Genomic DNA, 115,343 nt, shown 5'->3' on the forward strand with positions numbered 1-115,343 from the left:
CGATTTTTGCAATAAGGAGCGAGTAGATCATGGCCCGCGTATTGATCGATTCCGGACGCCCGCGCTGAGGAGAACCACTGATCGCGTGTAGGATGGTTCCAATCGGCAAATGGGATAAAATAGCTGTATATTTTGCTTCTGCCTCAAATTCCATTAAATCCTCGAAGGAAAACAGCTCTTCTTGTTGAATAGAGTACATAGGAGTGCTCCTTTCTTTTCTCAGTTATTTGGTGTGGTAACCATAACTTCGAGAAATTGGGGAGGCACTCCTTTTTTGCATGCTAAAAAGCCTTTAATTCCAAGGGGTTATTCATTATGAAATTGACTCTAAATCCAATATAGCTAACGCAAACGGCTATATCGGGGCAAAACGAGTGGATTTATCCAACATAGCCCCGCGCTCAGCGGCTGCTGGGGGCCACTCAGACAGGCCACTCAAGCGATTCCCCTAGCGATCCACTCCGTTGTCAGCAACTCAATAAAACTTCAGCACCGAGCCCCAATTCCACTGCTCGTAGAAGTTATCGCCGATATCGATGCCTTTGATCCAGACGCTCGCTTTCTTCCCGATCTTGTCCTGGGGCGCGAGCATCACGTCGGCTTTCGTCTTGTTCGAGCGGACCCACGCGAGACCGTTCGCACCAAGCGCTGTCGGCTGATAATCGCCCGCTTCGGTGCTGGTTCTCGTAATCCGCTTCTGCTGACCGCCGCTGAGCTTCACGTTCACCAGATTCGGGAACGGACGCTGATTCGGATCGCTGATTCCTCCGCTTTCTCTCGCGCGCTGCACGACGATATCGCTATTGGTTAACCACGTTAGATTCTGATCGACATCATGCGGCGGCGTATACGACGGCCCTGGCTTAAACTCCGGCGAGACGGCTACTTTGAGCTGCTTGTTCGAGATGGCCTCACGCCCGATTCCGCTAATATAGGCAAGCGAATCGCCCTGCGCAGGCCATTCAAACCAGTTCGCATTGTTCGCCATCATGTCTACCGGCTTCAACTTTTTCCCATCCGACGACAGCACGCATAACGTGTTGCCATCTGCGGATAAAGACGCTGTCGGCGTCGCCAGGAACGCGATCCACTTGCCGCTTGCCGACCATTTGAACGTGCTTGTGCCGACGACGACTTGATCGTTCAGCTTGGCAGGCAGCACCGCAAGCGGCTTCGCCTGAACAGCCGCTCCACCCGGAGCAGGTCCGCTCGGCAGCAAAATCTCGTCCAGCCTCACCGGCGTCCAATTCCCATCCGGCAGCAGGTGCGCCGCTGTCGAGACCAGGAAGCCGTTGCCGTCAGGCAGCCAAGCATAGTTTCCAATCTCGCCCACGGTGCCCGTCATCTCAACCGGCTGCGAAGTATCAGCCGTACCGACGACATAGAGCCGCTGATTCTTCTCGAAGGCAAGCAGCCCGCGGCTCGGGGACCATTCGTATCGTCCGCCGAAGCCCGCTGACACGAGCCTGCTTTTGCCTGACGGAACATGCACCATCCACAGATCTTCGCGGTTCTCGCCAATCGTATAGGCGAGCCAAGCCCCGTCCGCCGACCACTTCGGCCCGCGCGCCTGATTCGCTTCCGTCAGGCGCTTCTCGCCGCCGCCATCCGCCTTCACCCACAGCGCACCGTCTCGGACGAATGCCGCCATCAGCGGCTTCTTCGGTACCGGCTCAGCCGATTTCGCCTGCGCCGATCCGCTGAAAATGATTGCAACAACCAGCAGCGCCGGCAGCAATCCCAATCCAGGCCTCCCCAATCTTCTCAACATACCAGACCACGCTCGTATAGCTCGTTCGTTTCTCATCGTTACCCTCCATCGTAAATGAATAGCCTCACGTAGTATGGACGGATTTTCCAACTGCTATGAATATAAAAAAAAGACCGCCACCTCAAACCGCCCAAGCGCCTAAGGTGACCGTCTTCCTATCTATTCCGCAGCCAGTTGTTTAATGAGCGGCGGCAGCCAAGCCTCTAATGATTTGAACGTGTAGCCCGCAGCTTCAGCCTTCGCAGTGCTCATGTACCACGGCTCCGGAACACCGAACGGCGATTCGTGCATTTTGTCCGTCTCGAGCGCCACGAATGCCTTCTTCCCGGTCGCCTCCTCAATAAGCGCCACTATGCCGCACGGCGAAATCTCACCTCTGGAGCAAGCATTGAAGGAGCCAACTGCATCGTTGCGACCCAACCAGTCGAGGAAGGCCGCAGCCTCGTCAGCGTCGATGAACGACATCGCCGCGCCGGTATTCGGCATGCCGATCGGCAGCTCCTGCTGTACATGCTCGACGTGGAAATGCAGCCGCCGCGTATAGTCATCCTCGCCCAATACGATCGGGAAGCGCACCGCCGCTACGGGGAACGTTGCCTTTTGCAAGAAGATCGCTTCGACCAGACGCTTGCCCTCACCATAGTTGATATCATGCGGGTACGGCTTCGGCACCGTATAGTTCAGCGCGTCGAATGCCTCCTCTGACTTGCGCGGCTCCCCGAACGGATATACGCTCAGCGTGGAAGTGACGATGTATTTGCCCGCTTTGCCTGCGAACAGATTCACCGCTTCCTCGGCATCCTTCGGCATAAAGCAAATGTTATCGTAGACGACGTCATACGGCGCATCGCCGATCGCTTCTTCAAGCGCCTTCACATTCGTGCGGTCCAGCTGCAAATGCTTCACGGTCTCCCCGAACGGATGAGACAGCCCGCCTCTTGTCACAATCGTCACCTGATCGCCCGCCTTCAACAGCCGCTCGACCAGTTTCTTCCCGAAAAATCGTGTTCCGCCCAGCACCAGCACGTTACGCATCGAATATCGCTCCTTTTTCACACCGCTTATCTACGTACCTATCTTGCCATAATCTACCGCCAAGAAGCAAAAAATCACCCACTCCGCAAGGAATGGATGATTAGGTCTTATGGTCTTATGGTCTTATGGTCTTATGGTCTCATGAACGATGATGCGGCTTCAGCTCAATGACTTGCACCGAATTCGTAATTTCCCTCAGGACGTCCGATTGGTGCTGCGGGTTCATATACTGCGCTTTAATGTAAGCTTCGCCCTCCTGGCTGGAGGTGTAATGCGTGGGGAGATGATTTAATGTGAGCAGCAAAATATCAAGCTTGCAGTTATCGCAATTACAGTTGAGCACGCCCGTCTTAACAAAATGCTCTTCTAAAATATCAACAACAATCGGCTCCATCGCATTCATTACTCTCAATTCGCCCGAATAGTACATGTGCCCACTCCAATGCTTATCTATACAGCCAATTATACTGGTTTTCATTGGAATGTGAAGTCAATTTCTAGCAATTTTTTAAAAGGTTTAATAAGTCAGACCACTTCATCCAAAAGCACTGTCTCTCCCATACCTAGACGCTCTAACTCCGCCAGCTGCTCCAGCAGCATAATGCCGCTCAGCTGGGTGCTCAACGTGACTCGCTCTGCCGGCTGCGCGCCCCAATTGGTGTTAAACACGCAGCGTCCTGCATCGCGGCCGAGCGACCAAAGCGTTGCTCCATTCCGCGCGAGCAGCGGCGCAGCCGAGCTATGCGCAGGCGCTTCCTTCGCCAGCTCGCCTAGGTAGCGGACAAGGATGCCCTTGAACAGGCCGCCGTCGCCATCTTCTTCGTCCGGCAGCAGGCCGTTCGCCGAATCCGTCAGCTCCCGCTCTGCTGCGGACGCCGTACGCATCGCATCCTCCAGGTACATGCGCTCACCGGTGATACGGAACAGCTCCACCCCTGCACCGATGTAAACCCCTTGGCAGTAGGTGAATTTCCACTCCTTGTCGATCTGTCCATCGCCAACCCGGTTCATGCCGTCCCAGACGAAGCCGTCAGCCGGATCAACCAGATGGCTCTTCAGCCAAGCGTAGATTCGCAGTGCCCATTCGAGGTCTTCCTCCTGCCCGAACTGGCGATACAGCCGTGCAGCGAGAATAATAGCCGGCCCGTTCGCGGGCGTATTCTTATAGTCGAGCTGCGGCTTCTGCCATGCGATGCCGCCGCCCATATGATCGTTCCAGCCGGTCTTGATATCCTCCCACAGCACGAGCGCCGCTTCCTTGTACTTCGTCACGCCAAGCGCCTCGTATGCCCGAAGCCATGCGATCGCCATCCACTCCATGTCGTCGTACAGCTCATTCGGGAACGCGCCGCCGTTGCGCACGAGCAGCCCTTCATAGATTTCATCCAGCTGTGCCGCATATCTCGCATCGCCTGTCCGATTATATCCATCGACCAGCGCATCAACCGCGTGCGCCATCCACCAATAATGGAAGATCGTATTGCATGCCCCGTTCGGGCAAGGAATTTCGATATCATATAGACGAATGGACGGATTCCAAAATAACTCCGACAACGCCTGCTGTGCTTCTTCTGCACGGTTTCCCCATATCATGGCTCCACTCTCCTATTCCTGTTTCTCTATTCGCGCTGCCTGTTCGAGCAGCATGACCGCGCTGAGCTCTGTGCTCAGTTGAACGACCGCATCCGGCGTCTGTGCCCACGAATTGCTGAACAGCGCCTTATCCTTGTCTTTGCCATAATTCCATAAGCTGTCCGCATTCGTCAGCAGCATCTCGCGCAGCTCGGTCTGCGACGGATCGAGCTTCAGCAGTTCGCCAATATAGCGAACGAGCACGCCCTTGAATAATCCGCCGTCCCCTTCACCCTCCGAAGGCAGCATTCCCGTCGCAGGCGACAGAAAATCTTGCTTCAGATTGGCCGCCGTCTTGCGCGCATCGTCCAGATATCGCTGCTCCTTCGTAATTTGGTACAGCTCCACTCCTGCGCCGATGAAGACGCCTTGGCCATAGGTGAATTTCCAGTCCTTATCGACCGCGCCGTCGCCTTGACGGTTAATTCCATCCCAGACCAGCCCGGTGTCCGGATCTACCAGATTGCTTTTCTCCCAATCGTACAGCTTCTTCGCCCATGCCAAATCAGCGTCAGCCTTTGTATGGGTATATACGCGAGCTGCCAGTATAATCGCAGGCGCATTCGCCGGCGTATTCTTATAATCCAGCTGCTCCTTGCGCCAAGCGATACCGCCGCCCATCGCATCATTCCAGCCTGTCTGAATCTCTTGCCATAGCGTCATCGCCGCTTGCTGGTACCGATCATCGCCGGTTGCGTCGAACGCATGCAGCCATGCCAGTGCCATCCATTCCATATCATCGTAATAGTCGTTGATGAAGACGCCTGCGTTGCGGTCCAACAATCCTTGATAGAGCTTATCGAGCTGCGTGACATATTGCATGTCGCCTGTACGCTCATAGCCGTCGGTCAGCACATCAACCGCATGCGCCATCCACCAGTAATTGAACGGGTCCGTGCACAGCTGCGCTATGCACGGCGCCGCATTATTGAACAGCCCTCGCTTCTCATCCCAAAAAGACTTCGTCAATTCCTGCTGCGTCAGGTCGGCCCGCTCGCTCCATACCGATGCAGCGCTGCCCGTTTCGGCAGCGCCGCCAAATCCCCAGCGCCATGCAGCCAGCCCTACGATAATCAGCACCGCAAGGGCCGCTGTTAAGATCGTGCTTCTTCGTTTCACCTTGAGATGCTCACCAGCCTTGTTGTTTATAAACCCGAAATTTTGTCGATGTTCACATAATTGCTGTTGCCCTTGCTGCTATCGAATCCGATGATCACCTTGTTGTAGCCTGCATTCAGACTCAGGTTGATGGTCACCGTGCTCCATGTTCCCCAGCTGCCCGTGGATGGGAAGCTCAGGTTGCTTGCAACCACCGTGCCGTTCACGGAGATGTAGCGGCTCGAATTGCCCGCTCCCCCTGCATAGCGAATCGTTACTGTACGCGTGCTCGCCGAGTTCTGATTGACGTTGAACGTAACCGTGCCGGCCGAGTTCCAGCCTGCCAAATAACCGCGTCCCGTATAGCCCGATTGCGTACTCTCCGATATAATAGACCCGCTCTTCAGCGCGTTCTCCGCTTCATAGGTGCCGTTGCCCGCAATGTTGCCGGTGTAATTGTCTGCAGGCGTGAACTGCATAATCGATGCGCCTGCCGCTGCCGCCAAGCTTTGCACGAAGCCGGTTCCTGTCGGTCCCGTCCAGTCGCTGCCGATGACATTGTCGCTCGTTCTGCGGTGATTGAACGCCTGCGTCGCGTTCTGCTGCAGGAAGTTCAAATAGGTTGCGTTGCCTGTCGCGACGCGAAGTTTGTTCAAATTGCGGGCAAAAATCATTTTAAACCCGGCTCCGTCATCCTCGCCCTCGTACATCAAGGAATAGGACAGCGTCATATTGTTAATGACATAATTCGCCGAATTGTTCGCGTCCGTCAGGTAGCTGCTCGTTCCTGTCGCCTGATACATCGCAAGCGCCGCGCCGAGGAAAGTGCCGTAGTTGTACGAGAAATCCCAATTGATAACCGTGCCGCTGCCGGAGCCTTCGACATGGTCGTTCACTTTGCTGCCGCTCACAAGCTTGCTCTTCATCCAGTTATAGATGTTCGTTGCTTTCGTCAGATACGTGGTGTCGCCAGTCGCATTCTTCAGCTTGATGGCGGTCATGACCATCGGCGCATTCGTTGCCATGTTCTTCTGCGGTGAAGTGCCGTCGCGCTTCCACCATATACCGCCGCCATACGTCGAATCATTGAAGGAATAGATTTGGTCGAACAAGAACGATGCCCGGTTGCGGTATTCCGCCGTGCCCGTAATTTCGTACGCCCGCATGCACGCAAGCGCCCACCAGCCCAAATCGTCATTGAACGGGTTGGTCATCATATCGGTATATTTCGCATTGAAGCCCGTATAGATATCGTCGATCATCGTCCTGTACGTGCTGCTGCCGGTCCGCTCATAAGCGTCCATTACCGTCTCCCACAGCTGCGCTTCCCACCAGAAATCGGTGTACAATCCGCCGTTCGGGCCAGAGGCATGCGTATGGATGGCATGGTCGCTGTTGGTGTAGAAATATTTTGCCGAGGAATCGTAGAAGGTGTTCACAAAGCCGTTCATCGCCGTATCCGCATTCGCTGCCGTAAATGCATTCGCCTGATTCCCGCCCCCGATGACGGGGAACAGCAGCGCCGCTGCCAGAACGACAGCCGCCGCTTTCTTGCCAAGCCTCCAACCTTTCATCACGAACACCCCTTAGACCATGAATTGTGAAGCGAGTTAACCTTTAACGCCGCTAAACGCAATTCCTTGAACAAAATACTTCTGCAGCATCAGGAACATGACCAGAATCGGAAGCACCGCAATCAGCGCGCCAGCCATCATCGGACCGAAGTCGGTCTGATGGTTATAGGAGAATGCCTGCAGCCCCATCTGGATCGTCGCCTTGTTCGGATCATTCAGTATGATCATCGGCCAGAGGAAGCTGTTCCAGCCTGCCTGGAAAGTGAAGATGGAGAGCGTCGCCAGCGCCGGCTTCGTCAGCGGCAGGTAGATATTCCAGAAGATCCGGAATTCCTTGCACCCTTCAATCCGTGCCATCTCCATCATGTCCGACGGCAGCGTGAGGAAAAACTGGCGCATGAAGAACACCGCGAACGAGCCCGAAGCACCCGGCAAAATAATGCCCCAGAACGAGTTCAGGAACCCGTTCCCGCCGGCGCCGACGAGATCATTGCCTCCAATGAGCGGAAAATGCTTCAGCACGTAGAAGCTCGGGATCATCGTCACGATGCCCGGAATCATCATCGCCGCGAGCAGCAAGCGGAACAGCGGCTTATTCAGCTTGAAGTTCAGCTTCGCGAAGGCGTAGCCGCTGAGCGAGCCGAAGAACAGGTTCGCCAGTACCCCTGCGGCTGCCAGTACGAAAGAGTTCCAGAAGTAGAGACCGAACGGAACGGTCGTAAATGCAGCCTTGTAATGCTCCAGCGTCAAGGTCGACGGAATCCACTTAATCGGCATGGAGAATATTTCATCGCTCGGTTTGAACGAGGTGATAAGGCTCCAGAAGAAGGGCAGAAACATCGCGACCGAGATCGCAATCGTTACGATATAGAACAGAATCGTCATGATCGATCTGCGAACCGTAACGGAATTGACAGTTCCCGTCCCTTCATTCAGGGAGAGACGGTTTACAACTTGCTGCTGTGCCATAGGTTCACGCCTTTCCTTACACAATCGATTCTTCAGATTTCGAGATTCGCATGTTAATGAGTGAGAAGATGAGGATCGCAACAGCGAGAATGAATGCTTGCGCGGACGCGTAACCCATCTGCAGCTGGTTGAAGCCTTGCTGGTAGATGAGATAGACCGGCGTCTTCGTCACGTTGCCCGGACCGCCTTGCGTCAGGACGAACGCTTGGTCGAACAGCTGCAGCGCTCCGATGATGGACATCGTGCTGACCAGGAATGTCGTCGGGCGCAGCTGCGGCCACGTGATGTAGCGGAAGCGGGCGAATGCCGTTGCGCCGTCGAGCTTCGCCGATTCGTACAAGTAATCCGGCACGCCTTGCAGGCCGGCGATGTAGATTACCATGTTCGAGCCGACGCTCTGCCACAGCGTCACCATGATGATGGAGAACATCGCGGTCTCGGTTTGTGCGAGCCAGGCAGGACCGACAATGCCGACATAGCTCAGCAAATTGTTGATCAGGCCGAACTCCGGATGCAGCAGCCAGATCCATACTGTCGCCGCTGCAACCGCGGACGTTAAGGTCGGCAAGTAGTTCATTGTGCGGAACAGCTTGACGCCGAACCGCTTGAAGTTGAGCAGCAATGCGAGCAATAGCGAGATCAGGATGTTAAGCGGGATGAAGATGACGGCGTAGTAGCACACGTTCTTGAACGTCTGCCAGAACAGGGAGTCATGCCAGAGCCGCTTGTAGTTATCGAGCTTTACGAAGTCCATCCGGCTGACAACGTCATAGTTCGTGAAGCTAAGATACAGAGCCATAACGACCGGAATAATCGTGAAAGCGAGGAACAGCAGCATCGTCGGCGTGATGAAGAGGTAGGCCGTTCTCGCTTGATGCTGGTTCAGTTTGCCGATGGAAGCCATTGTGTAAGGGCTCCTCCTTCCTTATGAAGCAGCGGTACTTAAGAGGGAAGCGCCTCACGCTTAAGTCTCGCTTGCGGCGCTTCCCTCTCAATTGGCTACAAATTTGCTACAACCACGATGAAATTCGTTTATTTCACTTCCGCGTTATCTGTCAGCAATTGGTCGCCGCGCGTTTGCGCCTTCTTCAGCGTATCGTCGAGGCTTTGCTTCGATTGTTGGAACAGCTGCAGGTTCGGGATAAGCGCGTCGCCTTCCATGACGGAGTAGCCTGGGTGCGCCGGACGAATCTTCGCGAACTCGAGCGTATCGAGGAACGGCTTCCAGAACGGATCATCCTTGAAGAACGGATCTTCGAGCGCTGGCTTGTAGCCTGGGATGTTCAAGCTTGTTTTCGCCCATAGCAGCGCATTGTCTTTGTTCGCCGTCCACCACTTGATGAACTCCCATGCTTCCGCTTGATGCTTCGAGCCTTCCGGAATGACGAGGCCAAATCCGCCCATTACGCTGCCTTTGTCCCCATTCGGTCCTGCCGGAGGAGGCGCGATCCCGAAGTCGAGGTCTTTGCCGTATTTCTTATACGTGCTGAGCATCCATGGACCGGTGTACTGCATCGCGAGCTTGCCGGTTACGAATGCGTCCGTGCCTTCGCCAAGTCCTTGCTCGAAGCCGACTTTGTACACTTTATCCTTGTTGAGCAGGCGATCCCAATACTCGAGCACCGCTTTGCCCTGATCGTTGTTGAAGTTCGTCTTCGTACCGTCATCGCTCAGCATGTGGCCGCCGGCTTGCTGTAAGTACATGTTGAACAAACCGTTATCGCCAAGGGAGAAGCCTGCCACCTCCAGCTTGTTGCCATTCCACTTGGTCGTCTTAATCGCATCCTGCTCCAGCTCATCCCATGTTGTCGGAGGCGTGTTGATGCCTGCGTCAGCAAGAATCTTCTTGTTATAGAACAAGGCGCGCGCGTCAACAGTTAGCGGCAAGCCGTATAATTTATCTTGGTAGGAAAGCTCCTTGAGCGCTTCGCCGTAGAAGTCATCCTTGTTCAGACCGTCCTTAGCCATGAACTCGTCAACAGGGTGAAGGACATTCTTCGGTGCATAGAGGGATGTTCTCCATCTGTCCCAGAACAAGATATCCGGGGAACCGCCGGATGTTGCAGCCGTGAGGAACTTCGTGATCATATCTTGCTGGAGCACATATTTGACGCGGATTTTGTCCTGCGACTTGTTGAACGCGTCCACCATCGTCTCGAATTGCTTCTGGCCTTCGCCGCCCCAGTCACCCCAGAACGTAAGCTCAACCGGATCGGACTTTGTCGAATTCGAGCTGTTGCTTGCTGCTGCATTGTTGGACGATGCACTGTTATTCGCTGATGCACTGTTATTCGCCGCCGCTGCGCCATTATTGGAATCCGCGCCGTTATTGCCATTGCTTCCGCAGCCGGATGCCGTCGCTACGACGACCGTGGCAAGTGCCGCTAAAGAAATCCACTTTTTCACTTGAACTGCCTCCCTTTTTCACCTCTATAATTGATACACCATGTTTGAAGCGCTTTCATTTTTAATTATATTGGCATATATATAGTATGTCAATATGTTTTTGTATAACATTTAAATTAAATTGTTATACTAGTTAATTTAATTGATATATTAACAGAAAGAGCCCGCTAGTGCGTTCACTTCGCACCAGCGGGCTTCTTGCATTCTATAATTTTAGCGTCCTCGCGGCTTCATAGGTCCAGTTGACATACCAAGCATGAGTGTCGCATCCAGCAGCGTCTTATTCGGCAGCGTCTCGCCCGCGCGCAGCTTAAGCACGTTCTCGAAGGCAGTACGGCCCATATCGAACTGATTCTGCTTCATATGGGTAAGCGGGAAGGCGCCGTTAATCTCCGGACTGTCGAAGCAGATGATTGACAGATCCTCCGGCACCCTCAGCCCCAGCTCGTTCGCCGCACGCTGCGCCAGCTGCGCAATGTTGTACTCGGTCGCAAAAATCGCCGTAATCTGCGGATGCTTACGCAGATGCTCGGCAATCTTCTCGACGTCACGGACTCGGTTCTCCTCGGCATTGCCCTGCGGCAGAACCGACAAAATATCTTCAATCCACAGCTCGCGATCGACCATAACGCCTTTCTCCGCATGCGCTTGAATAAAGCCTTCGATCCGCTCTTCAATCGCAGTCGTGTCCATCGGCGGAGGCGTCAGGAACGCGATCGATTTATGGCCGAGCTCGAATAGATAGTTCGTGCCCTGGGCGGCTGCTTTGGCATTGTCCGTGCTTATGGAACCTGCGGAAATCCCCTTCAGATGACGGTCAATAAGGACGAACGGGAACTTCATAATGGCGAGCTTCAATATCTCCGCATTGAAGTACTCCCCTTGCGCCGGGAAAATAATGAGTCCATCGACGCCGAGCTCAAGCAGCCCTTGGATCGCTTCTTCCTCATACGACGGTATGCCGAACGAGCGGCGCAGCACGAGATAGCTGTCATTGGCGCGGGACGCCTCTTCCATTCCATAGATGAGCGCCGTGCCATAGCTGTCGGCAAAATCGGTAATGACAAGACCGATGAGCAGCTTCCCGCCTGACTTACGAGGCGAGTGGTGCTGCTGCCCTGTGCCGCTTGCCGTTTTGGCCGCGGGTTTCTCCTGCGGCTCTGCCACGAAGGAGCCGCGCCCCGGCTGGCGCACGATGAAGCCCTCGTTCGCGAGCAGCTCCAGCGCCTTCTTGCTCGTAATGCGGCTGACGCTGTACTCGTCGCCAAGCTCCTTCTCGGACGGGACGCGGTCGCCGACCTCGTACTTCCGCTCTATAATTTGCTCGCGCAGCGCTTCGAATATTTTCTCATACATCGGTTTGGATGTAGATTCGCTAGACATAAATCGAAACCTCCATAATATGGCAATGACACACCGCCAAGGCGAGCCAGCTTCGTTTGATTACAATCATTTTATACCAATATATCATGATATATACCATTTGCCAAGCGGAAATGATATATCGGCTTTGGCAGTGGGAAAATCACAAGCCTTATGTGTCACGAGTTATGCTGAAATGACTGAGAGCTCATTCCAACTCCGAGAGCACATTTATCTCTCAACTTCCGATTTCATGCGGTTTCGCTCCTGAGAGCACGCATGTGTTCTCTCGACTACCCCCACCAAGCTATTCCCGTCCGCATAAAAAAAAAGCTTTCCCCAAGCAGATCGATCTGCCCAAAGAAAGCTGTTGTCCTGTACAAACGCCGAATGTTCCATTGCTGATGAATGCTTACGCTTCAGCCGTCGCCATAAGCTCCTGCTTCAGAAACGAGATGAACCGGATCGATTCATCGATTGTAAGCTTCTTGCCGCGGTGCATGAACTGGAACTTCTCCGCAATTTCCTGATCCGATAGATGAAGCTGATTAACAAGAGACTGCACTTCTTTCGTAAGCTCTGTCATACTCATCCTCTCCCTCTAGTCATCTTCTATTGCCCTCATCATAACAGGCAAGTTTCAGATAATTATGAGGGATATATGAGCAAACTATTAGATTTGCTCGTATGGAATTATTGCGGAATCCGTTTGCGAACCAGTCGAATTTGTCCACGGTGATTAATCTCGTCCTCGAACACGTGGAACCACTGGAAATAATGGTTCCCTTGCTTGCCGTACCAGAACTCCTCCTGCTCGTTCAACCAGCTGTCATCGACAGTGCGGAACAAGTCGTACGTGCGGCCCCGCACCTCTTCGAGCTTGCCGAGGTAATAGCCGAGTTCATGCCCTTTGATATGTTCCCGGCCTGCACCTCCCAGATCCAACGCCGGCAGCCAGATTGTCTCTTCTTCTTCCGTTAATTCCCGCTTCTCGAACGTCGAGACTTGGTATGCATACTCCACACTCGCAAAATGCAGCAGCAGCGCTCCGATCGAATTGCTTTGCGGATCCAGCAAATAATCGAGCTGCTCCTGTGTCATCCCCTTCACCGCTTCAATAGTCGTATGTCTCGCATAATTCATCATCGAGAGCAGTCGGCTAATCTGCGGCGTGTAGCCCGGGATGTCGGTGATAAGGTAGATATTGTCCATATTTTGCATGATTGGCGAGCCTCCTCTACTCCGATTTTATTTTGCCAACGTATCCGAGTCCAGGCACTAAATCGCTATAACTCATCTGCGGGTCAATGCTCCAGCGCTTCGCGACGGCAATGACGTCCTCTTCACTCGGCAGCCACATGCCATCATGGTACTCGGCCCCGCGATCATTAAACCGGAATCCTAATGCCCGCTCTTCCTCCGTGACAGCCCCTTGCTCCCAGAACACTTCACCTTCCGAACCAAATGCCCGAACGATTCGGCCCTGACTTGCTTTAGCCCAAACATAGTAGTCTACCACTCGGTGCGAGCCGTAATAATGCACTTCTTCAAACACTCGGCTAAGCTGCTCCAGTACTGGCTTAATCTCATTCACATGACCTACACCGCCTGCACTCGGCATCGCATTTCCGATTACGAGGACCCCGCCCTTGACCAGAGGTGTGATGAAAATATGATCTTCATACGCGCGTTCGATGCCGTTCGCCCAGTTCGAGCGCTGCAATTGAGTGATAGCCAGCTGCTCGACCACCTTCTCCACGCTGTCGGTCTGGATGGCGAGCCATTGGATTTTGTAACCAAATGGGACAGGGTAGTCGGGTTCTGGATAGCGGGATGGCGCTGCTTGTACACTCTGCTGCGGTTCAGCCGACTGTGGGCGTGATGTGGAAACTTCCTGCTCAACCGGCGGCGAGCTCTCCGGGGACGATTTAAACAACTTTTTCAAGAATTGCAGCAATGTGCTTCTCCTCCTTATTGACGACATAGATGCCTGCAATCCAGTCATGCAACGTCTCTTCTACATTCATTTAAACGGATTGTACCCATTCTCAACAATGGCTTAAGCCTCAATTATTGTTCCCTCTTAAATTAACTATTTTAGCACACATCGCTAACAGACCACAGTGTGCTTATTAGGCGTAAAACAGGTCGATATTCGGTGTAACGGACTCCAGAGTCGTTATTCGGTCAAAAGGCTGGAGATTCCATCGATTCGGGAGCAAATAAAGCTTCTGGGGTCCGTTAGCGGCGGGAGATTGGCGGTTTTGGCTAAATAAGCGCTGTGGAGTCCGTTAGAGGCGGGGACGGAGGCGGGAGGTGCGAGGCGCGTGTTGGAGTTCGTTTGCGGATGATGAAAGTGGGAGGCACGAGGTGGAGGCACGAGGTGCGAGGTGCGAGGCGGGGGTGGAAATTAGTAACCAAAGATGCTCCGGTGGCTAAGGAACTCCAGTGCGCTTATTTGGCGGAAATCGGGCCGACGATTGCTGTAAGGAACTCCAGAAGCGCTAATTGGTCAAAAACGGGTAGTTTGAGCGGGTTTGGGAGCGAATAAGGTGCGTGGAGTTCCTTAGAGTATGGAATGCGGCGGATGCGGCGAAATAAGCGCTGTGGGGTTCATTAGCGGCTGGCGGAGGTGGGTGCCCAAGGCGAACGAGAGGTGGAGACGGCTGGCGGAGACGAAATGCGGGGAGGCGCAAGTTAACAACACAAAAAAAAGGGTGGCCTCCCTCACAGAGAGGCTCCCTCCAACCTTAAACCGCCCCGAACTGCCCGCCTTCTGGCAGTTCGATCACTTCGCCGCTCGGCAGCGTGAGCACGAGCGGGATGCCCGCCGGGCCTTCGCCTTGCAGCTGGAAGCTGCCGTCCTCGGCGAGGCTCCAGCTGACCTCGACCAGGCCGTGCGGCGTAGCTACTTTGCCGCGAGCCCAGGTGAGGCGAAGCGGCTGCGGCGCGATGCGGATCTCGGCGTAGCCGGCGCGGCCGGATTTGACGCCGAGAATTTCGCTCGTGAATTCGGAGAGCGGCAATGCGCTCCACGCGTGGCAGTCGCTTCGCGGACTGCCGAAAGCCCACTCGGGCAGCGTCGTCAGGTGCAGCTCCAGGAACTCGTTCCACTGCTGCATGATCGGCTGCGCCAGATCGTACCGCCCGATGTCGGATAGCGTGCGGAACAGCGTATACGACATCGGCACCGAAACCACCGGCAGCGTCGCATCGCCGAGCGTCCGCTCCAGCAACACCTCGGCTTCAGCGCCTTCCACCGCGCCGGAGACGACAGCCCACAGCTGCGCATGCTGGCTGAACATATCGACGCCCGGGCCGTCGGAGAACAGCCCGCGCTCCACGCGCCAGCAATGCTCCCGCACCGCGGCGTTCACCGCGCCCGCTTCTGCCCGCGCCTCGCTTGCAGCGTCGCGCCAGTTCACTGCATCGTACAGCTTCGCCGCCGTATTCAGAGCAGCTGCATACATCTGGCTGAGCAGAGTCACTGGGCCATGTAAACGCGCATCCGGCGCGCCATTCTCCCACGACTCTACCCAGTCGTAGTAAGGCCAGTATGCCTCGGGCGTCTCTCCGACAAGTCCATCCTCGCGCACTAAGCGGCGGAACCAATCCAGCACACCGCCGATCGTTCGGCGATAGTAACGGACCAGCTCCGCATCGCCAAAATACATATAATGATCGTACAGCATATGAATCCAATACAGCGAGAACGACGGAATAATCTGCGGATACTGCGACGGATAACGGCTTTGCAGCATGCCGGACGGCAATGCCGAGCTGTGATAATCGTACAGCGTACGCCGCGCCATCCGGTCGTCGCCGCTGATCATATATGTAAACATCATCTGCAGCCTGGTATCCATCGTATACTGAAGCTGCTCATAATACGGGCAGTCCTCGTAAGTCTCGTGCATACAGCGCTGCAGCGTATTCAACGACAACTGCCATAGCGCCTCGTACCCAGGGTCCGAGCAGCTGAACTCTGCCTTCACATCCAGCGGATAGCCCGTATCGCGATAGCCAAACGAAGCCAGCTCAAGCGGTTCCTCACCAGCCGTGATCTCCAGCCTCACGTACCGGAACGTGCGGAACCAGAAAGGTTCGAACACCTCTGCCTGCGCCGCATTCCCGGCGCCCGCCACGCGATACAAGTCCGTATCTCCGAGCAAAATGCCATTCTCCGCATCATCGCGCACGCCCTTGACGCGGTCGCGAATCGTCGAAGACGGATCCTCGTAGCACTCCGCGCAGAGGATCGACACCCGGCTGCCCGCTCCGCCGCGCATCGCGAGGCGCAGATAGCCTGTCGCCAGCTCCCCGGCGTCCAGCTCCGCCCAGAACGACTGCCCCGGCTGCAGCACGACAGCCGCACCGCCACCCGTGCCAACCGCCCCCGCCAGCGCATCTGCGCCAACATCGCCGCCGCTCTTCGTCACGCCGGCAAAAGGCCGCTCCCGCTCGAACAGCGGCGGAATCGGCCGCGGCGCGAGCTGCCACGGCGTCAGCTCGCCGAAGCCGCCCCGCGTCTCCATCGCGACGACGGCTTCCTTCCAGCCGTCCGCCTCCGAAACAGCCGCGTACTCCGGCTGCTCCCAGCCGTGGTCGAGTCCCGCGCCGTCCACGTCCTCGAGCCCGCCGAGCCACGGAATTACCCAGCTCGGCTTCATCGTATATCCACCCTGCAGCTTCGCCAACCAGCCACTCCTGTTTCCGCTTTCGTTTCCGTTGCCACCGCCATCGCCGCTGCCTTTAGCACCGGTGTCCAGCACAACCTCACGCTCGCCATCCTGCAGCGTTCCTTCCAGCAGGAACACGCCAGCGTTCGAGCGATGGATCGCGATCGGCCCGCTAAGCCCCATCATATGCGGGTCGCTTGCCGCCAAGTGCAGCACTTTCGCAGCCAACACATTCGTCCCTTCGCGAAGCTTCCCCGTCAGATCCACCGTCTCATAATAGTGCGTGAACTGATCGCCTTTGCACGGTCCAACTGAGACAGACTCGCTATTCAAGAACAATCGATACCGGCTGTCTGCCGACACCGACAGCACGAGCCGAGCCGAAGCCGCATCTTCCACCTCGAACGTACGCCGGAACAGCACCAATTCATGCTCGCCCGGAGCATTCGTCCACGGGTAACGCTCATGCCAGATCCACCGAGCACGCCATGACCGATTCTCTTCCACCGCTATCGCCTCCTTACATCTCTTATTCTTTCACGCTGCCAAGCACAATTCCCTTCATGAAGAACCGCTGCAGAAACGGATATACGAGCAGAATCGGGAGCGCGCCAAGGAAGATCTGCGCCGCCTTCGCCGTCCTGTCATTGACCTCCGTGAGCGATTTCATATCTGCCGATGACATTAGCGTCAAATCCCGGTTAATTACGACCGTCTGCAGATAACTTTGCAGCGGATAATGGTCCGGCGAGTTCATGAAGATCAAGCCGTCGAACCACGAGTTCCAATGGTTAACCGTCGCGAACAACGTAATCGTCGCCAGCGCCGGCAGCGACAATGGCAGGAAGATCCGCCACAGCGTCGTCCAATGTCCAGCTCCGTCGATGAATGCCGCTTCCTCCAATTCTTTGGGCAAGCCACGGAAGAAGTTCAGCAGCAGAATTACATTAAACACCGGCACCGCCCCTGGCAGCACCATCGCCCAGACCGTGTCCAGGATATGCGTCTCCTTGATCGTCATATAGAGCGGAATGAGACCGCCGCTGAACAGGATCGTCACCACGAACACCCATGCGTAGAATGTGCGCATCGGGAACTTTTTCGCTTCTTTGGACAGAGGGTAGGCAATCAGAACCGTGAGCAGCATATTCGTCGGAATCCCGAGTCCTACCCGCTTCAAGGTAACGAGGATCGACTTGAAGAATGCCGGCTTATGCATGACATAATCATAGGAGCTGAGCGTGAACTGCACCGGCCACAGCTTGACGTAACCGGCTTGCGCAGCCGCACTCGAGCTGAACGATACGGCTAGAACGTGAATGATCGGCAGAATACATATAATGCCGAGGCATGTCAGAAAGACGTAGTTGAAGGTTAGAAACACTCTTCGGCTGACGGTGTAATGCTCCAGCATCCCGCTCTCTCCTCTCATCAGAAAATGCGATAATTCGCGAACCGATACGCCAGATAATAGGACAGTGATATAGAGAACAGCGAGACGACGGACCGGAAGACGCCGACGGCGGTCGCAACCCCGTACTGCGCATCGACAAGACCGATCCGGTACACGAACGTATCGATGACGTCGCCGGTCTCGTACACTTGCGGGCTATATAAATTAAACACCTGGTCAAACCCGGCGTTCAGAACGTTTCCGAGACTCAGAGTAACGAGCAGCACAATAATCGAAGTCATGCCCGGCAATGTCACGTGCAGCGTCTGCTTCCATCTGCCTGCGCCATCCACGATTGCCGCCTCGTACAGCGTCGGACTAATGCTTGTCAATGCCGCCAAATAAACGATCGTATTGAAGCCGAACTCCTTCCACACATCCGTAATGACAAGCACATACCGGAACCAATGATTATCCCCTAAGAAGTAGATAGCTTTAATGCCGAACCAGCCCAGCACCTGATTCACAATCCCGTTCGTCGGCGACAAAATATCGATCAGAATCCCGCCCAGAATGATCCACGACAGAAAGTGCGGCAGATAAACAACCGTCTGGATGCCGCGCTTGAATACCTCTTTGCGAACCTCGTTCAGAAGCAGCGCTGTAATGATCGGGGCGATGAGACCTGCAACGATTTTCATCATCGCAATGAGGATGGTGTTCCAAATAATCTGCGTCGACTCCGGCATCTCGAGCACATACCGGAAGTTGTCGAGTCCGACCCACTTGGAGCCCATGATCCCTTTCGCCGGCACGTATTTCTCGAATGCAATAAGAAGCCCGAACATCGGACCGTAGCTGTAGATGAGGATGAGGACCAGCCCCGGCAAAATCATCAGGTGCAGCGGGAGCTGCCCACTCCATTTTTTCAAGAACATGCGCGCTTCCTCCCTTAGGGCCCTAGCCTAATGACAAAAAGGGGGAAGACGCCGCTTCCCCCGCCTGTCACAATCCAAGCTTACTTATTCTTCGCCCAGTCGTTAACCTCTTGCGTAATTTGGTCGCCTCCGAGCTTTTTCCACTCTTCCACGAACTTGTCGAACGTATCGACCGAGTCGCCCATAATGATCTTCGTGAACGTCTCCAGCTCGCGTTTCTTCAGGTTCGATTCCTTCTCGACCATCGCAGGCGTCGGCGCTCCGTAGAACTCCGTCAGCTTCAGCTGATTGCCGCTTACGTACTGGTTAATGACGACGAACGAGCCTTCCTTGCCGAATACGCGCTCATACGCCCAGTTCAGCGGTTCCTTGCTCGAGCCATCCATCCAGGATTTGATCTTATCGTGATTATCCTTCTCCTCCGGATTGAGACCGGAAGTGTCCCCGCTGTCCAGTGCAGCCGTTACGTGGAGATGGATATCCAGGTTTTTGCGGGCGGGCCATGCTTGGAACGGCATCATTTTGAACTTCTCGAAGCCGTCGCCCGTGAAGTACTTCGCATAGTTCTCAGGCGTTGTCGTCTGGCCCCAGCCTGTTTCAACGAACAGGTTGATCATCTTCAGCAGCGCTTCCGGATGAGCAGCACCCTTCTTCACCGCAAAATATTGCCCTGTCGCAAAGCCCACCTGCGGCGTTACCGGCTGGTCGTCGGCCGAAGCGAGCGGATACGACTGCCACTGCGCGTTCGGATCGTTCTTCTTACTGTCAACGAGCGGCCAGAGCGGGTTCCACATTTGGCCGAACTGCATGCCGATTTTGCCCGAAGCAGTCAGTTCTGCTTCTTTACCGCCGTCTTTGACGCCGAATTCCTTATCGATCTCGCCGTTCTTATACATCTTCTGCATTTCCGCAAGGGCCGTCTTCATCTCCGGCTGAATGCTGCCGTACACGATATTGCCGCTTGCATCCTTAATCCAAGTGCCTGGATAAGCGTGGTAGCTGTTCATGAAGCCTGTAATATCGGCGAAGCCGCCGTACAGATCCTTATTCAATGCAATGCCGTACGTATCCGGCTTGCCGTTGCCGTCCGGATCCTTCGTTGTGAATGCTTGGGAGATTGCCAGCACGTCAGCCATCGTCTTCGGAGGCTGCAGGCCGAGCTTATCGAGCCAGTCCTTGCGGATCCAGATCATCGCCGCGCCGTCCATCGAAGAGCCGGTATTCGGGATCGCCATCAGCTTGCCGCCGAACGTAGCGGAGTTGAGGGATGCCGGACCGTCCTGGTTCAGGATTTCCTTCAGGAACGGAGAAGCGTACTTGTCATAGATCGCTGTCAGATCTTCCAGTTCATCCGCTTCCTGCAGCTGCTTCAGCTGCTTCGCGTTCACTGGAATGAAGTCTGGCAGGTCGCCGGACGCGATCGAGACGTTCATCTTCTGCTCGCCTTGGCCGCCAGGCTGGTCGCCGCTTACGACCCAATCGTATTTGATCTTAATGCCAAGCTTCTCTTCGAGCAGCTGTGTCCACATGTTGTTGTCGATCGTTTGACCTTCCATGAACTTGTACGTGTCGTTAATGATCCGCACGCTCGTAACGTCAATCGGAGGATCGTACTTGTCAGCCTCTCCGGCCGGCTCTGACGTATTCGACGAATCCGTTGACGTATTGCCGCCGGAATTGCCTGTGCTGCTGTTGTCGGTGCCGGATGAATTCGAACTGCTGGAATTGCTGGATGCGTTGTTCCCCGAGGAATTGGAAGTGTTCTTGTTGTCATTGCTCGAGCTGCAAGCGGATACAAAAACAAAAATAAAAGTCATTAGCACAATTGCCGTCCATTTGAATGGCTTATGCATCCTGTAACCTCCCTTTTATTTTGCAAGCTTCCTTCCCTCTCAGTATAAAATGGCGCATGATCCGCCCTCTATGGAACAATCTATAGATTCGTGGTCTCTTGTATAGGAAATTGTGATGGAGGGGGCAGCTCCGGGCATCAGCGAGTTGCTATAAACGGTTGTAGGAGCGGCTATTTCGTGAAAAATGCGGCTTTCGGAATGCTAACGGTTGTGACAGCGGCTATTTACTGCGAATCGGCTAATTGGGGGCGGGAAATCGCCACCGTTAAGTCGGGTTTTCCGACTCTCAGCCCGAGAACCCGTGCTACACCACGCCGCCTCACACCACGAGAGTCGGGTTTTCCGACTCTCAGCCCGAGAACCCCCACTACACCCCGCCGCCTCACACCACGAGAGTCGGATTTTCCGACGCTCAGCTCGTTTTCGCTGCATTTCCCGCGCGAGAGTCGGATCTTCCGACTCTCAGCCCGAAACCTGCCACAGCAATGTGAGCGGCACAGCCGTCACTCCTTCGCACGGTACTCCTGCGGCGTCATCTGCAGTCTCTTCTTGAAAAATCTCGTAAAATAGCCCGATGTCTCAAAGCCGACCTTGTCCGCAATTTCGTGGATTTTGAACGGCGTGGCAAGCAGCAGCTCCTTCGCCTTATCGAGGCGCAGCTCTGCAATATAGTCGGATAGGTTGCGGCCTGTCTGCTGCTTGTACAAGACAGACAGATAGGCCGGGTTCAAATAGACCACTTCGGATAGACGCGTGAGCGACAAGTCCCCGCCCAGGTTGCCGCGAATAAATTGATGCAGCTTGCAGATGAGCTGATGCGTGCGCTCGGACTGCACCCGACTGCGCCGTTCATGAATGGCAGCGGCTGTGCTTAGCAGAAATTGCACCGCCGCTTCCCGTGACTTGTGCGCGGCGAGATTCATGAGCATATCAATATCGATGTCGGTGGCAGCAGGCTCATCCTGACGCGCTTCGGCCTGCGTCAGCTGGCTGAGCAGGACGCTCGCGACCGCATAGTAGACCAGCGCATAGTCGGCGTACTGCGTCGGCAGCGCTGCATACTGCTTGACCTTGGCGGCGAATTCCTCCGCGCCGCCGACTTCAAGCAGCCGCTCCAGCTGCGCCGTCATCGTCCGCAGAGGCGGCAGCGCGGGCTGCGACTGATCCGCAGCTTCCTCGCCTTCCTCCTGCTGCTGATCGAGAATGAGCAGCATCCGATCCCGGGAGCCGAGGCCGACGAGCAGCTGCTTCCGCATCTGGCCATAGACGTGCGGCAGCTGCTGCCACCCGACTGCACCCGCGCCGCAAATGAGCGACACTGGCAGCTTGAGCAGCCTGTCGCATGTTTGCTGAACGGACAGCATCGTGCCCTGCACGAAGCTGACGGTGTCGCGCCACAGCTCGGACTCCGGCTTCGATGCCGAAGCGACAGCCTCCAAGCTTGGCTGGATCAAACAGATGAAGTGATGCATGTCCAAGCTTACGGAGAAGAAGGACAAGGATGCATAGTACTCCGCGGCGATATTTTGTACCGCGTAGAGCAATAACGACTGATCCTGGTAACCTGCCGTGTTCTGCCACTGGTCGACTCGCCCGATAAGGGGGATGACCGGCAGCTCACTACTCAGCGGAATGTGCACCTCCTGCAGCTTCGCGTATGTAACTGATGATTGCAGCTCGAGCAGCGACATCACCCAGTCCCGATGAAGCAGAGGCAGCGCCCTGCTCATCCGCTCTTTCGCTTGCAGCATGAATTGGCTGCTCTCTGACTCCTCCGCGAGGCTGTCGATCGCTTTTTGAATACTGCGAATAATGGCTTCGTCGCCTTCGGTTTTCAATATATAATCGATCGAGCCCGAACGAACGGCCAGCTGCGCCGTCTCGAGATTATGAATGCCGGTGAGGAAAATAATCTTGCACCGCGGCCACTGCGCAACGATACGCTGCTGCAGCTCAAGCCCCGTCATTCCGGGCATCCGAACGTCGCTCAGCACGATGTCAATCTTCGTCCGAGACAGCCACTCCAGCGCTTCCTCAGGGGAATAGGCTCGGTACAGATCAAGCTCGAGATCCGGCGTATCCTCGATCATTTCGTACAATCCGTCGACCGTGAACTTTTCGTCATCCACTATGAGCAAGCGATTCATGCATGTTCCCCGTTTCCGTTGGAATCGTTATCGTCACTGAGAGACCCTGCTCTTCACCAATGCCAAGCGCAAGCCCGCCTCCGCCATACTTAATGATGATGCGCCGATGCACATTGAGCAGCCCCGTATGTTCGGTAGAAGGACCCTTGTCCAGCAAGCTGGCCTGCAGCTCGCGCAGCTTCTCGTCATCCATATTGCCGCCGTTATCGGTAATTGCGATTTCGATAGCGCCTTGCTTGCTCTGGAAGCTGACGGTGATCAGGCCGCCCTTTCTTTTGTTCTCGAGACCGTGGTTGTAGGCGTTCTCAATAATGGGCTGCACAATTAAGCGCGGCACCGGGAAGCTCCGCAGCTCGTCCGGCACTTCGTCGAACTCCACGATAATCCGCTCCGAGAAGCGAATCGACTGAATCTCTGCATACGTGCGGGCATGATGGATCTCGTTCGCCAGCGGGACTTCGTCCGAGCCATCGCGGGTAATATATTGGAAGTACTCGCCCAGATGCTTCGTGAAATAGATGACATTGTCATGGTCACGCTGCTGCGCCATCCGGTACAGAATGAAATAACTGTTGTACAGAAAATGCGGATTGATCTGCGACTGCAAATGCCGCAGCTCCGCGAGCCGGGCAAGATACCGCTGCTCGTACACCTCATGAACAAGCACGTCAAGCCGCTTGACCATGCCATTGAACTGTCCATATAAGTAGCCAAATTCGTCAGCAAGGGGATAGCTCACTTCGAGATTGAAATGCCCCTGCTCGATGCGTCTGAAGGAACGGACAAGCCGCTTGAGCGGCTGATGAATGATGAGATAGATGCTATAGGAGAATAAGAGCACGAGGAAGACTGACATCGCTGATAACACGTAGAACCAGAAGCGGTACACTTGCAGCGAGGCATTCACCTTGCTTTCCGGCACATACATCAGAAGGGACATATCGAGCCTGGAGGAATGCTTCGTGACGACGAGATAGGACTGATCATTCCACGACACGGAGCGCAGCCCCTTCGTTTCTTCGGCCTCCGTACCCGCCTTTTGAAAATCATCAATGAGCGCTTCATCAACCTGCCCTTGGCCTGCGGTAATAATGAAAGGCTGCTTATTGCCGACGAGCGCCGTCTGCCCGCCTTCATTCGTAAACTCCTGCAGCACCATGCCGAGCTCGCGCCTTGAAATTTCAACGGCGAGCAGGAACACAGGCCTTTGCCGACTTGCGACAGCAGGGTCCGGATACGGAATACTGATGAAGATTCGGTCTTTCCAGAGGAGAAAAGGAGACTCGAACCTGTTGGTCGATTTCGTCAGCGCCTCGAACTGCTCCTCATCGAAGCTGCCGATGACATTGGCGTTGGCGGATACGGTTCGGTGCATCTCCGGGATGAACGCGATGGCGTTCTCCACGAATTTACTGGAGCGCTTGAGTAGATCAAGCTTGCTCTTGAGGCGAAGCTGCGATTGCATCTTCTCGATTTCGGTCATGACTTCGGAGGAGCTTGTCAGCTTCAGCAGGTCGTCGTCATTGACGTATTCCTGCAGCTGGCGGATAACGCTGTCGAGGTCAAATTCGAGCATATTCATATAGAGCGACGAACGGGAGACAAGGGAATCGGTAATTTCCTTCTGGACATGGGAGGAGCCGGTCTCGTTCATTTTCCAGCTGATGATGTACAGTGGGGTGAGGGTGACCAGGAAAGTGAGGACAAGCTTCGGCAGAATCGACAGTGACGCGAGACGTTTCAGGATGAACAGTGACTTTGCACCCCCAGCGCGTATAGTTTCTGCGGTTAACTTTCTCCAACTATAGCAAAAATAATGAAGAAAATATACGGACTGGAATACGTATATTAACTTATGAAAAGTTAGATGCTTGCTATTGTTAGGTCACTGTTCCATAATGAAATGGATCGCATAATTCCGATTGATTAGGAGGTCAAAATTATGACTGACACCATACACGTTCCGCTCTCCGTCCTGGACTTGGCGCCTGTAATTGAAGGCTCCATGCCGGCGGATGCGTTCCGCAATACGCTGGAGCTCGCGCGTCACGCCGAGCGCCTCGGTTACAACCGCTACTGGCTGGCGGAGCATCACAATATGGCGGGCATCGCCAGCTCCGCCACCTCCGTTGTCATCGGCTACGTGGCCGGCGGCACGGAGCGCATCCGCGTCGGCTCCGGCGGCATTATGCTGCCGAACCATGCGCCGCTAGTCATCGCCGAGCAGTTCGGCACGCTCGAATCGATGTACCCGGGCCGGATCGACCTCGGCCTTGGCCGCGCGCCAGGCTCCGACCAGACGACGGCGCGCGCGCTGCGGAAGGATCTCGGCTCGCACGGGCAGGACTTCCCGGAGCTGCTCGCCGAGCTGCGCGACTACTTCCATCCGCCGACGGACGAGTATCGCCCTGTGCGCGCGACGCCAGGCGAAGGCATCGACGTGCCGATCTGGCTGCTCGGCTCCAGCGGCTTCAGCGCGAAGCTCGCGGCGGAGCTCGGGCTGCCGTTCTCGTTCGCGAGCCATTTTGCGCCGGAGTACTTGATGCCCGCGATCCATCTGTATCGCAGCACCTTCCGCCCGTCGGAGGCGCTGGCGAAGCCATACATTATGGTCGGCGTCAACATCGTCGCCGCCGAAACAGATGAGGAGGCGCGCTTCCTCGCCACGTCGCAGCAGCAGCAATTCCTCAGCCTCATCCGAGGCCGCCCCGGCAAGCTGAAGCCGCCGATCGACAACATGGATGAGCTGTGGCAGCCGCATGAACGGGACGCGCTGCAGTCCAAGTTCAAGTACGCCATCGCCGGCAGCAAGAGCACGGTGGAAGCGCGGCTGCAGGAGATCCTGCGCGAGCCGATGGCGGATGAGCTCATCGTCACCTCGCAGATCTACGACCACGCGGCTCGGCTGCGGTCGTATGAAATTTTGGCGGAAGCTGCTGGTCTTACGCGCAGCAGCTAACGGAACGATAAATGCCCTTTGTTTGGCTGCGCCGATTCGCGGCGGCCAAGCAGAGGGCATTTTTTCGTTCTTACTTTTTTACAATTGTGATACAACGCTTACAATACAGATTGTTTCGCGCTGTCTATAATCAACTCATAACTTGCACACGAGGAGTGAACGACATGTTGTTGAAGCGGACAGAGCAAGAACAAGCTGAATTGGTGCTGGATAAGGATAAGAAGGAGATTGATGCCAAGCAGCCCCGCCCTTGCTTCGCGTCGCCGCTGAAACAATGTGCGAAGTGCGGGAGCTGCAAGCTTGTACGGGAGTAAAGTGACTATTTTACAACTATGAACTTCAAGTTCCCGGATAACCCGCCAGCATGACATTTAGTTTTGAAAGTAAAAGCATTATTTTCTCATGAGAACCATTCACCTTTATTCGATATGATTAGCGTATGAATAAGGTGAAAGCAGGTGCTTCTCTTTGAAAAAAACACTATTGATTGCTGCTATGAGCGCATTCGTTGTCGTATCGTTCACCATTCTGATTAGAGCAAGCACCGAGAGGGTTCCGGAACGTACCGAGAATGATGATGGTCCGGGCGCATTCGCTCAAGGATCTTTTAGTGACGGCGTCCTGGACATCAAAGACCTGAAAAGGAGTGCCGACCTCATTGTTTTCGGAGCAGCCGTCTCAGAACAAGCTTCTTCCGATGTGGGCGTTGCGACAACGTTTAAAGTAACGAAATCGTTTAAAGGAAAAAGCCCAGAAGAAATCATTATTTATCAATTAAAAGACGGTAACGAACTTGTATCCGGCGAAGGATATTATTTATTTTTACGAAAACAAACGGATGACCAAGAGAATACGTACTACATAAGCGGTGGCATTCAAGGCCTATTCGATAAGAAAGATCAGAAGGTTTCCGCGAGAGAACATTTGATGAGAAGCAGCATGAAAGAGTTAATAAAAGGAAAAGCAGCAGGCACGAGCGACGTTGAGTTTTTTGAAGGTTGGATTAACCAGTAGTTATTCAAACAACGCCTTACTCATATTCACCTGCTCAATCATATGCCCAATATTGCCCTCCCCCGCATACAGCGTCATGTCGAAGAAGTCAGGCGACAGATCGGACCAATATAGCTCGTTCTCGTCTCCTGCAACGGTGACGTCGTGCTTCAACCTGCCCGCGTAAACCTCCACGTAGCAGTCCTGCAAATAATACGTGAAATCCATAATCCGATGCAGCACAAGATCTGCCGCCGTGATGCCTGTTTCCTCTTCAAGTTCCCGGTAAGCCGCGTCCATTCCTGCTTCACCTGGCTCGATTTTGCCACCGACGAGATTGCTCAGCCCCTTATACGGCTCCTTCAGCCTTCGGCACATGAGCAGCCTGTCCATCTCCGGATTGTACACCATCAAACAGTTATAGCCTTGCACTCGCTGTTCCCCCTCCATCCATCCATCCATCCATCAACCATTCATGCTCTATGTAAAATACTGCTTAACTGTCCCGCGCCCCGCTTCCACTTCTACTTCGGCAAAAGCACCATTAATGAGCGTCAGCTGCGGCGGAACATGCCCGCAATCGATATCGTAGATGATCGGCAGTCCTAGTTCGTCTGCCAGATCGGCGTACACATCTTCAATCATGTAGTTTTCAACCGGCCGGTTAGCGGGGCTCCGTCCGAACATAATGCCGGAGCAGCGCTCGAACCAGCCCGCCAGCTTCATCTGTACAAGCGACCTGCGTACGTCCGTCGTGACCAACTCGCAGTTCTCGAGATACCACAGCAGTTTTTCTCCCGGGATGTGCACTTCCCTGAATGCAGCAACATCTCCGTATGGCGTGCCGATCAGATGACGGATGACATCGATGCAGCCGCCGAGGAGCCGTCCTTGCAGCCGGATGCTGCCCCGAGGTTCTAGTCCATCTGGCAGTATCGCACTCCACATCGTCGGCTCCGTCAAGTTGAACACGGCTTTGCCTGCTTCCTTCGGCCACTCCTTCAGATAGCTGCTCGACGAGTGCTGGACGATTGCCCCGCCTGTTTCCGTGGACAGAACAGCCTGCCACATCGCGGTTGTCTCATCTGTCACCTCACCGCGAAGATCGACGAAGTTCGTGCCATGCGCCGTCGCGATACCTGTCTTCAGCGTAATGGCAAGCAGCAGCACGCTGAGGTCCGAGTAGCCCATAACCCATTTGCAGGGGAGCCGGTCGTAATCGACTTGGTCCACCATTTCAATCAACAGCTCGCCGCCCCATGGCGGGATGATGAGATCGACATCCGCTGCTTGGACCATCGCATTAAACTCTTCTGCCCGCTTGGCGGCCGGCGCGGATTTTGCTTTATTTTGCGTCCACACCGTCTCTCCGAATTGCACCCCAAAGCCGCTTATCGCCAGTCTCTCTCGTGCCTCCTCCAACCATGGATGAATTCTCTCTTCTGCTCCCGAGGATGGCGCTGTTACGCCGATCATTGCACCTTCCTTAAGAACTGGATATCGAATGCTGCTCATGCCTGTCCACTCCTTCTCCGCTTTAGATGTCGTACCGGAATCCCGCCGCCTGCTCGCTCCAGCTCCAGAACTTGCTCGCCTCTTCGGCGGAATCTGCCAGCTTCGACACGGCAATCGGCTTCTTCTTGTAGAAATAATCGCCGCTCTGTCCACCGACCTGCCCCGCACTCGCTAAGTGAATCGCCGTCGCTGAACCCTCTTCTGCCGTCAGAAAGAACGGGCGCATCAGCTTATGTGCAAGCTGGCCAAAACCAGTCGACCGGTTCACCCCGATATCCGTCGCAACGACGCCAGGGTGGAGCGCATAGACCGAAATTCCTGTACCTTGCAAACGCCTTGCGAGTTCCTTCGTGAACCAAATATTAGCGATCTTCGACCTGCTGTACGCCCGCCAAACGGTAAAATCCTTCACCATCCCCGGGTCCGCATAGTTCATCTTCCCGATCTTGTGCGCGCCGGACGATACGTTGACGACTCGCGCCGCGGCACTTTGACGTAGCAGCGGAATCAGCAGCCCTGTCAGCAAAAAATGTCCCAAATGGTTCACGCCAAGCTGCCGCTCGAACCCGTCTGCCGTCTCCTCCCGCTTCAGCGTAATGACACCCGCATTGTTGACGAGCACATCCAGACGGCTTGTCCGGCCAGCAATCTCCGCAGCCGCCGCTCGGATGCTTGCCATAGAAGCCAAGTCGCACAGCAGCAGCTCTGCATCCTGCCGCCCCGACTTCTTGTTGACGTGCTCGACTGCAGCCTGCCCCTTCTTCTTGTTCCGCGCTAACAGATAAACCTTCATCCCTTGCTCCGCGGCAAGGAGCGCGGCGGTCGCGCGCCCCATCCCTCCGCTTGCTCCTGTGACTAGTGCAATTCGCTGTGTGCTGCTGTTGTTCGCCATTGTTAAGACACTCCTTGTTCATTCAGTAGTTGAACACACTGCGTCAAGCTGTCGAGCGTTTCTTCCAGCTGCACCGTAAGCTGGTGGACGCTCCACCTGCCACCGCTGGTCGCTGCTGCGATTCGTTCTAAGTCACCGGCAATTAGCAGCAGCATCCAGAGCGAGAACCATGTTGTGAACAAATAATAGCCTTGTAGGAAAAGCGGGGCGTCGAGCTGGATACCATATACGGCGGATTGAGCTAGATACCGGTCCAGCAGACGCTTACGTACTGGGATGCTCATGGATTTTGGAAAATCGGGGTGAGACGAGTCGATCACGTAGTACAAGTCCCAATAGCGGCTATTGATATGCGCATGCTCCCAATCGAGCACGCGGACGGCACCTTCGGCACGCGCGTAGTTGCCGAGGTGAAGATCGCCGTGGGAAAGTACGTCGCGCTCCCAGTAAGTTGTCATGCGGCTGCTGCGGGTGAGAGCGTCTAGCTGATCGATGACGAACTGCGGCGTTTCGAATCTCGCGGTTAGTGTTTCTGTGAGTTCATCGCGTCTGCCTAGCACTTGCTCGGCAATGGTCTCAATGTATGGCTTCGGACCGAGCAGCGGTTGCTGGCTGAGGTGTTCGACGGGCAGTGCGTGCCACCAAGCGATATGGTCGATTAGATCAAGCGCCGTCTCTTCGTCGAAAGCGTGCCGGAGCGCCCCCAAGTCCTCGAACAACTGCCAGCTTTGGTCGCCAGCAGCTATCCCCGAAGCCGCAAGCAGCTGCGGATAGATCGGCGGGAACGCCATTCCCTGCAAAATATGCTCATACACCCAGCCCTCCTGCCCGAGCTGGCTTTCATTGGTAAGTGGTTTATATATGATGCTGTGCTCCGGCGAAAGGTAGACACGCTCTACGCTTTTGCCGTTCATCCCTGTGTATAGCGTTTCTCTGCGCCAAATACGGCTCGCATCCAAAGTGCCGTCCGGCAAAATAATCTCCTTCATAGTGAGTTCCCCTCCCAATGAGGAAACTTCATCCAATAGTTCTATTCTACATGAAAAACTTCGGTTTTAGGTGCCTCATCTCTAATTCGTGGTTCCGCTCCGTCCGCCCATTTCGATGATCGTTCCCGTGGTACTTCGTACCAAAGTCACTCTCATTCGAAATGGTCGGCGCTGCGCTTCACCACTCTTTTTCAATGGCGGCAAAACCTCCGCTGACAAAGAACCGCTGCCGCTAACATGGCAGCGGTTCTACGGGCCGGCTTGGCCCTCGCCTGGTAGCCCCCCTCCTCCATCTTCTATGTTTGCCAATGTAGTTACCCAGAAGCACCTCTTGCCCCAATTTGGCCTGAATTCCATCAATGTAGATACCTGGAGTCACTACTTAACCCTGGTTCGCCGGATTTTGGACAATGTAGCTACTTGGAGGCGTCACTTCCTCCTAGTCCTCGTTCCATTACATCGATGTGTGGTACCCAGGACCACTCTTTGCGCTTTTTCGGCGCTTTTCTGCTGATGTGTGGTACTAGGTGCCACTCTTTGCGCTTTTCCAGCGTGTTTTCTCTGATGTGTGGTACTGGGTGCCACTCTTATAACCGACGTAGTCCAACAAACCAGCTACTTTACTCCAATCCCCCGCATTTCTGCGAATGTAGTCCAACTAACCAGCTACTTTCGGGGCACCAGGCGCCGCTGCCTTTGTCGCGCGCAAAAAAAAAGAGCAACAGGGCCGGCTCACCGCCTACCTGTTGCTCCTTCCCTTACACCGTCGGTCCCGCCGATGCGGTGACCGCGCCGCCTGGGGCGGCAGCTGCGTGACCTTCGCCGGTCTGCAGCTGGTACATCTTATAGTACCGCCCTTGCAGCGCCATCAGCTCGCGGTGGTTGCCGCGTTCGACGATCTCGCCGCGGTGCAGGACGAGAATTTGATCGGCCTCGCGGATCGTCGAAAGCCTGTGCGCGATGACGAGCGTCGTCCGGCCTTCGCTGACGACCTTCAACGCCTGCTGGATGAGGCCCTCCGTCTCGCTGTCGATGCTCGCCGTCGCCTCATCGAGAATGAGAATGCTCGGGTCGAACGCCAGCGCCCTCGCGAAAGAGATCAGCTGCCGCTGTCCGCTCGACAGCGTGTTGCCGCGCTCCACAACCGGTTCGTCGTAGCCGCCTGGCAGCTGCTCGACGAACGAGGATGCGCCGACATCACGCAGCGCGGTCTTCACCCGCTCAAGCGTGATGTCCTTGTTGTACAGGCTGACATTGAACTTAATGTCGCCTGCGAACAAGAACGGATCCTGCAGCACGATGCCCATGTGCTTGCGCAAAGCCTGCTTCGACATGCCTCGAATATCGCGGCCGTCGATCGTAATAGCCCCTTGCTGCGGCTCATAGAAGCCGAGCAGCAGGTTCATGATGGAGCTTTTGCCCGAGCCCGTATGGCCGACCAGCGCCACCGTTTCCCCTTTGCGTGCTTCGAACGAAATGTTCTTCAGCACGTTCTCGCCTTCCTTGTACGCGAACGTGACGCCGTCGAACTTCACGACGCCTTCCGGGCGTCCTTCGCCTGCAGCATCTTCCACTTCCGAGCCTTCCAAATCCATAATCGCGAACACCTTCTCCGCCGAGACGAAGGCACGCTGCGCATTGGTCAGCTGGTCGAAGATGCCGATGATCGGCAGGAAGATTCTGCCCAAATAATCGATAAACGCATAGAACACGCCGAACTCAATTCCTGTCTGCAGCGATTGGCCGCCGAAGTACCACACAACGCCAGCGGTCACCAAGCTGCCGATGGTACCGACGATATTCCGCGAGGACAGCGAGAAGACGCGGAACTGCTTCACCTGATTCACGTAACGGTCCTCGTTCAGCACCTCGAACTCCGCCAAAGTCACCTTTTCGCGCCGGAATGCTTGAATAATCGGCATGACGACGATGGACTCGTTGATCATCGCGTTCATGTCGCTCAGACGTGCCCGCATGATGGAGATAAACACTTTCGAATACTTCAAGTGAACGTACATGATGACAGCGAAGATCGGCGGCAGCAACAGCGTGAACGCCGCAAGCCGAGCATCGAGAATGAACAGCGCCGTAAATATCCCCGTCAGCTGCACGACACTCACCACGAACGTCGCCATGAAGCTCATGAACAGATCGCGCACCGCTTCCGTATCGTTCGCAATCCGCGATACCACCTGGCCAATCGGCGTGTTGTCAAAATACCGCAAAGGTATCCGGCCGATATGGCGCATCAAGTCCATCCGCATGTTCTTGATAATCCGCAGCGCTGTTGCTTGCAGCAGATACGATTGCGAGAAGTTGCACACACCCGCCGTCACCAGCAGCCCGAGGTATAGCCCGAGCAGCCGCAGCACGGCTGGCAGATCATTCTCTTTCAGCGAGAGATGCTTATCGATGATCGTCTTCGTAATATAGGGTCCGCCAAGCTCGGCGCCGACCGCGCAGCATAGGATGAGCAGCGCTGCGATAATCCGGTACTTGTAGACGAGTGCGTAGCCAAGCAGCCGTCTCGTCGTCGATTGGTTCATAGCTACCTCCTGGATTCTTTTATCCTGCACGCCTGCACGCCTGCATGACTTCATGACTTCATGACTTCATGACTTCATTTCTTCATGCCTGCGCTACTCTTCCAAGCTCGCTTCCATCTGCTGCCGATCCCACTGCTGCTTATACCACCCGCCGAAGAACATCAGCTCCTCGTGCGTACCTTCTTCAATAACTCGCCCTTCATCTAGCACGAGGATCCAATCCGCATGGCTGACCGCAGACAACCGGTGCGTGGAGATCAAGGTTGTTTTGCCCGCCCGATTCTGACGAATATGGTGCAGAATCGCGCTCTCCGTCCGTGCATCCACCGCGCTGAGCGCATCATCCAGCAGCAAAATCTCCGAATCGATCAGCAGCGCCCTCGCAATCGCCAGCCGCTGCTTCTGCCCCCCGGAGAGCATGACGCCATTCTCGCCGACGATGGTCCCAAGTCCTTCCGGCATTCCGGCGATGTCCGAGGTGAACGAGGCCATCTCCACAGCCTTCCGTATCTCGGCCTCGGAAGCGTCCGGCTTGCCGAGCGCAATATTGTCGCTGATCGACTTAGATAACAGCAGATGCTCCTGCGGCACATAGCCGATCCAGCTCTTCACAAGGTCTATCTCAATCTTTTCCACCGGTACACCCGATATAAACAGACGCTCTGACTCCACCTGATATTGGCGCAGCAGCTGCTTCAGCAAGGTGCTCTTCCCGCTTCCCGTCCGGCCGACAATGCCAAGCGTCTGCCCGCGCTCCAGCTTGAACGACACGTCCCGCAAACTCGGCTGGACCGCCGCCGGATAGGTAAACGTCAGCTTCTTCATCTCTATTGCTTCAGGCCGAGCCACTGCAACTGACCTCGCAGGGTCCGCAAGATCCGGCTTCTCATCGAATGCCTTTTGCAGCCGATCCGCGGAGGCGTTGCCGCGTTGAAGCACGTTAATGAATTCGCCGAAGGAAATCATCGGCCAAATTAACATCCCTAAATAAATATTAAACGACACTAACTGTCCAAGCGTAATCTCGCCATGGAACACCAGATAGGAACCGTACCCGATTCCGATCGAATAGCTGACGCCAACAATAATAGAGATTAGCGGCTGAAACAGCGCATTGAGCATCGACACCAGCCGGTTCTTCTCCATCACTTCGGTGGTGACATCATCGAATGCAGTCAGGTCATGCCGCTCCTGCACATAAGAACGGATGACGCGAATGCCGGAGATCGACTCCAGCGCGTGATTGTTCATCGTTCCGAACGCGTCTTGAGCTGCCATGAAGCGAACGCGCACTCTTTTGCCCAGCTTACTAATAACTACCGCAAGCAGCGGCAGAGGAATAAGCGCCGCGAGCATCAGCTTGTAATTAATCAAGGAAATCATCGTAATAATGACGACCGATGCGCCGACGACCGTGTTCACGAGCGTCATAACGCCGTAGCCGGCTGTGTTGCCAATGGCCAAAATATCGTTCGTCGCAAGCGCCATCAGCTGTCCCGTATTGTTACGCTGGAAGAACGACGGCGTCATCCGCGTGAGATGCGTCAGAAACCGCCCCCGCAATAGCTTCTCGATGAGCACCGAATTCCCGTACAACGTGGTGATCCACGTATAGACGAGCACATATAATAGCACAGACAGCCCAATCAGCAGCAGCACCGTGCTGCTTAATTGCGATGCCGTCAGGCTTCCGCTGCGGATGCGGTCAATGGTGTTCCCGATCATTTTGGGCGGGACCGTCTGCAGCAAGCTCACGATCGTCATCAAGCTGATCGCAACCGTGTAATGCATCCATCTCTGTTTGAAAAACCAACTAAGCCGTGATACGAAAGACAACACATTCCCTCCTCAGTTCTTGTGTCTTGCTTCCTTCTCCTGACTAAAAACAGTTCTAGCTGGACCGCGCTTCCTGCGGCCTGAGCGCATTGCCTGATCTCGGCTTGCGGCTTGCAAGGAAGACGCCTCCGAGTATGATGACGAGCCCAACGAGCATATTCCACTTGATAGGCTCGCCTAGGAGCGTGGAGCCCCAAATCAATGCCGTGCATGGCACCAAGTACGTCACCATCGACGCGAACTCGGCGCTCCCTTTCTCCACCATGTAGTAGAACAGAATATAGGCGAAGCCCGAGCCGAACATGCCAAGACCGAGAATCATCGGCACATTATCCATCGATGTGAGATGCGGCCATGTTATGGATTCGGTAGAAAATGCGAAAATCCCGCTTGTCACGGTGCTGCTCAGCAAGGTTCCGTATGTAATTTGGTACATCGTCAGTCCGCGGAGCGACAGCCGCTTGGACAGCTGCGAGCCGACCGCGTAGCTGAACGTAGCGCACAGCATGCCGATCAAGCCAATGCCATCGAACGAAAGCAGCGTCCCCGGACGAATGCCGAGCAGGATGACTACGCCTATTGTGGCCGTCGCAAGACCGATCCATTGCATCCGATTCGACTTGTTGCCGAAGAACGCAATGCCGACCACAATCGTCCATACCGGCGTCGTTGCATTCAGAATGGATGCGAGACTGCTTGTCAGCCGCTGCTCGCTGAATCCGATCAACGTCCATGGCACAGCGGTATTGATGAGCGCCATGATGAACATCGCCAGCCACGGAATAGCGCGAAATCCGAAAGGCTTCTTAAACACAGTCATAATGACGAGTACAACGAGAAGTCCGAAGCCCGAGCGCAGAAAAGCGATGGACCACGGGCCAAAGTCATGCAGCAGCATTTTGATAAAATAAAACGAACCGCCCCAAATGAGACCGAGTCCCAGAAGCGCGGCATAGATGAGTCTAGGCAAAATAAATCCTTCTTTCTTACATCCTTAGTAATTCGGTTCCGGCTCATACCGGTACTGCTCTAAATCAATGAAGCCTGCAGGATTGACGTAGACGTCCTCCTCCTCCAGCAAATAACGCTGCATAAACCGGCCTTCGTCACTGCCGATCGCAATCTCGCCCTTCGCGTTAATGACGCGATGCCAGGGCAAATTATGCTTTTCGCTGAGTGAATGCAGGATGCGCACGACCTGCCTTGCGGCTCTGGGGCTGCCCGCTTGCTCGGCAATTTGGCCATACGTCATGACGCTGCCGCGCGGTATGCTTCGGATGACAGCAATGACCCGTTCGGTGAACGGTTGAAGCACGGTCAATTGGTTTCACCTCTACTTCGCTTTGCACTGAGCATCAATTATACACCGTAATTCCCCCTTTAGGGAATTGAACCCATTCTATGTTAAAATAAATCTATTCTGTCCTATAGGAGTGAATCAATTGGCTACTTTTGAAGAAAAACTCGAGCGCTATGCCGCTCTTGCCGTACAGGTTGGCGTTAACGTACAGCCTGGTCAAACGCTTGTCATCTCCACTTCTCTCGCATCCGCACCGTTCGTGCGTCTCGTCGTGAAGAAAGCTTACGAGATCGGCGCGAAAAATGTACATGTAGAGTGGAACGACGATGTAGTCACTCGCACCAAATACGAGCTTGCACCGGATGAAGCTTTTACAGAATACCCCATGTGGCGTGCTAAAGGCTGGGAAGACATGGCGGAGGGCAATGCGGCATTCCTCAGCATCATTGCCCCTAACCCGGATTTGCTCAAAGGCATTAAGCCGGAGCGTATCGCCAATGCGAACAAGGCTGCCGGCATGGCGCTGAAAACGTGGAGAACCTACACGATGTCCGACAAAGTAAGCTGGTCGATCGTTGCCGTTCCTTCACCGGATTGGAGCGCGAAAGTATTCCCGGATGTAGCGCCAGAGAAGCGTGAAGATACGATGTGGGATGCTATCTTCGCGGCTACTCGCATCAACGAAGAAGACCCTGTTGCAGCTTGGAAGCAGCATATCGAGGTGCTCGATACGAAGGCTTCGCATCTGAACGAGAAGAAGTTCCGCAAGCTTCGCTACACAGGTCCGGGCACAGATCTTACGATCGAGCTGGCGCCAGGCCACATCTGGATCAGCGCAGGCAGCGAGAACGCGAAAGGCGACATCTTCGTTGCGAATATGCCGACGGAAGAAGTGTTCACGGCTCCGCTCAAGGGCGGCGTGAACGGTACGGTCGCAAGCACGAAGCCGCTTAGCTACGGCGGCAACCTGATCAAGGACTTCTCCCTCACGTTCAAGGACGGCCGAATCGTCGACGTGCAAGCGGAAGAAGGACTCGAGGTGCTGAAGAACCTCGTCGACACCGACGAAGGCGCTGCATACTTGGGCGAGGTTGCGCTTGTGCCGCACCGTTCCCCCATTTCGGATACGAACCTCATCTTCTACAACACGCTGTTCGATGAGAACGCATCGTGTCACCTTGCGATCGGCAAAGCGTATGCTTTCTGCATCGAAGGCGGCAAAGCGATGAACGAAGAAGAGCAAATGGCGGCTGGCCTGAACAACAGCCTTGTGCACGTGGACTTCATGATCGGCTCCGCCGAGCTGAACATTGACGGCGAGCGCGAAGACGGTACATACGAGCCGGTATTCCGTGACGGAAACTGGGCGTTCTAATGAAATGAATAAGGGACACCGGGCAACCATATTGGTTGCTCGTGTGTCCCTTTTCCATCTCCTAACCCGCTTAGCTCGCACCGCTAAAGAACCGTACACACTTAGCTGTTGCTTAACCGATCAGCGAGCAATGAAATCTCCCTCCTCTTCTTCCCCCTCCGATCCAGCTGCCTCAAGCTCTCCCAATTCACGATAACGGTCCCCGTAATAATCGTCACAACGCCAAGTCCCATCACCCAGGTGAACGGCTCCTGATAGAACAGCACACCTACGAGAAGCGCAATCGGCGGTGATACGTACAGCCACGTGGACGGGAATACCGGGTTTGTCTTGGCAACAAGCCAGTAGAACAAGCTATGTCCCACCATGGAGCCGACGATAGTCAGATAGAGGAGTGAACCGACAGCCTCCCTCGTGAATACCACATCCACATGGACATGCTCCGTTAGCCCGGAAAGCACAAACAACAACAATCCTCCGTAGATCATCTGAACCGCATTTAGTGCGATCGGCGAGCTGTCCCGATGACGTTGAATGACATTTTGGGCATAGAGCGCTCCCGAGGAATACGCCAATTCCCCCACTAGAATCGCAATGCAGCCTATGATCGCAAGCATGCTTGCCACGATGCTGGCACTCGGAAGGACTAGCAAAATAACCCCAGTAAACCCGATCAAGCAACCCAGTACGGCGCGTCGAGAACTCCGTTGTTTCATCACAATGACCTGCAGCAGCAGGATCATAAGCGGTCCCGTTGCCGACAAGATAGCAGCAACGCCTGAAGCGACATATTGCTCCGCCCAATAGAGCGTGGAGAATGTGCCGAACGTCAGCAGCGCCCCGTTAATCAGCATCTCCTTGTGCATAAGCAGCTTGAAGCTCGCTTTTCCCCTCCATACACTCCACAGAAACAGAATGAGACCCGCTATGAAGAACCGCATTCCCGCTGAGAAGAACGGAGGCGCTGCGGCATCCATGCCTACTTTGATCGCTAGAAAAGTCGTCCCGAAGACGAGGCAAACAAGCATATAACCGATGACAATCATGTTCATTCCCCCTTTTCCTAACCAGTATATACCACTGCAAGCAGAACAGTCGGATGGGAACAGAACAGTTATGCCAGACAATGAGCTATAATAGGGGAAAAAGGAGGGCGAACGATGAAGCCGACCACGTCAGCACCGCCAACGCGAAAAGACGGACATCACCTGTTTCAGCAAGTGTACGAGCACATCATGGGACGAATGGAGCGCGGCGAACTGAAGACGCATGAGAAGCTGCCCTCAGTCCGATCGATCGCCCTTGACCTACAGGTTCACCGGCTAACTGCGTTCCGGGCTTATCAGATGCTGAAGCAGAACGGAAAAGTATATGTGAAGGACAAATCGGGGTATTACGTATCACCAACACCCTCATCCGATTTAAAGGAGGAGGCTAACTCCAATTCGGAACTGCCAGAGCTTCCAGCCAACCAGCCTATTCCGGCTTATGCTCATTTGCGAAACGAGCTGTTCCACGTCCAGCAAATCCCTGTCACTTATCAGCTCGCACAAGCGCTGATTGATCCGAATTTGCTGCCTAACTTGTTTCTATCCGAGCATGTGAAGCAAGTGTTCGATAAATATCCGAAGGTGATGGGCACCTATGGCCCTGTCTCAGGGGACGAGGAATTGCGGGAATTCCTCTGCGGTTACATTGCCAAGTCGCTTAACATCCCGCTCGCTGCTAACGAAGTCGTTATCACATCCGGCTCCCAACAAGCTATCGATCTCCTCGCTCGGGTTTTCATTAGGGCGATGGATCCCATTCTGGTTGAGCGGCCAACCTACAGTGCTGCGCTGGAGATTTTCCGCAATCAGGGGGCGCGAATATTTGCCGTCGACATTGGGCCGAACGGCTATGATCTCGATCAGGTGGAGATGATGCTGAAGCAGCACAAGCCGCGTTTCTTCTACACGAACCCGACCTTCCACAACCCGACGGGCTATACCGTGCCTGCGAGTCAGCGGAAGAGACTTGTGGAATTGGCAGCGCAGTATCGGTGCCTCATAATTGAGGACGATGCGTTTCGCGATATGTACTTTGAGGAGCCTCCCCCGCGGCCGATGTTCGTTTACGATACCGACGGCTGGGTCGTCTACTTACGCAGCTTTAGTAAATACATCGCGCCAGGCTTGCGAATTTGCGCGGTTATTGGCCGAAAGTCCGTGATCGAGCCGTTGTTAATCGCCAAATCATTAGCGGATAACGGAACGCCTCTGCTCAATCAGAAAATATTCCTGCACTACTTCCAGTCCGAGCGCATGCAGCAGCATGTCGCCAAGCTGCGAACCGCGCTGCAGCTGCGTCGAGATATCGCCGAACAGGAGCTCGCCGCCGCTTCCGACTGGAAATGGGTTCAGCCAGCAGGCGGGCTGAACTTGTGGGTCAAGCTTCCACCGGCGCTTTCGGTGCAGGGACTGCTGGCGGAGAGCTTGCGTCAGTCGATCTCTTTTGTCCCTGGCGTCATCTGCGATCCCTTATCGGAAAGGAACGACTTCATCCGTATCAGCTACTGCTTCATTAACGAATCGCAGCTGAGGGAAGGGATCAAGCGACTCGTGCGAACACGGGTGTAGGGAAGCATTTTCTCGCGTATGAGAGTCGGGTTTTCCGACTCTCAGCCCGGGAAAGCTGCTCTATCTCGCCGCCTCACACCATCGAGAGTCGCCTTTTCCTACTCTCGGCTCGTTTTCGCAGCCCACTCGCGCCTGAGAGTCGCCTTTTCCTACTCTCGGCTCGTTTTCGCAGCCCTCTCGCGTCTGTGAATCGGATTTTCCGACTCTCGGCTCGTTTTCGCGGGCCCTCTCGCGTCTGAGAGTCGGGTTTTCCGACTCTCAGCACGAGAAAGCTGCTCTTACCCGCCGCCTCGCACCTCGAGAGTCGCCTTTTCCTACTCTCGGCTCGTTTTCGCTGCATTTTCGCGCGCGAGAGTCGGATTTTCCGACTCTCAGTCCGGGAAGCCCGCCCGAACAATGCGCGGGGCAGTTACTACTCTAGAAAGCACAAAAAAAGCCCCAATCCGCACATTCGGATTGGGGCTTTCACACTCACATCAACTTCCTATAACACCTTCGACAAGAACGACTTCGTGCGCTCCTGCTGCGGATTCTCGAAGAGCTGCGCCGGTGAGCCCTGCTCCACGATATAGCCCGACTCCATGAAGATCACGCGGTCGCCTACTTCGCGGGCGAAGCCCATTTCGTGCGTGACGACAACCATCGTCATGCCTTCCTTCGCCAGCTGTTTCATAACCGCGAGCACCTCGCCGACCATCTCCGGGTCAAGCGCCGATGTCGGCTCGTCGAACAGCATAATCTTCGGCTCCATCGCAAGGGCACGGGCGATCGCGACACGCTGCTGCTGACCGCCGGACAGCGATGGCGGATACATGTTTGCTTTGTCGGACAGGCCAACCTTCTTCAGCAGCTCCAATGCTTTCTCGCGTGCCTTTGCAACAGGCAATTTGCGAATTTGAATCGGCGCAAGCGTAATATTGTCGAGCACCGTCAAATGCGGGAACAGATTGAACTGCTGGAACACCATCCCGACGTCGGCACGAATGCCCGTAATGCTTGTCTTCTTATCCATGAGCGACTGGCCCTCAATAATAATCTCGCCGCCAGTCGGCGCTTCCAGCAAGTTGATGCAGCGCAGAAACGTCGATTTCCCCGATCCGGATGGACCAATGACGACGACCACCTCTTGGCTGCTCACCGTAGCATCGATTTTCTTCAATACGACATTGCTGCCAAAGGCTTTGGACAAGCCTTTAATTTCAATGATTGGACTCGTCATGAGCTTATGCCTTCCTTTCTATCCAGTTAAGCAGCTTGCTCAAGGAATAAGTAAGGATGAAGTAAATAAACGCAGCTGTCAAGTACGGCTCCCAGATCCGGATATACTGGCCTTTCATAACGCCGGCCCAGTACATAATCTCCGGTGCTGTAATCAGCGCAGTCAAGGAGGAGTCCTTCACAAGCACGATAAATTCATTACCGAACGCAGGAATCATCCGTCTAATCGCTTGCGGAAGAATGATGAAGCGCATCGTTTGGAAATGCGTCATCCCTAGCGAGTGAGCCGCTTCCGTCTGACCCTTATCGATGGACTGAATACCGGCACGGTAAATTTCAGCCGTGTACGCTGCCGCATTCAACGACAATGCGGTAATCGCTGCAGCGATCGAGTTCGTCTTCCCAAGGATGAGCGGCATGAGGCCGAAATGCACCATGTAGATTTGCACCAGCAGCGGCGTTCCGCGGAAGAAGTTAATATACGACTGCATCGGCCAGCGCAAATACCAGCGGCGCGACATTTTGCCAAAGCCGACGAACAGACCCAAGATCGAGCCTAGCGCAACGCCGGAAAGCGAAATGAGGATGGTATACAGCGTTCCTTTCCAGAACAGCGGCAAATAACCCCAAATAATATCAAACTTAAAATCCATCCCTGCCCGTCCTTTCCATTATTATGAAATGGTCAACCAACCAAAAAGGCATGCGTTTTACGCATGCCTCCCGCAAATCGATTACTTCAGGTTATCTGTGTTTGGCTCTTCGCCGAACCATTTTTTATAAAGTTCTGCATAGGTGCCGTTGTCAATGATGGCTTTAATCGCTGGATCAACTTTCGCCGCCAGGTCGCTGCCTTTCGGGAACAGAAGACCGTAGTACTCAGGAGCGAAGTTCGTGTTGTCTTCGATGCTGACGTACTTCTTGTCCGGGTTCTGCTGAATGTAGTATTGAACAATTGCAACGTCCGCAACAACCGCGTCCGCACCGCCTTGGTCAAGCTCCAACAGCGCTACAGCATTGCTGTCGAACTTCTTCAGGTTTGTATCGCCGTTGCCCATAATCTTCGTCATCAGAATGTCGGCTGTTGTACCTGTTTGAACGGCAACCTTCTTGCCTTTCAAATCTGTTGCACTCTTGATGTCGCTGCCTTCCTTAACAAGAATGACGTTTCGCGACTCGAAGTAAGGCATCGAGTAGTCGTATGTTTGTTTACGGTCGTCAGTAATCGATACGCTGGATACGCCGCCTTGGTATTCTGTACCTTGCTTAACGCTCTCTAGCATTGCGTCCCAACCTGTATTCGTTACTTCGTACTTCAGACCCGCTTGTTTCATAACGGCATCCAGGAACTCGATGTCGAAGCCTTTCAGCTCGTCTTTATCCATGAACTCCATAGGTGCATAGCTTGCATCGGTTGCAAACTTGTATGTTGTTGTGTCGCCCGAGTTGCTTGTATTGCCGCTTGCTTCGCTGCCTGCGTTATTATTCGTCTTTGCACCGCAGCCCGTTACAATTACTACAGCCATTAATGTAATGATAGCTGACGCTAACCACTTCTTCATGTAGATGTCCCCCTATGCTGATTCTAAACTAATGAAGATTTTATCAAGAAAAGTCTACTGTTTCAATTTAATTTTTTAAACAAGTCAAGTATTCTCACATTTTATCATAGTAGAGCGCCAAAGCACTAGATACAATGATTGCCATTCACCTGTTACTCTTCTTCACCAAGCGCAATATTCGGGTTAAAATCTGCCACGACGAGTACGTCCATATGCCGTCCTTCACGCAGCACTGTCTCTACAACCGGGCGACTCATCAGCTTGTTCCAGAAGCTGCGGCGCGATTGGCCGAGTACGATCTGCGTACTCTTGAGCTCGTTCGCCTTCGCCAGCAATGCGCCAGGAACGGCGTTCTTGGAATCCGCTTGCTCCACCTCGAACGTGCCGCCAAGTCTTGCGGTCAGCTCCTGCAGCGCCTCGATCCGCTTATCGACAGCAGCACCTCGCTCGCTGTTCGTTTGCACGTAATGGACATGCCATGCCGCTTTCAAGCGGTGCGCAATCCGGAAGCCGCGGCGGATCAGCCGTTCAGCCGTTTCTCCTACAGTAACGCCAATGAAGATCGACTCCTGGCGGCGCCAAGGTCCGCGCAGCGAGCCGTTACGCTCCCACGCTTCCAGACGCTCATCGACGTCATCGGCGATTTCACGCAGCGCAAGCTCTCGCAGTGCGATCAAGCTGCCTGTCTTGAACAAACCGGACAGCGCTTGCTCCGCATCATCCTTCTTATAGATAAGGCCATCCCGCATCCGCTGCTGCAGCGTAATCGGCGTCACGTCGATCAGTTCTACCTCATCGGCAAGCCGCAGGATGCTGTCCGGTACCGTCTCAACAATTGTCGTCCCGGTAATTTGCTCGACCGCGTCCTTCAAGCTTTCGAGATGCTGTACATTAAATGTTGCGATAACGGAAATACCCGCATCGAGAATTTGCTGTACATCTTCATAGCGCTTCGCATTGCGGCTGCCCGGTGCATTCGTATGCGGCAGCTCGTCGATCAGCACAACCTCCGGATTGCGCGCGATAATTGCATCGATATCCATCTCCGTCATGTTCTTCTCGGCATCGACCACTTTGCGCGGCACGATCTCGAGCTTGCCCGCCTGCTTCAGCGTCTCTGCGCGGTCATGCGCCTCCATGAGGCCGATGACGACGTCGATCTCTTTGCGCAGCAAGTCATTGCCTTCGCGCAGCATCATATACGACTTGCCCGCGCCAGGCGCCGCGCCGATGTATACCTTGAACGTACCGCGGCGGATGCGCTCGATCTTCTTCTCGACCTCTTGCGCGCTAAGTCTGCGGTACGGCTCCGATTGCGAAACCTGCTGCGGCACCGAACGCTTCGCCGGCAATACGCGCTCGCCCTCATGCTCGGCACGGTCTGCCATGAAGAACAAGTCGATGTTGCGCACTTGCTTCAGCACTTGGCCTGCAATCGAGCCTTGCCAGAACTCTTGCGATCTGGTTTGCTTCGAGTGCCCCATAACAATGCGCGTCGCATTGATGAGCATCGCATATTTGATAAGCGCCCGCGGAACCTGCCTGCGGCTGCTCACCGATATTTCGCGGAAGCCTGCATCGACCTTCTCGGTCAGCTTCAAGATAGAACGCTTGAACGCGTCCCGTTCCTTCGTAGGCTCCTGATTGGAGTCCGCGAAAACGACAACCTGCAGGTCACCGCCGAGCCGCTTTGCAATTTGCTGTCCGCGGCGTATATAGATAGAACCGTTCCAGTGATACTGCGCTGCGACAAGAATCCGCTCCGCCGCGCCGGACGGGCCGATAAAGCCCTGCTCCTCGCGGTACTTCTCCAGCGATTCGTTGACGCCCTCGGCCATCAGCCGCAGCGACAGCTCCCGCAGCTTGCCAAGGTTGCCGCGCTTAAGGAGGCCTGGTTCTTTAATGTTGCAAAGCCCGTCGTTCAGGCGATTCAGGATGGTCTCCGGTGATACGTCAATGAGTCGCACCTCGTCCGCGAGCTCCAGTGCATCGGCCGAAACGGTACATTCCGCCTCAATGCCGGTCAGCTTCTGAGCAAGCACGGTGATGCCATCCAATTCGTACACATTGACCGTTGTAATGACGCTAATGCCATGGCTGAGCAGGAAAGTAATATCCTCAAGACGTGTCTTGAACTTCGCATCCGGCCGATTCTCATGCGCCAGCCCGTCAACGAGCAGCACCTCCGGATTGTGTTCCAGAATGGCGTCCAGATTAAGATCCTTCTTCTCTTCTTCGCCTTTATACCAGTGAATGCTTGGAATCCGCTCCAAATCCGCGAGCTGCTCGACCGTTTCCGGACGGCGCATCGTCGACACCGCACAGACAGCAACTTCAATACCCTGCTGCTTCAGCGATTGACCCTCCCGCAGCATATGATACGTTTTGCCCGAACCGCTAACTGCACCAATGTACACTTTCAGACGGCCGCGATGGATTTTGGAGATAGATAATAGCAATTCCTCAGGGGTTTTACGGCGGTAACCAGCCATAACAAACTTCGCCTTCCTTCCTTCACCTTTAAACTTTCCCAAACTTCGTAAGTCTATTGCCAAGATGCTAAGTAAAACTAATAAATTCTATAATGGCGCACAAAAAAGAAGCCTGTACGGGGGATACGCCTCTTAAAGAAGAGGAACGCCTCTCGCGGCTTCTAAACACAAGTATCTAAAAGTGTCTATATGCACGATCATTCGTCGCCTCTCTCGATTACGCTTACGAGGTTAGCTGCCGGATTCGGGCGTGAGAGTCGCCCTACCTGAAGGTTGTAGCCTTCAAGATTCACCCCAATGACTGCGCCAAGACGACAAGAAGTTCATCGTTCCATACGCTCGTCATTACTAGTGGTTCCCCCGATTTCTTAAGCAAAGAAATTCAGCGTTTCATTTAACTTGCTTCATGTTACGCTCCCAGCCACTCTTTTGTAAAGGAATGCCGCAGAGAATGCACTCTCGTTTACTGCCAAGTTAGGTGGATATAACGCTTACACTAATGCCCTGCTCCAGCATCCTCTGCCTATCTCACTATATCGCCGTTTCTCGCAAATAGCTGACATTTGACAGTGGTCTGGAGCCTTCTAGGTTAAAATGATCCCACGATCATCTCGATCGACTTCAGCACAAGGCCGATCAGGAAGCCGCAAACCGCGCCGTTGACGCGAATCCATTGCAAGTCCTGGCCGACTTTATCTTCAATTAACTCGACGAGCTGATCGTTGTCGAGCCGATTCAAATTCTCTTCCACGAACGAGCCGATCCGCGTATGGTTGCGCTCGATCAGCTGTACGATCTGACCCTTCAGCCAGTGCTCGGCATCCGCTACAAGCTCGCGGTTCGCTTCGAAGCGATCCAACAGCTGCGAGAGCAGAGGCCAGACGCGGTCTGCGAACGACTCGTCGTGCAAGAACGCGATGCCCTTCTCGCGCAGCGCTTCGAACAGACGCGACAGTTCGCCTTCCAGGTCAAAAGCATTCAGCAGCTCGTCGCGCAGCTGATCCAGCTGTCCCGACTCGGCCAAGCGCGTAATGAGCGTCTCTAGGCCGCTGTGCAGATGCTGCATTATGGCTGCGCGGCGCTGTGTGCCCGGCACCTTCAGCTCATGGATCTTGTTCAAGATGAAGTTCTGCAGCATTCGGCTGAGCCGGTCCTCATCCAAGGAGGCGATAAAGGCGTTGACGGCGAATTGCATGATACCGCCGAGGTTCAAGCTCTTCACGAGCTGCATCGCCGAATTGCCCAGCTCGCGGCGCATGCCTTCCGTGCTGGCCCACGCCTCCACACGCTCGAGCAGCAGATCAAGCAGCCGCTCGTCGGTGCCATTCTCGGCGGCACGGTGCAGGAAGCCGCGCAGCAGCGCTTCTAGGTCGATGCGCGCAGCAACGGAGCGGATCTCGCCCGACAGCAGCGGCACGACCTTGTCGGCCGGAATGCTGCGCAGCGCAGTCTCCAGCAGCTCCGGCAGCCGCTCGCTGTACACGGCGGACTGCAGCGCATGGCGCAGCGGCGGGAGCAGTTGCTCGGCAAGATCGAGCTGGTTCAGCTTCTCGATCATGCTCTCTTTGGCGAGCAGCCGCTCTTCCAGGACGCGGACGATGCCGTCCGACATCTTCTTCCGGTTGCGCGGCAGCAGCGCCGTATGCGGAATCGGAATGCCTAGCGGGTGGCGGAACAGCGCCGTTACGGCGAACCAGTCCGCGAGACCGCCGATGACGCCCGCTTCGAAGCCGACATGAAGCAGGCCGAGCGCGCCGTCCTTGAACGGAATGGTTGCGGCGAATCCTGCTGCCATTATGCCGAGCGATATATTCGCAATTTGTTTATTTTTTCTCGATTCGTTGGCCATAATCGTTAAGGCTCCTTCTATTAGTGCTATTTACACCATACCATTACATTCGAATCAGTTCAAAATCACGCCAGTGCTCAAACGAAGAGAGACAAGCTTACGCAAGCTTGTCCCTCCCATGAAGCAGTTGAAATTACATCCGTTGTTAGTTGTTCTTCCACCGCTCCAGCTTCGGAATCCCGCGCGTGAAGAAGCCTGTCAGAAACTTCGGAAAGCCCATGCCGACCATCTTTCCTTTGACGAATTCCTGCATTTGCGACGCCGTCATGTCAAGCATCGTGAACTTGCCGTCCACGTAGCAATGGACGCAATACTTCAGGCTCTTCGAGCCGCCGGCTTCCGTTCCGTTCTTATCGCCCTTCGCAATCGGCATGCCGCAGCTCTGGCAGTTCTTGTAGCTTACGCTCACGTTTGGCGTCCGCCCCTTCTGGAATATGATGGGTTAATTATATGCAATTATGTAGAGCCTGTACATGGCACGCGTTGACAGAACCTAGTCTCTTTTTTCAGAGCTTGAACAATAAAAGATGCCCCGCAAGTCACACTCTACTCGTGACTTTGCGGGGCACCTTCTCACGTGCGTGCCCAAGCGGCAATCGCCCGGATATCCGCCGGCGTGGTCCGGCAGCAGCCGCCGATCAAGCTGGCGCCTGCTTCATGCCAACCCTTGGCGCTGCAGCCGTAGCTCTCGGTCATGCCGCTTGAATGCCACGTCTTATCGGACGGATCATAGATCTCGCCCGAATTCGGATACACGAGCACCGGCTTCGCCGTATTCGCTCGGATCTCGCTGACGAGCGAGCCGATATACTGCGGCGGCGTACAATTGACGCCTACAGCAGCCACCTGCTCATACGCATTCAGCCGCTGCGCGCATTCCGCAATCGTCTCTCCGCTGCTAATGCGCTGTCCATCCTTCGCGCTGAAACTGATCCATGCATACACGCCGGGGAATTCGGCTTCAAGCAGCTTCACAAGCGCCTGAGCCTCCAGCAGGCACGGTATCGTCTCGCATGCGAGCAGATCTGCTCCCGCTTCGACTAACGTGCGCATCCGCTCGCGGTGGAAATCCATCAACTCCGATTCCGTCAGCGCGTAGTCGCCTCTGTACTCCGAGCCATCCGCGAGGAACGCGCCATATGGCCCTACCGAAGCGGCGACAAGCGGCTTCGGTCTCCGGGCGCGATTCTCCGGCAGTACCTCGGTCCAGAATGCATCCCGCGCCTCAACAGCGATCCGCACCGAGCGAATAATAAGCGCATTCGCTTCAGCTTCGCTGAGTCCGCGGTCGCGGAAGCCTTGCACCGTCGCTTGATAGCTTGCCGTAATGGCCACATCCGCTCCAGCCTCGAAATAATCCCGGTGCACCCGGCCGATCAAATCCGGGTTCTCCATCAGCACCTTCGCCGACCATAGACGGTCGTTCAAATCACAGCCTTGGCTCTCCAGCTCTGTTGCCATCGCACCGTCAAGGATGAGCATGCGGTGCTGCTGTAACATTGTTTCTATCGGATTCATCTGCCCTACCTCTTCCTTGTTACCTCTTCCATGTTCGGCCATCGACCGCTAGCCCTATACCGAACGGAATGGATCCGTTACCGCCTGAGAAACGGCAACCTCTGTCGCTGTTCCCGCAAGAGCGCCAGCCAAGTAGCTCGCTACGCCTTGCTTCATGATTTGCTCGATATGGTGTCCCGCGTCAATGAGCGCGAAGCCCGCCGCTCGCGCATCCTGCGCGGTATGATAATCGATATCGCCCGTGACGAGCACATCGGCGCCTGCGCGGATGGCGTCGCCGATGAACTTGCCGCCTGAACCGCCGAGCACCGCCACCTTGCGGACCGCCCGCTCCAGCTCACCGACAACGCGCGCTGCATCCAGACCGAACACAGCTTTTACATGGCCAGCAAGCTCACCTAGCTGTATCACCGATGGCAGCAGACCGACTCTGCCGATCCCGTAGCTTTTGGCCTCATGATCAATCGGATAGATATCGTAAGCGACTTCTTCATACGGATGCGCCTTGATGACAGCCTGCACGGCTTGCTGCACGAGACTCTCCGGCACGACTGTCTCGATTCGCACCTCTGCCACTCGCTCCAACACGCCTGCCTCGCCGATGAACGGCTGTGCGCTGTCTGACGGCATGAACGTTGCTTCACCCGCTATATTAAACGAACAATTACTGTAATCGCCGATATGACCGGCACCGGCAGCAAACATCGCGTCCAGCACCTGCTGATGATGCGTCTGCGGCACGAATACGACGAGCTTCTTCAGCTTCTCCGTATGCACGACCTTCAGCACGTCCAATCCGCCGCGCAACCCCAGCGCCTCGGCCAACAGATCATTCACGCCGCCTTCGGCAGCATCCAAATTCGTATGTGCGATATAAACCGCGATGTCGTGCTTAATCAGCTTCGCATATAATTGTCCCGCAGGGCTGTCGGATTGCAGATCTTCCAGCGGTCTATAAATGATCGCATGATGGGCGATTATCAGGTCAACGCCTTCCAGTACGGCTTCATCAGCGACCTCTTCCGTCACATCAAGCGCGACAAGCACCTTGCGGATGTCCTTCTTGAGCGTTCCGAGCTGAAGCCCGATACGATCATTCGGCATTGCAATATGTTTCGGAGCAAGCCTCTCGAGCCGTTCAATTACGGTTAATCCTGTTGCATAGCTCATCGTTCCAGCTCCCCTCTGCCGCCGCTACGCTCTCAGCGCTTTGCTGAGAAACTGCCGTGTACGCTCCTTGAGCGGATTCGTAAACATTTGCTCGGCCGTTCCTTCTTCGACAACAATGCCATCCTCCATGAACACGACACGGTCAGCCACTTCCCGGGCAAAACCAAGCTCATGCGTCACGATAATCATCGTATTGCCTTCACTTGCCACCTGCTTGATAACGGACAGCACCTCATCGACAAGCTCGGGATCCAGCGAGGACGTCGGCTCGTCGAACAGCAGCACTTCCGGATTGAGCGCAAGCGCCCGTGCAATGCCGACGCGCTGCTGCTGGCCGCCCGACAGTTGCGACGGATAGTGGTTCATCCGATCCTTCAGCCCAACCTTCTCAAGCAGCACTGTGCTGATCTCCTTCGCCTTCGCAGGCGATAGCTTCTTCACGTCGGTTAAGCCGAGCATGACATTTTGCAGCACCTTGAGGTTCTTGAACAGATGGTATTGCTGAAAGACCATTCCCGTAGACAGGCGAAGGGCGAGAACGTCCTGTTTGCTGGCAGATGCGGCGTCCACCGTGCGGCCATTGATCGTGATGCTGCCGCTTGTCGCACGCTCCAGAAAGTTGATGCTGCGCAGCAGCGTTGATTTGCCGGAGCCGCTCGGGCCTAGAATCGCGACGACTTCACCTTTGCCGACCGTAAGATCGATGCCCTTCAGCACATGCTGCGAGCCGTAATACTTATGAATTTGCTGCAATTGGATCATGAAATGGCACTTCTTTCATATTTTCGTATTCGTTTCTCGACGATAACGAGAACGCGTTCAATGATGATGCACACCGGCCAGTAGATGAGCGACACCGCGATGAATACTTCGAAATAGGCGAGTCCGCGGGCTCCGATGATCTTCGCTTCGCCCATAATATCGATGACGCCGATGACAAAGACGAGCGAGGTGTCTTTGATCGTGCTAATGAACGTATTGCCGAGATTCGGGAGCGCCACGGTCAGCGCCTGCGGCAAAATAATCTTCAACATCGTCTGCGTCCGCGAGAGACCGATGGCATCCGCCGCTTCGAACTGTCCTCTGTCAACGGATTCGATCGCCGAACGGATGGTTTCGGACAAGTAAGCGCCCAGATTGAACGAGAATGAAAGCAGCACGTAAACCTCCGGCGAGACGTAGTTGACGTCAATTCCGGTCATCCAGCCATGCTGTGTCTGGAAATAGTAGATAAACTTCGGAATGCCGTAGAAAACGAGATAAATCTGCACGAGCAGCGGCGTCCCCCGGACAAAAGAGACATATAACGCAGAAAGGGGCCCGAGAACGGGCACCTTATACAGCCGGATCAGCGCAGTCGCGAGTCCGATCGCAATACCGAGTACCATGGACGCAACGGAGATCCAGATCGTGACCGGCAAGTATTTGAGAATATGAGGGTATGATTTGATCAAATAGTCGATATCAAGCAGCTTTTCCATCTACCGTTACCTTCTTCGCTATTATTGAGGGATGTACTCGCCTTCGGTCCATTTCTTCGACAGCTCCGCCAGCGTGCCGTCGTCCTTCATCGCTTTCAGAATCGGGTCGATCTTCGCCTTCAGCTCTTCGCCTTGCTTGTCCTTCGCGAATACGATGCCGATGTTGTCGGACGTTACAGGCTCGCCGACGATTTCGAGATCGAAGCTTTGCTTCTTAATGATCGCGCTCGTCATAACCGGATCGTTCACATAGGCGTCGAGGCGGCCAGTCTGTACGTCTTGCAAAATATCAGCAGGGCTAGTGCTCTCGCTGTATTTCAGATTGATCTTGTTGCCGTTCTTCTTGTTGTAGTCTTCAAGCAGCACCGTGTAGGAGTCGCCTGCAACAGCGCCGACATTCTTGCCTTCGAGGTCCTTCAGCGATTGGATGTCCGTTCTGCCCTTCTTCACGATAATAACGGTCTGCGATGCAAAATAAGACGTGTCCGAGAACAGGTACTTCGCTTCGCGCTCATCGCTCTTCGCCACTTCGTCCGCAATCAGCTGGATTTTGTTCGATTCCAGCGATAGGAAGATGCTGTCCCATGTCGTAGGCGAGAAATCGAATTTGTAGCCGTCGAGGCGCTTGTCGATTTCCTTGATCACTTCCACGTCGTAGCCGGTCAATTCGTTCTTGTCGTCTATGTATGCGAATGGCGGGTAGTCGTTCTGCGTGCCGACGATCAATGTTTTCTCTTCGGAATTGGCGCCGGAGTTGCTTGCGCTATTGCCGTCATTCGATCCGCACCCGCTCAAAATGCTTGCCAATAGTGTTAAAGTAACGCCGAAACCTGCTACTGCTTTTGTTGTTTTCATGTACGTGTTCCCCCAGTTTACTTGTTGTCGACCAATATCCAATCAAATTAGTCGGATTTAAGACTAATTATAGTAATCCTCTTAAATTTTACAAGATGAACTTGTTAAAATATAGCCCTTGCGCCAAACAAATTCGACAAATACTGACTTTGCTGTGTCGAAAACCATGTAGATGGTGAAGAAGAAAGCAATTGCGTAATCAGGCGAGTTCGACTAGAATAATCGTTATAGAGGCGAAAGTTAAAGCGGTTTAATTTTCGTGCTGGAAGGTCTGAGTGATTGGTTTTAAAGATTTATGCGATTAATTTAGCGGGTTAATGAATTGAGAAGAACGCTTAATGCGATGAATAGAACGGTCGTTCGCGCATTAAAGTTTAACCGCTTTAATTTTGTGCGTAGGAGATTGGTCTTATGAAGGTGAGCATATTTGATGTCGCGAAGAAGTCCGGTCTCTCCGTCGTCACCGTATCCCGCGTCTTGAACGGTGCAGGAACAGTGCGCGAGAAGAACCGGCAGCGCGTGCTTGATGCTATGAAGGAGCTTGATTACCGCCCAAGCGCTGCTGCACGCAGTCTCGCTCGCGGCAAAACAGGCATTATCGGCCTCATGCTCGCGACATTGCAGGATTCGTTCTACGACAGAATTGTAAGTGAGATTAACGAGATTCTTGAAGAGCATGGTTATTACCTCGCGGTGTCTGTTACAAAGTTCCCGCCGGGTGAAACGAGCCATTATCTGATTCAAGAAGACCGGGTAGATGGACTTATTCTGCTCTCCCCTACCGAGGAGGACCACTATATTGAAGAGCTGAAGCGGCGCAACATTCCTTATGTGCTTATCGACAATCAGCATGAGGCGAACGACGACTACTCCGTAACGGTGAACAATTTTAAAGGCGGCTATATGGCGGGACAGCTGCTGACTGAGCTAGGCTGCCGCTCTATTGCGCATCTTAGCGGGGATGAAATCTACCGCAGTACGAAGGAACGCCGGGCTGGTTTTGTGAAGGCGCTCGATGATGCGGGCTTGGAGCCTTTTGAGCTCATTCGCGGAAAATACGAGACCGAGTTCGGCTATCATACGGTCAAGCGCTGGATTGCTGCTGGACAGCTTCCCGATGCTGTCTTTGCCGGGGATGATTATATCGCCGCTGGTCTTATTAATGCGTTCAAAGAATCTGGCATTCGCGTGCCGGAGGATGTGTCGGTCGTCGGCTACGATGATCAGGATATCGCTTCGATGCTGCGTCCTTTCGTCACCACGGTCCGCCAGCCCGCGAACCTGATTGCTGAAGCAGCAGCTGATCTTCTACTCCGGCAAGTCGGCGAAAGCCAATCCGGAGATGAGGACGAGGGTAAGGATGAGGCTGCCCGTCTTATTGGCCAACGGGTTGATCCCGAACTCATCGTGCGTCAATCCACTAGAAGCATTGGAACTACAACTAAGGAGTGAACAAGAAGATGGCTTACTATGTTGGCATAGACGCCGGCGGCAGCAAGACGCATGCGCTCGTAACGGATGAGCATGGGCATGTGCTGGGCAAAGGCCAGAGCGGGAACGGCAACCATCAGATCGACGCCGCGGAAGCGGCGCGCCACTTGACCGAAGCCGCCGCTGAGGCGCTGCAGCAGGCTGGCATTCACCATGCGGATGTAGCGCATGCTTACTTCGGCCTTGCCGGCGCTGACCGCGAGACGGACTTCCGCATTCTGCGCCCGATTGTGAGCGCGATCGGATTCCCGCGATTCTCGATCGCGTGCGATACGATTATCGGCCTCCGGGCAGGGACAGACCGCTCCTACGGCATCTCCGTCATTTGCGGCACCGGCACCAACTGCGCCGGTCGGAATAAGAAAGGCGAGCAGCTGCAGGTTGGCGGCTTCACATACATGTATGGCGATTTTGGCGGAGGCGGAGCTTTGAACGAAGAAGTGTTCCGTTCGGTTATCCGTGCTTGGGACGGCCGCGAGCAGCCGACGCTGCTGACGGGTCTGCTGCTTGCTCGGCTTGGTTATACAAGCGTTGAAGACATGTTTAATGATTATCTCGATCACAACAAGCGCGTGCCGGTAGATGTGACGAAGCTGCTCTTTACCGCTGCTGCTGAAGGCGATGCCATGGCGATTGAGATTTTGAACCGCCAAGGTGTCGAGCTGGGCAAATCCGCCGCTGCTGCTGCCAAGCGGCTTGGCATGGGCGAGGATACGTTCGATGTCGTGTTAACAGGCAGCCTCGTTACTCGCGGCGACACCGGCGGATGGATTCGCGGACCGCTTGAGCGAATCGTCCATGAGGTCGCGCCTCATGCCCGTATTGTAACGCTGACGGTCGACCCGGTATTCGGAGCGATTTGGGCGGCAATGGAAGAGTATGGCTTGACGATTAGCACGGACGTTTATGAGCGTATGCGGGCTTTGGGAACTTTTGACGATATTCAAATTCAAGAATAGGACGTGAATGATAATGGCAGACGGATTGAAAGTAGTTGTAATTGGCGGGGGATCTTCGTACACGCCAGAGCTGATTGAGGGCTTTATTCGGTTCCATCATGAGCTGCCTGTTCGCGAGCTATGGCTGGTGGACATTGAAGCAGGCCTTCACAAGCTTGAGATTGTCGGTAATTTGGCCAAAAGGATGGTCGAGCGTTCGGGACTACCAATCGAGATTCATCTGACGACAGACCGCCGCTTGGCGATCAAAGACGCGGATTACGTCAGCACGCAAATGCGTGTCGGCATGCTGGAAGCACGCGGCCGTGACGAGTCCATTCCACTGAAGTACGGTGTCATCGGACAAGAGACAACTGGGCCAGGGGGCATGATGAAAGCGCTTCGGACGATTCCGGTGCTGCTCGACATTTGCCGTGATATCGAGGAGCTGGCGCCGAATGCATGGCTGCTTAACTTCACGAATCCAGCAGGTATCGTAACGGAAGCCATTCATCGCCATTCGAACGTTCGCAGCGTAGGTCTGTGCAACTCGCCGATCGGCCTGCGGAAATGGCTCACGAATGCCTATGAAGTCGAGTCGGAGCGCATTTATACCGAGTTTGTCGGTCTGAACCATCTGCACTGGGTGACACGTATCGATATCGATGGCGAGCCGAAGCTGCCACAGCTGCTCGGCGACACCGAGGGCTTCAGCGCGAAGAACGTGCCTTCCAAGGGCTGGGATCCTGCTTTCCTCCGCTCGCTTGGCGCGCTGCCTTCGTACTATTTGAAATATTTCTACATGACAGACGAGATGCTGAAAGAACAGCAAGAGTCGTTCGCTCGTGAAGGGAACCGTGCTGCGGTCGTAAAACGCGTCGAGGAAGAGCTGTTCAAGCTGTACAGCGATCCGGATCTGAGCGAGAAACCGAAGCAGCTGGAGCAGCGCGGCGGCGCGTTCTACTCCGAGGCTGCGGTGAACCTGATGCGCTCGCTGCATAATGGCACGAACGACATTCAGACGCTCAATGTCGCGAACAACGGCATATTCGACTTCCTGCCGAAGGAAGCATCCATTGAAGTGAACTGCGTCGTCACGAAGACGGGCCCGCTGCCGCTGCCGCTGACGAACGTACCGACGCATGTGAAAGGACTCATCCATGCGGTGAAGACGTACGAGCAGCTGACGATCGAAGCAGCCGTAACCGGCGACCGCGGCATCGCGCTGCAAGCGATGGTCCATCACCCGCTCGTTCCGAACGTCGACATCGCCGTCAAGCTGCTGGGCGAGATGCTCGAAGCGAACCGCGACTACTTGCCGCAGTTTTTCCCGCAGGGGTAAGCGGGGAGCACGTTCACAAACTGACCGCTTGGCGTACTACCGTTAATCGATGTGCAAGCATGGTGTATACGCGTAGTTAAGTAACAATGGGTTGGAATTAAATAGCCGAGAGAGCAATATGCTCTCTCGGCTTTTCTTTTTCCATGTTTCATTGGCCAAGAGAGCGTATATGATCTCTCGGACTCCATAACTAGTTAGTTCCTCGCCACCACGACGTCGAGAGCCCCCATTCGGATCTCTCACCTGTCATTTCGCGCATATCTGATTCTGAGAGTGCCGAATTGGCTCTCTCAGCTGCCACATCCAGTTAATTCCTCGCTACCACGACGCTGAGACTCCCCATTCGGATCTCTCACCTGCCACTTAGCGTATTTCTGCCGCTGAGAGTGCCGAATTGGCTCTCTCCGCCTCACTTCCGCAGCAACAAATACAAGAAATACGGCCCGCCGATGAACGCGATCATAATCCCGGCGGGAACGCCGGAGGGATCGGCGATGCTGCGGCCAATCGTGTCGGCGAGCAGCAGCAGCCAGCCGCCCCTGAGGATGGACACGGGCACGAACATTTGGTGCCGCGTGCCCACCAGCGCCTTGGCGATGTGCGGCGCCATCAGGCCGATGAAGGCGATGCCGCCTGTCACCGAGACAGCCGCGGCAGCCAGTGCGACAGACACAATCAGGAGCACGATCCGCTCCTGATTGACAACGAGACCCGAGCCGATCGCCGACGATTCGTTCAGCGCCAGCAGGTTCATGGCGCTCGCTTTAAACATCGCGTACGGGATCAGCACGATGAGCCACGGGAGCAGCGCCCAGATGAACGGCCAGTCGGTGCCCCAGATGTTGCCCGCGAGCCACTTTGCAATGAAGTCGACCTTGATCCGGTCCGCCGACGAGATCACCACAACCATCGCGCCGGATAATGCAAGCGAGAAGCCGACGCCGACAAGCACCAGCCGCACCGGCTGCAGTCCCTCCCGCTTGCTGTACGAGAACAGATAGATGATGCCAGCCGTCAAGAAGGCCCCGGCAAAACCGACCACAGGCAGCTTATAGGCAAACGCCCCCGTGTCGATCGGCACGTACAAGAAGAAGATCGCAATGGCGAAGCCAGCGCCGGAGTTGATGCCTACGACGCCAGGGTCGGCCAGATCATTGCGCGTAATGCCTTGCAGGATCGCGCCAGACAGTGCCAGCGCCATGCCGGAGAGCAGCGTCACGAGAATGCGCGGCAATCGCAGCGAGTACAGCACGAATTCTTCTTTGATATCGCCGTTCCCGAACAAAGTCGGGAGCAGCCGCTTATAAGATAGCGAGGAAGCGCCAAGCCCCAAGCTGATTACAATGGTGAGCAGGATGAGCAGCAGCAGTACGCTCACGAGCATACGCTGCTTGCGAGCAAGAATGGATATCGAAGAACCGGACATCATGGCTGCAGTTTCACTCCTCTCCGAACGATGAACAGGAAGAACGGCAGGCCGATCGTCGCGATGATTGCTACTACTGGCGTTTCATAAGGAGCATTCATCGTACGTCCCAGCGTATCCGCCAGCAGCATGAAGACCGCGCCCCAGATCGCCGACATCGGGATAATCGTCCGGTAATCGATGCCGAACATGGCGCGCACGATATGCGGAATCATCAGCCCGATGAATGCCATATTGCCCACAAGCGCCACCGACGCACCGGCAAGAAGCGCAATAACGATGTACAAAATAATCTTCACATAGACCGTTCGCAGCCCCAGTCCAACCGCCACATCTTCATTCAAGCTTAAGATCGTCACCTGTCTGGACAGCAGCACCGAGATGCCGATTCCGACAATGATGAACGGCGCAATCGCTTGAACCTGCCCCCATGTCGTCCCGATCAAGCCACCGGCAGTCCACATTGTTACGTTTTTGGATACTTTGAAAATAAGCCCAGCACCGTCCGACACCGCATACAGAAACGCGAGATCGCCGAGCCCGCCAGCACGAGGCGAAGCGGCGACAAGCCGCCCTTCTTCACTGCGCCGAGTCCCAGCACGATGACCGTCCCTCCAGCCGCGCCGATGAAGCAAGCGACCATAACGCCAAAATACCCCGTGTGCGGCAGCATCGTCACCGTCAGCGCCAGCGCGCAGTTCGCCCCAGCCGTTAGACCAAGCAAGCCGGGATCGGCGAGCGGATTGCGCGTGAGCCCCTGCATCAGCGAACCCGATACAGCGAGCGCAGCGCCAACGAGCATGCCCGCCACCTCACGCGGCAGGCGGATTTCACGGAGCATCGTAATCGTATCCCCTCGATCCTGCGTGAAGAGCACATGCCACAGATCGCGGAATGTCGTATCCGCAGCCGCGAACATGCCGACTAATGCAGCAACACCAAGCACGAGCTTGGCGGTGGTTCCAGCCGGACCTGAACGTTTGATTTCCACATCCACATTCATCATCGTCTCTCACATTTCCCTTTTCAAATTAGGAAGAGGAATGCTCCATAAAGGAGATTCCTCAATGAAGTCAGGCAGCACTTCCGTAGATAATGCGTAGTAGCCGTCCTTCTTCGTCATTTCCTTTACCTTCGCCGGCATTGGCAATCCCATTGCTTGGTACAGGATTTCAGTTCCTCGGCCCCATGCATCGCCGTACACATACAGCTGCTTATCGTAAGACTCGATAACGGAAACCGTCTTATCCGCTCCGATCTTCGCTTTAATCTCCTCGCCTGCTTTTGCAGCACGTGCCTTGAAATCATCAATCCACGTTTGCGCTTCTTTCTCCTTGTTCAGCAGCTTGCCGATCTCCAGATACTGCGTCAGGTAATCGACCTTGTTGTACGTGTACACCACTGTCGGAGCAATTTGCCTCAGCTTATCGAGATTCTTCACGTTATCCATGCCGATGATCAGATCCGGCTTCAGCTCGAGAATCTTCTCCACGTTCTCGTCCGAAACTTCCGCCACATCCTTCAGCTTATCCTGGAAGTTCGGGTTCGTCTTCGACCAGGAGTCCACGCCGTTGATCGGTACGCCAAGCTTGATTATATCGCCCGTAAATCCAGCCAGAACAACGACGCGCTGCGGGTTCGCAGGCACTTCTACCGGTCCTGCTTCGGACTGGTATGTAATCGTACCGGACTCCGCCGATGCATTCGTTGCTGCTGCGTCATTTGTTGCTTCAGCATTGTCATTCGCAGCTGCATCGCCGCCTGCATTTGCAGTCGTGTTTGCTGCCGCATTCGTATTTGCATTGCTCGCATTGTTCTTATCGCCGCTGCTCCCGCATGCGCTAAGCGCCAATACAAACAAGAGGACAACCGGAATTAACAATCTGTTCATTCCTCACGCTCTCACTTTCATTGTACGATTTTGTTGATAATGATTATCAGTATCAGGACATCTCAAACTTTACATGTGCCATTCATCCTTGTCAACATCTTTTTGAGAATGAATCTCAGTTAACATAACGAGGTGGCGTCGCAAGATCAGCAGTGGCGCAGGCTCCAGCAAATATGGCAAAGAATTCACAATTACATAAATGAATGTCGCGTAAATCCGCGCTTATCTGCTAAGAATCGACTTTATTGCCCAGGCAATGATCTTTAAATATACGATGGAATACCGAGAGAACATATACGTTCTCTCAGGGTCGAAAACGCGCTGCCGCCGACGATTGAAGATTCTCCATAAAAAAGAGCAACAAGAACGGGAACTCCCCTGCTCTTATCACTCTTCTGTTCACTCTTCGTGTTGCTTCGTATTAAAGCTCAGCCGCAATCTGCTGGCGGTATTCCGTAGGCGTTACATTCATTTTGCGCCGGAACACTTGCGTGAAGTGACGTACGTCGGCATAGCCGATCCGCTCCGCAATTTCAGCGAGCTTAAGGCCCGACTGCTGCAGCAGCTCTTTGGCTTGTTCAATGCGCAAGCTGATGACATAATCCTTGTAGCCCTGACCTGTCTTCTGCTTGAACAGCTGGCTGAAATATATCGGATTCAAAAAAACGACCGAGGCGACCCTCTCCAGCGACAGTTCCTCGTTGTAGTGCGCCTTCAAGTATTGCAGCGCAACCTCAATGGCTTTGTCACCGCTGCCTTCAGGCCTGTCGCTCGCTACAGGGGCAGTCGCTTGGCGCAGACGACGAACCTCCTCAGGAATACGGCTGAACTCCTTAATATCGTCCGAATAGGTGATATGGAAGGGTACCTTCAAGTAATGGCTCAGATGCTTATGCAGATCCTGTGCCAGCCCTTCCTCTGTCTTGTTATTCTTCAGCTGCACCAAGCCAAGCAAGCTCTGCCGGTCGAAGCTGACGACGAAGCCTTGGCCATGCAGATCGATCAGCTCCGAGAGGACATTTTCGATAATAAAATGCTCCAGTTGAACGTTCTTCACCGCTTCCTCGATCCGCACCATTACGAGGCGGAACTCCGGATAACGCTCGATAAGCGGCGCAATGTCGAGGTTGCCAAGCGCAAGACCGGACGCCAAACGCTGAAACACCGCTTCGCGCAAGTATTTCAGGTTCGTCTTCAAGAGCTCGCCCTCCTTCGTGGAGGCCGTCTCTTCCCTTGCCTCTTCGGCTAGCTGATCAATCAATTCCTCTAGCCGCTGCTTGCCGATTGGCTTCAGCAAATAATCGCGTGCACCTAGACGCACCGCCTTCTGCGCATAGGAAAACTCCGAGTGCGCCGAGATGACGACCCACTTCACGTGCGGATACTTCCGGCGGGACATCTTCATAAATTCTAAACCATCAATACCCGGCATCAAAATATCAGTCAGCACGATATCAATCTGCTGGCTTTCCAAAACGTGCACCGCTTCCTCCGCAGAAGCGGCCAAATGGACTTCATATGCCGGGAATGCCCGCTTAATGGTTCGTTTCACACCTTCACGAATGACGCTCTCGTCATCCGTAATGAGGATACTCACTGCCATATGCAGCTCCTCCTTCCTGCCTTCGATCGCAAACCTCTACTGACAAGGAACAGTAATAATTACCGTGGTTCCTACATCCGGTTCGCTCCGCAGCTCAAGCCCGTATGCTTCACCATACATATGGCGAATACGCCGCTGCAAATTGACGAGCCCAATGCCGCCTTCACGCCGAACTGCTTCCAGTCCTTCCTCATCTGTCGCTGCTTCCTCAGGCTTATCTAGTAATGTATTAATCCGTGCTAACTTGTCAGCATCGATGCCAATACCGTTATCCTGCACCATAATGTGCAGCTTCCGGTCCTCTGCTTCAATAAAGAGCCGCAGCTTCCCTTCCCGGTCAATCAGCGGCTCCAGGCCGTACTTTACCGCATTCTCAATGACAGGCTGCAGCGTCATCTTCGGCAGCGGCACATTCATCTGCGTATCATCGACGTCGATATCCACGGTGAGCCGCCCCTCGAGACGTGTCACAATGATGGTCAAATAATGCTCCGTCTGCTCGATTTCCTCTCGCAAACTGACGGCTACGCCTTGATCCCAATGGCTGCTGTAGCGGAACAGCCGGGACAATGACAACACCACTTCCCCGAGTCGGTCATGCCCCTTCTCGTCGAGCATCCAATAAATCATATCGAGCGTGTTATATAGAAAATGCGGATTGACCTGCGATTGCAGCGCTTGCAGCTCCGCGTTCTTCTCGCTGACCGATGAAATCTTCACCCGCTCGATCAGCTCGGCGATCTGATTCACCATCTGATTAAACGAGGCGACGAGGATATTAATCTCCTGATAGGACGTCACATTAAGCGAGCCGCGGAAGTTACCGATCTCAACCTGTTTCATCTCAGAGATAAGCCGTTTCAGCGGCGAGGAGATCGTCCGAGAGAATATGGTCGCAATGAGAATCGCAACGAGAACAAGCGCGGCGCCAACATAGATGAGAAAACGCTGCGTCTCAATCAGCTCCACGTTAAGGTCACGCTCCGGCGTCACGCTAAGCACGGTCCATTCGGCAAAAGGCAGCTGCGACGCCACAACGAGATTCCCGTCATTTTCGACAACGACGGGTAAGCCGCTCTTCGGTTTTGGCAGCTCGGACAGCTTCCCTTCGTCCCAGGTTTGGGACGTCGATGAGATGACCTCACCGCTGCTCGACATCAAGTAAACCTCGCTATGTACGCCAAGCTTCAGGTTCTCCATCGCACTAATGATCGCCTTGGAGCTCGTCTCGAAGAGCACGATGCCGACTTGCCGGTGATTATTCAGATCGTAGATCGGCCGCCCAAATGCAAACACGGAGCGGTTCTCATTCTGATCAATAATAGAATGCTTATAAACCCCGAGCCAAACCATACTGCCGCTGGATTGCCGAATTTCTTCGTACCAGTGCGATTTGGTGTACTCCGGGTCGATCACATTCGCATAATTGCCGTAATTGTATACTTTCCCTTTATCCGTCAGGACATGAATGCCGATCAGATCTTCCTGCGAGAGGAAGACTGCACCGAGAATATTCGTAATCGCCTGCTCATTAAAATAATCGACAGCAGGGCTGTCGACTGATGGCGTACTCATAATTCGGGAAAAATCATTGTTGCCGATGACAGACTTGGACATGCTGTCATAGCCTTTGAGAAGAAGATCAAACAGGCCTGCCGTCTGCGAGACGTTCTGTTTGGACAGGCCGCTAACCTTCTCTTGGAACTGCACCGTTGTCCGGTTGTAATACAAGATGCTGACAATCAGTACGATGGCTGACATGCTGATGAGAAACAGCACGAACAGCCGGTACTGAATGGAATGTAATCCCCGTGACACGTTCGCGATCGCCCTTTCCTCCGGGCTCCCCGATTATCCTTTAACTGCACCTGCAACCATACCCTTCGTAATACGCTCCGAAAGGACGAAGTATACAAGCAGTACCGGCAATGCGCCGAGGATAAGGAAAGCACCAATTGCGCCATAGTTAACGTTGTATTGGCTGACAAAAGTATATACACCGAAAGGAAGAGTTTTCAATGATTCTTTGGATATAAATGTCGCTGCCATGATGTACTCGTTCCAGATCGTAATGAACGTCAGGATACATACAGTCATAATCGGCGGTACCGAGATCGGCAGAATGATGCTGCGGAAGATCCGGTATACGCTTGCGCCATCCATGAACGCCGACTCTTCGATCTCCGCTGGGATGCCGCGCATGAATCCGCTTAGGATAAAGACGGCAATCGGCGTGGAGAACGTGATGTAAGGCAGAATAAGCGACCAGCGCGTGTTCAAGATGTGCATGTGTTTAAACATAACCATGAGTGGCAGCAACGTTGCTTGCATCGGAATCATCATACCGAGCAAGAACACGAGCGTAACAACTCCGCCAAGCTTCCATTTGAACCGGGAAATCGCATAAGCGACCATCGCGCTCAGTACGATTACGCACAACAGGGTAACCGTTGTTACAAGCACGCTGTTGCCGAGGTATTGCAAGTAATGTCCGCCCTTATATGCGGCTTTATAGTTAGCCCATTGCGGCGAGCTCGGCAGCGAGAAGAAGTTCGAGCCGAGAATTTCCTCGTTCGTTTTGAGCGAGTACATCACTAGCCAAAACAATGGGTAAATTTGCGTAATGACAAGGATCGAGAGAAGCAGATACACGAGCCCTTTTTTAAAACTTGCCATGATCTATTGTTCTCCCCTCTTAGGTGTACTTTGCTTCGACTTTTTTGAAGACGAAATTGATGAATACCGTGAATACCAAACAGATGAACACGAGTGATGTCGCTAGTGCGCTTCCGTATCCGTACTTCAAGGATAGGAACGACTGGGTGTACATATGTGTAGAGATCGTATCTGTCGCGTGTGCAGGGCCGCCGCCAGTCATAACCCATACCAGATCAAACGCCTGCAGGGAGCCGATGAACGCGAGGACGATCGAGATTTTGAAGATCGGGATAACCATTGGGTAAGTAATGTACCAGTCGGCTTTGAAGCCTTCTGCGCCATCGATCTTGGCTGCTTCATACACTTCCGTCGGAATGTTCTGCACGCCTGTGTATTGAATAAGCAAGTGATAGCCGAAATATTGCCATAGGGATACAAAGTACAAGCAGTACATCGCAATCTTCGGCTCTGTCAGCCAGCTGCGTGTCCAGCTTTCAAGTCCAAGCGAATTCAGAATGCCGTTGAGCATACCGCCCATGTCAGCCGGGTTGTAGATCGTTTTCCAAAGTTGGCCGATGATTACGACCGAGAGAATAACAGGAACAAAGTAAATCGAAACAAGGGTGTTTGCTTTACGAACATAGCGGTTCATCAGTGCTGCTACGAACAAACAGACCGGGATTTCCAACATAGAGAATACTGCGTAACCAAGCGTGTGACGCACCGAAGGCCAGAAGTTGGTGTCGTGGAACAGCATCGTTTTAAAATTATCGAGCCCGATAAATTTCGCCTTATTGATGCTATCCCAGTCCAGCAAGCTGTCATAAACAGCCACGAGGATTGGTACGAACACGAGGCCGATGTAGAGAATCAGACACGGCAGGACGAAAACTGCAATTGTACGGGCCGGGACTTTTAAAACATTCACGTGGGTTGCCTCCTGAGTCGTTAATGATTGTAAAGAAAGTCGAATGCGGATGGAGATCAGCTAGTGCCTCCACCCGCAAACGACTTATCCATATTTTAGAGCTTACTTGTTCGAGTCGTATGCCGATTGGTGCTCGTTTGCAACGTTCGCAGGGTCAACCTTTTGAACGAACATGTTTTGGATGCTGCTAAGGTGAGCTTGTGCGATTGCTGGCTTCATTGTGTTATCGAATGCAAGGTCGCCGCCTTTAACGTTCTTGAACAGGTCAAGTACTGCGATTGCAAGGTCGGAGTAACCAGCTGCTTTGAAGTCGCCAGTCATGATTTGACCGCTGCCTACTGCGTTTTTCAGTTCGAACTGCTTCTTAGGCATTTCTGTCATGAAGTAGTTCAAGAAGTCTTTCGTTTCTTTCAGGTGCTTGCTGTTCGCGGAGATCGCGAAAGCGGAACCTGGAGCAAGCATGTATTGGTCTGGATCGCCTTTGCCTTTAACTGTAGGGAACTTGAAGACGCCAACTTTACCAGCTACAGAAGAAGCGTCGATTGCGCCAGTTTCCCAAGTACCCATGATGTACATGGCTGCTTTACCTGTTTTGAAGAGGTTACCGCCAGTGTTGTAGTCAAGGGAAGTTGCGCCGTCCGGGAATGCTTTTGCTTGGATCAGATCTTGGAAGCTCGAAACAGCGCCCGTGAATGCTGGATCTTTAAATGTTTTCTTGCCATCAAGAACGTCTTGCAGGAAGCCAGGGCCGCCGTTTGTGCGAAGAAGAACGTTCATGAACAAGAACGAACCTGTCCAGGAGTCTTTCTCGCCGATCGCGATTGGCGTGATGTTCTTCGCTTTGAGCGCTTTAACATCAGCTACGAGATCTTCGAACGTTGTTGGTGGAGCCGAGATGCCCGCTTGTGTGAACAAGTCTTTGTTGTAGTAAACAACTTCGATGTTGTTGCCGTCTGGCAATGCGTATACGTTGTTGTCGAAGCTGTAGGAGTCAAGCAGACCTTTTTGGAATGTATCTTTCAGGCCGTTCTGATCGAGCATGTCGTTCAGCGGTGCAAGCAGGCCAGCGTCAACATACGGCTTCATTTGTGCGGACGGGTTCACGATTGTGATGTCCGGTACTTCTTTGGAAGCTGCTTGTGTCTTCAGCTTCAGTTTTTGTTGGTCCGTGTTCAGGGAGTCCAGCTCGATCTTAACGTTCGGGTGGTCCTTCTGATATTGGTCAACAATCGTGTGAAGCATTTTGTACGAAGGTGTCTCAGGGTCTGGGTAAATGTTTTGGAACGTGATTGTTACATTCTCAGCAGCTGGTTGGTTTGTACCAGCGTTCGTACCTGTATTAGCCGAGTTGTTTGCAGAATTGTTGGTATTATCGTTTTTGCTTCCGCAAGCTGTTGCGCCAAGAAGCAATGCTGCCGCAGTAACTGCGACTGCTGTTGTTTTTAATGCTTTGTTAGCCATTTCTCTAATCCCCCTCGGGTTGGTATACGCTTATTATCATGCACTTAGGCTTTACCAACAATGCGTGAAATTAGGGACTAGGGTTTGTGTTTTCAAGATCAGCATGTAGAAAAATGTCGCTCGTGCTATGATAAAACTATAATTTTTCAACCGAAATGGAGGGAATTGGAAATGCCGTCTATGGATTCGATACGTAATATTTATTGTGTAGGACGCAATTATGCCCTTCATGCCAAGGAGCTTGGCAATGATGTGCCGGAGGAGCCGATGATCTTCTCGAAGCCAACGCATGCGCTGCATCCGGCGACAGGAAAGCTTGCGCTGCCAAGCTCGATCGGCGAGATTCATTATGAGGTGGAGGTCGTTGTGCGCATAGGTGCGAGCTACCGCCCAGGCATGAAGGTGGACGAGCTGATCGACGGCATCGCCCTCGGCATCGACCTGACGGCGCGCGATGTGCAGTCGAAGCTGAAGGAGAAGCGTCACCCGTGGCTGCTTGCAAAAGGTTTCGTCGGCTCCGCGGTGCTGACGGCGTTCACGGAATTTAGAGGAGCGGATGAGTTCGAGGCATTAAACTTCAGCCTCATTAAGAATGATGAGACGGTGCAGCAGGGCTGCCCGAAGGATATGATCTTCCCGCTGCAGCAGCTGATCGACTTCATCGGCTCGAACATGGGCCTTGGCGCCGGTGACATCATCTACACCGGCACGCCGGCCGGCGTCGGCCCGCTCGCCGATGGCGACACGCTGGAGCTGCGCCTCGTTTCCGGCGGCAGCGAAGTGACGTATGGTCCGCTTTATGTGGACATGGGGTAAGAGCGAGCGCGCTTGGCGCCAGGGATGAGGGAATGTGAAAAGAAGCCGAGGGCCCGTTGGGGATTCCTCGGCTTCTTTTTTGAGCGGATGCGGGGCTGGGAAAGGACGAGAGAACGCATTTGTTCTCTCGTCTTTGTTTTTGGTTAGTTTTGGCGTTGAGAGCGCGTATTTGTTCTCTCGGCGTTATTTTCGCGCGGTGAGCTGGTCCGTGAACGGATGAGAGAACGTACTTGTTCTCTCAGCTTTGTTGCTTCGGAAGGCCTGCCTCGCAGCCGCCATTATACTTATCGAGAGCGGCTTTTCCCTCTCTCGGCGGGCGATTCGCCTGTTTTCTCGCCTGAGAGCGGGTTTTGCCTCTCTGGGGAGCTAAATCCGCGCGCTGCCGCTCATTCCGCTTACTGAGAGTCGGTTTTTCCCTCTCTCACACACTGAATCTTCACCGCCTGAGCTCGATCCGCATACTGAGAGTCGGATTTTCCGTCTCTCAGCGCAGAAATCGCCCAAATCTCGAACTGAGAGTCGGATTTCCCGACTCTCAGCACCTCAAACCATGCAAATCCCCGGCTTCGCACCTCCGAGAGTCGGTTTTCTCGACTCTCAGCAGCGCGAATCGCCACTTTCATGCACGAGTGTCGGATTTCCCGACTCTCACTCAACAACCGTGATCCGACTCGGAATGTTCGCCAAATTCGTGCACACGATCTCGACTCTATGATCGGCATGGAGCTTCTCCAGTACATCAGGCACAATGATTTTGTAAGGCTTCAACTTACCGTCGTCCCGCAGCACGTGAATGATCCGGCCTTCCTTCTTCACGATCCGGCCTCGAATCGTTCGCCTCGCTTCGGTCAACAGATCGATCAGCAGCACAACGAGCAGCCCAAACAAGACAAGGCAAGCGAGAAAAAAGATAAAGCCAAATATCGCCGGCATCATCTGATGATCCATGGTCACCAACCGAATGACAGCCAGCGTGAATTGCACTGCGAATAGCACAACAAGCAGACCGATTGTTTTGTGCGGCTTCAGATGCATCGCGACTTCCCCCAGTCCCCCAAGCAATCTTTTACTACTCCTGCAAAAACCCCTGATCTACCGACTTCTGCACCAACTCCTGCGCATACTCCCACAGTCTATCCGAGGCATCCGCAATCTCCCGATTTCGGCTTAACACCTGACCGCTCGTAATCCCATATTTCTGCCACGTATCCCCATGATTATGATGATTGTGAATGAGTGGCTGCAGCCGATCGAGCGCACTGGCAAATTTGGCTTCTTGACTCTCTTTACGCTCAAACTCCAGCCACAGTTCCTTCAGCTCCGCCGCCTGTTCCTCCGGTAGCAGCCCAAAGATCCGCTTAGCCGCATTCATTTCCCGCTCGAACTTATCCTCATTGCCCTTCGTATCATAGGCAAACGTATCGCCAGCGTCGATTTCGACCAAATCATGAACGAGCAGCATCCGCAGCACCTTCAGCAGATCGACCTCCGCATTGGCATGCCCCTGCAGCACCAGCGCCATCATAGCGAGATGCCATGTATGCTCAGCGTCATTTTCAAGCCGATCACCGCTCATAATCTTTGCTCTGCGCTCCACTCGCTTCAGCTTGTCGATCTCAATCAGAAACGCCATTTGCTTGCTAAAATTGTCTTCCATACGATCACTCCTATCGTCCAGCCTGCCGATTTGACAGAATTTAGTTAATAGTATACACGATTAACGAGGTGAACGGACCGTCAGACGCTCAAGGACTTGCCGTTCAATAACAAAAAGCCCATCCCCGGACATCAGCATCCAGGAATGGGCTTTACTCACTTCTATTCGTACAGCGCAAGCGACGTCAAATTAATCGCAACCACTTTGTCATCCTTCAGCTTAAAATCCAGCGACAACCGCTTCGTCTTATCGATATAGCCGATCGAATCGCCGAGCGTGTAGTACTCGTCGCCGTACTGCTTCAGCACTTGTTCCTTCGTATCGCCGAGCCTCAGCCCCTTGGCAGTCGCGACCTCCGGCCCGATCGAGTACCCGATGACCTTGCTGTCCATCGTCGTGTACTGATAGTCTTCGTACATGAACAGGAACGTCCGGCCGCCATCGTTCATGGTCCGCTCCGGCTTGCCCAGCTTGTCGACAAGCTCTTTCTCGGTCATGCCGAGTTCCACGTCTCCGCCCTGCTCTGCGCTCAGATCGGTCGAGCTCACCTTATCGCTTACCGACAAAGGCGTCTCGCTCTTGCCTCCGCACGCAGCGAGCAGCACCGCGAGGCCGAACACCAGTACAACCATTTGCATTAACCTTTTCATCGTAAAAATAATTCCATCCCTTCAAGACGTGACCCGCCGCAGCACGTCAAGCCAGCTTAGCTTACAGCATGCCCCGCAGACGGTCCGCAAGCACTTGCATCATGCTTCTCAGTACGTCGATATTTTGGAAGCATAACGCAAAGACTTGATCGCGGTGCAGCTGAAGCACGACCGTCCGGTCAATCGCCGTACAGTCTGCCGAACGAAGTCCGCTGTCGATAACTGCCATCTCGCCGAAATACTCGCCCTCGCCAAGTGTCGCGAACGTCTCGCTGCCTTTATGAATACGAATGCTTCCCTCTATGATACCGTACAACGTATCGCCGTAATCATCAACCCGGCACACCGATTCGCCAGGTGCATATTCCACTTCTTCCACAACTTGCGCAAGCTTGATGACATCCTCCTGCGATAGACGCGCGAAGAGCTCGATCTTCTGCAAGATGAGCACCCGCCGCAAAATCGTCTCGCTCTGCATCAGATGCGCATTCGCCGTTTCCTCATCCGCCGCCTCTACCGAGACTGCCACTTCCTGCTCCGCAGTCGTCGCCGGAGCAGCCGCCGTGCGCGCGAGCTTCGAGCGCAGCCGCCGCGAGAGCAGCCGCATCATCTCAAGCGCGATGCCGGTGCGGTCGAACATGACATCATAGAAGGCTGCCGAATCCAGCCGCAAGAGCACGAGCTCCTCCTCGGCCACAACCGTCGCCGTGCGCATCCGATGCGTAAGAATGGCGGTCTGCCCGAACGTCTCGCCCGCGACGCGCTCGTTTACCTTGTCATTGCCTTGGTACACAGCAGTTCTGCCGCTGCGGATAATATATAACGCATCGCCAGGATCGCCCTGACTGAACACCGTGCTGCCCTTCGGATAGACAAGCTGCTCCATCCGCAGCGCGAATGCCGCCAGCTCTCTGCCTGTCAGCCCTTCAAACAGCGAAACCGACTTCAGCATGGAGATACGCTCCATCTGATCGCCAAGCCACACTTCGTCCACCTGCGCCGCCGAAGCCCCAGACTCCCCTGCTCCGGCACCAACTGATATAGCTCCGTCGGCAATCCGCTTACCGCGTCTAGCAGCGGCAAACTGAATAACTTGGCACAGCCACTCATCGCCTTGATCGTACAGCCATGCCAAATTCGGAAGCACCGCCTGCTCCCGAGCAGCTCCCGCGCCAGAGCCAGCCGCGCTCCCCGCAGCAATACTCTGCGGTGCAGCCATCAGCTTCGCCAGCTCCATCCGCAGGTTTCCCTGGACGAGCTGATCGATAACTTCCGCCGCATTCGCCTGCTGACGCGCCTGACCTTCGGTCCAATTCACATAAACAGCGCTAATCGTGCTTGCATCGTAAATAAAGCCGAGCAGCTGGAAGATCCGTTTGTTCATCGCAAAACGCGACTGCTCAATAGTCTCGGCAACTTCACGATAACCATCCACTGCGCCGATATCCCGCTGATACGCGGTAAACTTCCAGTACAGATCAAGCTCCAGATAGATATGCATCTCCATCCGCTTCGAATCGATGAACGAGATTCCTTTGCGCATGCGCGCCATCGCCTCAAGCAGCTTGTCCCGGAGATCGAAGCTGGATGCCGGATACCGCTCCACCAATACGTCGAATGCCGCTTGGCCGCCGATGCGCTCGAATACTTTCGGCAAATATAGCACGACGGCATCCTGCTCGAAATACAGCACTAGCAGCGGCAAAATCGTCTTCTCTTCATATGCGGCGAGCGCTTCAACCGCCGGCTCTCTCGTCTCGTTATGCTGCAGCAGCGGCACGATGTGCGGCACAAGTTCCGCCACGCCTAGCATCGCAGCCGACTGCACCGCATATTTGCGAACCTGCGGCGAATCATCCTTGAGCAGAGGAATGAGCGGCTTGTAGAATTCGCGGATCCCAATCTGCCCGAACAGAATCGCCATCTTCATCCGTTCGTCTTCGTGCGAGCTTTCCATAAGCTGCTTCAATGTACCGACGGCGCGGAACATTCCATCAATGCCATAGTACTTAATTAAGCCCGCAATCGCGGCGGACTTCAAATCCATATCCTCGGCAGTGAGCCGTTCTGTAATCTCGTCCAGGTACTCTTCCTTCGCATACGCAGACAGCGCCAACACCGCACTTGCCTTAACGTGGCTAGAGCCCTCCTGCTGAATCTGTGCAAGGAGCGTCTCCTCTTGCCCTGCCGGACGAACCCGCTCCATATACCGAAGGGCCTCCACGCGCACTTCTTGCGCCGGATGCTGCAGCAGTCCTTCCATATGCGGCATCAGGTCAAACCCGTCTACCTCTTGCAAAATCTTCAGCGCATACAGCACCTGTGCCTTATCGGGATGCGTCAGCGTCCCGGTTAATACAGCAAGGCTAGCTGGGTCCATCAGGTCGAGCTGACCTTCCTGCAGATCATGCCCTCTCGTCTTCAACGTGGACAGAAGCGCCTTCAAGTAAGCGCCTTTGACCTTCACCGCTGCAAAAATACAGACGCACAGCAGAGCCAGAATAACATAGCTGAACTGCTGCGTCGTGAGCAGCTGCGAAAGCCCGATAAGGCTGATCGCCGCTACGCCTTTAGCGCCGTTGCGGACGATGCCGTCGAGGAAGCTCTTCGCCTGATTACGCCACTCCGGCGGAACCGGGAACATGATGAGCTGATTGACGGAGGAGTTGATCGTATCGCCAAGCACCTTGTCGCTGCCCTTCACGATGACGACCATAGCCAGCACCGGCATGAGCAGGACGCCGAGACTGCCTGTGAACAGGGCGATCGGGAACACTAGAATCGCCGCCATAACGCCGAATCGCGTCAACAGCTTGCCAGCGATGAACAACTGAACGAACAGGGCGAGCAAGCCGGAGAAACCGTAGAAGCTACCCATGAAGCCGGCGAGGGCATCAGAGGGCAGCGTACTCTTCAGGATGACTTTGAACTGATAATCGATCAGCGTCAGCGTGATGACGAGCGCCGCCGACATGATTGCGACGTACTTCAGATGCGGTACGTTGTGGAACATGCCGCCCTTGCTTTCTTTGGCCGCCTGCTTCTTCCTCGATGATGAGCCAGCCTGCTGATTCTGCTTGCGAACCGCGAATACGCTCGCATCCGAGCGCCGTCTCAATTGAATAACCGCTACAAGCGCAATAAGCTGCATGCCCGCATAGAAGAAAATAAGGTTCGACGTGCCCACGAGCGGAGCGACGGCCTTCAGCCCGAAACCGCTGACGATGCTGCCGATCAAGCCGCCGCTGCCGACGAGGCCAATCGTTCGTTTTACTTTACGCTGATCCAGCACCGAGGTCGCAAACTGCCAGAAGCAGACGACCATCAGGAAGTTAAACACGTCATAACCGACGTAGATGACCGGATACACCCATTTGAAATCGAGCCCCACACCGAGCCTCGAGAGAAGCACGAGCGATGAAAGGAGCGGAATCAGCACATAAATGAGCTGGTCCAGCCGAAACCGCGGACTAATTCGTTGAAAAAGAAAGCCGATCAGAATAAGCGCTGCCGCTTGCGGCACATACATAAACGACAGCTGCGAGGCGCCAAAGTGGGACAGGAACAGCGCATCGGCTGCCGTTCGCCCAATCGTCGAAGCCGAAGTGATGGCAAATAAATAGAGGACCAGGAACAGCACCTTCGTGTATTCTTCCTTGTCCTCTCCGAACCTCTGGATCGTTTGGGCGATCATCCCTGATTTGATTTTCATCCCCGCAGCTCCTTAATCGCAACTCGCATATTTCTCTATTTTATACCAAAAATCTGGTTCTAGGGAACTAGAGAAAATCGAAAAAGGAACTGCCTGATAGGCAGTCCCTCATACAAGATTTATAGATGGCTATTCACTAACAGGCGGGGGGGTCTGTTCTTCTTCCGCAGGCTCTTCCGGCGAAACGAAGCCGCGTTCATCTACTCTGCAGTCCTCGCAGATCCAGCTCCGACCGACCTCGCCATGACCGTTTACTTTCCCGCAATGCTCGCAAGTAATTGTTTGCATCTTCAGTCTCCTTCCAGGGCGGATTGATCTGTTACATACACACCTTTATTAAAGCAGATCGTGCCCAAGGATGCAGTGATGTTCGTCACACGAGCAAGGGCAATTACCATCACCGTCATGGAGAAAACGAGCGCGCGATGAGTGAACTCAATCCAAGCATGGATATCCCAGGTCCACGGTGCGATCGACCCGTTACATAGCGGCCAGCTCTTCCCGCAGCCGGTAACCGAACCGGTCAACGTATCGACGAACCCGGATAGATTCACGATATAGACGACAAGGACGGTCAGCCACCCTAACCGGATTAGTCCCTTCCCCTGCTTATTCTGAATCATATGCTGTCAACTCCTTTGTGCTACATTGCGCTGCTACTTAATCTGGCATCATCTTAATCGCTTCCTCGCCCTAGAACGTGTGATTCCCGTCACATTCTCCGCCGCGGTCAAACATCGTTCAAGTCTTTTCGACTATTTATCAACATGGGTGAAAATGTTCCGATTGGTGTGACTTTCATCACATCACTAGGGCGCATTCTGAGTTATGATGTAGGCAAAGTGTTTACGGGAGGGCTGAGCTTGGCAAACGGACAGCACGTTGGAACGCCAAACACGGCATGCTTCTCCGCCGTGCAGTTATCCAGATTGAAGAACGTCATGCAAGAGTGCAAGCTTAGTGCAGGCTCGTTTATATACAGGGAAGGCGATCCGGCCGACAAGCTTTATTTTCTCGTTCACGGCAGCGTACGGATTACGAAAGCAACCGATGACGGGAGACAGCTGACCATCTACTTGCATCAGCAGGGGGATCTGTTCGGCCAGGTCGATCCGTTCCACGAATCGGCGCATTCGTTCGGCGCAGAGGTAATCGAGGATGCCGTGGTTGGCATGATTCCGCGCAAAGCGCTGGAGGCACAGCTATCGCAGCATGGCGAATTTGCCGTGGAGTTTATGAAGTGGATGGGGCTCATGCACCGGATGACGCAGACCCGGATGCGCGATCTCATTCTGTTCGGGAAGACCGGCGCGCTCTGCTCGCTGCTCATTCGGCTTGTCAACACGTATGGCGTGGAGTCGTCGGAAGGACATATTAAAATCACTAGGAAGCTGACGAACACGGAGCTCGGCGACATGATCGGAACCACGCGCGAGAGCGTCAATCGGATGTTAAGTGATTTGAAGAAGGACCAGATCATATCTAATGACAAAGGCTACCTGGTCATCGAGAATCTCGAGTATTTGCGCAGTCTATGCTTCTGCGAGAAATGCCCGAAGGAGATTTGCCGGGTTTGAGGAGAGGAAACCGAGAGACCCGTATTGGGTCTCTCAGTTTCTTTTTCGCGCGGTTTCGGCGCATTTCTGCTAATGCAGCCCGCCAAACCAGCTTCTTTCGCCATTCCCGACGCATTTCCGCTAATGTAGATACCTGGAAGCCCTTCTTCGCTCGGATTCGCCGCTTTTCCGCCAATGTAGATACCTGGAGGGCCTTCTTTGCTCAGATTCGTCACTTTTCCGCTAATGTAGATACCTGGAGGCTCTTCTTTGCTAGGTTTCGCCGCTTTTCCAGCGCATGTAGTCCACCAACCAGCTTCTTTCTCGCTCGACCACCATTTTCCCCACATATAGTCCACCAAACCAGCTACTTTCGCCATTTCCGCCGAAATTCCACTAATTGTAGTCCACCAAACCACCTAAATTCCACTAATGTAGTCCACCAAACCAGCTTCTTTTTCGCTCCACCACCATTTTCCCCGCATGTAGTCACCAAACAGCTACTTTCGCCATTTCCGCCGTGAGCGGTATTGCATCTATCAGCAATTTTTCGCGCGATTTCGGTGCCGAGAGTGCCGATTTGGAGCTCTTGCGCCTCGATTTGTGCTCGGCGCGCGGGATTTGCGTGCTGCGAATCGGATAATCCCACTCTCAGCCAAAATCCCGGCCGTTTCGCTGCTGAGAGTCGGCGATGTAGGAAATAAAATAGGATTCGTGACCACGTGGACCAATCAAAAACGGAACGTTTATTCCATACCCAATGAAGAATCAGAAGAAAAGCTGATATTGAAGAAATCAGACGGATATTTCTTATTCCTCCAGGAGTAATAGAAAAAGGTACAGCTCCTCCAAATGATGAGGGTCTGTACCTTTGAACCAAGAATTAAAGTTCAGCCAATCCCCGGCAAGTCAATCAGCATAAACGTTCCGCCGTTCGCCGACGTAATCGCAAGCTCCGTCACCTCCGTGATGCGCGCTGCGTCACTGCGGTTCAGCGGGTTCGTGCCATTCAGCGTAACGTCGCCTTCGTAGACGAACAGGTAGATTTTGCGGTCAGGTGCTTGGCTGAAGTTTACGGTCTTGCCCGCTTCCAGCTTCGACAGGTAGATCGACAGATCCTGATGGATCGTCACAATCGACTCACCCTTGATGTGGTTCGACACGATCGGCAGCAGCGCATTGACCATCGCCTCCTGATCGTAAGCCTTCTGCTCATAAGAAGGCGTAAGCCCCTTCGCCTCTGGCAGGAACCACAGCTGCATGATGTTCGCCACTTCCGTGCTCGACGAATTGACCTCGGAATGCAGGATGCCCGTTCCCGCCGTCATCCGCTGCACTTCGCCTGCGCGCAGGATCTCCTTGCCGCCCGTATTATCTTCATGCGCCAGCTCGCCGCTGATCACAACCGTCACGATCTCCATATCGCGGTGCGGATGCGTGCCGAATCCTTTGCCAGGTTGAATATAATCCTCGTTAAATACCCGCAGCGGGCCAAAATTCATGTTGTTCGGATCGTAATAATCCGCGAACGAAAAACTAAAATTATACTGAAGCCAACCGTGGTCCCCCGAATACCGGGATGATGCCGGATACGTCGTAATCATGAGTGGAGCACTCCTTCTATGCTTATGTTTTTTATATTCACTTACTTTATGTAAGTATGATAGTGTGCTATAGTTGACCTTGTCAAGGAGGGATCATTATGGACCATTTGTACATTCGCCACACTGTCGGCGGCCGTTTATTTCTTGATTCGAAGAAGCATGAAGTGACCTTTACTATTGTACCTGCAGGCGACCGCGAAGGCTGGAAATTGACCATTGACCTTGCGGACGCTCAGATTGCGGAGGACCTCTGCCGGCATAACGATGAGCTGAACATCTTCGTCATCGAGAACGGCGCCGTCGACAAGAAGACATGGTATTATTCTACACACGGACTCGTCGAATATAACAACGCCGATGCGAAACTAACCATTCTTGCAGACGGCAAAATCGATTACAACGTCTAAGACCTCCATCGCGCGGTTACACTAGTGGAACATTCTGCTAGCAGCGAGGCGAGTTCAAAACACATGAATACTACGATTGAAACGATTATCCGATCCATTGCCGCATTCGTTCTCATCATGATTATCGCGCGCATAATCGGCAAACAAACGTTAACCCAGTTAACTTATCACGATTTTGTCGCTACCATCACGCTTGGCGCAATTACGGCGAATTTGGCCTTCAACACCGACTTGAAGTCGTGGAATCAGATTACGGCATTGCTGACGTTCAGCGGAATCGCTTTCCTCATTGCCGTCATATCGCTGCGAAGCCGGCATTTGCGCAAGTGGGTGTCAGGCAAGCCGACCATCGTCATGGAGAACGGCAAGATTCTGGAGCATAACCTCCGCAAGCTGCGCTTCACGCTCGATACGCTCAATCAGGAGCTGCGGGAGAAAGATATTTTCGACATTAATGAAGTCGAGTATGCGGTGCTCGAACTGAACGGCAAGATTTCCGTACTGAAGAAGCCGCAGTTCCGGCAGGTGACGAAGAAAGATCTTGGCGTGAAGACACCTGCCACAAACAGCTTCCCCGTCGAGCTCATCATGGACGGCAAGCCCGCCGTTACCAATATGGAGAACAGCGGACTTGATATGGACTGGCTGAATAAGCAGATGCGGCGCCGGGGATTAACGCTCGATGATGTCTGTTATGCGGTACGCGGAACGGACGGAACGGTGTACTTCGATTTGTACCATGACCAGTTGAAGCATCCGATCAACACCGAGTAGCCGCCGCCCCCAGTCCAACACCTTACAACCTTACACCCAGCCCCAGAAAAACCCGTCACGCTCCCAAGCTGCGCGCCCGCCGTGCAGCTTTTTAAATATTTTCTTCACTTCTTTGTCGATCGACTCATTGCCGTTCTCGTTGACGTAAATAAAGCGCTCGCCGTAATGCGCTTTAATATAAGCCACCGCCTGCTCCTGACGCAGAATCCCCGCCGTTTGCAGCTCCTTCAGCATCCACTCCGCCACTTCCTGTGCCGTATGCTCCATCATTTTCACACATCCTTCACTCAAATCTATTGTTACCTTTACCTGGAAACCCCGTATGTATCCTTATCAAACGCATACCTATGAATAACAGCCCGTATCACCAAAAATTGATCGTGGAGGGGTACACTTATGCAAGTCGTCGAACCGAATCCGAGGAAAGCCAGAGTGAATATTCGAGCTTATATTTGGTTTGCTGTCCTGATCGTCGTCGGCCTGATCGTCGCTTTTAACGGCTTTGCCACTGTCCAATACGGCAACGTCGGTCTGTACAAAACGTTCGGCAAACTGAATGATAACATACTGTCGCCAGGCATTCATATGAAAATCCCATTCGTTCAGAGCATCATCCAAGTGAACGTGCAGGTAACGAAAGCAGAGACGGATACGTCGGCTTCTTCCAAGGACTTGCAGCCGGTGTCCACGCATGTCGCGGTCAACTATTCCGTAGATAAAGCAGCGGCTTACAAGCTGATGAACAACGTTGGCGGATCGTTCGACAGCGTCATCGTCAATCCGGCGATTCAAGAGATCGTGAAGGAGGTTACGGCAAGGTATCCGGCGGAGGATCTCATCGCGAAGCGTGATATTGTGGCAGGCGAAGTGAGGGAACATCTGACGACGCGGCTTGCGAAGTACAACCTGATCGTCGCCGATATTAACATCGTGAACTTCAAGTTCTCCGATGCGTTCAACCAGTCGATCGAGGCGAAGCAAGTCGCGCAGCAGCAAGCGCTGAAAGCCGAGAACGACCTGAAGCGCGTGCAGATCGAAGCGAAGCAGAAGGTTGCGCAGGCGCAAGCGGATGCGGAATCGCTCAAGCTGAAGAAGCAGGAAGTAACGCCGGAGCTCATCCAGCTGAAGCAGATCGAGGTGCAGGAGATGGCGGTCGATAAGTGGGACGGCCGTCTGCCAAGCGTAACAGGCGGCGCGACGCCGTTCATCGACGTCAACTCACTTGCGGGCGGCAGCGGCAGCAGCAGGGCCGTGAGTGTACCTGGCACGAGCAGCGAGGATCAGTCGGCTGCGGATGATGCAGCGGCAGCGACTGCGGACGGCTCGAACAGCAGCAACAGCAGCAGCAAATAGGCGGTAGGCAAAGAGGCGCAGGAGCTTAATCCTGCGCCTCTTTAATGCTAAGAAAGGCTTAGCTTTTCAATCATTTATTCGGCCCGAATAAGATCAGTATACGAGGTCGATCTAGCCGATTATAGATAACAAACGATTAGGAACCGTTTATGACAGCCCGCGGGAAGGATTCAGACAATAAAAAAAGCCCCATCAGATGGTTAGTCCGATGCGGCTTTTGCCGGTTTGCTCCGGTTATAGACGATTTTTTTGATACTATCACTGGAGAGACAGTATTGTGAACAGAGCTCATCAATGGTCATCCCACTGGCAAAGTGGCAGCGAATCTCTTCGTTTCGCAGCGAAAGCATTCGCTTGCCGCCGGAGTTCTCTCCCCATTGCTTCCTTGTACCTTCAGGCGCTGGTATGTACACCATTCCGCCGCTTACATATTTCTGTATTTCCTTCAATAATTCCGATGGGAAAATAACGTATGCATTCCTATATTTTTTCATATCGCTCTGCTCCTTAAAATTTATAATCTTTAAGGCAGCAAAGTCTATCCTGCAAACTAGGCGGTCAAGCTGTTTCTGAAGCTCCATACAAACAACCGCCGTTGTTTATAGTGTAGACCTTGCATAGAGCTTCTAGTGAATATTGCATTCAACATTCGCATCTCCTCCTTTCGTCTTGTTTTTTTTGGAATTATTTTCTATAACTCCTCACTCACCCTATTCGTCGCCATGCTTCGAACTCCTGCTTTCTTCGTTATGCAGCTGTGCATGAAAACGCGATAACACGCGCAAAACCACTTTGTTTAGCGAATGAGCACTTCCTTTGTCACCCGTGCAGGGACCGGCTTTCGGACCGCGAATATCGATATAAACTACATCTGAACGGAGTGATTGGAATGATGGAACTTGTTAAAAGCAAGGATGCGGCTGAGTCGCTGAACGTGAGCCAAACGACGGTCAAACGCTGGGCTTCCTATTTCCCGCACTATTTCCAAAAGGACCGCTTCGGACACTATATCTTCACACCGCAGGATCTCGCGATGCTTGGCCTGATTAAAGCAGCGCTGGAACGCGGCGAAACGATGGATCAGATCGTGCTGCCCGAGCCTCAGCCTCAGCCCGAACCAGAGAATGAAAATGCCCAGCAGCTCATAAAACTGCAGGCGCTGCAGGAGTCCGCATCAGCAATGAATGAGGCGGTACAAGAAGTCGCAGCTGCTGCCGCCACTCTTGAGCAGACAGATCTTCAGACCCGCCTCCGCAATGTCGAACGCAGGCTGGACCAGAAGGCCGACGAGGTCGTCGTCGCCCAAGTGCTGCAGCACCGCGAGGAGCTTGATGAACTGCGCCGCATGGTTGATATGCTTGCCACATCCATCGAAATGTCTCGCAAGCCATCGATGGCAGAACTTCAAGCAGCAGCAGCCGAGACAGCAGCGTCATCATCCAATGGATCGCCTTCACGCAAGCGCGGCTTGTTCCGTTCATTGTTCGTTTGGTTCTAGGTCGTCTTCGTCTTGATATAGTTAAAGCCCGGTCCCCCCTGTGGGGCCGGGCTTTCTTGTCTTAATAGCTCTTCGTCGCCAGCTCATTCAGCGGCTTGAACGTATATCCTTGCTGCCGCGCCGCGTCGATTATTGCACCGAGGGCTTCCGTGTTGTCCTTCGAGACGGAATGCAGCAGGATGACCGCGCCGGGGTGCAGCTGCTTCATCACATTGTCGTACGCGTAACGCCAGCCCTTCTGCGCACTCGGCTCCCAGTCTCGGTAAGCGACGGACCAGAACACGCTCGTATACCCCTGCTCCTTGCTCACCGCCAGCACTCTGCTGTTGAAGATCCCTCTTGGCGGGCGCAAATATGTCATTTCCTGCTGTCCGGTCAGCTCAGCGACAGCGGTCTTCACCTTCGACAGCTCCGTGCTGATCTGGGTGCTGGAGATGACGCTCATATCCGGATGGCTCCAGGAATGGTTGCCGACCAGATGTCCCTCCGCTACCATGCGCTTCACCAGCTCAGGCTTGTCCTTCACGTAATGGCCGGTTACGAAGAAGATCGCCGGCACGCTCTTCTCCTTCAGCACATCCAGAATCCGAGGCGTATAGCCGTTCTCGTAACCGTTATCGAACGTCAAATACAGCTCCTTCTGCTTCGTATCCCCTAGAAAGATCGCCCCATGCTGCTCAAGGATCGGCTGGAAACCTTCCTCCTTAATAGAAGGCAGCGCGCCTCCCACACTCTTCTTGAATCCAAAATGGTACGGTCCGCCGGTTGGTGCCACAGTTGCATTCTCATTCTCATTCGCATCTGCATGTGCAGATAAACCGGTCGTCAGCAGTAGTGCAAGCAGCATCGCTGTCAGGGTCGCGCTGAGCACGGCTCGTTTTTTTCGCATCGTCATCGTTATGGATTCCCCACTTTCATGCTTGGCTTTATTTAAGAGTAGGATTTCACCATGTGCGGGAATTTATGTGAGCCATAGTTCTATGTTAGAATAGGCGAAGCAAATGTTCTTGATGGGAGAGGCGGCAGAGCAGGATGGCTACGATTGTTAAAATCCGCGGCAGCGTGTTTATCGGGGGACTGCAGTGGCTTCCGGCCATAACAGATCCGGCAACCGGGATTACATACGAATATGCGGGCGATGCGCGCGAGTTCTCGCCGGAGACTGTAAATACGGGACGTTCGCGCGTGGAGCAGGAGGTCGTCGTTGATTTCGTGAAGCGCAAGCTGTTCGCATTCGCGAATACAGGCTTAACGTCGCTGCGGCAGACGATGCCAGGCGGCTTGACCGAGATGAAGCAAGGCAAAGCGCCGATCGATGGCGTGACGGTCGAAGGTGAAACATGGGGCGCTATGACCTGCTCGTTCGTTATGAAGGCGAGCGTGGCAGACCCGCTTAGGGCGGATGCGCCGACGATGGATTATGAGGTGCACATTACCGTGCATGAAGAAGACGGCAAGGCCACGGTTCGAGGCAGCCATGTCGGCTTCCCTTGCTTCGAGTTCTACAAGCAAGTGGACTTCGGCGACTTCGAGCAGCTGTATACGCATGATTTTCGCGTGACGGACGATACACCTGAAGCGATGGACGGCGAGATGGAATACCATTTCGAGCGGTCACTATAAAATAAAGGAGGGGCGACTATGGCTTTGTACCGCAGACTAGTAACGGATGCAGATTTCACCGAGGCGATGGAGCGCCAGTTCCGGCTTCGCGTCTACAAAGACGATCACATCGTCGACTCCGACGGCGTCATTGTCCGCTTCGACGACAACACCGTCGTCAGCCAATCCAGCGTCAGCGACGTGGCGTACCACGACCGCGCGGCGTGCGAGTTTTTTGAGATTCGGAAGCGGTAGGCGGCTGAGGCCCGCGACAGGGCTCTGGAAGAGCAGACCTCTATTCGCGGTTCGCGACCTGCGATTCGCTCATGGCTATACCTCATGGCTATACCTCATGGCTATATTGGATATTTCCACTATAGAAACGTGAAAATCGGCTTTTCACGCTCCTATGTTGGAGATATCCACTCATTCTGAGCTGTTTGGCGCCAAAATCGGCGCTGAGCAGTTTTTTTGTAGAAAAAATCCAATACAGCATGACAAATTGTACTTTTTCGGCGAAAATGAGTGGATTTTTCCCATATAGCAGTCCACTCGCTTGGTCTGTGCCGCCAATCATCGCAAATGCTAGCAGGTAAATTTATCCATAGGCCGAATATTGAAGGAGTTCAGTTTTTTCATAGGAGGGGTAACATGAAAGAAGTGATTTTCACAAATGACGCTCAAAAGCCTGGTGGCATGCCATATTCCCAAGCCATATCTCAAAGCCATTCTAGAGGCATCTGGGGCGAAATTATCAGATGTTGTTAAAGTAACTGTATTTCTAAGTGAAGGTGCTGAGTTCGACCCCTTCAACGATATTTATAAGGAATATTTCTCCGAGCCCTACCCCGCAAGAACGATAGCACCTGCTGCTAATATGGGATTCATGGTGCAAATCGATGCAATAGCTCATATCTCATAATCATTTTCTATGTCGCAATGAATATAACCTGAAATGTAAAAGGACGCTGCCATCGCAGCATCCTTTTACATGTTCACATATAAAAACTACTCCACCTTAACCGACTTAATCTCGAACGGCTTGAACGACAACGTGATCGTGCCGTCCGCGCTGATGCTGCACGGCTCGAGCTCGTCCTCCAGCAGGTTGACGATGCTCGCCCGCTTCGCCGATGCCGGCAGGCGCAGCGTAATCCGGTCGCGGCTGCCCGTCGACTCGTAGAAACGCAGAATCATACCCGTTCCGCGCTCCTCCTGCTTCACGGTATCGAGGATAACCGAGCGGCTGTCCAGCTGCAGCAGCGTTTGACCAGCCGACGACAATCCGCCGCCTGCACGGGCCGCGCTCGCACCGGCTGCAACCGCAACCGCCGGACTGTTCAGCTCGGCTGCCCGGCGAACGACATCTGCCGCGCGCCAATCTCCCGCATGCGGCAGGAGCGAGTACGTGAACTCGTGCTCGCCCTGATCAGCTGCCGCATCCGGCCATTTCGGCGCACGCAGCAGCGACAGGCGAAGCACGCTATCCTTAATGTCGTAGCCGTACTTGCAATCATTGAGCAAGCTGACGCCATAGCTGCCTTCCGAAACATCCGCCCAGCGGTGGCTGCACACCTCGTATTGCGCCTGCTCCCAGCTCGTATTCCGGTGTGTCGGCCGCTCCAACGCGCCGAACGGAATCTCATACGTCGCTTTGGTCGCGAGCACGTCAACCGGGAACGCGACCTTCAGCAGCTTATGGTCCTCATGCCACTGCACGCGCGTCTTGAAATCGATCCGCTTCTCCCCGTGATACAGCACGAGATCCTGCGTAATCCGCGATTCGTTCAAGCGCCATTCGAACCGCAGAATATCAAGCGCCTCGCCGGAGACGATGACTTTACGCTCCACAAGCTCAGCCGCCCCTGCGCGATGCTGCTCGTACTTCGGATCGATATCCCACGCATCCCAATACAGCGGTCTGTCATGGAAGAATTGAAGCTCGTTCGCCTTCGAACCCTCCGGCAAAACTTCACGTTCCGCCGCTTTATCGTACATACGAGTAATCTCGCCGCGCTCGTTAAACTCCAGCTTGTAGTGCGGCGTTTCCCACGCGCTCAAATCCTGCTCACGATGAGCGCCAATGCTACCGGCAACTCCAGCTTCACGTTGCTCGGAGGCAAGGCGCAGCCAAACCGTTTTGTAACCGAAAGCCGGGATGCCCTTCACTGCAACCGCCAAGGCAGGCTTCACGCCCTCCGCTCCGGCAATCCAATCTGAGCCGAGCAGATTGCCCGCCTCATCGTATGCACGCATGCCGGCAAGTTCCAGGTCACCATCGATCAGAACCGTCTCGTCCCGCTCCCAGCCAAGGCTGTTAAACACGACATACGGCGTCCCCTCGCCAGCACCTGCATCAGTATCAGCACCAACACCAGCGCCTGCAACAACCTGACCCGCAATCGTACGAAGCGCACGGTTCAGCTCCTGCTTACCGATTGCGAATACTTCCTCATACTCCGCGGCAGACGTCACATACGATTCCGTAATCGCCGTACCCGGAATGATATCGTGGAACTGGTTCAGCAGCATCAGCTTCCAGCCCTTCTCCAGCGACTTCACAGCCGCAGCCGCGGCTGCGGCCGCGGTTACGTCATCCGAAGCTCCAGCGTACAACCGCGCGAATGTGCTCCAAATTTCAGCATCCCGGTACAACACTTCGGCTTTGCGGTTATACCGTTTATTCCGTCCGTGAGTCGTTAGCGTGCCGCGGTGCAGCTCCAAGTAGAGGTCGCCATGCCACTCCGGCAGTTCTTCCGCCACCTGCGAGACCGAATCGAAGAACGCGCCGGCTGTGCTGAAATTGCTCACAGGAAGGCCCGGCATAAGGTCGCTGCGGTGCACGAATTCCACCATCTCGCGCGTAACGCCGCCGCCGCCGTCGCCATGACCGTAGAGCAGCATCAGCTCGCCGAGTTTATCCTTTTGGCGGTACGCTTCCCAATGCTCCTTCACATCTTTGGGGCGCGTATGCTCATTAACGCCGTGATTCAAGTAAGAGACGATCGCAGTTCCGTCGATGCCGACCCAGCGGAACAGCTCATGCGGGAACTTGTTCGTGTCGTTCCAGTTGAGCTTCGTCGTCATGAAATAGTCCATGCCCGCCAGCTTCAGCAGCTGCGGCAGCGATGCGCTATAACCGAACGTATCCGGCAGCCATTCAATAGTCGCGCGCTTGCCGAATTCCTCGCTGTAGAAGAGCTGTCCGTGCAGCAGCTGACGAACGAGCGACTCGCCGCTCGGAATGTTCAGGTCCGGCTCAATCCACATCCCGCCGACGAGCTCCCAGCGATTCTCGGCGACGGCCCGTTTGATTTTCGCATAGAGTGCAGGGTCCCGCTCCTTCACCCAGGCATACAGCAGCGGCTGGCTCTGCGAGTAGACGAAATCCGGATACTCCTCCATCAGCGACGTCATCGTCGAGAACGTGCGGCTTACTTTGCGCACCGTCTCACGGACAGGCCACAGCCACGCGATGTCGATATGCGATTGCCCAACCATATGCATCTTCCCTTGCAGCGGCCCCGCTGGGAACCGCTCGCGCACACGCGCAGCCAGCGCGTTCTCAATCTCAGCAAGTCGCTCGCCGCCGCTCCACTCCGCTTCCGACAAGCACTCAGCCTCTCGCATCGCATCGTACAGCAAGTCCAGCAGCTGCTGACGTTCAGGCGCAGAAGAATCCTCGGGCAGCAAACGCGTCGTTTCATACATAGCCTGCACAGTGCGGAGCAAGCTCTGCACCGGCTTGTTCACACGAACAAGCGTAATGTCATACTGAGAGATCGGCTGAGCCTTCGTCTCTTGATTGTTCAGCGGATCGAACGGCTCCGGAATCGGATCGTACAGCTCGATCTCAAGCAGCGGTGTAAGGCCTGCACCGTCCAAATACAACGGTACAAAATTATGATTGCGGTCCAGACCCTGATAGGAAGCACCGTTCACGCGCAGCAGCCCTTCCCCGCCGCCGTTAACCGTCAAACCGGCTGTTCCATGCTCCCACTCGGCAGGAATCGTAATTTGCTTCTTCAGAAAATAAGTAATTCCATGCTTTCCGTCGAGTTTCAAATCAGCGCTGAGCTCAACCGTAAACTCTTCACCGCCATCTAACGGTTCATATTGCCCCGGCAATATATAGCGCACCTTGCGCATTTCCCAGTCCTTGAGCGGCATCCGCTCTGCCCATTGGCGTTCCGTTAAGTTCCGGATAAAACGATGAATTCGATACATTTCCTACACCTCATCCTGTACAACGGCAAGCGTTGCACGTATTACGTCTTCTGCGTTTCGTCCAACCATAATTTCGAATTCCCCAGGCTCCACGACTGGCTTCAAGTCCCGGTCAAGCATTTGCAGTTGTTCCCGGCCAATCGTGAAGCTGATCGCCTTCGTCTCTCCCGGCTCCAAAGCAACACGTGTGAAGCCCTTCAACTCCTTCGCCGGCCGCGTGATCGAGCTGACTTTATCGCCAACGTAGAGCTGAACAACCTCAACGCCTGCGACCTCGCCCGTATTCGTCACGTTCGCCATAGCAACCACCTCGCCGTCAGCTCCGATCTGCTCCGAAGACAGCGTCAAATCGCTATACTCGAACGTCGTGTAGCTGAGGCCGTAGCCGAACGGATACCGCGGCTTCACGTCCATCTCCAAGTAGCGCTTGCCACGGCTGCGCTTACCGTAATAATACACCGGAAGCTGACCGACATGCTTCGGTACGGAGATCGTCAGTCTGCCGGACGGATTCACATCGCCGAACAAAATATCAGCCAGCGCGCCGCCGCCCTCTTGCCCCGGATACCAAGCTTCCAAGATCGCATCGGCGTGCTCGTCAATCCACGGCTCCACGATCGGACGGCCGTTGATGTACACCACGACGAGCCGCTTGCCGAGCTGATGAATGGCCTGTGCCAGCTCCAGCTGCACGCCCATCAAGTGCAGGCCCGTGCGGTCAATGCCTTCCCCGCACTCCATCTCGCTCATCGCGAGGCCCGATACAACCGATGCGCCTGTGCGCAGGTCGATCGTGCCTTCGCCAAAGTCGCGCGCGCTGGACCCGCCTAGCGCGAGCACGACCACATCCGCCTGCTCCGCGGCTGCAATCGCGGAAGCGAAGCCTTCGCGCGAGTCGCCTTGAATGCGGCAGCCCGGCGCATACAATACGCGCTCCTCGCCAATCGCCTCGCGAATTCCGGCGAGCAGCGTAACGACGTGCTCCTTCGGCTGCGGCGACGTGTAATCGCCCAGCTGATTGTAACCGTTGTCCGCGTTGGGTCCAATGACCGCAACCTTCCCGCTGCCGCTGCCGCTAACAAACCCCGATTTCGAGAGCGGAAGCACGCCTCCCTCATTTTTCAAGAGTACAATCCCTTGGCGTGCAATTTCACGTGCTAGCGTTGCGTGTTCCTCGCTGCCAATCACCTTCGCTGCTATCGCCGGATCAACATACGGGCGATCGAACAAGCCCAGCTTGAACTTCGCTTCCAGCACGCGGCCTGCCGCTTTATCCAAGTCCGCTTCCGTGATCAGGCCTTGGTCCAGCGCTTCCTGCAGATGCCCCGCGAACATCGCGCCGGACATCTCCATATCGATGCCCGCCTTCAGCGACATAGCCGAAGCTTCCGCACCATTGGCGGCGACATCATGACCCCACGCCAGCATATTAATGGCGCCGCAGTCCGTAATGATGAACCCGTCAAAGCCCCACTCCTCGCGCAGCACCCCGTTCAGCAGCTCGTCGTTCGAGGTGCATGGCACGCCGTCGATCTCGTTGTACGCCGGCATAATCGACATCGCGCCGGCCTCCACGCCTTTGCGGAATGGATACAAGTCCACTTCATGCAGCTCGCGCTTGCCGATATGCGCAGGCCCCGCATTGCGTCCGCCTTCCGAAGCGCCATACGCGACAAAATGCTTCAGCGTCGCAATGAGGCTCGCTTCTCCATCAAGACGCTCCCCTTGCAGCCCCTTCACGGCCGCAGTCGCCATCTCGCCGATCATATACGGGTCCTCGCCGAAGCATTCCTCGGTACGGCCCCAGCGCGGATCGCGGACCACATCGAGTACCGGCGAATAGGTCGCCGCGCCGCCTTGGCTGCGCGTCTCGAGCGCAACCGCGCGGCACATCTCCTCATAGAGCGGCACGTTCCATGTGCTTCCGATCAATAAGGGCACAGGGAATACCGTCGCGCCAATCGCCATATGGCCGTGCGAGCATTCTTCCCCGAACAGAATCGGAATGCCTAACCGGGATTCCTCAATTGCATAACGCTGAATTTCGTTGACCGCGCGTGCGCCTTCCTCCGGAGACAGCCCGTTCTCAAGCGTCACTTCCGTCCACGGGTCCGCGCGAAGCGTACCGTAGAGGGAGCCAATCCCTCCCGCTCGAACCTGCTGCTTGAACTCTTCACTGAACGCAATCGTACCGTCTTGTTGCTTGTCGTACATTTTCCAGCCGAAGGGCTGCGTCAGCTGACCGATCTTCTCCTCCGTCGTCATCCTCGCCAGCAGATCCTTCACCCGCTCAGCAGGCAGCCTCGCAGCATCCTTATACAGCATAATCCTCTCCCCAATCTCCCCAAGATAATGACAGAAGGAAGTACGCGCATAGGCGTACTTCCTGCTAGTTGCAGCTATGGTATTACTCCATCTCGATTACTTCTTCTCGATAGCGGATTGATAGATTTGGATGTATTGTGCCAGGTTCAGGCCATCGAAGCCTTTCACGTAGCCATCCCAATCCTTCTCAATGTCCTTATCGCCGATGATGAATTGCGCCATGTTCGTGTTGACATAATCCTTAATGGATGTCGCGAGCTGCGCAATCGTATCTGTGTCTTCCGGTTTCACGTAAGTGCCGGAAGGATAGCTTTCCTTCGGTGCAAACGGTGCATAAGTTGCCGTTGCGTCAGCAAGACGTTTCTCGTAGCCTGCGCCTGTAAGCGGATCTTGCGCCGTTGCGAAGAGATCACGGAATTCCTTCGACAGATCTTTCGGTCCAAGCAACGACCAGCTGTCATTGCGGACGGCGTTCGGGTCCACTGGCTGCAGGTTGGAGAAGCTGTATTTGGCAGGCTGTCCGGAAATATTCAATTCGCCAGCGTCAGCTTTCTTCCAGCCAATGCCTTCCTTCTGGCCGTACTCGCTGAACAATGCGCCTTCTTCGCTGTATGCATAATCCGCGATCTTGATTGCCGCGATTTGCTGCTCTTCGCTCGCTTTGTTCGTAATCGCCATCGGGAACTCGCTGATGCCTTGCGACATGCCTGCCAGCTGCACGCCTTCAGGTCCTTTGAGCGGAGGCACGATTACCCAGTGCTTCTGACGCTCGTCTTTGTCTTCAAATGCTTTAACCAGGTAGCTGACAAGCGCCGTTGTAATGGAGCCGACGATTTCGTCGCCTTCACGCTGGCCAAGCTGGCCAACCGCTTGGTCGTTCTGCGTGAATACCGCTTTGTCGATCAAGCCTTCGCTGTACAGCTTGTGCATGTAAGCGAGACCTTCTTTCCACTGCGGTTTGTTCGCCGCAAAGTCAACCTTGCCGTCCGTTACCGTCAAATACTTGTCGTTATCGTTGTAAATAAAGGAGTTCATGATGAACGCATCGATGTTACCGTTCCAAACGCTTTTGTTCGGAGCGCCTGTAAGCGGAATTTCGTCTGCTTTGCCGTTGCCGTTCGGATCTTGCGTCTTGAATGCCTTCAGCACGTTGTACAGCTCATCCGTTGTTGTAGGCACTTTCAGGCCAAGCTTATCCAGCCAAGCTTGGTTCATCCAGTACTTCTGCGAGAACGTACAGTGGTAACATTCGTTCAGGCGCGGAATGCCGTAGATATTGCCGTCCGGCGCTGTCATCGCTTCTTTCATGTACGGCTTCTTGTCCATCATCGCTTTGATGTTCGGCGCGTACTTGTCGATCAGATCGTTAAGCGGAATAAGAACGCCTTGCTTGCCGTAAGTCGTCAAATCCGAAGTCGTGAATTTGCCTTCAAGGAACACTTCCGGATAGTCGCCGCTCGCAAGCAGCAGCTGTCTGCGGTCAACAAGCGCGTCCGTTGGCGCAAGGTCCCATTTGATTTTTACGTTGAACTTCTGTTCAACCAGCTTCGTATAGTCGTTGTCCTCAAGCGGTGCTTTACCTTGTGGAGCGAAGAAGCCGATGTCTACAGGCTCGGCAGGCGTTTCAGCCTGATTCGAGGAATTGCTTGCGGCATTGCCGCTTTTCTCTGTGTTATTCGATGTGTTGTCACCGCTGTTGCTGCCGCAAGCGGACAGCACGATGCTGCTAATTAGTATAAGCATTAACGATACCAAGATGGACTTTTTCAAAAGTGGTTCCTCCTTATGAATGGTCTTCGTTTGCTGCAGCTGTCTTGAAGTTACCTTCAGACAGTTCCCCCTGACTCTATGACACTAAACCTTGTTGCTCGACGTTGCTCGCATTCCTCTGCCGCCCCACCTCCAGCCAGAATTCACAATCGCATGCTATGGAAATCAGCCCTTAACCCTTCAAGGATCCGATCATAACCCCTTTTACAAAATGCTTCTGCACGAACGGATACATAATGAGCACCGGTACGCAGGCGACGACGATGAGCGCATATTTCAGCACTTGCTCGAAGCCCTTATCCCGCAAGCTTTGCGCCGTATTCGCCAGCATCTCCGGATCTGCCGCATTCAGAATGAGCAGGTTCCGAAGCACATACTGCAGCGGGAACAGATGCTCCGATCGGAGATAGATGAGCGCATCGAAGTAGGCATTCCAGTGTCCGACCGCATACATCAAGGTCATAACCGCGATAATCGGCTTGGACAGCGGCAGCGCAACGCTCCACAGGTAACGAATGTCCCGGCAGCCGTCAATTTGCGCGGCTTCCTGCAGCTCGTGCGGAATAGAAGCCATGAAGAACGTTCTTGCAATGATAACCTGGAAGACGGAGAGTGCACCTGGCAGCCACAACGCCCAGCGCGTATCCAGCATGTGTAAATTTTTCACCAATAAGTACGTCGGTATGAGCCCGCCGCTGAAAAACATCGTAATCATCATGAGAATCATAAAGAAGCTGCGGCCAGCCATCTTCTTCTGCGAGAGCGGGTAGGCCATTAATATGGTGAACGATACGTTGATGAACGTACCGACTACCGTATAGACAAGACTGTTGTAGAAGCCGAGCATCAGCTGCGAGCTTTGGAAGATGGACTTGTACGCCCGCATCGAGAATTCCACGGGGAACAGCCACACCTGTCCGGATACGACCGCATCAGGCGAGCTGAGCGATGAACTTAGAATATAAAGCAGAGGATACAGAACCGTCAGTGTCAGCAGGGCAAGCAGCGCATAGATCACGTATAGCAGGACGCGATCCCCGAACGGTTCTCTTATTTTTTGTTGAATGATCATGTCGGGCCGCCTTTCTACCACAAGCTGTTTTCGGAAACTCTGCGCGCAATTGAATTCACAACGACGAGCAGGACGAGGTTGATAACCGAGTTGAACAATCCCACTGCAGACGAGAAGCTGAAGTTCGCCCCGAGCAGACCCACCTTGTACACATAAGTCGAAATTACCTCGGATGTACTCAAGTTAAGCGGATTTTGCATCAGGTAGATTTTCTCGAAGCCGACCGCCATGACGTTGCCCAAGCTGAGAATGAGCATCGTCACCATAATCGGGAAGAGCGACGGCAGATCGATATGAATGATCTTCTTGAACCGGGAAGCTCCGTCCATGCGTGCCGCTTCATAGAGCGACGGATCGACGCTGGCGAGTGCCGCGATATAGATAATGGAGGCATACCCCATCTCCTGCCATACCCCTGACCAGACGTAGATGGATTTGAACAACCCCGGCTCACCCATGAAGTTGATATTCGAGAAGCCCAGGAAGTCGAAGACGCGGTCCACGACGCCGACGTGCGGCGAGAGCATCAGGATGATGATCGATACCATGACGACCGTCGAAATAAAGTGAGGCGCGTAAGTGATCATTTGAACGGATCGCTTGAAGAAGCCTGTCCGTATTTCATTAAGTGCAAGCGCCAGCAGGATCGGTACCGGGAAGCCTGCGATTAATGAATAGAAGCTGATTAGCAGCGTGTTCTTAATGAGGAGCGGAAAGTTCGGCGAGTGGAACAGGTTGTGGAAATGTTTGAAGCCCACCCATGGGCTGCCGAGGATTCCTTTAATGACGTTAAAATCTTTGAAAGCGATGATTACCCCGAACATCGGGATATAATTGAAAATAATAAGATAGAGCACCGGAAGCAGGATGAGGAGATACAGCTCCCAGCTTTGCTTCACTCTATTCCATGTCTGCGCCACCTTAGCAACCCCCTTTAGTCAGAATCGTTCTTGTGTAGGTCGATCTTAGCCCGTTCCTCGCTTCTCCAGCAATTCGTAAGATTCTGTAAAGATCACGATTTTCGCAAATCCGCGCCAGACCTGGCTTTTTGCGCATGCGAAAGATGTGTACTCCTCTTTTTTCTACGGCACGAGTTTTTCGCCGGGGCATGCTGAAGCCTGCTGCAACAACGAAAAAACCTTGAAGTCCGCCGCTGCCGCTGGCCTGACTCCAAGGTTCGAGAAGAATATTGCATATACGGCTTGCTGCACGAGCGCCGCTAGCCTGTCTGCTGTTTGCGATAATCGCTTGGCGAGACACCGGCAATGTTCTTGAACGCGCGATTGAAGGAATTGTAGTTAAAGTAGCCGACTTCCGTGCTAATTTCCTGAAGGGATTGGTCCGTAGTGAGCAGCAGCTGCTTCGCCTTGTCCATCCGCAGCCCAATCAAGAAGTCAACGAAGTTATAACCGTACTCTTCCTTGAACAGCTTGCTGATGTTCTTGGCATGAATGGTGAACTGGTCGCTTAGATAATCGAGCGACAGCTCCGGATTGTGATAGTTCCCTTCGATAAAAGCACGAATATCGCTAATAACGGCACGCGTCCGCTGCGAATCCTTCATCGCCTGCAGCTTGCTCGTCATCTCTTCGAAGATGTGCAGGCAGCCTTGCTTCAATTCCTCTAACGTCTCCCAGTTTCGTCCGAGCGTGAGCAGCTCTGCGCCCGTATCTTTCCATACGCTGCGATGATCCTTGGACAGCTCCAGGAATACCCGATTCAGCTGTTGATGGAGGAACTGCAGGAAGCTCTCAATCTCCTTACGCGACGAGATCGAATCTTGCATCTGGTCGAATAACGCAAGCGCTTGCTTCCGCCAAGCGCCGTCCGAGATTCGAATCGACTGCGATAACGCATGAATGGTACCGAAGTAATCATGCACGCGAAGCTCAGAGCCTTCGAGCTCCGTAGAACGAAGAACTCGCCCTGTGCCGAGCACCGCCTTGTACTGCAGCAGGTTGCCGGCGAACTCGTGGGAGCGGCGGATTTCTTCCAGATTATCGGCCATGCCGTGAACGCCGATCGTAACCGTGAAGCTTAAGTTGCTGTGCACCCACTGCACGATTTGCTCCGCTATCTGGCCGCTAAGCTCTTCGCCATCCACATCGTTCGGCACCCAGATGATCGCCGACATGCGACGGTCCGATATCCATTCCGCCCATGCCGTCGCCTTCTGAAGCGCGGCCATCTCCCCCGTTACACTGGAGACGACGAATTTCAGAATCGATTGATCCTGGCGGTTGTAAGCTTCGATAAACGGTTGATACCGATCGATTTCAAACACGAGCACGAACGCCTGCGAGCCGGCTGGATTCACCTGCAGGGCAAGCAAGTCTGCCTCCCATTCCGACTCACGGATCGGGACAAGTCCTTCAACCGCTTCCTGGAACCGGTGCTTCTTGCGCATGATGAATGTTTTCTGGTTCTGCTGCATGGACTTCGATGTTTCTTCCAGCAGCTGCTCCAGCGCGCCTTGAATAAAGCCAAACTCGTTTCTGCCAGACTGCTCATGATACGGATTGATTAAAGAGCTTGTCCGAATAATGGATACAAGCTGACTGATCGGTTTATAATTGCGGCGCGTTACATGGACAACCCATATCACGCCAAGCAGTACAGCGACGACAGCAATAATGACCCAGATGTTGTAGAAATTGAGCGCAATATGAGTCAGTCCCCCAGCCGATGGCCCGCTCTCGACCGTCCAGCCGGTATAAGGGGATATGTAGTGCGACAATACACTGCTCTCGCCATTCGCCCCGGCGTCAGCCATGAGCGTAGCGCCTTGACCATCCGTAATTCGCATGTACGTCAGCTTCGAATTGTACATCGGCGCAATCGACTTCTTCAGCTTGGATAAGCTGACATTGACGACGATATACCCTTTCTTGACGGTCGAGAAGTGCGGATAGCCCTGCACCAGGGTAATCACATCAGTCGCGGTTGGAGCCGCCGTTATATAAGGATTGAAGCTGCGCTTGCCTGTCCATTTGCCGGCTGTCGCCTTCTGATTGATATACGTCTGAATGAAGGGCCGATCCCCGAATGAAGCGGCTTCTCCCGAACCGTCCCCGAGGACGAAGTTATCTTGCAGCCGAATTAAATAAACCGAATCGATAATGGCGTAGTTCAGCTTCCAATCGTCCATCAGCTTCGTCGCCTGGATGTTGCGATACACATCGCTGTTATCCGTATTAAAGAACAACCGAACCTCATCGGCCGTAAGCGTGTCGCGCAGCACTTGATAGTTCAGCGTCTTCAGCGAATTGTCCGTGAATAGAACGACCTGCTGCGTCAGAAATTCGTTCGCTTTAATCGCTTGTTTCCGGTTCTGCTCATTGAGCGACTGGAAGAACACGACGAATAGAATCGTGACCACGACAAAAAACACGGGAAGATAAGATAAAAGCAATTTGCGGAACCAGCTGCTGTTCATGTGGACCCCTCCTCCTTTATCTAATCATCCCGTGCCTAATCTAAGACATCTATTTTACATGATTTGTCGAAATGATTCCAACTGAATCCATTACCAACCGTTTATTTCGTCGAAATGCGGAACACATGCGCAATCGGCGCTTTGCCTTGCAGTTCGCTTGCCGGCAGCTGGATCGTTACGCCTTCGTCGTCTTGCGAATAGCTGATCGGCTCATCCGATGCAAGCAGCTCGATGCCTGTGATCGTATCCGTATACGGGATGCGGATCTGTTCCGACAGTTCCGCATCTTCGCTCGCATACAGATACGTTGCATATACCGTGTCATCCTTGCGCGTAAATGCACATTGACCTGTATAATATGGCGCGCAAATCCGCGTGCCGTATACCGCTTCGCCGTATACTTTCATCCATGCGCCCAGATCCTTCATGCTCTTAAGCGCGCCTGCCGGCAGACGTCCGTCCGGCTGCGGTCCAACGTTAAGCGCCAGGTTGCCGCCCTTCGCTACAACCTCCATCAAGATGTGGACGAGCTGGCGTGCGGACTTGTATTTGTCCTCGAATTTGAACGAGAACGAGGTGCCGATCGTGATGCAGCTTTCCCATGGCACATTCAGCGGACGATGCGGAATCGTCTGCTCCGGCGTCACATAGTTCTCGTATGCGCCGCCAACGGTGCGGTCAGCGGACAGCAGCCAAGGCTGCGTCACTCTTGCGCGCTCCACAACCTCGCCCAGTCGGATATCCTGGCTGACGCGGCCGCCTTCGCGTACCCAACCCGCATCGAGCCATAGAACATCGATGCGGCCGTAGCGCGTCATCAGCTCCATAATCTGATCATGCGTAAACTGGACGAACTTCTCCCACAGCTCCGGATTCTCTTGCGGGTTATACGACGGTCCGCGCCATGTACGCGTGCCGCGTTCCATGCCTGGCGCCCAATAATACGGCGTATGCCAGTCCGCCTTCGAGAAGTACGAAGCAATCGCAAGCCCTTTGTCCCGGAATGCGTCGAAGACGTTCTTCGCGATATCGGCGTACTTATGCGTGTGGAACGGCGTTTGTTCGCCAGTAATGCGGTATTCCGTCGTCTTCGTATCCCACATGCAGAAGCCGTCGTGATGCTTCGTCGTGAAGATCAGATATTTGAAGCCGCCGTCCGCAGCTGCCTCCGCCCACTTCTCCGGCTCGAAGCGAAACGGATTGAACGTCTGATTCAGGTCGAAATACTCCCGTTTCATCTGTTCATAATCATTCGTCCAGTCGACGTCGTTTCGGGACCAATCGCCGTCATCGTCACTCAAAATCCACGATTCGACCATTCCGATCTGGGAATAAGGGCCCCAGTGCATCATTAGCGCCAGCTTCTGATCCTTGAACCATTCGAGCCGCTCCAGCGTGACGGGATTGTCCGGCTTCACCCATTCCGCTTCGCTGCTGTAATTATGGACGCCATTCTCGACCTCATGTACCGTTTCGTTCTCGCTCATCTATTTAACCTCCCTAATCATTCACGGAAACAATTATTCAATATGGAAACCATTATCCAAGTATCTTGTGCAGCTTGTTTTCTTGCATCAGCTTCAGAATGAGCTCGCCGAACAGCGTATTCGCCCATGCGAACCACGAACGCGTGAAGTTTCTCGGATCATCAACGTCGAACCCTTCGTGCATGAAGCCCGTGTCGCCGTCCGTATCGATCAGCAGTCGAACCAGCTCGGCCACTTCTTCTTCGTCCGTCGACGTGAGCGCCTGCATCACGAGGCTGATGTGCCAAATATAGCGCGGCGGCGTATGCGGGCTTCCGATACCGCGGGCGCGGATGCCTTCGTAATAGTACGGATTGTCCGAGCTTAGGATAAACCGGCGCGTGTTCTTGTAAATCGGATCATCCTTCGCTGCATAGCCGAGATAGGGAATCGACAGCAAGCTTGGCACGTTCGCGTCATCCATCAGCGCGTAATTGCCTTTCCCGTCTGCTTCGTAGGCGTACATTTCGCCGTAGACCGGATGCTTATAGATACCATGAGCTGCGATGCCGCCATCGATGTCGGCCTTCAGCGCCAAGGCGTCAGTCTCCAGCTGATCGTCACCAAGTACATCTGTCGCGAGTTCCGCCAAATAGCCAAGCACGACGCTTGCGAACATATTCGCCGGAACAAGGTAGCCGTATGCGCACGCATCGTCGCTTGGACGGAAGCCCGACCACGTCATGCCTGTATAGGCGACCGGCTCGCCCATTCCATTGTTGTGGATCGTGTCGCTATATGGTCCCGATGTGCGGGTGAATCGATATGGCGACTGCTCCATATGATGCTGCTCGGTGCGCCACAGCTGCACAATTCGCGCCGCTGCTTCACGGAATGTATCGTCGAACGGAGCCGTACGGCCCGTCTGCTTCCAGTACAGATACGCGATCTGGATCGGATAGCAGAGCGAATCGATCTCATATTTGCGCTCCCACACCCATGGGTTCGGTTCAGGCAGCTCCGTGATGTCGTCTTCCCAGCGGTTGTTATTCGCCTCTTCGTTGAACGCATTGGCGTAAGGGTCCATCAGAATGCTGGTGAACTGCCGCTTGAGCAGCCCTTCAATGATGCGTCCAAGCTCTTCGTCCTCGGAAGCCAATTGAATATAGGGGCGAACCTGGGCGCTCGAGTCACGCAGCCACATCGCCGGAATGTCGCCGGTAATAACGAAGGTTGAGCCGTCCTCCATCAGCCGTGTTGTCGTCTCGAGTGTATTCGGGAAACATTGCTTGAACATCCGTGCAAGCTTCGGATACGGCGCGAGCTCCTTCTCCGCTCTAGCAAGTACGTCTAAAATCGATTGAGGCATTTGTTGCAGTTGCAAAGTGGACACCTTCTTCTATTGGAATTTTGAGATAAACTAGCTTGGATTCTGATCGAGTATATGCGAATCGGTAAACCAGACTACGCCATGCTCCGTTCCATGCAGCTCAAAGATAATAATCTCATTGTCGCCCTCGCGCAGCAACGGTCCAGGTACATACAAGGTTCTCTGCGGCCCTTTGTTCCAGTAGCGGCCTAAGTTGAAGCCGTTCAAGAAGACGACGCCTTTCGTCCAGCCCTTCATGTCGAGGAACGTGTCCGCTGCTTCGCGATCCGTTACATGCAGCGTTCCCCTGTAGAACTTCGGAGTGGATGAAGCAAGACTGGAATCGCGATTTGAAAAAGACAACTTAGACAAGTCCGCAAGCGGCAGCGGTCGAATCTTCCAATCGAATAAGTATTGGAAGCCTAGCCTTACCCCTTCGGTAATGCCTTTATGATCCTTCAGGAAAGGGCCGTAATTGATTCTGCCCATATTCTCCACGAGAATGTCGAGCGTCGCCCCGCCTTCAGGCACTGTGATCGTTACGGATTGCGGCACCGGATTCCGTTCGATAACCCCTTGGTACACACCGTCCAAGAAGATCGGCGCTCTGTCCCGAACGTCATGCAGAACCAGCTGTTCCGCCGGGCGAGGCCCGGAAATCCGCGTCGAATATAGAATAAATCCATATTGCTGGCCTACCCGTTCCATCGGAAGCGGCGTAACGGATTGCACCTGCGCGGACAGCGCATCCAACTGCTCGAACAAGTCCGCTTGCTCTGTCAGCTGGACTCGGCCGTATGCTTGTTTCGGTGTTGCTGGCGGAAGCTCGAGCTCTGAAAGCGGAATATACTTGGCAATCACCTGCCGTGCGGCAAAATATTTGTCCGTCGGTTCCCCCGTCTCATCGAGCATCGCATCATAGTCGTAACTCGTGACGGTCGGCTCATACAGATTCGGTTCCTGGCAGTTCGCTCCATTGTAGAAGCCGAAGTTCGTCCCGCCGTGGAACATATAGAAATTGACGGACGCGCCGATACTCAGCATCTCGTCGAGTACGCCGGCTGCATCGAGCGCATCCCGCGTATGATGGGTTTTGCCCCAGTGGTCGAACCAGCCATTCCAGAACTCCATGCACATAAGCGGTTCGTCCGATTGATAATCCTTCAGCTTCGCGAAAGCCGAAGCAGGGCCAGAGCCGAAATTGACGGTCGACAGCACACCAGGCACCGATCCGCCTTGCAATAGCGCATCTGTCGGGCCATCCGAGGTAAACAACGGTACATCGATGCCGCGCGCGATGAGTCCGTCCTTCAGATACGCCAAGTACTTCGCATCATTGCCGTAGCTGCCATATTCGTTCTCGATTTGCACCGCGATAATCGGTCCGCCGTTCGTACACAGGAGCGGCGTAAGCCGTGGAATCAGCTCATCGTAATACGCATCCACCTTGGCTAGATACGCGGGGTGGCTGCATCTCAGCTGTATATAAGGATCTGCCAGCAGCCATGCCGGCAATCCGCCGAATTCCCATTCTGCACAAATATACGGGCTTGGCCGAACGATAACATGAAGTCCGAGACTGCCCGCAAGCTCCACATAGGCGGCAACGTCAGCCATCCCGTCGAAACGAAACTCGCCTTCCTTCGGCTCGTGAAAATTCCAAGGAATGTACGTCTCCACCGTATTCAATCCGCAAGCCTTCAGCTTAAGCAACCGGTCCCGCCAATACGCCGGCAAGGTTCGAAAATAGTGCATCGCCCCAGAGAGCAGCCTAACAGGCTCGCCGTCATATACGAAACCAGATTTCTCTATTGAAAATGGACGCAACCTGCTCGCTCCTTCCCTACAATATTAAAACTAAGGATATACGCGAAAAATGCACAGCTCAACGGGATTTTTTCTCGCAGTTCTCCTTTTTCCTCCTGCCAAGCGCCACTTCACCATTTTCGCGACAGGCGTTTCCGGCGAAAATCGTGAAGTTCGCGAAAAAAAAGCGTGCCGCCCTAAGGCAGCACGCTGAGTATGGAAAAATGCGCAAACTGAGGTGCGAAGAAAGAAAGATCAAACTCGCTCTAAGCGGGTCAGCGTTACGCCTCTTTCCGCTTCACCGGAACATAGATGTCCATCTGCACGCCATCGCGGTCCGGATTGCTGCGCTCGTCATACAGCTCAAACTCTGTCGTGCCTGCATGCTCGTAACCGGAGTGCGGGAACCATTCACTGAAGATCGCGCCCCATGTGCTCTGGATCGAGTTCGAGAAGTCATTGCCAGGTACGAGAGGCGTCGTGAACACAGCATACTCCGCAGCGCCGAACTCGCGGCAGACTAATTCGCTGTCATCTACGCCTTCGAAGGTGTCCACTTCCATCCCGATCATATATTTGAACCTGCCTGTCTCCATATCGAAGCCATAGCAAAGTCCGAGTTCCACCCAGCTGTCCTTATGAATGCGGTTCGGAATGCGGCGTCCCCAGCCGCCTTTAATGTACTCTTGCCAGAACGCTGGAATTTGCTTGTGATTCTCTCCGTCACGCGTCGTCGTATCAAGCTCGAAGCCGATTACTTTGAAAGCTGGTTTCGTCTCTAAACGGTAATCCATTCGAATGCCTCCCAAATAAGGATTGAATTTGCGCTGCAGGACGTTCAGCTTCGAATAAGCGTCAGGCTTGATCCTCTGCTTGCGGTATTCCGCCGGCGTCAGATCGAACATACGCTTGAATGCGCGCGTGAACGTTTCATGATTTTGAAATCCGTGTGCAAGTGCAATGTCGAGCAGCTTATCGTCCGTATGAGCCACTTGATAGGCCGACCCCGCCAGACGCCGTTTGCGCACATAATCCATCACGGTCTCGCCCGCCATGTTCAGAAACACGCGGTGAAAATGAAAGTCGGACAAGTTCGCGATTCGCGCGAGGTGAGATAATGAAAGCTCGTCCGCCATATGCGCCTCTACGTAATCAATGGTCATCTGAATCTGCTTCAAGTAATCGGGCCTCATGGAAACGATTGACTCCTCTCATTTGCTATCCCCATTGTACCGTATATACGCACGCGTGTTCTTGATGTTTCTTGCCATAAAACAAAAAAACCGCCGGCATTTCAGCCAGCGGCACCCGTAATTTACGCAACTTACTTGAACTTATCCGGGAATTGCTTGATGATCCCGTTCGCGATCGTATCCGACATCATGAAGAGATGCGTCAGACCATCGTCGAATGCCTTAATTTCGCCGTCCCAATCCTTCTTCAGCCGTGTCGTCAACAGTGCGGCAACAAACTCCAGATGGCGGTCTAGCAGTGACTTCATCTCGTCGTAGGGTAGATTCGGATTCGCTCCGCTCAGGAACTTGGCCATATCGTCCCCGTTCTTGTACCAAGCTTTGTTCAGCTTCTCGACATCTGCCTGGTTCCCCTTCATAGCTGCATCTACGATTTGGCCAGCCAACAAAATATGCTCACGCAGCAGCCCTGCCAGCTTATTGCCCGCTTCCTCGCCGTAATAAGGCTTGATGGCATTTCCAATGTCCTGCTGGTTGCGAAGCAGTCGCTCAAGCACCTTGTCTTTGTCCGGAAGGTTCGAGGTTGCCCCGATAATATAGGAATGCGTGTAGACCGCATGATCCGTCCATAGCCTTCTCAGATTGTCCTTGAGTTCCCACATCGGCTGTGTCCAGCAAGCTGCGTTATGGTTGCGGGAGTGGTCCAGCGCTTTGGCCTGTACGCCTGCCGGAGCCAGACATAGGGTTAGAGCAAGGCAAAGCAGTATTGTTTTGATACAGCGATTACGCATGGTTGTCGTTCTTCTCCTTTTTTGAGAACGGGTAATTGTGGAAATTTTCCTTTATTGTGGACGTTTCCACACATTTCATGCATAGAGGTCCCCCGTGCAAAAAGTAACCTTGCCGCATGTAATAGTACCAATGTGCGGCTGCATGCCGAACTTCAAGGGAGGCTGATAGATTCATATGGCAAGTGCGACGACTAGCGCAGGCAAGATGACGAAAGGCTGTGAAGGGTGCCGGAGAGTTCCGGTTCGAACCGTATTCACCACAGGCATCCTCCGGCGCAATCCGGGAACGAATTTCGCGTTGGTGGATCTGGTCAACTTAGGCAAGACCATCGCCAGAGAAATGAAAGTGGAAGTGTTCGATTGGTCCAGCGGACTGCCGGTTCCGCTGACGCTGACGCCTTGCAACCAGGCGGCCTGCCTCGTCTCGCTCGCTCCCGGCATGTCGAACTTCGTCTTTGCCGATGTATCGAACGCGCAGTTCAAATACGAGGTTCGCATCAGCCGCCGTACGGTGAACTTCAGCTTGAACTTGTGCGTCTGAAGCGGAGACATGGCTGCCTGTAAAATAAGAAAGGGCTTCTCTCAGCCGCTGATGGTTGAGAGAAGCCCTGGAACAGCAAATCCGTCTCGTACGCCCCGATAAACTCCGAGAGTCGAGAAATCCGACTCTCACGCGTAAAACCAACTAATTACAATCACGAGAGTCGGAAATTTCGACTCTCACAACGCAAACTGCCCCAAATCGCGTCGGAGCCATCGTTGAGAGTCGGAAATTCCGACTCTCAGCATATAAAACACCCCGTAAGCCGCACCATCACATGTGCCGCACGTTCTATACGCGCTTCTTCCATGCCTTCTCCCGCTCGCCGATGAGCGGGAACTCGCCGATGCGCAAGCGCGCGCTGCCATACGGCACGAGCGTCAGCTCGGCGAGCTCTTGACCCGCCGTCTTCGGATAGATCGGCGGCGTTCCGGCGTTGTTGCCTTCCATCTTCCACTCGCGGACGAGCTGCCCCGTCGCCTTGAGGCGCACCGGCGCGTGCTCGGCGTCAAACGGCTGGTACGGCACCTCGGACAAGCTTGCCTCGAATTTATTATCGGCGAGCAAGCCGTACTTCCAAGGCGAGCCCGGGTATACCTCCCAATCGTGGAACATCTCCCGCTTCGTCAGCAGCTGCCAATTCTCTTGAATCGGCAGCGCGAATACAAGCGGTCCACGCTCGACGCTGATGGCGTACAGGTTGCGGGATATCGTACGAACCTCCATCGGCAAAGTCAGCGTAAGAAGCTCGCCATTCACCCATTCCCGCTCCACGCGCGCATAGCCGTTAACGACGTTAAGCTCCTGCTTAACTCCGTTAATTGTTAGGCTTGGCGACTCGCACCATGCCGGGATGCGAAGCGAAATGGCGAAATCCGCGCTCGCGCGATCCAGTGCCACATCGATAGTAACCGTGTCGCGGAACGGATACTCGCCGCTGACCGTGAGCGTCGCTGTAGCTGCCGCATCTGTTGCGGAAGCCCCGCCGCCAACCGGTGCTTGCACCGTGCAAGGCGCATACGACACTGCCGCCAGTCCGCTGCGGTTATCGCTCATCCATAGATGCGACGTCAGCTTCGGCCAGCCCTGATGCATGTTCGCCGTACAGCAGCCGAAGTTCGGCTCGAGTCCGAACAGATTCGCCTCCGGTCCGTTGCTCCAATTGCGCGGCGCCACGTTGCACACGACCTGGTTCACTTGCTGATCGTACTGATGCGCGCGCCAATCCTTCGAGATTGTCGCAGGCAGCGCGTTGAACGCTACCTTTTCGAGAATGTCCCCGAAACGTCCTTCGCCGAACACCCGTGTCAAATGCTCCATCGAATACATATATTCGACGACAGCGCATAACTCGACGCCTTGGCTCGGATGCGTGCCGGACAGCCATTCATCTCCGGAGAACATGCCGTGCGCCTGCCCGTGATACGTCATCAGGCTGTCGATGCCGCGATGAACCGCTGCGCGCTCCACCTCTGCGCCGCTCAGCTCATATCGGATGCCCGGCGTCTTGATGCCCATCGCCACGTTCACGACATGCGTCGTCCAGTCCCACTCTTCAACCTTGCGCCAGTAAGGGAAGTCGTGAAAAATATCCGTCCAATCGTTCGTCTGCTTCGCCACTATGTCGGCAAGCTCCAGAAGCGGTGCTTCGCCGGTTTCCCGGTGCAACCACTGGATACAGAGCAGCATCTCGGCACCGCGCGCTTTTGCCCAGCCTTCGAGCGGCATCGCTTCAATTCTGCTGCGGACATAGCCGAAGAACTTCGTCAAGAACGGAACGATACGCGGATCGCCAGTCGCTTCCTTGTACTGCGTCATCACCTTCAGCATGATCATGTAATGCCACCAGTCATGCTTCTTGTTAATATCTTGATTCACCGATTGAATCGTGCCTTCGGGACCGAAGGAGCCGTCCTCCTTCTGGCTGGCGAGCGACCATTCAACCCAGCGCTGCGCTTTGGCAATCAGCTTCTCATCTTCGAGCAAGTAGGCAAGCGGCAGCATGCCGTCCAGATAGTATGGACCGCGCTCCCAGCTCTCGCCGCTTCCGCCAATCCAGCCGTTGCCCGGACCAACGTCGCCCCAATGCTCCTCCAGATGGCCCGTCAGTCCGTCTGCTTGAATGCGAAGCTGGTTGCGCAGCCAGCCTGCCGGTTTAATCGCGCCAAGCGGCAGCGCCTGGAACGCGGTAGCATTCAGCTTTCTCATCGTCGATTCCATTCTCGCACGTCTCCCTTTGCACACCATGATAGTCGAACATCTCCTCTTGAATATAGCACGGCGGCCACGGTCGGCCGATAGCCGAACACAACAAGAAATTGTCCGATTACAACATGAAGATCAAGCTGGCAGGGCTAGTACAATGCGTCATAATCTCTTATCATAAAAGAAATATATCCATTCGTACCCGCGAAGGAGCGCACGATAATGTTCCGATTCACCTCTCCGCCTATGCCTCACCATATTACATGCGGCGAAGACACCTATGCTCCCGGAGCTAGACATGCCGAGCGCGCCAGCATTGGCGTATTCGACCTGCTCATCGTTACGAAGGGCTGTCTCTACATGGAGGAAGAAGGCATGGTGCTTACCGTTCCTGCGGGTCACTATGCGTTTCTGCGGCCTGACCGCTTCCACCGGTCGCGAATCCCGTGTACGGAGGAAACGCATTTCTATTGGCTCCATTTCCAAACGCTCGGCAGCTGGGGCGAAGTGAATGAACAAGTGCCTTTCACGCCGCCGGTCAGCAATGAGCCGTACATGCAGATCGAAACGTTCGTGTACCATATTCCGCGATCCGGCGAGCTTCGTACGCCGGAGACGGTATACAGCTGGATGCGCCAGCTTATAGCGCTCCGTCAGGACCCTTCGGCCGCGAGCAGCTTCCGCCAGCAAGGCATCTTCCTCGAGCTGCTGCTTCAGCTGCAGGAGGAAGGCGGCGAAGCCGCACGGGACGCTCATCTGGCGGTAGCCGATGAAGCGGCCGCGTTTCTGCGGCTCCATTATCGCGAGCCGCTCAGCTATAAGGAGCTGTCGGAGCGGCTGCATTTTCACGCGAACTATATTGCGCTGTGCATGAAGAAGGCGTTCGGCTGCACGCCGCTAGAATATTTGACCCGCTATCGCATCGAGCGGGCGAAGTATCTGCTTATTCACACGAACGAGCCGATCGGCACCATCGCCGAGGAGACCGGCTTCCTCACGTTTCCGTACTTCGTCCGCTGCTTCGGCAAGCATACGGGAACGCGGCCGAAAGCTTTTCGCCAGCGCTATCGGTAAACGGTATAATAAAAACAAATGTGCAAGGATGGAAAGGAACTTCGACTGTGACTGTGAGCAACTCACTGACGCTGTCCGCGATCATGTCGATGTGCGGACAGCTTTCGTATAAGAAAGGCGAAGCCGCATTTCGCAGCGGCAAAGTGACCATTACGCGCTATGAGCCGGACGGCTCGCGCTGCGAAGCGATCGTCAAGCTGCAAGAGCGCTTCGACGTGAGCGTGCGAATCGACGAGGACGGCGACGTCGCAGCAGGCTGCAGCTGTCCGACGCTGTCCTCGTACGACAAGTACTGCTCGCATATCGCAGCCGTACTCTTACAGCTGCATGATGCGCAGCAGGCGGGACGCGCGGAAGGGAAGCCCGCTGCTGCCGCTGCGGTTGCCGCGCCGGATCGCGCTGAGCGTGCGGCCGATGGCGAGCTCGCCGCAAGCCTGCTCGGGCTGTTCGCGCATAAGCAGCCGCGTCTGCCTGTCGGCGCGCGGTCGATTGTCGAGTCCCGCGCGCTGCTGGACATCACCTTCATCGTCAAGCCGTTCGCTTACGGCCGCAGAAACCGCAAGCGGCTCTTCGGCATCGAGATGAAGGCGGGACTTGCGCGCCCATTAATCGTGCAGCAGATTCGCGGCTTCCTCGCGCATATCGAGCGGGGCGAAGCGTATCCGCTGTCGAAGGCGTTTACCTACGACCCGATCGTGCATAGCTTCCACCCCGCCGATTACAAGATCATGAAGCAGTTGATCGCCATTCAGCATCAGGAGAGCATGTACCGCGAGACGACGAGCGCTTATACGATGCATGCCAGCCCAATGAGCGGCGAGCGAATGCTGCTCATTCCGCCCTACGCGTGGGAGTCGCTGCTGCCGTCGCTGACGAAGGCGCCATCTACACTACTTGAGCATGAAGGCGTGCAGCATGAAGGCATCGTCATCTCGGACGAGCGGCTGCCCCTGCAGTTCAAGCTCGGTCAAGGCGGCGGAAATGGACGGAACGGGGCGAGGGGCAGCAGCAGCAGTTACCAGCTGGATGTTGAAGGCCTTGATCGGATGACGATCATGGAGGACTATGGCCTCGTCATCGCAAGCGAAGGCAAGCTGGCGCCGCTTCCGCCCGAAGGCTGCCGCAGACTGACAGATCTGCAAGAGCTCCTGGAACAATCCGGCGCGCGGGATCATGTCGAGATCCGGCCGGAGCAGATCGAGCCGTTCATGGAACGCGTCATCCCGGGTCTGTTGAAGCTCGGCAGCGTCCATATCGCCGAGGCGGTCGAGAACCGCGTCACCCATCGGCCGTTGAAGGCCCGGCTCTACTTGGACCGCGTACGGGACCGGCTGCTCGCGGGGTTGGAATTCCACTACGGCGAGCTAATCATCAATCCGCTCGAAGCGGATAAGGATGTCACGAATCGTGCCGGCGGGCTTATTCTCGTGCGCGATGGCGAGACGGAACGGCGTATCCTCGCACTTATGGAGGAAGCCGGGTTCGCGAAGACGGAAGCCGGTTATTTCATGGAGGACGAGGAAACGGAGTATCAGTTTCTGTACCATATCGTCCCTCAGCTAGAGAAGCTGCTGACGGTCCATGCCACTTCGGCGGTACGGACCAGAATTCATACAGGCGGACCGCCGCCGAAGGTTTCCATCAAGATGAACGAGCGGACGCATTGGCTCGAATTCGAGTTCGATATTAGCGGCATTCCGGAAACGGAGATTCGCCGCCTGCTGCGCTCGATGGAGGAGAAACGCCGCTATCACCGCCTGCCGAACGGCTCGCTCATGCCGCTCGAAACCGAAGAGCTGCAGGAGATGATCCGGTTATTTAACGAGGCGAAATTCACGGTGAAGGATCTCACCGCAGCTGGTATACACGTTCCTCTGCTGCGCGGTCTTCATCTCATGGACAACTTCCGCGGCAGCAAAACCATCTCGCTCGATAAGTCGTTCCGGCGGCTGCTCGACAACCTGAGAAGCCCGGACAACCTCGACTTCCCGGTGCCGGACAGTCTTGCGCATGTGCTTCGAGACTATCAGGTATACGGCTATCAGTGGATGCGCACGCTGGCGCATTATCATTTTGGCGGGATATTGGCAGACGACATGGGGCTTGGCAAAACGGTGCAAAGCATCGCGTTCCTCGTCTCCCAGCTGCCTGAAATCCGCGAGCATCGGCTCCCTGCCATTATCGTGGCGCCCGCTTCGGTCACGTACAACTGGCTCCACGAGCTGCGCCGGTTCGCGCCGCAGCTTCGGGCGGTCGTCGCCGACGGCACGAAGGTCGAACGAACCCGCATATTGAACGGAACAATCGCCGCGGCAGCGGGTGCAGGCGCAGTCGATGCAGCCGACGCGGATGTGATCATCACTTCGTATCCGCTGCTGCGCCGGGACGCCGAGCTGTTCGCGGGACGAGCGTTCCATACGCTCATTCTCGATGAAGCGCAGGCGTTCAAGAACTATACGACCCAGACGGCGCAGACGGTGAAGCTGCTCGAGGCGCGTTATCGGTTCGCGCTGACGGGCACGCCGATCGAGAACCGGCTCGAAGAGCTGTGGAGCATCTTCGATGCCGTCTGTCCCGGCCTGTTCCCGAAGCGGAAGGAATTCGCGGAGCTCACGCGCGAGGCGATTGCGAAGCGTGCCCGCCCCTTCCTGCTGCGCAGGGTGAAGACCGACGTGCTGAAGGAACTGCCGGAGAAGATCGAGACGCAGCTTGCAGCCGAGCTGCTGCCCGAGCAGAAGAAGCTGTACGCCGCCTACCTGGCGAAGCTGCGGCATGAGACGCTGAAGCATCTGGACAAGGATACGTTCCAGCGCAATCGGATACGCATCCTTGCCGGGCTGACGCGTCTGCGCCAGCTGTGCTGCCACCCTGCCCTGTTCGTCGAAGACTACGAGGGCAGCTCCGCCAAGTTCGAGCAGCTGCTCGAGCTGATCGACGAATGCCGCAGCGCCGGCAGGCGGATGCTCGTCTTCTCGCAGTTCACGCAGATGCTCGATATTATCCGACGGGAGCTGACGCAGCGCGGCGTGCCGTTCTTCTATCTCGATGGCAGCACCCCTTCGGCGGAGCGTGTAGAGCTGAGCTCCCGCTTCAACGACGGCGAGCGCGAGCTGTTCCTTATCTCGCTCAAAGCCGGCGGGACAGGACTCAACTTGACCGGCGCCGACACGGTCATTCTGTACGACCTGTGGTGGAACCCGGCCGTCGAGCAGCAAGCTGCCGACCGAGCGTACCGGATCGGACAGAAGAACGTCGTCCAGGTGATTCGGCTCGTCAGCCGAGGCACCGTCGAAGACAAAATGTTCGAGCTGCAGCAGCGCAAAAAAGACCTCATCAGCGAGGTCATTCAACCCGGCGAGGAGGCACTGTCCGCCCTGACCGAGAATGAAATCCGCGAGCTGCTCATGCTCACCTAATTAAAGAACAGGGCTGTCTCTAAGGTCACTTCATGACCTTGCGAGACAGCCCTGTTTCATTTCCTGATTAATTACAACGTATTACTTCGTCAATCCTTGGTACAGAATCGCCAGCATCTTCGCTGCTTCTTCGCGAGTTGCCGCTTTCTTCGGCGCGAAGTACACGCCTGCTTGATTGCTCGTCGTTGTTCCGTTGATGATGCCTGCTTGTTGAACCGCATTTGCAGCGTTGACCGCGAATGCCGAGATTTGCGAAGCATCCGCGAATGCAACTGGTTTCACGTTCTTCGGCAGATCGTAATCAACAACATCTGCGAATCTCGTGATCATAGCAACCAGCTGTTCTCTCGAAAGGCTTGCGCCCGGATTAAACATACCCTCGGAAACGCCGCTCGTAATGCCTTTATCCGCTGCCCACGCTACAGCCTTCGCGTAATACGCGTTAGCTTTTACATCATTGAACTCATTGTTTGTGTAGCCAGTCAAATCTGCTCCCGCGATTCGCGCGAGGATCAGAACGAAATCCGCACGAGATACATTTGCTTTTGTCCCGAAGCTCGAATCCGTTGTTCCTTGCAGGATGCCGCGTGCTGTCAGGTATACGATTTGATCCTTCGCAAAGCTTGCTGCCGTATCTTTGAAATTCACCTGCTTGTAAGCAACCGCGTAAGTCGAGAAATGCCCCACTTGGAAGCTTAGCTTGCCGGTAGCCTTATCGTAATTGGTCTGAGGCACCATTACGATATCGCCGTTGTCTGCAATATAGTAAATCACGATTGCGTTGCTGTCTTCTCCCGGAGCTGGCGTGTATGCGACTTCAACCGTTGCCGTACCGCCGCCAAAATCCGAAACATGCTTGCCGTCTGCCGTTACGGAGAACTGATAGACCGGATGAGAACCGATCACCGCACTCACGGCCGATTGCGCGCCAGCCGGCAAATTCGCCATTACGTCCGATGCGCTAACGCGCTCGATCGATAGGGATACTTCACCGGAGTCAGCCGCTCCGGCCACTGTAGATACTGCAGTCTGGTCGAATGTAACTCGCGCTACCCCGCCATCAATCGTTACAGCCGATACCTTGCTGCTTGCGATTTGGTCGACCGATTTCGATGGAAGCGTAATGGTGTTCTTCGTTGCATTCGCATCTGCTACAGCTTTAATTTCCAGCGTGCCATTCTGTCCTGCTGTACCGCTTGCCGTCAGACTAGCCAATGCTTCATCAATTTGTTTATCCGAGACCGTTGCCGCAGCCTTGCCCGAGCTGTCTGTAACCGGTTTGACCTCAGTTGTAACTTTAGATCCGTCTGTACTAGGCGTGGTGCCTGTATTGGCCGAATCGTCAGGCTTGCCTGTGTTGGAGTCTGAACCTCCTGTACCACCAGATCCGCTGCTTGGGCGAGCTGTTACCGTTACTTTCGCTTCAGCGACACCGTAGCCATCCGCGCTGAGCGCCGTAATAACAGCTGTACCTGGAGCAATCGGCGTGACTTGACCGTTCGGATTGACTGTTGCAACTGCAGGATTCGACGAAGTCCATGTTACTGTCGATGCACTGCCGCCTACCGGTGCTACCGTTGCCTGAAGCTGCTGCGCCGCATCTCCCGTTAGGAAGCTCAGTGCATTTGTATTCAGCGTAATCTTCGTTACGTTCAGTTGAAGCGCGGCAATCGTACCGCCTACTTCATTCGCCACTAGAATCAGTGGCAATCCTGTCGGACTTGCCGTCGCTGGAATAAACTCGATGCCTTCCGGACCAAGATCCGTCTGAGGCGGATTGCCTCCCGTTCCTTGCGCCGTGAAGTCCCGCGTATTGATATAGTTCGCGAATGCCGGATGCGTTGGATCAGTAACATCATATGTCATAACTCCGCTGATACGCTCGAGACCAACGAAGGCGAACGCTTTGTCGCCAACCTTGCCTACCTTCACATACTCCGGCTCAGGACCTTTCTTCGGACTGCGCTTGTCGAACGCGACTTCCTTATGGTCGGAGTTGAAGTATGCAGGCAGACGCTCAGCCGTAATTTTCTCAAAATCATTATGGCTGTCATACACTTGCGATAGCGTGCTTGCATCCCAGATGGAGAATGAACGGCCGCCATACAGGTAAATGCCATCCGGCCCCATGTCGCTTGGCACTTCGACGCTGTCATAAGGCGTCTTGTTGTTGACCGTCTTGCTCGCCAGGAAATGCGCTGCTGCCGAGTTCGGATCCAGATTGCCTTTAATCGCGCCAATCGTGGACACGTTCGATCTTATCGGCAACTCATTATCATTAAGCCATTCCGTACCATCACCTTCGTTCGCTGTGAACAGGTACGTCGTGCCGCCAACCGAATACGTATCGATACCGTCCGGCATATACATGCCTTGGAACGGAACGTTCTCGAACTTGATTGCGCTGTCCTTCACCAAGTCCAAAGCATTATCCGAAGCGCTCAAGTCTTTATAGCCAAGTCCTTTGACGGAAATAACGGTTCCGTCCGCAATATTGATCGCTGCAATCGCGTTGCCTTCCTGCAACGAAGCATAAGCGATGCTCTCGTCGGCGGACAGTGCGATATACTCTGGCTCCAGATCGTATACAGCCGCTGCTTTGGATGCTGCAGGACCCGTAATCATTCCGCTCGCGTTCGTTGTGCCGCGCAGATGAACATTATCGTCAATAACGCTCTGATCATCGAATCTTACGTGTTTGACGGTACCCGCCTTCGTATCGACAACTGTAATGGAGCCATCCGGATCTGCGCCGGCCAATCTCGGCTCGCCTTCATCGGCAGTCAGTACATAACGGCCGTCGCTCGTTACTTTGACCATATCCGGCTGAACGCCAGCCTCATAGTACGTCACATAGTTGCCTTCCGCATCGAATACAAGAATAACGCCATTTTTCGTATACGTCGCTTCTTGAATCGCCGCATAAACAAGATTGCGCTTCGTGTCGATGTCTACGCTAGTGAAATCGCCGTAAGCGAAGCCAGGCACATGATCCGTCACAACATTCTCGATGTTAATCTTCGTTGGATTCGCGGATGGAACGCCGCTGCTGTCCAAGCTAACGATATCGAGCGTCGCTGGACGCGAGGAACCGTTAACCGAGTAGAACTTATGATTGTTCGGATTGTATTTCACAATCTCCGCTACGCCGCCGTCCGCATTCGGCGTGCCGGCAATGAACGTTCCAAGCTTCGTGATATTAAGCGTATCGGCATGCGCCGTGTTCACATTCAGCGTGAACGTCTTGGATGCCGTCGCTTCTGCGTTATCGGTAATTATTACTGCAACCTCATTGGACGCTGTCGCACTAACGTCAGGCGTACCCGAAATGACACCTGTTGTCGAGTTGATCGACAGTCCGGCAGGCAGACCTGTTGCATTGTACGTATACGGAGTCGTTCCGCCAGTGACAGCAACAGTTGCCGAGTAGGCAACACCTTTGGATGCATCCGGCAAAGCACTCGTGGAAATAGCAAGCGGGCTCGGCGGAGGCGGAGTTACGCCCCATGCGCCGTCGGTGCTGCTGCGCGGTCCGTAGGTTGCAAGATTCGGGTCGCCGACCGTCATATTTCCGTAGATCACCTCTACGAAATCGTTCTTGTTATTATCCGTGTCTGCAAAGTTAATACGGCGAAGTCCCGCGTTCTTGGATGTTCCGCCCTTCGTAGTTCCAAGAGGACCTGAACCTACAACCGGACCGGCAGGGTAAGCGGTTTCGTAGCCATCGATGTCCGTTTGTGGATTTGGTGGATCGATGGGGTCATTATCCCCCGTACCGAGCATGTCCACGTAGCCGGCAGGCTTGGGATTATTGCTGAACGGGTTCACATTCAGAACCTCATCCAACTTGGTCTGATTGCTCATCAGAGCGAGCTTCATGCCTTTATTTGTGAAAACGATAGGTGTTGAATCACCCTCTAGGATGAATTCCATGTCTTTCTTTGCACTTACATCCAACTTCGTCGTTGGCGTTGCTGAAGCAGCTCCGCGAATAAGGAAGGAGGAGTGCGCCGCTATCGTGCCAGTAAGTTTTAACATCTGCCAATCGCCTGTAGGACCTATCGCCGAGTCATCATCACGATCAGCATATTGAAGTGACCACTGGCTTAAATCAACAGCAGAATTCGTAGGATTGTAGAGCTCGATGAATCCATAGTTTACAGCGCCTTTAGTCGATGTGCCGGATCCAAAATACTGATTAATGATGACGTGCTTTACAGTTGGATCATAATTGCCAGTTGCATCATACGGTGTGCCTGGTACAACTACCACAGCAGCATCAGCAGCCACAGGACTTACAGACAGCAGAGCGCCCGCCACTATTTCTGCGGAGAGAAACAGCGACAATAGCCTCTTGTTCTTCGGTTTCATTCGCCTAAACAACCCCTCTAATCATTAGTTTGGTTCATTATAGGCAAGGTTTGTCCGCGAAAAATTAAAAAATAATGGTGATTACGTAAATTTCTCAGAAAATAATGCGCTCATTTACAAAAATGCAAAAACAAAAACCGTACCCATTCTTGGATACGGTTTTCAATATTTTCATATACGGCGTTACGAATTGCTGACCTGTCTACTTGTCTCGCCCACTCGCGACCTAACGGACTCTGGAAGCGTTATTTGGCCAATTTCGCCGGTTTTGTAACTCTAACGGACACAGGAAACTCTATTGAACCCAACTTACGAGTCTCACGCACATTTTGGGCCAATTAGCGTCTCTGGAGTCCGTTACATTTTTCCGCGCCCGCCCCGCGCACCACCGCCACCACCATTACCTCGCCGCATTCAGCTCAATCACATTATGATCCGGGTCGATGATGAAAATCTGCGCGAAGCCCGTGATGCTGTTCCGGTTATTCCTGTGCGGGACGCCGCACTTATCCAACCAAGCGATCGTGGCGTCGAAGTCGGCCACGCGAATGGCGAAATGCCCGTCGCGCGTATCGATGCCGCCGCTGCGCTTCGTCTCGCCTTCGTGCACGATGAGGTGCAGCTGCTGCCCGCCTGCCCCAATCGCATACCACGCGCCCGGAAAGTCAAACGCCGGCCGCTCGATCTCCACAAGCCCGATCACATCGCGATAGAATGCTTGGGCCCGCTCAATGTCCGATACAATGATGCTTACATGGTGGATACCTTCATGCTGCAGCATAGCTACAGGTCACCGCCTTTTTTTTCCATTATTATAACACTGCACCGCGCCTGCGGGCACTAATTCGCATCAGGCAGTCCGAATAGTTTCGTCCACTTTGTTCCATTATCAGTCGTTTTGTATACCCCGGAGCCCATCCAGCCGGTCACTGCCATATATCCTGTCGCTGCAGATACGAAGGATAGCTTCCCTTCGAAGCCAGGCACGCCGCTCGGCAAGTTGCTCCACGTCTTTCCGCCGTCAAGCGTACGACCGAATTGGACCTGTTCGAGCGCACCGCTTGAAGCCGTCATATAGGCCGCCGAATGGCCGATGACCGCCATATCCGTCGGTTTGCCTGCCGGTCCTGTCAGCGTGCCTGGCGGTATGTCCGGACCTGGAGCCGGGCCGCCTCCCGCCGACGAATTCGAGATGACCTGCTTCCAATGCGCGCCCGCGTCTGTCGTATGAAACGCCGAATACGAGGTTTGCGACATGCCCGAGCCGCCGTACAGAATGACCCATACATCCGAGCTGTCTGCGCCGTAGATCGCGCCGCCGTAGTTCGCCTCCGACTTCGCGGTGAGCGATAGTGCCCACGTTGCGCCGCCATCGACGGTCTTCATGACCTCGTAGCCGCCGGTTGCTTTTACAATAATCGCCCATGCTTTATCCTGCGACATGAACTGGACATACCGCGTGTTCGGCGGAGTTGTTACTTTCGTCCAGCTCTTCCCGCCGTTCGTCGTCTTGAACGTGAACTGGTGCGTGAAGCCGTAGCCGACATTCTCACTCAGAAACTGAATCCGGTCGAACCCATATTGCCCTGTCGGAATCCATGTGTAGCTCGAGCCGCCGTTTGTCGTCTTAAGAAGCGTGTTCTGCTTCTCCGCGCCAGTCCGCGCCAGTACATAGCCGACTGAGTTAGTCAGAAACTGCATCTGGCTGAAGCTCAGCTTGCCTGTATTATAGATCGCCTGCCAGTGACAGCCGCCGTCCGATGTGCCAATCATAAACCCGTTACCTGCTGCACGCCCGATGTTGGCACTAAGGAACTGAATCGACTGCAAATGCGCGCCGCCCGAGTCTTTCATCGGCACCAGCTTCAGTCCGTGATCATCCGTCCGGCAAGCAGCCGGCGCAGAAGCCGTACCTACACTCGCAGCTGCTGCTTCTGCCGAAGTGCCCGAAGCAGCCATTCCGCTGAGCAGCGTTCCAACGAGCAGCGCAGCAGCGGTCAGCGTGGACATCATTCTTCTCATCTTCCATTCACCTCTTTATGAATTTCACTACCATAAGGTATCTATTTCTCTCCCTGCTCTATTCGACGAGGGTGCTGGTGCTTAAGTTGCAGGACGAATAACCGCTAGGCAACCGCCTGCGTATTATTATAAAATTTCCTAAGACTGTTACTTCTAACCAGCGAAGGGGAGACAACAATTGAACAAAATAATACGCTACTTCACCACCTCCATCTTAGCATTCACGCTCCTATGGACAGCCGGTTCAACTATAGAGGATGCATATGCCGCCCCGCTCAAGCAGCCTATAGGAGGACGACTAAATTACTCGCAATTGACGGCTTATATTCCCCGCAACGGCACAGTCGTTTCGTTACAATTCGGCATGAATAAGAGCGAGATCGACGTTCAGCTCGGCAAGCCGCAGGTGATCAAGACGCTGAGTGGCGATTATTATCGATACGGCGAGGATGTCACGATCGGATATGCAGGCGGGAAAGCTGCGATGATTGATCCAGGTATGGAAGGCACCATCCGCAGGAAGGTGAAGTCCGGCCAAAGCTGGGCGCAGTCGGCTGCGCTGCTCGGAGCACCGTCTCTAGCGGAAGGAAGCGACCCCGTCTATGTGTACCAAGCGAATTCCTACCAGTTCAAGCAGCTGCGAACAGCGAAGGAACTGAAGGCGGCTGAGGCTGAGGGACGCTCCGATATTTACAAAGTCGTTGTATCACTAAACGCATTCGGAGAGATAAGCTCGGAAGTGATGTATCGTACGTCTTACAAACGTGCTGTTAATCGCAAAATACAGCTTGCGAGCAGCACCGACGGGCTCCCGCTAACGCCAGAACCGTTCGTGCTAGACGACCTATCGGTAACTGACGAGCTCGG

92 protein-coding genes, 2 pseudogenes and 1 riboswitch (1 of these 95 running past the window's edge) are annotated in these 115,343 nt (G+C 54.3%); of the genes and pseudogenes, 21 read left to right on the top strand and 73 right to left on the bottom strand.

Features of this window, described 5'->3' with window-relative positions; genetic code table 11:
* The 20 genes and pseudogenes from A8990_RS10440 to A8990_RS10530 all read right to left on the bottom strand — a co-directional run.
* Positions 1-199, bottom strand: a pseudogene (locus tag A8990_RS10440) (transposase); the annotation flags it as partial.
* A gap of 276 nt (positions 200-475) precedes the next feature.
* Positions 476-1,744 carry a TolB family protein gene (locus A8990_RS10445; protein WP_181909503.1) on the bottom strand — a complete coding sequence of 423 codons (1,269 nt, stop codon included), beginning with the start codon at positions 1,742-1,744 and terminating at the stop codon, positions 476-478.
* 186 nt (positions 1,745-1,930) lie between these two features.
* A complete protein-coding gene (locus A8990_RS10450; protein WP_116188978.1) occupies positions 1,931-2,806 on the bottom strand; it encodes an NAD-dependent epimerase/dehydratase family protein in 876 nt (291 codons plus the stop codon).
* Positions 2,807-2,945: 139 nt separating this feature from the next.
* On the bottom strand, positions 2,946-3,236 hold the full coding sequence (locus tag A8990_RS10455) for a late competence development ComFB family protein (protein ID WP_181909504.1): 291 nt from the start codon (positions 3,234-3,236) through the stop codon (positions 2,946-2,948).
* A gap of 95 nt (positions 3,237-3,331) precedes the next feature.
* Positions 3,332-4,399: a glycoside hydrolase family 76 protein gene (locus tag A8990_RS32070; RefSeq protein ID WP_245995943.1), complete on the bottom strand. Its 1,068-nt coding sequence runs from the start codon at positions 4,397-4,399 to the stop codon at positions 3,332-3,334.
* Positions 4,400-4,411: 12 nt separating this feature from the next.
* Entirely contained in the window at positions 4,412-5,557 is a 1,146-nt protein-coding gene (locus A8990_RS32075; protein ID WP_245995944.1) for a glycoside hydrolase family 76 protein, read from the bottom strand.
* Positions 5,558-5,583: 26 nt separating this feature from the next.
* Positions 5,584-7,110: a glycoside hydrolase family 76 protein gene (locus tag A8990_RS10465; RefSeq protein ID WP_116188980.1), complete on the bottom strand. Its 1,527-nt coding sequence runs from the start codon at positions 7,108-7,110 to the stop codon at positions 5,584-5,586.
* 36 nt (positions 7,111-7,146) lie between these two features.
* Positions 7,147-7,995, bottom strand: a complete 849-nt coding sequence (locus tag A8990_RS10470; protein ID WP_245995959.1) for a carbohydrate ABC transporter permease — start codon at positions 7,993-7,995, stop codon at positions 7,147-7,149.
* Positions 7,996-8,095: 100 nt separating this feature from the next.
* On the bottom strand, positions 8,096-8,983 hold the full coding sequence (locus A8990_RS10475; protein ID WP_116188982.1) for a carbohydrate ABC transporter permease: 888 nt from the start codon (positions 8,981-8,983) through the stop codon (positions 8,096-8,098).
* 128 nt (positions 8,984-9,111) lie between these two features.
* A complete protein-coding gene (locus tag A8990_RS10480; RefSeq protein ID WP_116188983.1) occupies positions 9,112-10,485 on the bottom strand; it encodes an ABC transporter substrate-binding protein in 1,374 nt (457 codons plus the stop codon).
* A 213-nt stretch (positions 10,486-10,698) separates the two neighbouring features.
* Positions 10,699-11,868, bottom strand: coding sequence for a GntR family transcriptional regulator (locus tag A8990_RS10485; protein ID WP_116188984.1), 1,170 nt, complete (start codon positions 11,866-11,868; stop codon positions 10,699-10,701).
* A 391-nt stretch (positions 11,869-12,259) separates the two neighbouring features.
* Positions 12,260-12,433 (bottom strand): hypothetical protein, encoded by a 174-nt coding sequence (locus tag A8990_RS31505; RefSeq protein WP_181909505.1) that lies wholly within the window; start codon positions 12,431-12,433, stop codon positions 12,260-12,262.
* A gap of 107 nt (positions 12,434-12,540) precedes the next feature.
* Positions 12,541-13,068 (bottom strand): DinB family protein, encoded by a 528-nt coding sequence (locus A8990_RS10490; protein WP_116188985.1) that lies wholly within the window; start codon positions 13,066-13,068, stop codon positions 12,541-12,543.
* 16 nt (positions 13,069-13,084) lie between these two features.
* Positions 13,085-13,804 (bottom strand): hypothetical protein, encoded by a 720-nt coding sequence (locus A8990_RS10495; RefSeq protein ID WP_116188986.1) that lies wholly within the window; start codon positions 13,802-13,804, stop codon positions 13,085-13,087.
* Between the two features lie 793 nt (positions 13,805-14,597).
* A complete protein-coding gene (locus A8990_RS10505) occupies positions 14,598-17,033 on the bottom strand; it encodes an alpha-L-rhamnosidase-related protein (protein WP_116188988.1) in 2,436 nt (811 codons plus the stop codon).
* Positions 17,034-17,055: 22 nt separating this feature from the next.
* Complete coding sequence (locus A8990_RS10510) at positions 17,056-17,940, bottom strand: carbohydrate ABC transporter permease (protein WP_116188989.1); 885 nt, start codon at positions 17,938-17,940, stop codon at positions 17,056-17,058.
* A gap of 17 nt (positions 17,941-17,957) precedes the next feature.
* Entirely contained in the window at positions 17,958-18,857 is a 900-nt protein-coding gene (locus tag A8990_RS10515; protein WP_116188990.1) for an ABC transporter permease, read from the bottom strand.
* An 80-nt stretch (positions 18,858-18,937) separates the two neighbouring features.
* On the bottom strand, positions 18,938-20,710 hold the full coding sequence (locus A8990_RS10520; protein WP_245995945.1) for an extracellular solute-binding protein: 1,773 nt from the start codon (positions 20,708-20,710) through the stop codon (positions 18,938-18,940).
* A gap of 503 nt (positions 20,711-21,213) precedes the next feature.
* Positions 21,214-22,857, bottom strand: a complete 1,644-nt coding sequence (locus tag A8990_RS10525) for a response regulator transcription factor (protein WP_116188991.1) — start codon at positions 22,855-22,857, stop codon at positions 21,214-21,216.
* The gene (locus A8990_RS10530; protein WP_116188992.1) at positions 22,832-24,511 is read right to left on the bottom strand and encodes a sensor histidine kinase; all 1,680 of its coding nucleotides are present in this window, start codon (positions 24,509-24,511) and stop codon (positions 22,832-22,834) included. The genes A8990_RS10525 and A8990_RS10530 overlap by 26 nt, the downstream gene beginning before the upstream one ends.
* Positions 24,512-24,799: 288 nt before the next feature.
* On the opposite strand from A8990_RS10530, the gene A8990_RS10535 reads away from it, so the two are divergent.
* The 3 genes from A8990_RS10535 (at position 24,800) to A8990_RS10540 (ending at position 26,830) form a co-directional block, all read left to right on the top strand.
* Positions 24,800-25,816, top strand: a complete 1,017-nt coding sequence (locus A8990_RS10535) for an LLM class flavin-dependent oxidoreductase (RefSeq protein ID WP_116188993.1) — start codon at positions 24,800-24,802, stop codon at positions 25,814-25,816.
* 164 nt (positions 25,817-25,980) lie between these two features.
* Positions 25,981-26,130, top strand: a complete 150-nt coding sequence (locus A8990_RS31510) for a hypothetical protein (RefSeq protein WP_181909506.1) — start codon at positions 25,981-25,983, stop codon at positions 26,128-26,130.
* Between the two features lie 154 nt (positions 26,131-26,284).
* Positions 26,285-26,830 carry a hypothetical protein gene (locus tag A8990_RS10540; protein WP_116188994.1) on the top strand — a complete coding sequence of 182 codons (546 nt, stop codon included), beginning with the start codon at positions 26,285-26,287 and terminating at the stop codon, positions 26,828-26,830.
* Here the strand turns inward: A8990_RS10540 and A8990_RS10545 are convergent, their stop codons facing one another.
* The 8 genes from A8990_RS10545 to A8990_RS10580 all read right to left on the bottom strand — a co-directional run bounded on the left by A8990_RS10545 (position 26,831) and on the right by A8990_RS10580 (position 35,908).
* Entirely contained in the window at positions 26,831-27,241 is a 411-nt protein-coding gene (locus A8990_RS10545; RefSeq protein WP_116188995.1) for an NUDIX hydrolase, read from the bottom strand.
* A gap of 48 nt (positions 27,242-27,289) precedes the next feature.
* Positions 27,290-28,324, bottom strand: coding sequence for a S66 family peptidase (locus A8990_RS10550; RefSeq protein ID WP_116188996.1), 1,035 nt, complete (start codon positions 28,322-28,324; stop codon positions 27,290-27,292).
* A gap of 22 nt (positions 28,325-28,346) precedes the next feature.
* Positions 28,347-29,216: an SDR family oxidoreductase gene (locus A8990_RS10555; RefSeq protein ID WP_116188997.1), complete on the bottom strand. Its 870-nt coding sequence runs from the start codon at positions 29,214-29,216 to the stop codon at positions 28,347-28,349.
* A 2-nt stretch (positions 29,217-29,218) separates the two neighbouring features.
* Positions 29,219-30,205: a phosphotransferase family protein gene (locus A8990_RS10560; RefSeq protein ID WP_116188998.1), complete on the bottom strand. Its 987-nt coding sequence runs from the start codon at positions 30,203-30,205 to the stop codon at positions 29,219-29,221.
* 758 nt (positions 30,206-30,963) lie between these two features.
* A complete protein-coding gene (locus tag A8990_RS10565; RefSeq protein WP_116188999.1) occupies positions 30,964-32,751 on the bottom strand; it encodes an ABC transporter ATP-binding protein in 1,788 nt (595 codons plus the stop codon).
* A gap of 93 nt (positions 32,752-32,844) precedes the next feature.
* Positions 32,845-34,587 (bottom strand): ABC transporter ATP-binding protein, encoded by a 1,743-nt coding sequence (locus tag A8990_RS10570; RefSeq protein ID WP_116189000.1) that lies wholly within the window; start codon positions 34,585-34,587, stop codon positions 32,845-32,847.
* Positions 34,588-34,642: 55 nt separating this feature from the next.
* Positions 34,643-35,557, bottom strand: a complete 915-nt coding sequence (locus A8990_RS10575; protein ID WP_116189001.1) for a DMT family transporter — start codon at positions 35,555-35,557, stop codon at positions 34,643-34,645.
* Positions 35,558-35,581: 24 nt separating this feature from the next.
* Positions 35,582-35,908, bottom strand: coding sequence for an MGMT family protein (locus A8990_RS10580; RefSeq protein WP_281272498.1), 327 nt, complete (start codon positions 35,906-35,908; stop codon positions 35,582-35,584).
* A 121-nt stretch (positions 35,909-36,029) separates the two neighbouring features.
* Here A8990_RS10580 and A8990_RS10585 point away from each other — a divergent pair, with 121 nt between their 5' ends.
* Entirely contained in the window at positions 36,030-37,262 is a 1,233-nt protein-coding gene (locus A8990_RS10585) for an aminopeptidase (protein WP_116189002.1), read from the top strand.
* A gap of 101 nt (positions 37,263-37,363) precedes the next feature.
* On the opposite strand, the gene A8990_RS10590 is transcribed toward A8990_RS10585, so the two are convergent.
* Complete coding sequence (locus A8990_RS10590) at positions 37,364-38,308, bottom strand: DMT family transporter (protein WP_116189003.1); 945 nt, start codon at positions 38,306-38,308, stop codon at positions 37,364-37,366.
* Positions 38,309-38,422: 114 nt separating this feature from the next.
* Between A8990_RS10590 and A8990_RS10595 the strand changes: the two genes are divergently transcribed.
* Positions 38,423-39,880, top strand: coding sequence for an aminotransferase-like domain-containing protein (locus tag A8990_RS10595; protein ID WP_116189004.1), 1,458 nt, complete (start codon positions 38,423-38,425; stop codon positions 39,878-39,880).
* A 484-nt stretch (positions 39,881-40,364) separates the two neighbouring features.
* On the opposite strand, the gene A8990_RS10600 is transcribed toward A8990_RS10595, so the two are convergent.
* From A8990_RS10600 to A8990_RS10650, 11 genes are all read right to left on the bottom strand, one after another.
* Entirely contained in the window at positions 40,365-41,099 is a 735-nt protein-coding gene (locus A8990_RS10600; protein ID WP_181909507.1) for an amino acid ABC transporter ATP-binding protein, read from the bottom strand.
* 4 nt (positions 41,100-41,103) lie between these two features.
* Complete coding sequence (locus A8990_RS10605; protein ID WP_116189005.1) at positions 41,104-41,751, bottom strand: amino acid ABC transporter permease; 648 nt, start codon at positions 41,749-41,751, stop codon at positions 41,104-41,106.
* Positions 41,752-41,832: 81 nt separating this feature from the next.
* Entirely contained in the window at positions 41,833-42,660 is an 828-nt protein-coding gene (locus A8990_RS10610) for a basic amino acid ABC transporter substrate-binding protein (RefSeq protein WP_116189006.1), read from the bottom strand.
* A 152-nt stretch (positions 42,661-42,812) separates the two neighbouring features.
* Positions 42,813-45,152, bottom strand: coding sequence for a histidine kinase (locus A8990_RS10615; RefSeq protein WP_116189007.1), 2,340 nt, complete (start codon positions 45,150-45,152; stop codon positions 42,813-42,815).
* Between the two features lie 205 nt (positions 45,153-45,357).
* Positions 45,358-45,550, bottom strand: a riboswitch (cyclic di-AMP (ydaO/yuaA leader).
* A gap of 191 nt (positions 45,551-45,741) precedes the next feature.
* Complete coding sequence (locus A8990_RS10620) at positions 45,742-47,001, bottom strand: DUF445 domain-containing protein (protein WP_116189008.1); 1,260 nt, start codon at positions 46,999-47,001, stop codon at positions 45,742-45,744.
* A gap of 145 nt (positions 47,002-47,146) precedes the next feature.
* Positions 47,147-47,410, bottom strand: a complete 264-nt coding sequence (locus A8990_RS10625; protein WP_245995946.1) for a zinc ribbon domain-containing protein — start codon at positions 47,408-47,410, stop codon at positions 47,147-47,149.
* A 164-nt stretch (positions 47,411-47,574) separates the two neighbouring features.
* Positions 47,575-48,519: a homocysteine S-methyltransferase gene (gene mmuM, locus A8990_RS10630; protein WP_116189009.1), complete on the bottom strand. Its 945-nt coding sequence runs from the start codon at positions 48,517-48,519 to the stop codon at positions 47,575-47,577.
* A gap of 54 nt (positions 48,520-48,573) precedes the next feature.
* Positions 48,574-49,689, bottom strand: a complete 1,116-nt coding sequence (locus tag A8990_RS10635) for a Nif3-like dinuclear metal center hexameric protein (RefSeq protein WP_116189010.1) — start codon at positions 49,687-49,689, stop codon at positions 48,574-48,576.
* A 24-nt stretch (positions 49,690-49,713) separates the two neighbouring features.
* A complete protein-coding gene (locus A8990_RS10640) occupies positions 49,714-50,451 on the bottom strand; it encodes an amino acid ABC transporter ATP-binding protein (RefSeq protein WP_116189011.1) in 738 nt (245 codons plus the stop codon).
* Complete coding sequence (locus A8990_RS10645; protein WP_116189012.1) at positions 50,448-51,170, bottom strand: amino acid ABC transporter permease; 723 nt, start codon at positions 51,168-51,170, stop codon at positions 50,448-50,450. The genes A8990_RS10640 and A8990_RS10645 overlap by 4 nt, the downstream gene beginning before the upstream one ends.
* Before the next feature lie 21 nt (positions 51,171-51,191).
* Positions 51,192-52,025, bottom strand: a complete 834-nt coding sequence (locus A8990_RS10650) for a transporter substrate-binding domain-containing protein (protein ID WP_116189013.1) — start codon at positions 52,023-52,025, stop codon at positions 51,192-51,194.
* Between the two features lie 411 nt (positions 52,026-52,436).
* Here A8990_RS10650 and A8990_RS10655 point away from each other — a divergent pair, with 411 nt between their 5' ends.
* The 3 genes from A8990_RS10655 to A8990_RS10665 are packed head-to-tail and all read left to right on the top strand — an operon-like array spanning position 52,437 to position 55,796.
* The gene (locus A8990_RS10655) at positions 52,437-53,477 is read left to right on the top strand and encodes a LacI family DNA-binding transcriptional regulator (protein ID WP_116189014.1); all 1,041 of its coding nucleotides are present in this window, start codon (positions 52,437-52,439) and stop codon (positions 53,475-53,477) included.
* 8 nt (positions 53,478-53,485) lie between these two features.
* Complete coding sequence (locus A8990_RS10660) at positions 53,486-54,475, top strand: N-acetylglucosamine kinase (RefSeq protein ID WP_116189015.1); 990 nt, start codon at positions 53,486-53,488, stop codon at positions 54,473-54,475.
* 13 nt (positions 54,476-54,488) lie between these two features.
* Positions 54,489-55,796, top strand: a complete 1,308-nt coding sequence (locus A8990_RS10665; protein WP_116189016.1) for a 6-phospho-beta-glucosidase — start codon at positions 54,489-54,491, stop codon at positions 55,794-55,796.
* Between the two features lie 409 nt (positions 55,797-56,205).
* Here the strand turns inward: A8990_RS10665 and A8990_RS10670 are convergent, their stop codons facing one another.
* From A8990_RS10670 to A8990_RS10705, 8 genes and pseudogenes are all read right to left on the bottom strand, one after another.
* Entirely contained in the window at positions 56,206-57,222 is a 1,017-nt protein-coding gene (locus A8990_RS10670) for a FecCD family ABC transporter permease (RefSeq protein WP_116189112.1), read from the bottom strand.
* Positions 57,222-58,228 (bottom strand): annotated as a pseudogene (locus tag A8990_RS10675) (FecCD family ABC transporter permease). The gene A8990_RS10670 and the pseudogene A8990_RS10675 overlap by 1 nt, the downstream one beginning before the upstream one ends.
* A 6-nt stretch (positions 58,229-58,234) precedes the next feature.
* Positions 58,235-59,113: an iron-hydroxamate ABC transporter substrate-binding protein gene (locus tag A8990_RS10680; protein WP_116189017.1), complete on the bottom strand. Its 879-nt coding sequence runs from the start codon at positions 59,111-59,113 to the stop codon at positions 58,235-58,237.
* 421 nt (positions 59,114-59,534) lie between these two features.
* On the bottom strand, positions 59,535-60,710 hold the full coding sequence (locus tag A8990_RS10685) for a response regulator (protein WP_116189113.1): 1,176 nt from the start codon (positions 60,708-60,710) through the stop codon (positions 59,535-59,537).
* A 42-nt stretch (positions 60,711-60,752) separates the two neighbouring features.
* Positions 60,753-62,534: a sensor histidine kinase gene (locus tag A8990_RS10690; protein ID WP_116189018.1), complete on the bottom strand. Its 1,782-nt coding sequence runs from the start codon at positions 62,532-62,534 to the stop codon at positions 60,753-60,755.
* Between the two features lie 33 nt (positions 62,535-62,567).
* A complete protein-coding gene (locus tag A8990_RS10695) occupies positions 62,568-63,392 on the bottom strand; it encodes a carbohydrate ABC transporter permease (protein ID WP_116189019.1) in 825 nt (274 codons plus the stop codon).
* A gap of 19 nt (positions 63,393-63,411) precedes the next feature.
* On the bottom strand, positions 63,412-64,302 hold the full coding sequence (locus tag A8990_RS10700; protein ID WP_116189020.1) for a carbohydrate ABC transporter permease: 891 nt from the start codon (positions 64,300-64,302) through the stop codon (positions 63,412-63,414).
* Between the two features lie 102 nt (positions 64,303-64,404).
* Positions 64,405-65,763, bottom strand: coding sequence for a sugar ABC transporter substrate-binding protein (locus tag A8990_RS10705; RefSeq protein ID WP_116189021.1), 1,359 nt, complete (start codon positions 65,761-65,763; stop codon positions 64,405-64,407).
* A 180-nt stretch (positions 65,764-65,943) separates the two neighbouring features.
* Here A8990_RS10705 and A8990_RS10710 point away from each other — a divergent pair, with 180 nt between their 5' ends.
* Positions 65,944-66,579 (top strand): fumarylacetoacetate hydrolase family protein, encoded by a 636-nt coding sequence (locus tag A8990_RS10710; RefSeq protein WP_116189114.1) that lies wholly within the window; start codon positions 65,944-65,946, stop codon positions 66,577-66,579.
* A 648-nt stretch (positions 66,580-67,227) separates the two neighbouring features.
* Here A8990_RS10710 and A8990_RS10720 read toward each other — a convergent pair.
* The 6 genes from A8990_RS10720 to A8990_RS10740 all read right to left on the bottom strand — a co-directional run bounded on the left by A8990_RS10720 (position 67,228) and on the right by A8990_RS10740 (position 73,221).
* The gene (locus A8990_RS10720) at positions 67,228-67,641 is read right to left on the bottom strand and encodes a hypothetical protein (RefSeq protein WP_147306795.1); all 414 of its coding nucleotides are present in this window, start codon (positions 67,639-67,641) and stop codon (positions 67,228-67,230) included.
* A 7-nt stretch (positions 67,642-67,648) separates the two neighbouring features.
* The gene (locus A8990_RS10725) at positions 67,649-68,236 is read right to left on the bottom strand and encodes an HD domain-containing protein (RefSeq protein ID WP_116189024.1); all 588 of its coding nucleotides are present in this window, start codon (positions 68,234-68,236) and stop codon (positions 67,649-67,651) included.
* A 161-nt stretch (positions 68,237-68,397) separates the two neighbouring features.
* Positions 68,398-68,886 carry a hypothetical protein gene (locus tag A8990_RS10730; RefSeq protein WP_147306796.1) on the bottom strand — a complete coding sequence of 163 codons (489 nt, stop codon included), beginning with the start codon at positions 68,884-68,886 and terminating at the stop codon, positions 68,398-68,400.
* A 61-nt stretch (positions 68,887-68,947) separates the two neighbouring features.
* Entirely contained in the window at positions 68,948-72,598 is a 3,651-nt protein-coding gene (locus A8990_RS10735; protein ID WP_116189026.1) for an Npt1/Npt2 family nucleotide transporter, read from the bottom strand.
* A gap of 129 nt (positions 72,599-72,727) precedes the next feature.
* Positions 72,728-72,886: a hypothetical protein gene (locus A8990_RS31515; RefSeq protein ID WP_181909508.1), complete on the bottom strand. Its 159-nt coding sequence runs from the start codon at positions 72,884-72,886 to the stop codon at positions 72,728-72,730.
* 2 nt (positions 72,887-72,888) lie between these two features.
* Positions 72,889-73,221 (bottom strand): COX15/CtaA family protein, encoded by a 333-nt coding sequence (locus A8990_RS10740; protein ID WP_116189027.1) that lies wholly within the window; start codon positions 73,219-73,221, stop codon positions 72,889-72,891.
* 234 nt (positions 73,222-73,455) lie between these two features.
* Between A8990_RS10740 and A8990_RS10745 the strand changes: the two genes are divergently transcribed.
* The gene (locus A8990_RS10745) at positions 73,456-74,175 is read left to right on the top strand and encodes a Crp/Fnr family transcriptional regulator (protein ID WP_425463900.1); all 720 of its coding nucleotides are present in this window, start codon (positions 73,456-73,458) and stop codon (positions 74,173-74,175) included.
* An 869-nt stretch (positions 74,176-75,044) separates the two neighbouring features.
* Here A8990_RS10745 and A8990_RS10755 read toward each other — a convergent pair.
* Complete coding sequence (locus tag A8990_RS10755) at positions 75,045-75,758, bottom strand: pirin family protein (RefSeq protein WP_116189030.1); 714 nt, start codon at positions 75,756-75,758, stop codon at positions 75,045-75,047.
* A 98-nt stretch (positions 75,759-75,856) separates the two neighbouring features.
* Here A8990_RS10755 and A8990_RS10760 point away from each other — a divergent pair, with 98 nt between their 5' ends.
* Both A8990_RS10760 and A8990_RS10765 read left to right on the top strand, forming a co-directional pair.
* On the top strand, positions 75,857-76,165 hold the full coding sequence (locus A8990_RS10760) for a hypothetical protein (RefSeq protein WP_116189031.1): 309 nt from the start codon (positions 75,857-75,859) through the stop codon (positions 76,163-76,165).
* A gap of 63 nt (positions 76,166-76,228) precedes the next feature.
* A complete protein-coding gene (locus A8990_RS10765) occupies positions 76,229-76,939 on the top strand; it encodes a DUF421 domain-containing protein (protein WP_116189032.1) in 711 nt (236 codons plus the stop codon).
* 30 nt (positions 76,940-76,969) lie between these two features.
* Here A8990_RS10765 and A8990_RS10770 read toward each other — a convergent pair whose 3' ends face one another.
* Complete coding sequence (locus tag A8990_RS10770) at positions 76,970-77,206, bottom strand: DUF6953 family protein (protein WP_116189115.1); 237 nt, start codon at positions 77,204-77,206, stop codon at positions 76,970-76,972.
* Between the two features lie 129 nt (positions 77,207-77,335).
* Between A8990_RS10770 and A8990_RS10775 the strand changes: the two genes are divergently transcribed.
* Positions 77,336-78,292 (top strand): prohibitin family protein, encoded by a 957-nt coding sequence (locus A8990_RS10775; protein WP_116189033.1) that lies wholly within the window; start codon positions 77,336-77,338, stop codon positions 78,290-78,292.
* A 200-nt stretch (positions 78,293-78,492) separates the two neighbouring features.
* Here the strand turns inward: A8990_RS10775 and A8990_RS10780 are convergent, their stop codons facing one another.
* Positions 78,493-78,873: a CD3324 family protein gene (locus A8990_RS10780; RefSeq protein ID WP_425463898.1), complete on the bottom strand. Its 381-nt coding sequence runs from the start codon at positions 78,871-78,873 to the stop codon at positions 78,493-78,495.
* Positions 78,874-79,181: 308 nt separating this feature from the next.
* Between A8990_RS10780 and A8990_RS10785 the strand changes: the two genes are divergently transcribed.
* On the top strand, positions 79,182-79,790 hold the full coding sequence (locus tag A8990_RS10785; RefSeq protein WP_116189034.1) for a MerR family transcriptional regulator: 609 nt from the start codon (positions 79,182-79,184) through the stop codon (positions 79,788-79,790).
* A gap of 61 nt (positions 79,791-79,851) precedes the next feature.
* Here A8990_RS10785 and pdaA read toward each other — a convergent pair whose 3' ends face one another.
* Positions 79,852-80,637: a delta-lactam-biosynthetic de-N-acetylase gene (gene pdaA, locus A8990_RS10790; protein ID WP_116189117.1), complete on the bottom strand. Its 786-nt coding sequence runs from the start codon at positions 80,635-80,637 to the stop codon at positions 79,852-79,854.
* Positions 80,638-80,822: 185 nt separating this feature from the next.
* Between pdaA and A8990_RS10795 the strand changes: the two genes are divergently transcribed.
* The 3 genes from A8990_RS10795 to A8990_RS10805 all read left to right on the top strand — a co-directional run bounded on the left by A8990_RS10795 (position 80,823) and on the right by A8990_RS10805 (position 82,314).
* Entirely contained in the window at positions 80,823-81,413 is a 591-nt protein-coding gene (locus A8990_RS10795; RefSeq protein ID WP_116189035.1) for a DUF3238 domain-containing protein, read from the top strand.
* Positions 81,414-81,431: 18 nt separating this feature from the next.
* A complete protein-coding gene (locus A8990_RS10800; RefSeq protein ID WP_116189036.1) occupies positions 81,432-81,647 on the top strand; it encodes a hypothetical protein in 216 nt (71 codons plus the stop codon).
* A gap of 418 nt (positions 81,648-82,065) precedes the next feature.
* Positions 82,066-82,314: a RidA family protein gene (locus A8990_RS10805; protein WP_220376802.1), complete on the top strand. Its 249-nt coding sequence runs from the start codon at positions 82,066-82,068 to the stop codon at positions 82,312-82,314.
* Positions 82,315-82,400: 86 nt separating this feature from the next.
* Here A8990_RS10805 and A8990_RS10810 read toward each other — a convergent pair whose 3' ends face one another.
* From A8990_RS10810 to A8990_RS10860, 11 genes are all read right to left on the bottom strand, one after another.
* Positions 82,401-85,619: an alpha-mannosidase gene (locus tag A8990_RS10810; RefSeq protein WP_116189037.1), complete on the bottom strand. Its 3,219-nt coding sequence runs from the start codon at positions 85,617-85,619 to the stop codon at positions 82,401-82,403.
* Between the two features lie 3 nt (positions 85,620-85,622).
* Positions 85,623-87,944, bottom strand: coding sequence for a glycoside hydrolase family 3 N-terminal domain-containing protein (locus tag A8990_RS10815; RefSeq protein WP_116189038.1), 2,322 nt, complete (start codon positions 87,942-87,944; stop codon positions 85,623-85,625).
* 96 nt (positions 87,945-88,040) lie between these two features.
* Positions 88,041-89,714, bottom strand: a complete 1,674-nt coding sequence (locus A8990_RS10820) for a type 2 periplasmic-binding domain-containing protein (protein WP_116189039.1) — start codon at positions 89,712-89,714, stop codon at positions 88,041-88,043.
* A 172-nt stretch (positions 89,715-89,886) separates the two neighbouring features.
* Complete coding sequence (locus tag A8990_RS10825; protein ID WP_116189040.1) at positions 89,887-90,786, bottom strand: carbohydrate ABC transporter permease; 900 nt, start codon at positions 90,784-90,786, stop codon at positions 89,887-89,889.
* Positions 90,787-90,800: 14 nt separating this feature from the next.
* Positions 90,801-91,706 (bottom strand): ABC transporter permease, encoded by a 906-nt coding sequence (locus tag A8990_RS10830; protein ID WP_245995948.1) that lies wholly within the window; start codon positions 91,704-91,706, stop codon positions 90,801-90,803.
* Between the two features lie 299 nt (positions 91,707-92,005).
* On the bottom strand, positions 92,006-94,222 hold the full coding sequence (locus A8990_RS10835) for a helix-turn-helix domain-containing protein (protein ID WP_116189041.1): 2,217 nt from the start codon (positions 94,220-94,222) through the stop codon (positions 92,006-92,008).
* 101 nt (positions 94,223-94,323) lie between these two features.
* A complete protein-coding gene (locus A8990_RS10840) occupies positions 94,324-95,709 on the bottom strand; it encodes an alpha-L-fucosidase (protein ID WP_116189042.1) in 1,386 nt (461 codons plus the stop codon).
* 52 nt (positions 95,710-95,761) lie between these two features.
* Positions 95,762-97,057 carry a glycoside hydrolase family 125 protein gene (locus A8990_RS10845; protein ID WP_116189119.1) on the bottom strand — a complete coding sequence of 432 codons (1,296 nt, stop codon included), beginning with the start codon at positions 97,055-97,057 and terminating at the stop codon, positions 95,762-95,764.
* A gap of 51 nt (positions 97,058-97,108) precedes the next feature.
* Entirely contained in the window at positions 97,109-98,884 is a 1,776-nt protein-coding gene (locus A8990_RS10850; RefSeq protein ID WP_116189043.1) for a glycoside hydrolase family 35 protein, read from the bottom strand.
* A gap of 260 nt (positions 98,885-99,144) precedes the next feature.
* Entirely contained in the window at positions 99,145-100,056 is a 912-nt protein-coding gene (locus tag A8990_RS10855) for an AraC family transcriptional regulator (protein ID WP_116189044.1), read from the bottom strand.
* 131 nt (positions 100,057-100,187) lie between these two features.
* The gene (locus A8990_RS10860) at positions 100,188-100,847 is read right to left on the bottom strand and encodes a glycosyltransferase (protein WP_116189045.1); all 660 of its coding nucleotides are present in this window, start codon (positions 100,845-100,847) and stop codon (positions 100,188-100,190) included.
* Between the two features lie 175 nt (positions 100,848-101,022).
* Here A8990_RS10860 and A8990_RS10865 point away from each other — a divergent pair, with 175 nt between their 5' ends.
* Positions 101,023-101,388, top strand: coding sequence for a hypothetical protein (locus A8990_RS10865; RefSeq protein ID WP_116189046.1), 366 nt, complete (start codon positions 101,023-101,025; stop codon positions 101,386-101,388).
* A gap of 291 nt (positions 101,389-101,679) precedes the next feature.
* Here the strand turns inward: A8990_RS10865 and A8990_RS10870 are convergent, their stop codons facing one another.
* A complete protein-coding gene (locus A8990_RS10870; RefSeq protein ID WP_116189047.1) occupies positions 101,680-103,608 on the bottom strand; it encodes a beta-L-arabinofuranosidase domain-containing protein in 1,929 nt (642 codons plus the stop codon).
* Between the two features lie 207 nt (positions 103,609-103,815).
* Between A8990_RS10870 and A8990_RS10875 the strand changes: the two genes are divergently transcribed.
* Positions 103,816-104,667 carry a helix-turn-helix domain-containing protein gene (locus A8990_RS10875; protein ID WP_245995949.1) on the top strand — a complete coding sequence of 284 codons (852 nt, stop codon included), beginning with the start codon at positions 103,816-103,818 and terminating at the stop codon, positions 104,665-104,667.
* Positions 104,668-104,720: 53 nt separating this feature from the next.
* Entirely contained in the window at positions 104,721-108,083 is a 3,363-nt protein-coding gene (locus A8990_RS10880) for a DEAD/DEAH box helicase (RefSeq protein WP_281272500.1), read from the top strand.
* Positions 108,084-108,164: 81 nt separating this feature from the next.
* On the opposite strand, the gene A8990_RS10885 is transcribed toward A8990_RS10880, so the two are convergent.
* From A8990_RS10885 to A8990_RS10895, 3 genes are all read right to left on the bottom strand, one after another.
* Positions 108,165-112,454: a choice-of-anchor I family protein gene (locus tag A8990_RS10885; protein WP_116189049.1), complete on the bottom strand. Its 4,290-nt coding sequence runs from the start codon at positions 112,452-112,454 to the stop codon at positions 108,165-108,167.
* 400 nt (positions 112,455-112,854) lie between these two features.
* Entirely contained in the window at positions 112,855-113,235 is a 381-nt protein-coding gene (locus A8990_RS10890) for a VOC family protein (protein WP_116189050.1), read from the bottom strand.
* A 59-nt stretch (positions 113,236-113,294) separates the two neighbouring features.
* The gene (locus tag A8990_RS10895) at positions 113,295-114,476 is read right to left on the bottom strand and encodes a WD40/YVTN/BNR-like repeat-containing protein (protein WP_116189051.1); all 1,182 of its coding nucleotides are present in this window, start codon (positions 114,474-114,476) and stop codon (positions 113,295-113,297) included.
* 178 nt (positions 114,477-114,654) lie between these two features.
* Between A8990_RS10895 and A8990_RS10900 the strand changes: the two genes are divergently transcribed.
* Positions 114,655-115,343 carry the 5' portion of a hypothetical protein gene (locus A8990_RS10900; RefSeq protein ID WP_147306797.1) on the top strand. Its footprint extends 439 nt past the window's final position, so 689 of the gene's 1,128 nt are visible here — the first part of the coding sequence; its start codon is at positions 114,655-114,657; its stop codon lies off the right edge, out of view.

Source organism: Paenibacillus taihuensis (assembly GCF_003386535.1).
Lineage (GTDB): Bacteria > Bacillota > Bacilli > Paenibacillales > Paenibacillaceae > Paenibacillus_Z > Paenibacillus_Z taihuensis.

What these genes read in the sequence shown, in the direction of transcription:
- A8990_RS10635 (WP_116189010.1), bottom strand. Translation starts at nt 49,689, where the DNA reads ATGAGCTATGCAACAGGATTAACCGTAATTGAACGGCTCGAGAGGCTT.
- A8990_RS10730 (WP_147306796.1), bottom strand. Translation starts at nt 68,886, where the DNA reads ATGAAAAGGTTAATGCAAATGGTTGTACTGGTGTTCGGCCTCGCGGTG.
- A8990_RS10615 (WP_116189007.1), bottom strand. Translation starts at nt 45,152, where the DNA reads ATGGCTGGTTACCGCCGTAAAACCCCTGAGGAATTGCTATTATCTATC.
- A8990_RS10660 (WP_116189015.1), top strand. Translation starts at nt 53,486, where the DNA reads ATGGCTTACTATGTTGGCATAGACGCCGGCGGCAGCAAGACGCATGCG.
- A8990_RS10680 (WP_116189017.1), bottom strand. Translation starts at nt 59,113, where the DNA reads ATGAACAGATTGTTAATTCCGGTTGTCCTCTTGTTTGTATTGGCGCTT.
- A8990_RS10835 (WP_116189041.1), bottom strand. Translation starts at nt 94,222, where the DNA reads ATGAACAGCAGCTGGTTCCGCAAATTGCTTTTATCTTATCTTCCCGTG.
- A8990_RS10620 (WP_116189008.1), bottom strand. Translation starts at nt 47,001, where the DNA reads ATGGCCAACGAATCGAGAAAAAATAAACAAATTGCGAATATATCGCTC.
- mmuM (WP_116189009.1), bottom strand. Translation starts at nt 48,519, where the DNA reads ATGAATCCGATAGAAACAATGTTACAGCAGCACCGCATGCTCATCCTT.
- A8990_RS10465 (WP_116188980.1), bottom strand. Translation starts at nt 7,110, where the DNA reads ATGAAAGGTTGGAGGCTTGGCAAGAAAGCGGCGGCTGTCGTTCTGGCA.
- A8990_RS10895 (WP_116189051.1), bottom strand. Translation starts at nt 114,476, where the DNA reads ATGAGAAGAATGATGTCCACGCTGACCGCTGCTGCGCTGCTCGTTGGA.
- A8990_RS10525 (WP_116188991.1), bottom strand. Translation starts at nt 22,857, where the DNA reads ATGAATCGCTTGCTCATAGTGGATGACGAAAAGTTCACGGTCGACGGA.
- A8990_RS10755 (WP_116189030.1), bottom strand. Translation starts at nt 75,758, where the DNA reads ATGATTACGACGTATCCGGCATCATCCCGGTATTCGGGGGACCACGGT.
- A8990_RS10645 (WP_116189012.1), bottom strand. Translation starts at nt 51,170, where the DNA reads ATGGAAAAGCTGCTTGATATCGACTATTTGATCAAATCATACCCTCAT.
- A8990_RS10785 (WP_116189034.1), top strand. Translation starts at nt 79,182, where the DNA reads ATGATGGAACTTGTTAAAAGCAAGGATGCGGCTGAGTCGCTGAACGTG.
- A8990_RS10775 (WP_116189033.1), top strand. Translation starts at nt 77,336, where the DNA reads ATGCAAGTCGTCGAACCGAATCCGAGGAAAGCCAGAGTGAATATTCGA.
- A8990_RS10485 (WP_116188984.1), bottom strand. Translation starts at nt 11,868, where the DNA reads ATGTCTAGCGAATCTACATCCAAACCGATGTATGAGAAAATATTCGAA.
- A8990_RS10655 (WP_116189014.1), top strand. Translation starts at nt 52,437, where the DNA reads ATGAAGGTGAGCATATTTGATGTCGCGAAGAAGTCCGGTCTCTCCGTC.
- A8990_RS10530 (WP_116188992.1), bottom strand. Translation starts at nt 24,511, where the DNA reads ATGAACGAGACCGGCTCCTCCCATGTCCAGAAGGAAATTACCGATTCC.
- A8990_RS10875 (WP_245995949.1), top strand. Translation starts at nt 103,816, where the DNA reads ATGTTCCGATTCACCTCTCCGCCTATGCCTCACCATATTACATGCGGC.
- A8990_RS31510 (WP_181909506.1), top strand. Translation starts at nt 25,981, where the DNA reads ATGTTGTTGAAGCGGACAGAGCAAGAACAAGCTGAATTGGTGCTGGAT.
- A8990_RS10725 (WP_116189024.1), bottom strand. Translation starts at nt 68,236, where the DNA reads ATGGAAGACAATTTTAGCAAGCAAATGGCGTTTCTGATTGAGATCGAC.
- A8990_RS10735 (WP_116189026.1), bottom strand. Translation starts at nt 72,598, where the DNA reads ATGAAAATCAAATCAGGGATGATCGCCCAAACGATCCAGAGGTTCGGA.
- A8990_RS10590 (WP_116189003.1), bottom strand. Translation starts at nt 38,308, where the DNA reads ATGATTGTCATCGGTTATATGCTTGTTTGCCTCGTCTTCGGGACGACT.
- A8990_RS10595 (WP_116189004.1), top strand. Translation starts at nt 38,423, where the DNA reads ATGAAGCCGACCACGTCAGCACCGCCAACGCGAAAAGACGGACATCAC.
- A8990_RS10885 (WP_116189049.1), bottom strand. Translation starts at nt 112,454, where the DNA reads ATGAAACCGAAGAACAAGAGGCTATTGTCGCTGTTTCTCTCCGCAGAA.
- A8990_RS10855 (WP_116189044.1), bottom strand. Translation starts at nt 100,056, where the DNA reads ATGAGGCCCGATTACTTGAAGCAGATTCAGATGACCATTGATTACGTA.
- A8990_RS10610 (WP_116189006.1), bottom strand. Translation starts at nt 42,660, where the DNA reads ATGAAGAAGTGGTTAGCGTCAGCTATCATTACATTAATGGCTGTAGTA.
- A8990_RS10810 (WP_116189037.1), bottom strand. Translation starts at nt 85,619, where the DNA reads ATGTATCGAATTCATCGTTTTATCCGGAACTTAACGGAACGCCAATGG.
- A8990_RS10515 (WP_116188990.1), bottom strand. Translation starts at nt 18,857, where the DNA reads ATGTTCTTGAAAAAATGGAGTGGGCAGCTCCCGCTGCACCTGATGATT.
- A8990_RS31515 (WP_181909508.1), bottom strand. Translation starts at nt 72,886, where the DNA reads ATGCAAACAATTACTTGCGAGCATTGCGGGAAAGTAAACGGTCATGGC.
- A8990_RS10555 (WP_116188997.1), bottom strand. Translation starts at nt 29,216, where the DNA reads ATGGCGAACAACAGCAGCACACAGCGAATTGCACTAGTCACAGGAGCA.
- A8990_RS10780 (WP_425463898.1), bottom strand. Translation starts at nt 78,873, where the DNA reads ATGGAGCTTCAGAAACAGCTTGACCGCCTAGTTTGCAGGATAGACTTT.
- pdaA (WP_116189117.1), bottom strand. Translation starts at nt 80,637, where the DNA reads ATGCTGCTTGCACTACTGCTGACGACCGGTTTATCTGCACATGCAGAT.
- A8990_RS10740 (WP_116189027.1), bottom strand. Translation starts at nt 73,221, where the DNA reads ATGATTCAGAATAAGCAGGGGAAGGGACTAATCCGGTTAGGGTGGCTG.
- A8990_RS10710 (WP_116189114.1), top strand. Translation starts at nt 65,944, where the DNA reads ATGGATTCGATACGTAATATTTATTGTGTAGGACGCAATTATGCCCTT.
- A8990_RS10510 (WP_116188989.1), bottom strand. Translation starts at nt 17,940, where the DNA reads ATGCTGGAGCATTACACCGTCAGCCGAAGAGTGTTTCTAACCTTCAAC.
- A8990_RS10490 (WP_116188985.1), bottom strand. Translation starts at nt 13,068, where the DNA reads ATGCAAAATATGGACAATATCTACCTTATCACCGACATCCCGGGCTAC.
- A8990_RS10520 (WP_245995945.1), bottom strand. Translation starts at nt 20,710, where the DNA reads ATGCATAAGCCATTCAAATGGACGGCAATTGTGCTAATGACTTTTATT.
- A8990_RS10455 (WP_181909504.1), bottom strand. Translation starts at nt 3,236, where the DNA reads ATGTACTATTCGGGCGAATTGAGAGTAATGAATGCGATGGAGCCGATT.
- A8990_RS31505 (WP_181909505.1), bottom strand. Translation starts at nt 12,433, where the DNA reads ATGACAGAGCTTACGAAAGAAGTGCAGTCTCTTGTTAATCAGCTTCAT.
- A8990_RS10670 (WP_116189112.1), bottom strand. Translation starts at nt 57,222, where the DNA reads ATGTCCGGTTCTTCGATATCCATTCTTGCTCGCAAGCAGCGTATGCTC.
- A8990_RS10450 (WP_116188978.1), bottom strand. Translation starts at nt 2,806, where the DNA reads ATGCGTAACGTGCTGGTGCTGGGCGGAACACGATTTTTCGGGAAGAAA.
- A8990_RS10665 (WP_116189016.1), top strand. Translation starts at nt 54,489, where the DNA reads ATGGCAGACGGATTGAAAGTAGTTGTAATTGGCGGGGGATCTTCGTAC.
- A8990_RS10845 (WP_116189119.1), bottom strand. Translation starts at nt 97,057, where the DNA reads ATGCCTCAATCGATTTTAGACGTACTTGCTAGAGCGGAGAAGGAGCTC.
- A8990_RS10470 (WP_245995959.1), bottom strand. Translation starts at nt 7,995, where the DNA reads ATGACGATTCTGTTCTATATCGTAACGATTGCGATCTCGGTCGCGATG.
- A8990_RS10650 (WP_116189013.1), bottom strand. Translation starts at nt 52,025, where the DNA reads ATGAAAACAACAAAAGCAGTAGCAGGTTTCGGCGTTACTTTAACACTA.
- A8990_RS10640 (WP_116189011.1), bottom strand. Translation starts at nt 50,451, where the DNA reads ATGATCCAATTGCAGCAAATTCATAAGTATTACGGCTCGCAGCATGTG.
- A8990_RS10565 (WP_116188999.1), bottom strand. Translation starts at nt 32,751, where the DNA reads ATGAACCAATCGACGACGAGACGGCTGCTTGGCTACGCACTCGTCTAC.
- A8990_RS10765 (WP_116189032.1), top strand. Translation starts at nt 76,229, where the DNA reads ATGAATACTACGATTGAAACGATTATCCGATCCATTGCCGCATTCGTT.
- A8990_RS10605 (WP_116189005.1), bottom strand. Translation starts at nt 41,751, where the DNA reads ATGGATTTTAAGTTTGATATTATTTGGGGTTATTTGCCGCTGTTCTGG.
- A8990_RS10890 (WP_116189050.1), bottom strand. Translation starts at nt 113,235, where the DNA reads ATGCTGCAGCATGAAGGTATCCACCATGTAAGCATCATTGTATCGGAC.
- A8990_RS10825 (WP_116189040.1), bottom strand. Translation starts at nt 90,786, where the DNA reads ATGATCATTCAACAAAAAATAAGAGAACCGTTCGGGGATCGCGTCCTG.
- A8990_RS10560 (WP_116188998.1), bottom strand. Translation starts at nt 30,205, where the DNA reads ATGAAGGAGATTATTTTGCCGGACGGCACTTTGGATGCGAGCCGTATT.
- A8990_RS10475 (WP_116188982.1), bottom strand. Translation starts at nt 8,983, where the DNA reads ATGGCTTCCATCGGCAAACTGAACCAGCATCAAGCGAGAACGGCCTAC.
- A8990_RS10805 (WP_220376802.1), top strand. Translation starts at nt 82,066, where the DNA reads ATGACGCTCAAAAGCCTGGTGGCATGCCATATTCCCAAGCCATATCTC.
- A8990_RS10865 (WP_116189046.1), top strand. Translation starts at nt 101,023, where the DNA reads ATGGCAAGTGCGACGACTAGCGCAGGCAAGATGACGAAAGGCTGTGAA.
- A8990_RS10705 (WP_116189021.1), bottom strand. Translation starts at nt 65,763, where the DNA reads ATGGCTAACAAAGCATTAAAAACAACAGCAGTCGCAGTTACTGCGGCA.
- A8990_RS10795 (WP_116189035.1), top strand. Translation starts at nt 80,823, where the DNA reads ATGGCTACGATTGTTAAAATCCGCGGCAGCGTGTTTATCGGGGGACTG.
- A8990_RS10840 (WP_116189042.1), bottom strand. Translation starts at nt 95,709, where the DNA reads ATGAGCGAGAACGAAACGGTACATGAGGTCGAGAATGGCGTCCATAAT.
- A8990_RS10770 (WP_116189115.1), bottom strand. Translation starts at nt 77,206, where the DNA reads ATGGAGCATACGGCACAGGAAGTGGCGGAGTGGATGCTGAAGGAGCTG.
- A8990_RS10535 (WP_116188993.1), top strand. Translation starts at nt 24,800, where the DNA reads ATGACTGACACCATACACGTTCCGCTCTCCGTCCTGGACTTGGCGCCT.
- A8990_RS10600 (WP_181909507.1), bottom strand. Translation starts at nt 41,099, where the DNA reads ATGACGAGTCCAATCATTGAAATTAAAGGCTTGTCCAAAGCCTTTGGC.
- A8990_RS10760 (WP_116189031.1), top strand. Translation starts at nt 75,857, where the DNA reads ATGGACCATTTGTACATTCGCCACACTGTCGGCGGCCGTTTATTTCTT.
- A8990_RS10860 (WP_116189045.1), bottom strand. Translation starts at nt 100,847, where the DNA reads ATGCGTAATCGCTGTATCAAAACAATACTGCTTTGCCTTGCTCTAACC.
- A8990_RS10815 (WP_116189038.1), bottom strand. Translation starts at nt 87,944, where the DNA reads ATGCTGTATAAGGATGCTGCGAGGCTGCCTGCTGAGCGGGTGAAGGAT.
- A8990_RS10695 (WP_116189019.1), bottom strand. Translation starts at nt 63,392, where the DNA reads ATGGCAAGTTTTAAAAAAGGGCTCGTGTATCTGCTTCTCTCGATCCTT.
- A8990_RS10870 (WP_116189047.1), bottom strand. Translation starts at nt 103,608, where the DNA reads ATGGAATCGACGATGAGAAAGCTGAATGCTACCGCGTTCCAGGCGCTG.
- A8990_RS10800 (WP_116189036.1), top strand. Translation starts at nt 81,432, where the DNA reads ATGGCTTTGTACCGCAGACTAGTAACGGATGCAGATTTCACCGAGGCG.
- A8990_RS10550 (WP_116188996.1), bottom strand. Translation starts at nt 28,324, where the DNA reads ATGAGCAGCATTCGATATCCAGTTCTTAAGGAAGGTGCAATGATCGGC.
- A8990_RS32070 (WP_245995943.1), bottom strand. Translation starts at nt 4,399, where the DNA reads ATGATATGGGGAAACCGTGCAGAAGAAGCACAGCAGGCGTTGTCGGAG.